This window comes from Cronobacter condimenti 1330 (assembly GCF_001277255.1).
GTDB classification, from domain to species: Bacteria; Pseudomonadota; Gammaproteobacteria; order Enterobacterales; family Enterobacteriaceae; genus Cronobacter; species Cronobacter condimenti.
The window spans coordinates 3,506,611-3,620,387 of sequence record NZ_CP012264.1 but is presented as its reverse complement, the minus strand read 5'-3'; the positions used below and the strand labels follow the sequence as shown (position 1 = coordinate 3,620,387).

Annotated in this window: 106 protein-coding genes, 1 tRNA gene, 1 other RNA gene and 1 riboswitch (2 of these 109 only partly in view); of the genes, 64 read left to right on the top strand and 44 right to left on the bottom strand. The window is 56.6% G+C overall.

What is annotated here, in order from left to right; translation table 11 throughout:
- Positions 1-2,174: the 3' portion of a bifunctional [glutamate--ammonia ligase]-adenylyl-L-tyrosine phosphorylase/[glutamate--ammonia-ligase] adenylyltransferase gene (gene glnE, locus AFK62_RS16505; RefSeq protein ID WP_007669379.1), read on the top strand. Its footprint begins 664 nt before the window's first position; 2,174 of the gene's 2,838 nt are visible here — the last part of the coding sequence; the start codon falls outside the window, past its left edge; the stop codon is at positions 2,172-2,174.
- Positions 2,175-2,241: 67 nt separating this feature from the next.
- Entirely contained in the window at positions 2,242-3,669 is a 1,428-nt protein-coding gene (gene hldE, locus AFK62_RS16500; RefSeq protein WP_007669378.1) for a bifunctional D-glycero-beta-D-manno-heptose-7-phosphate kinase/D-glycero-beta-D-manno-heptose 1-phosphate adenylyltransferase HldE, read from the top strand.
- Positions 3,670-3,722: 53 nt separating this feature from the next.
- Here hldE and ubiK read toward each other — a convergent pair whose 3' ends face one another.
- Positions 3,723-4,079 carry a ubiquinone biosynthesis accessory factor UbiK gene (gene ubiK / locus AFK62_RS16495; RefSeq protein ID WP_053532037.1) on the bottom strand — a complete coding sequence of 119 codons (357 nt, stop codon included), beginning with the start codon at positions 4,077-4,079 and terminating at the stop codon, positions 3,723-3,725.
- A gap of 123 nt (positions 4,080-4,202) precedes the next feature.
- Positions 4,203-4,400: riboswitch (FMN riboswitch) on the top strand.
- A 107-nt stretch (positions 4,401-4,507) separates the two neighbouring features.
- Here ubiK and ribB point away from each other — a divergent pair.
- Positions 4,508-5,161, top strand: a complete 654-nt coding sequence (gene ribB, locus AFK62_RS16485) for a 3,4-dihydroxy-2-butanone-4-phosphate synthase (RefSeq protein WP_053532036.1) — start codon at positions 4,508-4,510, stop codon at positions 5,159-5,161.
- Between the two features lie 64 nt (positions 5,162-5,225).
- On the opposite strand, the gene zupT is transcribed toward ribB, so the two are convergent.
- Positions 5,226-5,999, bottom strand: a complete 774-nt coding sequence (gene zupT, locus AFK62_RS16480) for a zinc transporter ZupT (RefSeq protein WP_007669374.1) — start codon at positions 5,997-5,999, stop codon at positions 5,226-5,228.
- A 191-nt stretch (positions 6,000-6,190) separates the two neighbouring features.
- Between zupT and ygiD the strand changes: the two genes are divergently transcribed.
- The gene (ygiD, locus tag AFK62_RS16475) at positions 6,191-6,982 is read left to right on the top strand and encodes a 4,5-DOPA-extradiol-dioxygenase (protein WP_007669372.1); all 792 of its coding nucleotides are present in this window, start codon (positions 6,191-6,193) and stop codon (positions 6,980-6,982) included.
- A gap of 26 nt (positions 6,983-7,008) precedes the next feature.
- On the opposite strand, the gene AFK62_RS16470 is transcribed toward ygiD, so the two are convergent.
- The 3 genes from AFK62_RS16470 to tolC all read right to left on the bottom strand — a co-directional run bounded on the left by AFK62_RS16470 (position 7,009) and on the right by tolC (position 10,465).
- Complete coding sequence (locus AFK62_RS16470) at positions 7,009-8,169, bottom strand: glutathionylspermidine synthase family protein (protein WP_053532035.1); 1,161 nt, start codon at positions 8,167-8,169, stop codon at positions 7,009-7,011.
- A gap of 3 nt (positions 8,170-8,172) precedes the next feature.
- Positions 8,173-8,829, bottom strand: coding sequence for a DUF1190 family protein (locus AFK62_RS16465; protein ID WP_007669369.1), 657 nt, complete (start codon positions 8,827-8,829; stop codon positions 8,173-8,175).
- A 151-nt stretch (positions 8,830-8,980) separates the two neighbouring features.
- Positions 8,981-10,465, bottom strand: a complete 1,485-nt coding sequence (tolC, locus tag AFK62_RS16460) for an outer membrane channel protein TolC (RefSeq protein WP_007669367.1) — start codon at positions 10,463-10,465, stop codon at positions 8,981-8,983.
- 213 nt (positions 10,466-10,678) lie between these two features.
- Between tolC and nudF the strand changes: the two genes are divergently transcribed.
- The 13 genes from nudF (at position 10,679) to mdcH (ending at position 22,483) form a co-directional block, all read left to right on the top strand.
- Complete coding sequence (gene nudF / locus AFK62_RS16455) at positions 10,679-11,311, top strand: ADP-ribose diphosphatase (protein ID WP_007669365.1); 633 nt, start codon at positions 10,679-10,681, stop codon at positions 11,309-11,311.
- A 2-nt stretch (positions 11,312-11,313) separates the two neighbouring features.
- Positions 11,314-11,736, top strand: coding sequence for a DUF1249 family protein (locus tag AFK62_RS16450; protein WP_004385612.1), 423 nt, complete (start codon positions 11,314-11,316; stop codon positions 11,734-11,736).
- 24 nt (positions 11,737-11,760) lie between these two features.
- Positions 11,761-12,588 carry a 3',5'-cyclic-AMP phosphodiesterase gene (cpdA, locus tag AFK62_RS16445; protein ID WP_007669360.1) on the top strand — a complete coding sequence of 276 codons (828 nt, stop codon included), beginning with the start codon at positions 11,761-11,763 and terminating at the stop codon, positions 12,586-12,588.
- Entirely contained in the window at positions 12,588-13,163 is a 576-nt protein-coding gene (gene yqiA / locus AFK62_RS16440; protein ID WP_007669357.1) for an esterase YqiA, read from the top strand. The genes cpdA and yqiA overlap by 1 nt, the downstream gene beginning before the upstream one ends.
- Before the next feature lie 42 nt (positions 13,164-13,205).
- Positions 13,206-15,098, top strand: coding sequence for a DNA topoisomerase IV subunit B (gene parE, locus AFK62_RS16435; RefSeq protein ID WP_053532034.1), 1,893 nt, complete (start codon positions 13,206-13,208; stop codon positions 15,096-15,098).
- A 277-nt stretch (positions 15,099-15,375) separates the two neighbouring features.
- A complete protein-coding gene (mdcA, locus tag AFK62_RS16430) occupies positions 15,376-17,031 on the top strand; it encodes a malonate decarboxylase subunit alpha (RefSeq protein ID WP_007669351.1) in 1,656 nt (551 codons plus the stop codon).
- Positions 17,031-17,891 carry a triphosphoribosyl-dephospho-CoA synthase gene (locus tag AFK62_RS16425; RefSeq protein ID WP_007669348.1) on the top strand — a complete coding sequence of 287 codons (861 nt, stop codon included), beginning with the start codon at positions 17,031-17,033 and terminating at the stop codon, positions 17,889-17,891. Before mdcA ends, AFK62_RS16425 begins: the two co-directional genes overlap by 1 nt.
- 9 nt (positions 17,892-17,900) lie before the next feature.
- Entirely contained in the window at positions 17,901-18,200 is a 300-nt protein-coding gene (gene mdcC, locus AFK62_RS16420; protein ID WP_007669345.1) for a malonate decarboxylase acyl carrier protein, read from the top strand.
- Positions 18,193-19,026, top strand: a complete 834-nt coding sequence (locus tag AFK62_RS16415) for a biotin-independent malonate decarboxylase subunit beta (RefSeq protein ID WP_007669342.1) — start codon at positions 18,193-18,195, stop codon at positions 19,024-19,026. The genes mdcC and AFK62_RS16415 overlap by 8 nt, the downstream gene beginning before the upstream one ends.
- Positions 19,026-19,826, top strand: coding sequence for a biotin-independent malonate decarboxylase subunit gamma (gene mdcE, locus AFK62_RS16410; protein ID WP_007669339.1), 801 nt, complete (start codon positions 19,026-19,028; stop codon positions 19,824-19,826). The genes AFK62_RS16415 and mdcE overlap by 1 nt, the downstream gene beginning before the upstream one ends.
- 174 nt (positions 19,827-20,000) lie before the next feature.
- Positions 20,001-20,960 (top strand): AEC family transporter, encoded by a 960-nt coding sequence (locus AFK62_RS16405; protein WP_007669337.1) that lies wholly within the window; start codon positions 20,001-20,003, stop codon positions 20,958-20,960.
- A gap of 3 nt (positions 20,961-20,963) precedes the next feature.
- Positions 20,964-21,584 (top strand): malonate decarboxylase holo-ACP synthase, encoded by a 621-nt coding sequence (locus AFK62_RS16400; protein WP_053532033.1) that lies wholly within the window; start codon positions 20,964-20,966, stop codon positions 21,582-21,584.
- Entirely contained in the window at positions 21,581-22,483 is a 903-nt protein-coding gene (mdcH, locus tag AFK62_RS16395) for a malonate decarboxylase subunit epsilon (protein ID WP_007669333.1), read from the top strand. The genes AFK62_RS16400 and mdcH overlap by 4 nt, the downstream gene beginning before the upstream one ends.
- Here the strand turns inward: mdcH and AFK62_RS16390 are convergent.
- Complete coding sequence (locus AFK62_RS16390) at positions 22,480-23,409, bottom strand: LysR family transcriptional regulator (RefSeq protein WP_007729594.1); 930 nt, start codon at positions 23,407-23,409, stop codon at positions 22,480-22,482. The genes mdcH and AFK62_RS16390 overlap by 4 nt on opposite strands.
- Before the next feature lie 191 nt (positions 23,410-23,600).
- On the opposite strand from AFK62_RS16390, the gene katG reads away from it, so the two are divergent.
- A complete protein-coding gene (gene katG / locus AFK62_RS16385) occupies positions 23,601-25,781 on the top strand; it encodes a catalase/peroxidase HPI (protein WP_053532032.1) in 2,181 nt (726 codons plus the stop codon).
- Between the two features lie 100 nt (positions 25,782-25,881).
- Here the strand turns inward: katG and AFK62_RS16380 are convergent, their stop codons facing one another.
- The 4 genes from AFK62_RS16380 to AFK62_RS16365 form a co-directional block, all read right to left on the bottom strand.
- On the bottom strand, positions 25,882-26,196 hold the full coding sequence (locus AFK62_RS16380; protein WP_007669326.1) for a putative quinol monooxygenase: 315 nt from the start codon (positions 26,194-26,196) through the stop codon (positions 25,882-25,884).
- 31 nt (positions 26,197-26,227) lie between these two features.
- A complete protein-coding gene (locus tag AFK62_RS16375; RefSeq protein ID WP_007669322.1) occupies positions 26,228-26,809 on the bottom strand; it encodes an NAD(P)H-dependent oxidoreductase in 582 nt (193 codons plus the stop codon).
- Between the two features lie 101 nt (positions 26,810-26,910).
- Positions 26,911-28,470: a glycoside hydrolase family 43 protein gene (locus tag AFK62_RS16370; protein ID WP_007669319.1), complete on the bottom strand. Its 1,560-nt coding sequence runs from the start codon at positions 28,468-28,470 to the stop codon at positions 26,911-26,913.
- The gene (locus AFK62_RS16365) at positions 28,470-29,891 is read right to left on the bottom strand and encodes a glycoside-pentoside-hexuronide (GPH):cation symporter (protein WP_007669311.1); all 1,422 of its coding nucleotides are present in this window, start codon (positions 29,889-29,891) and stop codon (positions 28,470-28,472) included. Before AFK62_RS16365 ends, AFK62_RS16370 begins: the two co-directional genes overlap by 1 nt.
- 288 nt (positions 29,892-30,179) lie before the next feature.
- Between AFK62_RS16365 and parC the strand changes: the two genes are divergently transcribed.
- From parC to ftsP, 3 genes are all read left to right on the top strand, one after another.
- Positions 30,180-32,450 carry a DNA topoisomerase IV subunit A gene (parC, locus tag AFK62_RS16360; RefSeq protein WP_007669309.1) on the top strand — a complete coding sequence of 757 codons (2,271 nt, stop codon included), beginning with the start codon at positions 30,180-30,182 and terminating at the stop codon, positions 32,448-32,450.
- 238 nt (positions 32,451-32,688) lie between these two features.
- A complete protein-coding gene (locus AFK62_RS16355; protein ID WP_032984216.1) occupies positions 32,689-33,426 on the top strand; it encodes a 1-acylglycerol-3-phosphate O-acyltransferase in 738 nt (245 codons plus the stop codon).
- A gap of 48 nt (positions 33,427-33,474) precedes the next feature.
- A complete protein-coding gene (ftsP, locus tag AFK62_RS16350; RefSeq protein WP_053532031.1) occupies positions 33,475-34,887 on the top strand; it encodes a cell division protein FtsP in 1,413 nt (470 codons plus the stop codon).
- Positions 34,888-35,233: 346 nt separating this feature from the next.
- Here the strand turns inward: ftsP and hemW are convergent, their stop codons facing one another.
- From hemW to AFK62_RS16320, 5 genes are read right to left on the bottom strand one after another with little or no spacing between them, the layout of a single operon-like run.
- Positions 35,234-36,370, bottom strand: a complete 1,137-nt coding sequence (gene hemW / locus AFK62_RS16340; protein ID WP_007669302.1) for a radical SAM family heme chaperone HemW — start codon at positions 36,368-36,370, stop codon at positions 35,234-35,236.
- On the bottom strand, positions 36,363-36,956 hold the full coding sequence (locus AFK62_RS16335) for an XTP/dITP diphosphatase (protein ID WP_007669300.1): 594 nt from the start codon (positions 36,954-36,956) through the stop codon (positions 36,363-36,365). Before AFK62_RS16335 ends, hemW begins: the two co-directional genes overlap by 8 nt.
- Before the next feature lie 15 nt (positions 36,957-36,971).
- Complete coding sequence (gene yggU / locus AFK62_RS16330; RefSeq protein WP_007669297.1) at positions 36,972-37,262, bottom strand: DUF167 family protein YggU; 291 nt, start codon at positions 37,260-37,262, stop codon at positions 36,972-36,974.
- Positions 37,259-37,813 (bottom strand): YggT family protein, encoded by a 555-nt coding sequence (locus AFK62_RS16325; protein WP_007669295.1) that lies wholly within the window; start codon positions 37,811-37,813, stop codon positions 37,259-37,261. The genes yggU and AFK62_RS16325 overlap by 4 nt, the downstream gene beginning before the upstream one ends.
- A gap of 15 nt (positions 37,814-37,828) precedes the next feature.
- Positions 37,829-38,542 carry a YggS family pyridoxal phosphate-dependent enzyme gene (locus tag AFK62_RS16320; protein ID WP_032984212.1) on the bottom strand — a complete coding sequence of 238 codons (714 nt, stop codon included), beginning with the start codon at positions 38,540-38,542 and terminating at the stop codon, positions 37,829-37,831.
- Positions 38,543-38,557: 15 nt separating this feature from the next.
- On the opposite strand from AFK62_RS16320, the gene AFK62_RS16315 reads away from it, so the two are divergent.
- The gene (locus AFK62_RS16315) at positions 38,558-39,574 is read left to right on the top strand and encodes a type IV pilus twitching motility protein PilT (protein ID WP_007669278.1); all 1,017 of its coding nucleotides are present in this window, start codon (positions 38,558-38,560) and stop codon (positions 39,572-39,574) included.
- Here AFK62_RS16315 and AFK62_RS16310 read toward each other — a convergent pair.
- On the bottom strand, positions 39,571-41,829 hold the full coding sequence (locus AFK62_RS16310; protein WP_007669275.1) for an FAD-dependent oxidoreductase: 2,259 nt from the start codon (positions 41,827-41,829) through the stop codon (positions 39,571-39,573). The genes AFK62_RS16315 and AFK62_RS16310 overlap by 4 nt on opposite strands.
- 62 nt (positions 41,830-41,891) lie before the next feature.
- Between AFK62_RS16310 and AFK62_RS16305 the strand changes: the two genes are divergently transcribed.
- Positions 41,892-42,584, top strand: coding sequence for an IclR family transcriptional regulator (locus AFK62_RS16305; protein ID WP_032984210.1), 693 nt, complete (start codon positions 41,892-41,894; stop codon positions 42,582-42,584).
- 163 nt (positions 42,585-42,747) lie between these two features.
- On the opposite strand, the gene ruvX is transcribed toward AFK62_RS16305, so the two are convergent.
- From ruvX to AFK62_RS16275, 6 genes are all read right to left on the bottom strand, one after another.
- Complete coding sequence (gene ruvX, locus AFK62_RS16300) at positions 42,748-43,164, bottom strand: Holliday junction resolvase RuvX (protein ID WP_007669266.1); 417 nt, start codon at positions 43,162-43,164, stop codon at positions 42,748-42,750.
- On the bottom strand, positions 43,164-43,727 hold the full coding sequence (locus AFK62_RS16295; protein ID WP_032984208.1) for a YqgE/AlgH family protein: 564 nt from the start codon (positions 43,725-43,727) through the stop codon (positions 43,164-43,166). The genes ruvX and AFK62_RS16295 overlap by 1 nt, the downstream gene beginning before the upstream one ends.
- 113 nt (positions 43,728-43,840) lie before the next feature.
- Positions 43,841-44,788 carry a glutathione synthase gene (gshB, locus tag AFK62_RS16290; protein WP_007669262.1) on the bottom strand — a complete coding sequence of 316 codons (948 nt, stop codon included), beginning with the start codon at positions 44,786-44,788 and terminating at the stop codon, positions 43,841-43,843.
- Positions 44,789-44,800: 12 nt separating this feature from the next.
- Complete coding sequence (rsmE, locus tag AFK62_RS16285; RefSeq protein WP_007669250.1) at positions 44,801-45,532, bottom strand: 16S rRNA (uracil(1498)-N(3))-methyltransferase; 732 nt, start codon at positions 45,530-45,532, stop codon at positions 44,801-44,803.
- A gap of 74 nt (positions 45,533-45,606) precedes the next feature.
- Positions 45,607-46,314, bottom strand: coding sequence for a deoxyribonuclease I (gene endA / locus AFK62_RS16280; RefSeq protein WP_007669246.1), 708 nt, complete (start codon positions 46,312-46,314; stop codon positions 45,607-45,609).
- A gap of 88 nt (positions 46,315-46,402) precedes the next feature.
- Positions 46,403-46,903, bottom strand: coding sequence for a SprT family zinc-dependent metalloprotease (locus AFK62_RS16275; RefSeq protein WP_032984224.1), 501 nt, complete (start codon positions 46,901-46,903; stop codon positions 46,403-46,405).
- A gap of 358 nt (positions 46,904-47,261) precedes the next feature.
- On the opposite strand from AFK62_RS16275, the gene AFK62_RS16270 reads away from it, so the two are divergent.
- Positions 47,262-48,107 carry a nucleoside-specific channel-forming protein Tsx gene (locus AFK62_RS16270; RefSeq protein WP_053532123.1) on the top strand — a complete coding sequence of 282 codons (846 nt, stop codon included), beginning with the start codon at positions 47,262-47,264 and terminating at the stop codon, positions 48,105-48,107.
- A gap of 60 nt (positions 48,108-48,167) precedes the next feature.
- On the opposite strand, the gene AFK62_RS16265 is transcribed toward AFK62_RS16270, so the two are convergent.
- Both AFK62_RS16265 and metK read right to left on the bottom strand, forming a co-directional pair.
- A complete protein-coding gene (locus AFK62_RS16265; protein ID WP_007669238.1) occupies positions 48,168-49,562 on the bottom strand; it encodes a sugar porter family MFS transporter in 1,395 nt (464 codons plus the stop codon).
- Positions 49,563-49,976: 414 nt separating this feature from the next.
- Entirely contained in the window at positions 49,977-51,131 is a 1,155-nt protein-coding gene (gene metK / locus AFK62_RS16260; protein WP_053532030.1) for a methionine adenosyltransferase, read from the bottom strand.
- A gap of 409 nt (positions 51,132-51,540) precedes the next feature.
- On the opposite strand from metK, the gene AFK62_RS23145 reads away from it, so the two are divergent.
- From AFK62_RS23145 to speB, 4 genes are all read left to right on the top strand, one after another.
- Positions 51,541-51,687 carry a hypothetical protein gene (locus tag AFK62_RS23145; RefSeq protein ID WP_420864731.1) on the top strand — a complete coding sequence of 49 codons (147 nt, stop codon included), beginning with the start codon at positions 51,541-51,543 and terminating at the stop codon, positions 51,685-51,687.
- A gap of 87 nt (positions 51,688-51,774) precedes the next feature.
- The gene (gene yqgB, locus AFK62_RS22290; protein ID WP_129232840.1) at positions 51,775-51,906 is read left to right on the top strand and encodes an acid stress response protein YqgB; all 132 of its coding nucleotides are present in this window, start codon (positions 51,775-51,777) and stop codon (positions 51,904-51,906) included.
- 8 nt (positions 51,907-51,914) lie between these two features.
- Positions 51,915-53,891 (top strand): biosynthetic arginine decarboxylase, encoded by a 1,977-nt coding sequence (gene speA / locus AFK62_RS16255; protein ID WP_053532029.1) that lies wholly within the window; start codon positions 51,915-51,917, stop codon positions 53,889-53,891.
- Positions 53,892-54,138: 247 nt separating this feature from the next.
- A complete protein-coding gene (gene speB, locus AFK62_RS16250) occupies positions 54,139-55,059 on the top strand; it encodes an agmatinase (RefSeq protein WP_007669228.1) in 921 nt (306 codons plus the stop codon).
- A 98-nt stretch (positions 55,060-55,157) separates the two neighbouring features.
- Here speB and loiP read toward each other — a convergent pair whose 3' ends face one another.
- Positions 55,158-55,916, bottom strand: a complete 759-nt coding sequence (loiP, locus tag AFK62_RS16245; RefSeq protein WP_032984207.1) for a metalloprotease LoiP — start codon at positions 55,914-55,916, stop codon at positions 55,158-55,160.
- Between the two features lie 281 nt (positions 55,917-56,197).
- On the opposite strand from loiP, the gene tkt reads away from it, so the two are divergent.
- Positions 56,198-58,189, top strand: coding sequence for a transketolase (gene tkt / locus AFK62_RS16240; RefSeq protein ID WP_007669223.1), 1,992 nt, complete (start codon positions 56,198-56,200; stop codon positions 58,187-58,189).
- A gap of 52 nt (positions 58,190-58,241) precedes the next feature.
- Here the strand turns inward: tkt and AFK62_RS16235 are convergent, their stop codons facing one another.
- The gene (locus AFK62_RS16235; protein WP_007669221.1) at positions 58,242-59,369 is read right to left on the bottom strand and encodes an ADP-ribosylglycohydrolase family protein; all 1,128 of its coding nucleotides are present in this window, start codon (positions 59,367-59,369) and stop codon (positions 58,242-58,244) included.
- A gap of 351 nt (positions 59,370-59,720) precedes the next feature.
- Here AFK62_RS16235 and epd point away from each other — a divergent pair, with 351 nt between their 5' ends.
- The 6 genes from epd (at position 59,721) to AFK62_RS16205 (ending at position 65,930) form a co-directional block, all read left to right on the top strand.
- Positions 59,721-60,740 carry an erythrose-4-phosphate dehydrogenase gene (epd, locus tag AFK62_RS16230; RefSeq protein WP_007669216.1) on the top strand — a complete coding sequence of 340 codons (1,020 nt, stop codon included), beginning with the start codon at positions 59,721-59,723 and terminating at the stop codon, positions 60,738-60,740.
- A 75-nt stretch (positions 60,741-60,815) separates the two neighbouring features.
- Entirely contained in the window at positions 60,816-61,979 is a 1,164-nt protein-coding gene (gene pgk, locus AFK62_RS16225; RefSeq protein WP_007669209.1) for a phosphoglycerate kinase, read from the top strand.
- A gap of 96 nt (positions 61,980-62,075) precedes the next feature.
- A complete protein-coding gene (gene fbaA, locus AFK62_RS16220) occupies positions 62,076-63,152 on the top strand; it encodes a class II fructose-bisphosphate aldolase (protein WP_007669203.1) in 1,077 nt (358 codons plus the stop codon).
- Between the two features lie 189 nt (positions 63,153-63,341).
- Positions 63,342-64,271 (top strand): small-conductance mechanosensitive channel MscS, encoded by a 930-nt coding sequence (locus tag AFK62_RS16215; protein ID WP_007669201.1) that lies wholly within the window; start codon positions 63,342-63,344, stop codon positions 64,269-64,271.
- Positions 64,272-64,416: 145 nt separating this feature from the next.
- Positions 64,417-65,052, top strand: coding sequence for an arginine exporter ArgO (gene argO, locus AFK62_RS16210; RefSeq protein ID WP_053532028.1), 636 nt, complete (start codon positions 64,417-64,419; stop codon positions 65,050-65,052).
- Between the two features lie 104 nt (positions 65,053-65,156).
- On the top strand, positions 65,157-65,930 hold the full coding sequence (locus AFK62_RS16205) for an oxidative stress defense protein (protein WP_007669195.1): 774 nt from the start codon (positions 65,157-65,159) through the stop codon (positions 65,928-65,930).
- A gap of 27 nt (positions 65,931-65,957) precedes the next feature.
- Here AFK62_RS16205 and argP read toward each other — a convergent pair whose 3' ends face one another.
- A complete protein-coding gene (gene argP, locus AFK62_RS16200; protein ID WP_007669194.1) occupies positions 65,958-66,851 on the bottom strand; it encodes a DNA-binding transcriptional regulator ArgP in 894 nt (297 codons plus the stop codon).
- Between the two features lie 167 nt (positions 66,852-67,018).
- Here argP and rpiA point away from each other — a divergent pair, with 167 nt between their 5' ends.
- Both rpiA and serA read left to right on the top strand, forming a co-directional pair.
- On the top strand, positions 67,019-67,678 hold the full coding sequence (gene rpiA / locus AFK62_RS16195; protein WP_007669193.1) for a ribose-5-phosphate isomerase RpiA: 660 nt from the start codon (positions 67,019-67,021) through the stop codon (positions 67,676-67,678).
- Positions 67,679-67,946: 268 nt separating this feature from the next.
- A complete protein-coding gene (gene serA / locus AFK62_RS16190; RefSeq protein WP_007669192.1) occupies positions 67,947-69,185 on the top strand; it encodes a phosphoglycerate dehydrogenase in 1,239 nt (412 codons plus the stop codon).
- 73 nt (positions 69,186-69,258) lie between these two features.
- Here the strand turns inward: serA and AFK62_RS16185 are convergent, their stop codons facing one another.
- The 3 genes from AFK62_RS16185 to zapA all read right to left on the bottom strand — a co-directional run bounded on the left by AFK62_RS16185 (position 69,259) and on the right by zapA (position 70,426).
- Positions 69,259-69,855, bottom strand: coding sequence for a 5-formyltetrahydrofolate cyclo-ligase (locus tag AFK62_RS16185; protein ID WP_007669180.1), 597 nt, complete (start codon positions 69,853-69,855; stop codon positions 69,259-69,261).
- 16 nt (positions 69,856-69,871) lie between these two features.
- Positions 69,872-70,055: non-coding RNA, 6S RNA (gene ssrS, locus AFK62_RS21535), on the bottom strand.
- A gap of 41 nt (positions 70,056-70,096) precedes the next feature.
- Positions 70,097-70,426, bottom strand: coding sequence for a cell division protein ZapA (gene zapA, locus AFK62_RS16180; protein WP_007669177.1), 330 nt, complete (start codon positions 70,424-70,426; stop codon positions 70,097-70,099).
- A 161-nt stretch (positions 70,427-70,587) separates the two neighbouring features.
- Here zapA and AFK62_RS16175 point away from each other — a divergent pair, with 161 nt between their 5' ends.
- From AFK62_RS16175 to gcvP, 7 genes are all read left to right on the top strand, one after another.
- Positions 70,588-71,166 carry a YecA/YgfB family protein gene (locus AFK62_RS16175; RefSeq protein WP_085960959.1) on the top strand — a complete coding sequence of 193 codons (579 nt, stop codon included), beginning with the start codon at positions 70,588-70,590 and terminating at the stop codon, positions 71,164-71,166.
- Positions 71,167-71,188: 22 nt separating this feature from the next.
- Positions 71,189-72,505: a Xaa-Pro aminopeptidase gene (gene pepP / locus AFK62_RS16170; protein WP_007669169.1), complete on the top strand. Its 1,317-nt coding sequence runs from the start codon at positions 71,189-71,191 to the stop codon at positions 72,503-72,505.
- Positions 72,502-73,680 carry a 2-octaprenyl-6-methoxyphenyl hydroxylase gene (gene ubiH / locus AFK62_RS16165; protein ID WP_007669168.1) on the top strand — a complete coding sequence of 393 codons (1,179 nt, stop codon included), beginning with the start codon at positions 72,502-72,504 and terminating at the stop codon, positions 73,678-73,680. Before pepP ends, ubiH begins: the two co-directional genes overlap by 4 nt.
- A 10-nt stretch (positions 73,681-73,690) precedes the next feature.
- On the top strand, positions 73,691-74,893 hold the full coding sequence (ubiI, locus tag AFK62_RS16160) for an FAD-dependent 2-octaprenylphenol hydroxylase (RefSeq protein WP_007669160.1): 1,203 nt from the start codon (positions 73,691-73,693) through the stop codon (positions 74,891-74,893).
- Positions 74,894-75,314: 421 nt separating this feature from the next.
- Entirely contained in the window at positions 75,315-76,412 is a 1,098-nt protein-coding gene (gene gcvT, locus AFK62_RS16155; RefSeq protein ID WP_007669158.1) for a glycine cleavage system aminomethyltransferase GcvT, read from the top strand.
- Positions 76,413-76,435: 23 nt separating this feature from the next.
- A complete protein-coding gene (gene gcvH, locus AFK62_RS16150) occupies positions 76,436-76,825 on the top strand; it encodes a glycine cleavage system protein GcvH (protein WP_007669156.1) in 390 nt (129 codons plus the stop codon).
- 130 nt (positions 76,826-76,955) lie between these two features.
- Positions 76,956-79,829, top strand: a complete 2,874-nt coding sequence (gcvP, locus tag AFK62_RS16145; RefSeq protein WP_007669146.1) for an aminomethyl-transferring glycine dehydrogenase — start codon at positions 76,956-76,958, stop codon at positions 79,827-79,829.
- Positions 79,830-79,879: 50 nt separating this feature from the next.
- Here gcvP and AFK62_RS16140 read toward each other — a convergent pair whose 3' ends face one another.
- Positions 79,880-80,431, bottom strand: coding sequence for an RNA 2'-phosphotransferase (locus AFK62_RS16140; RefSeq protein WP_007669144.1), 552 nt, complete (start codon positions 80,429-80,431; stop codon positions 79,880-79,882).
- Positions 80,432-80,537: 106 nt separating this feature from the next.
- Here AFK62_RS16140 and AFK62_RS16135 point away from each other — a divergent pair, with 106 nt between their 5' ends.
- A complete protein-coding gene (locus AFK62_RS16135) occupies positions 80,538-81,281 on the top strand; it encodes an SDR family oxidoreductase (protein ID WP_007669142.1) in 744 nt (247 codons plus the stop codon).
- A gap of 162 nt (positions 81,282-81,443) precedes the next feature.
- Here the strand turns inward: AFK62_RS16135 and AFK62_RS16130 are convergent, their stop codons facing one another.
- Together AFK62_RS16130 and AFK62_RS16125 are read right to left on the bottom strand one after the other, a co-directional pair.
- Positions 81,444-82,877, bottom strand: a complete 1,434-nt coding sequence (locus AFK62_RS16130; protein ID WP_053532027.1) for a 6-phospho-beta-glucosidase — start codon at positions 82,875-82,877, stop codon at positions 81,444-81,446.
- A 142-nt stretch (positions 82,878-83,019) separates the two neighbouring features.
- Positions 83,020-83,748, bottom strand: a complete 729-nt coding sequence (locus AFK62_RS16125; RefSeq protein ID WP_226991858.1) for a MurR/RpiR family transcriptional regulator — start codon at positions 83,746-83,748, stop codon at positions 83,020-83,022.
- A gap of 175 nt (positions 83,749-83,923) precedes the next feature.
- On the opposite strand from AFK62_RS16125, the gene yqfB reads away from it, so the two are divergent.
- On the top strand, positions 83,924-84,238 hold the full coding sequence (gene yqfB / locus AFK62_RS16120; protein ID WP_007663808.1) for a N(4)-acetylcytidine aminohydrolase: 315 nt from the start codon (positions 83,924-83,926) through the stop codon (positions 84,236-84,238).
- Positions 84,239-84,402: 164 nt separating this feature from the next.
- Entirely contained in the window at positions 84,403-85,056 is a 654-nt protein-coding gene (trhA, locus tag AFK62_RS16115) for a PAQR family membrane homeostasis protein TrhA (protein WP_007663806.1), read from the top strand.
- Positions 85,057-85,205: 149 nt separating this feature from the next.
- On the opposite strand, the gene ygfZ is transcribed toward trhA, so the two are convergent.
- The gene (ygfZ, locus tag AFK62_RS16110) at positions 85,206-86,195 is read right to left on the bottom strand and encodes a tRNA-modifying protein YgfZ (protein WP_007663804.1); all 990 of its coding nucleotides are present in this window, start codon (positions 86,193-86,195) and stop codon (positions 85,206-85,208) included.
- 277 nt (positions 86,196-86,472) lie between these two features.
- On the opposite strand from ygfZ, the gene sdhE reads away from it, so the two are divergent.
- Positions 86,473-86,739: an FAD assembly factor SdhE gene (sdhE, locus tag AFK62_RS16105; protein ID WP_032983876.1), complete on the top strand. Its 267-nt coding sequence runs from the start codon at positions 86,473-86,475 to the stop codon at positions 86,737-86,739.
- Complete coding sequence (locus AFK62_RS16100; RefSeq protein ID WP_007663800.1) at positions 86,720-87,136, top strand: protein YgfX; 417 nt, start codon at positions 86,720-86,722, stop codon at positions 87,134-87,136. The genes sdhE and AFK62_RS16100 overlap by 20 nt, the downstream gene beginning before the upstream one ends.
- Before the next feature lie 14 nt (positions 87,137-87,150).
- Here the strand turns inward: AFK62_RS16100 and fldB are convergent, their stop codons facing one another.
- Entirely contained in the window at positions 87,151-87,672 is a 522-nt protein-coding gene (fldB, locus tag AFK62_RS16095) for a flavodoxin FldB (protein ID WP_007663797.1), read from the bottom strand.
- Positions 87,673-87,773: 101 nt separating this feature from the next.
- Between fldB and xerD the strand changes: the two genes are divergently transcribed.
- From xerD to AFK62_RS16045, 10 genes are all read left to right on the top strand, one after another.
- Positions 87,774-88,670, top strand: a complete 897-nt coding sequence (gene xerD, locus AFK62_RS16090) for a site-specific tyrosine recombinase XerD (RefSeq protein WP_007663794.1) — start codon at positions 87,774-87,776, stop codon at positions 88,668-88,670.
- Between the two features lie 22 nt (positions 88,671-88,692).
- Positions 88,693-89,412 carry a bifunctional protein-disulfide isomerase/oxidoreductase DsbC gene (gene dsbC / locus AFK62_RS16085; RefSeq protein ID WP_007663793.1) on the top strand — a complete coding sequence of 240 codons (720 nt, stop codon included), beginning with the start codon at positions 88,693-88,695 and terminating at the stop codon, positions 89,410-89,412.
- A 3-nt stretch (positions 89,413-89,415) separates the two neighbouring features.
- The gene (gene recJ / locus AFK62_RS16080; RefSeq protein WP_007663791.1) at positions 89,416-91,149 is read left to right on the top strand and encodes a single-stranded-DNA-specific exonuclease RecJ; all 1,734 of its coding nucleotides are present in this window, start codon (positions 89,416-89,418) and stop codon (positions 91,147-91,149) included.
- 96 nt (positions 91,150-91,245) lie between these two features.
- Positions 91,246-92,344 (top strand): peptide chain release factor 2 gene (gene prfB, locus AFK62_RS16075; RefSeq protein WP_129232806.1). Its coding sequence is split into 2 segments (ribosomal slippage): positions 91,246-91,320 and positions 91,322-92,344, totalling 1,098 coding nucleotides; the frame shifts between segments, so codons are not numbered across the junction.
- Positions 92,345-92,353: 9 nt separating this feature from the next.
- Positions 92,354-93,871 (top strand): lysine--tRNA ligase, encoded by a 1,518-nt coding sequence (gene lysS / locus AFK62_RS16070; protein ID WP_007663783.1) that lies wholly within the window; start codon positions 92,354-92,356, stop codon positions 93,869-93,871.
- A 145-nt stretch (positions 93,872-94,016) separates the two neighbouring features.
- Positions 94,017-94,772 (top strand): amidase activator ActS, encoded by a 756-nt coding sequence (actS, locus tag AFK62_RS16065; RefSeq protein WP_007663782.1) that lies wholly within the window; start codon positions 94,017-94,019, stop codon positions 94,770-94,772.
- A 110-nt stretch (positions 94,773-94,882) separates the two neighbouring features.
- A tRNA-Gly gene (locus AFK62_RS16060) sits at positions 94,883-94,956 on the top strand.
- A gap of 296 nt (positions 94,957-95,252) precedes the next feature.
- Positions 95,253-95,912, top strand: coding sequence for a helix-turn-helix domain-containing protein (locus AFK62_RS16055; RefSeq protein ID WP_050554990.1), 660 nt, complete (start codon positions 95,253-95,255; stop codon positions 95,910-95,912).
- Between the two features lie 154 nt (positions 95,913-96,066).
- On the top strand, positions 96,067-97,248 hold the full coding sequence (locus AFK62_RS16050; protein WP_007663778.1) for an acetyl-CoA C-acetyltransferase: 1,182 nt from the start codon (positions 96,067-96,069) through the stop codon (positions 97,246-97,248).
- A 373-nt stretch (positions 97,249-97,621) separates the two neighbouring features.
- On the top strand, positions 97,622-98,302 hold the full coding sequence (locus tag AFK62_RS16045; RefSeq protein WP_007663776.1) for an oligogalacturonate-specific porin KdgM family protein: 681 nt from the start codon (positions 97,622-97,624) through the stop codon (positions 98,300-98,302).
- Positions 98,303-98,545: 243 nt separating this feature from the next.
- On the opposite strand, the gene AFK62_RS16040 is transcribed toward AFK62_RS16045, so the two are convergent.
- Positions 98,546-99,724, bottom strand: coding sequence for an oligogalacturonate lyase family protein (locus tag AFK62_RS16040; protein ID WP_007663775.1), 1,179 nt, complete (start codon positions 99,722-99,724; stop codon positions 98,546-98,548).
- A gap of 613 nt (positions 99,725-100,337) precedes the next feature.
- Here AFK62_RS16040 and kduD point away from each other — a divergent pair.
- Positions 100,338-101,099, top strand: a complete 762-nt coding sequence (gene kduD, locus AFK62_RS16035; protein ID WP_007663774.1) for a 2-dehydro-3-deoxy-D-gluconate 5-dehydrogenase KduD — start codon at positions 100,338-100,340, stop codon at positions 101,097-101,099.
- A 121-nt stretch (positions 101,100-101,220) separates the two neighbouring features.
- Here kduD and AFK62_RS16030 read toward each other — a convergent pair whose 3' ends face one another.
- The 6 genes from AFK62_RS16030 to AFK62_RS16005 form a co-directional block, all read right to left on the bottom strand.
- Entirely contained in the window at positions 101,221-102,351 is a 1,131-nt protein-coding gene (locus tag AFK62_RS16030) for an oligogalacturonate lyase family protein (RefSeq protein WP_007663773.1), read from the bottom strand.
- 69 nt (positions 102,352-102,420) lie between these two features.
- The gene (locus AFK62_RS16025) at positions 102,421-103,710 is read right to left on the bottom strand and encodes an ABC transporter substrate-binding protein (RefSeq protein WP_007663772.1); all 1,290 of its coding nucleotides are present in this window, start codon (positions 103,708-103,710) and stop codon (positions 102,421-102,423) included.
- Positions 103,711-103,723: 13 nt separating this feature from the next.
- Positions 103,724-104,851 carry an ABC transporter ATP-binding protein gene (locus tag AFK62_RS16020; RefSeq protein WP_007663770.1) on the bottom strand — a complete coding sequence of 376 codons (1,128 nt, stop codon included), beginning with the start codon at positions 104,849-104,851 and terminating at the stop codon, positions 103,724-103,726.
- Positions 104,852-104,863: 12 nt separating this feature from the next.
- On the bottom strand, positions 104,864-105,778 hold the full coding sequence (locus AFK62_RS16015; protein ID WP_007663767.1) for a carbohydrate ABC transporter permease: 915 nt from the start codon (positions 105,776-105,778) through the stop codon (positions 104,864-104,866).
- Complete coding sequence (locus AFK62_RS16010; protein WP_007663765.1) at positions 105,771-106,661, bottom strand: carbohydrate ABC transporter permease; 891 nt, start codon at positions 106,659-106,661, stop codon at positions 105,771-105,773. The genes AFK62_RS16015 and AFK62_RS16010 overlap by 8 nt, the downstream gene beginning before the upstream one ends.
- Positions 106,662-107,363: 702 nt before the next feature.
- Positions 107,364-107,684 (bottom strand): cupin domain-containing protein, encoded by a 321-nt coding sequence (locus tag AFK62_RS16005; RefSeq protein ID WP_007663763.1) that lies wholly within the window; start codon positions 107,682-107,684, stop codon positions 107,364-107,366.
- 151 nt (positions 107,685-107,835) lie between these two features.
- Here AFK62_RS16005 and AFK62_RS16000 point away from each other — a divergent pair, with 151 nt between their 5' ends.
- Positions 107,836-108,540: an aspartate/glutamate racemase gene (locus tag AFK62_RS16000; protein WP_007663760.1), complete on the top strand. Its 705-nt coding sequence runs from the start codon at positions 107,836-107,838 to the stop codon at positions 108,538-108,540.
- Here the strand turns inward: AFK62_RS16000 and AFK62_RS15995 are convergent.
- Positions 108,515-109,453: a LysR family transcriptional regulator gene (locus tag AFK62_RS15995; RefSeq protein ID WP_007663758.1), complete on the bottom strand. Its 939-nt coding sequence runs from the start codon at positions 109,451-109,453 to the stop codon at positions 108,515-108,517. The two genes, AFK62_RS16000 and AFK62_RS15995, sit on opposite strands and share 26 nt — an antisense overlap.
- Before the next feature lie 258 nt (positions 109,454-109,711).
- On the opposite strand from AFK62_RS15995, the gene lysA reads away from it, so the two are divergent.
- The gene (gene lysA / locus AFK62_RS15990) at positions 109,712-110,974 is read left to right on the top strand and encodes a diaminopimelate decarboxylase (protein WP_007663756.1); all 1,263 of its coding nucleotides are present in this window, start codon (positions 109,712-109,714) and stop codon (positions 110,972-110,974) included.
- Here lysA and AFK62_RS15985 read toward each other — a convergent pair.
- A complete protein-coding gene (locus AFK62_RS15985; RefSeq protein ID WP_007663754.1) occupies positions 110,951-111,988 on the bottom strand; it encodes a LacI family DNA-binding transcriptional regulator in 1,038 nt (345 codons plus the stop codon). The two genes, lysA and AFK62_RS15985, sit on opposite strands and share 24 nt — an antisense overlap.
- Before the next feature lie 283 nt (positions 111,989-112,271).
- Here AFK62_RS15985 and AFK62_RS15980 point away from each other — a divergent pair, with 283 nt between their 5' ends.
- Positions 112,272-113,609: a PTS sugar transporter subunit IIC gene (locus tag AFK62_RS15980; protein WP_007663753.1), complete on the top strand. Its 1,338-nt coding sequence runs from the start codon at positions 112,272-112,274 to the stop codon at positions 113,607-113,609.
- Positions 113,610-113,616: 7 nt separating this feature from the next.
- Positions 113,617-113,777, top strand: the 5' portion of a protein-coding gene (locus AFK62_RS15975; RefSeq protein ID WP_007663752.1) for a glycoside hydrolase family 1 protein. It continues 1,267 nt past the right edge of the window; only the first 161 of its 1,428 coding nucleotides appear in the window; the start codon lies at positions 113,617-113,619; the stop codon falls past the right edge of the window.

Genomic DNA, 113,777 nt, shown 5'->3' with positions numbered 1-113,777 from the left:
TGCGTCTGCGCCCGTTTGGCGACAGCGGCCCGTTGGTGCTGAGCTTCGCAGCCCTGGAGGATTACTATCAGGAGCAGGGGCGCGACTGGGAGCGCTATGCGATGGTGAAAGCGCGCATCATGGGTGATAACGATGACGTCTGGAGCCAGGAGCTGCGCGCCATGCTGCGGCCTTTCATTTTCCGTCGTTATATCGATTTCAGCGTGATCCAGTCGCTGCGCAATATGAAGGGAATGATTGCCCGTGAAGTACGCCGCCGCGGCCTTACGGATAACATCAAGCTCGGCGCAGGCGGCATTCGCGAAACCGAATTTATCGTACAGGTATTTCAGTTGATCCGCGGCGGGCGTGAACCGTCGTTGCAGCAGCGCTCGCTGCTACCGACGCTGACGGCAATTGAAGAACTGCATCTACTTTCAGCCGATGACGCCGCCTGTCTGCGCGACGCGTATCTTTTCCTGCGCCGGCTCGAAAACCTGCTGCAAAGCATCAATGATGAACAAACCCAGACGCTGCCGGGTGATGCGCTCAACCGCGCGCGCCTGGCGTGGGCGATGGGTGAGCCGGGCTGGGAGGCGCTCAGCGCGCGGCTTGAGCAGCATATGGCAGGTGTGCGCCGGGTGTTTAATGAGCTTATTGGCGATGAAGAGCCGACCGGCGGCGAGGAGTCGCTCACCGAAGGCTGGCGCGAGTTATGGCATGACGCGCTGGATGCTGACGACGACACACCCGTGCTGAGCGCGCTCGGCGCAGAAGGCCGGATGCGGTTTCTCGCAACGCTTGCCGATTTTCGCAAAGAAACGGAAAAACGCACCATCGGTCCGCGCGGGCGTCAGGTGCTTGATAACCTGATGCCGCATCTGTTGTGCGCGGTCTGCGCAAGCCCCGATGCGGCGGCACTGACGTTATCGCGTGTAACGCCGCTCTTAACTGGCATCGTCACCCGCACCACGTATCTCGAACTGCTCAGTGAATATCCCGGCGCGCTGAAGCACCTGATTCGTCTGTGCGGCGCCTCGCCGATGGTGGCAAGCCAGCTCGCGCGCTATCCGTTGCTGCTTGATGAGTTGCTTGATCCAAATACGCTTTATCAGCCGACGGCGATGGATGCGTATCGTGACGAGTTGCGCCAGTATTTGCTGCGCGTGCCGGACGACGATGAAGAGCAACAGCTTGAGGCGTTGCGGCAGTTTAAACAGGCACAACTTCTGCGCGTGGCGGCAGCGGATATCGCCGGTACGCTGCCGGTAATGAAAGTGAGCGATCACTTAACCTGGCTTGCGGAAGCCATCATTGACGCGGTGGTTCAGCAAGCGTGGGGCCAGATGGTGGCGCGCTATGGCCAGCCGACACATCTGCGCGCACGCGACGGACGCGGCTTCGCGGTGGTGGGCTACGGTAAGCTCGGCGGTTGGGAGCTGGGTTACAGTTCCGATCTCGACCTGGTGTTTTTGCACGACTGCCCGGCAGACGTCATGACCGATGGCGAGCGCAATATCGATGGCCGTCAGTTCTATCTGCGCCTCGCGCAGCGCATCATGCACCTTTTCAGCACCCGTACCTCCTCCGGCATTCTCTATGAAGTAGACGCGCGTCTGCGCCCATCTGGCGCTGCGGGCATGCTGGTGACGACAGCGGAAGCCTTCGCGGATTACCAGAAAAATGAGGCCTGGACATGGGAGCATCAGGCGCTGGTGCGTGCCCGCGTTGTCTACGGCGACAAGCCTCTCCAGGCGCAGTTTGACGCCATCCGCCGTGACGTGCTCTCCACGCCGCGCGATGCCGATAAATTGCAAACAGACGTGCGCGAAATGCGCGAGAAGATGCGCGCGCACCTGGGTAATAAACATCGCGATCGGTTTGATATTAAAGCTGATGAAGGCGGCATTACCGATATTGAATTCATTACGCAGTTTCTGGTGTTGCGCTACGCGCCTGAACAGCCGAAGCTGACGCGCTGGTCGGATAACGTGCGCATTCTGGAATTGCTGGCGCAGCACGACATCATGCGTGAAGACGAAGCGAAAGCGCTAACACAGGCGTATGTCCGGCTTCGCGACGAACTGCACCGGCTGGCATTGCAGGAACAGCCCGGGCACGTGGCGCAGGCGGCATTCAGTCAAGAGCGTGAACAGGTGCGCGACAGCTGGCGACGCTGGCTGGCCCCGGCGTAACCGTGCGATCGCGCGTAACTGTGCTATCATCGCGCGCAAATTTTGGTATCTCTCAGGAGAGTCAGGAATGAAAGTAACGCTGCCCGATTTTGAACGCGCAGGCGTCATGGTAGTAGGTGATGTCATGCTGGACCGCTACTGGTATGGCCCGACGAGCCGCATCTCGCCGGAGGCGCCGGTACCCGTCGTGAAAGTGGAAACCATCGAAGAGCGCCCGGGCGGCGCGGCGAACGTGGCAATGAACATCGCGTCTCTTGGCGCAAACTCGCGTCTGGTCGGCCTGACTGGCATCGACGACGCGGCGCGCGCGCTCAGCCAGTCGCTCTCACAGGTGAATGTGAAGTGCGATTTTGTCTCGGTGCCAACGCATCCGACTATCACCAAACTGCGCGTGCTTTCACGCAACCAGCAGTTGATTCGCCTGGATTTTGAAGAAGGTTTTGAGGGTGTCGACCCGCAGCCGCTTCACGAGCGTATCAACCAGGCGCTGGGGCAGATCGGCGCGCTGGTGCTTTCTGACTATGCCAAGGGTGCGCTCGCAAGCGTCCAGCAGATGATAAAGCTCGCGCGTGACGTGGGTGTTCCGGTGCTGATTGACCCGAAAGGCACCGATTTCGAGCGCTATCGCGGTGCGACACTGCTGACGCCGAACCTCTCTGAGTTCGAAGCCGTCGCGGGCAAATGCAAAAACGAGCAGGAAATCGTCGAGCGCGGCATGAAAATCATCGCTGATTTCGATCTCAGCGCGCTGCTGGTGACCCGCTCCGAACAGGGGATGACGCTGCTGCAACCGGGTAAAGCACCGTTCCACCTGCCGACACAGGCGCAGGAAGTCTACGACGTGACCGGCGCGGGCGACACGGTGATAGGCGTACTGGCGGCGACGCTGGCGTCCGGTAATTCGCTCGAAGAAGCTTGTTTCTTCGCAAATGCGGCGGCGGGCGTGGTGGTGGGTAAACTCGGGACTTCAACCGTGTCTCCGGTCGAACTGGAAAACGCGGTGCGCGGGCGCTCGGAAACCGGCTTTGGCGTAATGAGCGAAGCGGCGCTGAAAGACGCCGTACTGGCGGCGCGTAAGCGTGGCGAGAAGGTCGTCATGACTAACGGCGTGTTCGACATCCTTCACGCGGGTCATGTGTCTTATCTGGCAAACGCGCGCAAGCTTGGCGATCGGTTAATCGTGGCGGTGAATAGCGACGCCTCGACCCGCCGCCTGAAAGGCGATACCCGTCCGGTGAACCCGCAGGAGCAGCGCATGACGGTGCTGGCCGCACTGGAAGCTGTAGACTGGGTGGTGCCGTTTGAAGAAGATACCCCGCAGCGCTTAATTAGCGAGATCCTGCCGGATCTGCTGGTGAAAGGCGGGGACTATAAACCTGAAGATATCGCGGGCAGTAAAGAAGTATGGGCCAATGGCGGGGACGTCATGGTGCTGAACTTCGAAGATGGCTGTTCTACCACCAATATTATCAAGAAGATCCAGAAAAACAGCTAAGGCTGTGGGTCTGGCGAACGCCCCTTGCCAGGCAGGGGGCGTTGTACCCGCGGTTAGTCTTGTTTGTCGAGGTTATCAACAGGCGGGATGGCGGGCGGCGGAGTTACTGCGGTAACAGGCGCGCTGGCATTGCCGCCTGCTGTCGCAGAAGCGTCTGCCGGTGCGGTCGCGCCACGTGATTCCAGCGCGGTCAGACGCTGTTCCAGCGCGGTGAGTTTTTCACGCGTACGCAGCAGTACCTGTGTTTGTACGTCAAACTCTTCACGGCTCACCAGATCCAGGCGAGACAGCTGGGCCTGCAATACCTGGCGGATTTTCTTCTCAACATCTTCTCCGATCTCACGGATCCCTTTTGGCATCGATTCATGGACCTGACGGGCGATCTGTTCAATTTTTTTCGGGTCAATCATAGCGGTTTCCCTGATCTGGTATGGTCTGAAGACTAATTGTAATCGCTGATCCGTAGGGGATAAACCGGAAATGTTTGAATCTCATGCATTGCCGACGATTATCAATGGCGTTATAGTTATCTCGCTTATTCTCAGGGCGGGGTGAAATTCCCCACCGGCGGTAAATCAGTGTCGTTATCCGGCATGTTCTGCGTCGCAACCGCGGCAGCAATATGCAGGATAAACTGAAAGCCCGCGAGCGCTTCAGGTTGTTTCTGAAGGTCAGCAGATCCGGTGTAATTCCGGGGCCGACGGTTAAAGTCCGGATGGGAGAGGGTAACGATCTGCCTGGGCTTGCGCCCACTCACGTTATTTTTCTTGCCGCTTGCCGGCACTCCTAAGACCGCCCTGATTCTGGTAATCCATATAATTAATGAGGTTTTTTTACCATGAATCAGACGCTTCTTTCTGCTTTTGGCACCGCTTTTGAACGCGTGGAAAACGCGATCGCCGCACTTCGCGAAGGGCGCGGCGTGATGGTGCTTGATGACGAGAACCGTGAAAACGAAGGCGATATGATTTTCGCCGCCGAAACTATGACCGTTGAACAGATGGCGCTGACCATCCGTCACGGCAGCGGCATCGTCTGCCTGTGCCTGAACGAAGAACGCCGTAAACAGCTCGACCTGCCGATGATGGTGGAAAATAACACCAGCGCGTTCGGTACCGGCTTTACCGTGACTATCGAAGCGGCGCACGGCGTGACCACTGGCGTTTCCGCCGCCGATCGCATCACGACCATTCGTGCGGCGATTGCCGACGACGCGAAACCGTCCGACCTGCATCGCCCGGGCCATGTTTTCCCGCTGCGCGCGCAGCCGGGCGGCGTTCTTACGCGTGGCGGCCACACCGAAGCGACCATCGATTTGGTCTCACTGGCGGGCTTTAAACCGGCAGGTGTGCTGTGCGAACTGACTAATGATGACGGCACCATGGCGCGCGCGCCGGAGTGCATCGCGTTTGCACGCGAGCACAACATGCCAGTCGTCACTATTGAAGATTTAGTAAGCTATCGCCAGGCGCAGGAGCGTAAAGCGAGCTAACAAAAAACCCGGCAAATGCCGGGCCTGAATACCTTTTAAAGCCCGGTCAGACCGGGCTTTTTTATTAGCCGCTAAGGCCGCTGGTTTGCAGCAGCGTCAGGCTAAAGCCCATCACGGACATCCCGCACAGTACGCCGTAGCTCGGGTTATTATTTGGATCTATCTCTTTAGCAAGCGGCATTAACTCATCCACCGACAGTGCCACCATGATCCCGGCCACCGCCGCCATGATAGCCGCCATCACCACCGGCGAGACCATCGTGCCGAGGATGAGCCAGGCCAGCACGCCACCAAGAATTTCCGCCATACCGGAGACGCCCGCCCAGATAACGGCTTTACGACGCGAGCCGGTTGCGGCGTAGACCGGGCCTGCCACCGCCAGCCCTTCGGGAATATTGTGCAGCGCTACTGCGAGCGCAATGCCGAAGCCGAGCTCCAGGTTGTTGCTGGCCGTCACGTAGGTAGCGACACCTTCCGGGAAGTTATGCAGGCTGATACCCAGTGTCAGCAGCAGTGCGGTGCGGCGCAGGTTGTGCGACTGCGCCGGGCGCGGATCGATAAGATCCTGTGGATGCGCGTGCGGCAGCAGACGATCGAGGGCGAAATAACCGAGCAGACCCACAATAAACATGCCGTAACCCAGGACCGGCGACATGCCTTCCTCATTAAGCGCGGCAGGCAACATTTCCATTAGAGAAATCAGCAGCATAATGCCCGCAGCAAAACCCAGTGAAAACGCCAGCAGGCGATTAGACGGTTTTTGTCCCAGTACGCCCAGCAGCGCGCCGATAAACGTGGCACCGCCCGCCAGCAGGGTCAGGATCAGAGGCACTGACATCGAAGACTCCTTTTAATAATGATTATCATTATTGTTTGTGAGCGAGGCGGAAAAGTCGAGCCCCGTGCTTGGCTTTTACAGAACCCTTACATTCAAATTTTCTGACGATCTTCATCACCCTTATCTCCGTTCTTTACCCGCGCAATCGGCGTAAGGTAGTGCCATTGATAACACCGATTCAGGTAATAATAATGACGCACTCACCCCGTATGCCTGCATTGTTCCTGGGCCACGGCAGCCCGATGAACGTGCTGGAAGATAACCGTTATACCCGCGCCTGGCGCAAGCTTGGCGACACGTTGCCACGCCCGAAAGCCATTGTGATGGTCTCTGCCCACTGGTTTACGCGCGGCACCGGCGTCACCGCGATGGAACAGCCGCAGACCATTCACGACTTTGGCGGTTTCCCGCAGGCACTCTACGACACGCACTATCTGGCCCCCGGCTCGCCTGCGCTGGCGCAGCGCGTGGTGGATCTTCTCGCGCCGCAGCCGGTCACGCTCGATCGCGAAGCCTGGGGCTTCGATCATGGTGCCTGGGGCGTCCTGATAAAAATGTATCCGCAGGCGGATATTCCGCTTGTACAACTGAGTATTGATAGCACTAAACCGCCGCTCTGGCACTACCAGATGGGGCGCCGGCTGGCGGCGCTTCGCAACGAAGGCGTAATGCTGGTGGCGAGCGGTAACGTCGTGCATAACCTGCGTACCGCCCGCTGGCATGGCGAGGGTGAGCCGTATCCGTGGGCGGCGTCGTTCAATAGCTTTGTAAAAGAAAACCTGACATGGCGCGGCGACGATGCCGAACACCCGCTGGTTAACTATCTGGATCACCCCGGTGGCAGCCTGTCGAACCCGACGGCGGAACATTTCCTTCCGTTGCTGTACGTGCTCGGTGCATGGGACGGCGATGAGCCCGTGAGCATTCCGGTTGATGGTCTGGAAATGGCGTCGTTGAGTATGCTCTCGGTGCAGGTAGGGTGACGATGGCGCGTGGCGCGCCATCATGGTTATTCCACAAACATATGCGGGTAGAAGCGTGACAAATCCTGAGTTATCAGCGCTTTATCCTCGCGAATGCCGATCCCGGCGGGCTGATCGTTGATAAGCCAGCTGCCGATAAGCGTATAGCTGTCGCCAAATTTTGGCAGCGGGTAGAACTGCTGCACGATAGTGCCTTCTTCGCCATACGGGCCTTCCACCTGGGCGATGGTCTGACCGTTGTCGACAATAGAAATGTTGGCGCCTTCACGAGAGAAAAGCGGCTTCACCACATATTTGTCCATCGGCGGCGGATTGTCTTCACTGAAGTACGCCGGCAGCAGGTTTGGGTGATTCGGGTAAAGTTCCCAGAGCATCGGCAGGAGCGCCTTGTTGGAAATAATGCTTTTCCATGCCGGCTCCAGCCAGCGCACGCCCGCGTCTTCAAGCTTGGTGGAAAACGTCTCACGCAGCATGTATTCCCAGGGATAGAGCTTAAACAGGTTGCTTATCACCTGATCCTGCAGATCGGTAAACTGTCCCTTCTCGCCAAGGCCGATATCTTCAATAAACAGAAAATCGTTGTCGATCCCGGCTTCGCTGGCGCAATCCTGCAGATATTGTACCGTCCCGCGATCTTCCACCGTATCGCGACAGCAGGCGAGGTGCAGGCGGTTAAACCCGTACTGCGCTTTCAGCTCAGCGAAACGTTCAATGATCTTTTCCTGGAGGCTATTGAATTGATCGCTGCCTTCCGGGAGTTTGCCCGCGCGCAATTGATCTTCCAGCCAGATCCATTGAAAGAAGGCCGCTTCGTACAGCGAGGTGGGCGTGTCGGCATTGTTTTCGAGCAGTTTTGGCTCGCCACGACCGTCCCAGGCGAGATCAAGACGCGAATAGAGCGACGGCTGGCCGCTGCGCCAGGACTGACGTACAAACTCCCAGGTGTGCTTCGGAATGCGGAATTTGGTCATCAGCGCGTCGCTGGCCACCACTTTCTCAACCACCTGCAAACACATCTGGTGCAGTTCGGCCGTGACTTCTTCCAGTTTTTCTACCTGCGAGAGCGTCAGACGATAATAGGCCTCTTCACACCAGTACGGTTCGCCATACATGGTGTGAAAATTAAAACCGTATTCGGCCGCTTTTTCGCGCCAGTCCGGGCGCTCGCTAATAGCGATTCTTTCCATGTGTTAGCCGCCCATTGAACGAGAAGAGGTGCCTGCCGCGCTGCGCTGCATCGTGGCCTGTCTGGCGACGGAATCCCCGAAGCCGCCGCGAGTAATCGTCGACGTGGTGGCGGGTTTTGGCGTCATCGCAGATTTCGGCACGGTCATCGTCCGGCCCGGTTGCGCGGTGCCGTAGTTACGCCCGCTGGCATCGGTATATTTACCGTACGCCGGGCTCGCCGGGTTGCGAGAGCTGAACAGCGGTTGCTGCGCAAAGCCCATGCCGCCGCCGCCCATCAGACGACCCATCATGTAGCCCGCCATCAGCGGCATCCACATGCTGCCGGTTTGTTGTGCGGCCTGATTGTTGTTGGTGTTATTGACCTGCTGGCACTGATCTTCGCCAAATTCTGCCACACAGTCTTCACGCGTCGCGTATTTGGGCGCAGTGCGTTCCGCCTCTTTCAGGGCGTTATTGTACGAGGTGGTACATTCAGCGCTTTTGCCGGGGTTAGCGGCCGCGCAGTCGTCGGCGTTCTGATAGAGCTGGACGGTTTCGTCGCTCTTCTCACACCCCGACAGCATAAAGGCTGCCGTGACCGCAAAGGCCACCGGCGTTAAATGGCGCGCGTTCCAGCTTTTGCGGAACATTGCGAGGTTTATCTGTTTTGTCCGTTTCATGCCTGCATCCTGACCCAGTGGTATTGCACAGTTATGGTGCTCAGGATAGTGGATGAGTGGTTGAAATTAAAGCGAGGAGCCCGATGGCGCGGGGATCTTTACGTTGACTTACGTTCAGGCGGGAAGCGCTTACGCCTCCCGCCTGAGGTCGTTACTGACGGAACGGATTGCTGCTGTTAGCGTTGTTGCTGCGGGTCGCTGCGGCTGGCTGCATCGACGGTGCCGTACCGCTGCTCGCCATATTATTCACGGCGGCGTCCTGCTCAGGGTTTTCCGGGGCGACGTTTTCAGGCGCAGTGGAAACCGGCTTGCCCAGTGAGTTGTTCAGCGCGATCAGATCCTGCTCGTTGAGCGTACCCAGCGCAGATTTAATATTGAGCTGGTTGATCAGGTAGTTATAACGCGCGCTTGAGAGCTGCTGCTTGGCGTTGTACAGCGTGGTGGTAGCGTCCAGCACATCAACGATGGTGCGCGTACCGACGGAGTAACCCGCTTCCATCGCATCCAGCGAGCTTTGCGCGGAAACCACGGCCTGCTCATACGCTTTGATGCTGCTGATGGACGCGTTCACGTTGTTATAAGACGAACGCACAGTCTGCACGACGTTACGGTGCGCGCTTTCCAGTTTCTCACTGGCGCCAACGAAGCTGTACTGCGCTTGTTTGACCTGCGAGGTGACCGAGCCGCCGCTGTAGAGCGGCATGTTGAAACTCAGGCCAACGGAGTTCTGGCCGATTTTACGGTCGGCATAGTTGCTTGCCGCCGCGCCGCCGGTTTTACTGCCGCTGTAGTCGGTGTCAGAAACGCTACTGGAGGCTGTTAAGCCGAGCGTAGGCATATGGCCGGTTTCGGCATAGCGAATCTGTTCACGCGCCAGATCCTGGCTGAGGCGCGCCTGCAGCAGCGTCAGGTTGCGCTGCTCGGCTTCTTTCAGCAGGGCGTTAACGGCGGCCGGTTTGGCGGTTTTGAAGCTATCGACGTTCAGCGAGGCGAGCTGCGGGTAGTAGTTGCCCGTCACCTGACGCAGTTGTTCCAGCGCGTTGTCGAGGTTGTTGCGCGCCGTCACTTCATTCGCCAGCACGTTATCGTACTGAGCACGGGCGTTCTGCACGTCGGTAATCGCGACCAGGCCCACGTTAAAACGCTGGGTGGTTTGATCGAGCTGGCGGTAAATCGCCTGTTTCTGCGCTTCGGTGTAGGAAAGCGCGTCAATCGCGCTCAGCACCTGGAAATAGGCGGTCGCGGTATTGAGCATCAGCGTTTGCTGATCGGTCTGATACGTCACGTCCTGGATGCCTGCGGTTTTTTCCTGCAGCGTCAGGGCGCGCCATTTAGACATATCAAAAATGGTCTGGGTTAACTGCAACGAGGCGCTCTTGGCGGTGCTGTCGACGCCGTCGTTATCGCGAAAACCGCTGTTATAGGTGTAATCTGCACCCAGGCCGAGCTGCGGAAGTAAAGGACTGCGGGCTTCGTTAATTTTTTCGAATGCGGCGTCGCGGTCAGCAGCGGAGCTGCGCAGGTCCGGGTTACTTAAACGTGCCTGCTGGTAAACCTGCAACAGGTTTTCTGCCTGGCTCATGGCGCTGAAGCCCGTCAGGCTCAGGCCGATAAGGATGGGGAGCAGTTTCTTCATTTGCATTCCTTGTTGTGAAGCATAAAGAATTTATTAGCGCTGTCAGAAGCCGAAAAATTGATCGCCGATTCTACCAGAGTCAGCCCGCCGTGAGGCTTGGCGTAACGTGCCTTCTGCCACTAAATTTCCACAATCTATCACATGGGCAATGAAACGGCAGGTAAACTGGCTTGAAACGCCCAGATTTGGCACCATCTCGAACCGGAAACCATCATGAGCAAATCAACCCAAAACCCCGTTACTTTCACCAAAAACGATGTAGAAATTATTGCACGGGAAAAGCTATATCGCGGCTTTTTTTCGCTCGATCTCTACCGCTTTCGCCACCGCCTTTTTAACGGTGAAATGAGCGGCGAAGTACGGCGCGAAATTTTTGAGCGCGGCCATGCCGCAGTCCTGCTACCCTTTGACCCTGTGCGCGATGAGGTGGTGCTGGTTGAGCAGATCCGCATCGCGGCGTTCGACACCAGCGAAACCCCATGGTTGCTGGAACTGGTCGCGGGCATGATTGAGCCTGGCGAAACGGTAGAAGAGGTCGCGCGACGCGAGGCGATGGAAGAAGCGGGACTTAGCGTCGGGCGCGTAAAAAAATTCATGAGCTATCTGGCAAGCCCTGGCGGCACCAGCGAGCGCCTGTCATTACTGGTTGGCGAAGTGGACGCTACGACCGCGCAAGGCATACACGGTCTGGCTTATGAAAACGAAGATATTCGTGTTCATGTGGTAAGCCGGGAACAGGCATACCTTTGGGTAGAAGAGGGGAGAATCGACAACGCGGCCTCGGTCATCGCACTGCAATGGCTGCAGTTACATCATCAAGCATTGAGAGACGAGTGGAACACCTGAATATGAAGCGTTATACACCTGATTTTCCAGAAATGATGCGCCTGTGCGAAACCAACTTCGCGCAGTTGCGCCGCCTGCTGCCTCGCAATGACGCACCGGGCGAAGCCGTCAGTTATCAGGTGGCGGGCGCGCAATACCGTTTAACTATCCTGGAATCAACCCGATACACCACGCTTGTGCAGATAGAGCAAACCGCGCCGAAAGTCAGCTACTGGAGTTTGCCGTCAATGAGCGTAAGGCTTTACCATGACGCCATGGTCGCGGAAGTGTGTTCAAGCCAGCAGATCTTTCGCTTCAAAGCGCGTTATGATTACCCAAATAAAAAGTTGCATCAGCGCGACGAAAAACATCAAATTAACCAGTTTCTTGCCGACTGGCTACGCTACTGTTTAGCGCATGGAGCAATGGCGGTTCCGGTTTGTTAGCGTCGTGAAACCTAAGGACACCATTTGGAAAGCCTGTTAAATCTTCCTGTTGCTGGTGGGGCCAGCGTCAGGATATTACAAATTACTGATACTCACCTGTTTGCTGGTAAGAATGAGACGCTGCTCGGCGTGAATACCTGGGAAAGCTTCCAGGCGGTGCTGGCGTCGCTTCACGCTGAACAGCGCGAGTGCGATTTGATTGTCGCGACAGGGGACCTGGCGCAGGATCATACGCCTGAGGCCTATGAGCATTTTGCGGCGGGCATCGCGTCGCTGCCAGCGCCGTGTGTCTGGCTGCCTGGCAACCACGATTTCCAGCCAGCCATGTTCAGCTCACTGCAAGATGCCGGCATTTCGCCCGCCAAGCGAGTATTCGCCGGTGATAACTGGCAGGTGCTGCTGCTCGACAGTCAGGTTTTCGGCGTGCCGCATGGTGAACTCAGCGATTATCAACTGGAGTGGCTGGAGCGCATGCTTCAGCAGGCACCGGAGCGCCACACGTTATTGTTACTTCATCATCATCCGCTGCCGTCCGGCTGCGGCTGGCTCGATCAACACAGTCTGCGTAACGCGCCCGCGCTTGATGAAGTGCTGAGCCGTTATCCACAAGTCAAACACCTGCTCTGTGGTCACATTCATCAGGAATTGGATCTCGACTGGAACGGGCGCCGCCTGCTGGCAACGCCCTCCACCTGCGTTCAGTTTAAACCGCACTGCGCCGGATTCACGCTCGACACCGTCGCACCCGGCTGGCGCTGGCTGAATCTGCACCCTGACGGCCTGCTCACCACGGAAGTGTGCCGTCTTGAAGGCGCGCAGTTCCGCCCTGATACCGCATCAGAAGGATACTGATGTCTACACTTCTCTATCTCCACGGTTTTAACAGTTCCCCTCGCTCCGCGAAGGCCACCAGCCTGCAGCGCTGGCTGGCGCAACAGCACCCTGAGATCAACATGGTCATTCCCCAACTGCCGCCGTATCCGTCTGATGCCGCGGAATTGCTGGAATCGCTGGTGCTTGAACATGGCGGCGAGCCGCTCGGTGTTGTCGGCTCCTCGCTCGGCGGCTATTACGCCGCCTGGCTTTCGCAATGCTTTATGCTGCCTGCGGTGGTTGTGAACCCGGCGGTGCGCCCCTTTGAACTGCTGACCGATTTTCTCGGCGCCAACGAGAACCCCTACACCGGGCAGCAATATGTGCTAGAGTCACGCCATATTTACGATCTGAAAGTGATGCAAATTGAGCCGCTCGAAGCCCCGGATCTCATCTGGCTGTTGCAGCAGACCGGTGACGAGGTGCTGGATTACCGCCAGGCGGTGGCGTATTACGCGCCATGCCGTCAAACGGTAGAAACCGGCGGCAACCACGCATTTGCAGGCTTTGAAGATTATTTCACGCAGATTGTCGATTTCCTTAGCCTGCGATAACGCTAAGGCAACGATGCCGTTTTGTGACCTGACGATAAAATCATGACCCAATCCTATAATGCCGATGCCATTGAGGTGCTCACCGGGCTTGAGCCGGTGCGCCGCCGTCCGGGGATGTATACCGACACGTCCCGTCCCAACCATCTGGGCCAGGAAGTTATTGATAACAGCGTCGATGAAGCGCTGGCGGGCCATGCCAGACGCGTCGACGTGATCCTGCACGCCGACCAGTCGCTGGAAGTCATCGACGACGGGCGCGGCATGCCGGTGGATATCCACCCGGAAGAGGGCGTTCCCGCCGTCGAGCTTATCCTCTGCCGTCTGCACGCGGGCGGTAAATTTTCTAACAAGAACTACCAGTTCTCCGGCGGCCTGCATGGGGTTGGGATCTCGGTGGTTAACGCCCTGTCCAAACGCGTAGAAGTCAACGTGAAACGCGACGGGCAGATTTACAACATTGCCTTTGAAAACGGCGAGAAAGTCAAAGAACTCAGCGTGGTCGGCACCTGTGCGAAACGCCAGACCGGCACCAGCGTCCACTTCTGGCCGGATGAGAAGTTCTTCGACAGCCCGCGCTTTTCCGTGTCTCGCCTGACGCATCTGTTAAAAGCAAAAGCCGTACTCTGCCCCGGCGTTGAAATTAACTTTAAAGACCAGGTGAACAACACCGAGCAGCGCTGGTGCTATGAGGATGGTCTGAACGATTACCTGTGCGAAGCGGTCAACGGGCTGATTACGCTGCCGGAAAAACCGTTTATCGGTAACTTCTCTGGCGAAACGGAAGCCGTAGACTGGGCACTGCTGTGGCTGCCGGAAGGCGGCGAGCTGCTGACGGAAAGCTACGTTAACCTGATCCCGACGATGCAGGGCGGCACCCACGTCAACGGCCTGCGCCAGGGCCTGCTGGATGCCATGCGTGAGTTTTGCGAATACCGTAATATCCTGCCGCGCGGCGTGAAGCTCTCGGCGGAAGATATCTGGGAGCGCTGTGCGTACGTGCTGTCAGTAAAAATGCAGGATCCGCAATTCGCCGGGCAGACCAAAGAGCGTCTCTCTTCGCGCCAGTGCGCGGCGTTTGTCTCAGGCGTGGTGAAAGATGCCTTCAGCCTGTGGCTCAACCAGAACGTTCAGGCAGCGGAACAGCTTGCGGAACTGGCTATCGCCAGCGCCCAGCGTCGTCTGCGCGCCGCCAAAAAAGTGGTGCGTAAGAAACTGACCAGCGGCCCGGCGCTGCCCGGAAAGCTGGCGGACTGCACCGCGCAGGATCTCAACCGCACGGAACTCTTCCTGGTGGAAGGGGATTCCGCTGGCGGCTCCGCCAAGCAGGCGCGCGATCGTGAATATCAGGCGATCATGCCGCTCAAGGGTAAGATCCTGAATACCTGGGAAGTCTCTTCCGATGAAGTGCTGGCCTCTCAAGAGGTGCACGACATCTCGGTTGCGATCGGCATCGATCCAGACAGCGACGATCTCAGCCAGCTGCGTTACGGCAAGGTTTGCATCCTCGCGGATGCGGACTCCGATGGCCTGCACATCGCGACGCTGCTCTGCGCGCTGTTTGTGAAACACTTCCGCTCACTGGTGAAAGGCGGCCACGTGTATGTCGCTATGCCGCCGCTCTACCGTATCGATCTTGGCAAAGAGGTCTATTACGCGCTGGATGAAGAAGAGAAAGCGGGCGTGCTGGAACAGCTTAAGCGTAAGAAAGGCAAACCGAACGTACAGCGCTTTAAAGGCCTCGGCGAGATGAACCCGATGCAGCTGCGTGAAACGACGCTCGATCCGAACACGCGCCGTCTGGTGCAGCTCACCATCAGCGACGATGACGATGCGCGCACGCTGGCGGTCATGGACATGCTACTTGCCAAAAAACGCTCCGAAGACCGTCGTAACTGGTTACAGGAGAAAGGCGATATGGCAGATATTGAGGTCTGATGTTCTGCAACGGCGGGCCCCCGGGCTTGCCGACACGTTCTTTTTGCAGCGGCGCCCTGGGCGCCGCTGCTGTTTCTGGCCTGTAATCCCTTCATTTTCACGCGGCGTAGCACATGATGCCGCTTTTATTGCGATGCAGATCAAAAACCGGCGTGTTAATCGTTACTCTGAGAGTAATGATTCGTCCGCGTCCTTAATTGATGCCTTTTTCTCCTGAGCGCACACTGAATTTAGCGTTAAGCAAATCAAAAAGATTCGCTGAATCAGGAGGTTAATAATGACGGCTTACCAAACGCCGGGGCGTGTCTGGAACACGCGCCGCACGGAGAAACAGCGGCGTCTCGCCTCGGTTCCCGTGCAGGGCAAAGTATTGCCCACCGCAGATCTCGCAGCCATGCTGGAAAAACTGATAGCACCGGGTGACCGTGTAGTGCTGGAAGGCAATAACCAGAAACAGGCGGATTTTCTCTCCCGCATGCTGGCCAACGTCAGCCCGGAAAAAGTGCACGATCTGCACATGATCATGCCAAGCGTCGGGCGCAGCGAGCATCTCGATATTTTTGAGAAAGGTATCGCCCGCAAACTCGACTTCTCGTTCTCCGGCACCCAGAGCCTGCGTATTTCGCAACTGCTGGAAGATGGTCTGCTGGAAATCGGCGCCATCCACACCTACATCGAACTCTACTCCCGCCTGTATGTGGATCTGGCTCCGAACGTGGCGCTGATAGCCGGCTACAAAGCCGACCGCAAAGGCAATCTCTACACCGGGCCGAGCACCGAAGACACGCCCGCGCTGGTGGAAGCCGCCGCGTTCCATGACGGCATCGTTATCGCCCAGGTCAATGAACTGGTCGACGACGAGTGCGACCTGCCGCGCGTGGATATCCCCGGCTCCTGGATTGACTATGTGGTAGTGGCAGACAAACCCTTCTTTATCGAACCACTCTTTACCCGCGACCCGCGCCTTATCAAGCAGGAACATATCCTGATGGCGATGATGGCCATCAAGGGCATCTACGCCGAGCACCAGGTGCAGTCGCTCAATCACGGCATCGGTTTTAATACCGCAGCTATTGAACTGCTGCTGCCGACGTACGGCGAACAACTGGGTCTGAAGGGCAAAATCTGTAAACACTGGACGCTGAATCCGCATCCGACGCTTATCCCTGCTATTGAAAGCGGCTGGGTCGAGAGCGTGCACTGTTTCGGCGGCGAGCTGGGCATGGAAGAGTACATTCGCGCGCGCCCCGACGTGTTCTTCACCGGCGCTGACGGCTCCATGCGCTCCAACCGCGCCTTCTGTCAGCTGGCGGGCCAGTACGCGGTCGATATGTTTATCGGCTCCACGTTACAGGTAGACGGCCTTGCTAACTCCTCCACCGTCACCCGCGGGCGGCTTTCCGGCTTCGGCGGCGCGCCCAACATGGGGCACGATCCGCACGGCCGTCGCCACGCGACACCCGCCTGGCTCAACATGATCACCGAGCCTGACCCGATGCAGCGCGGTAAAAAGCTGGTGGTGCAGATGGTCGAAACCTTCCAGGCCGGCGTAAAACCGACCTTCGTGGAAAAACTCGATGCAGTTGACGTGGCGAAAGCCTCTGGCATGCCGCTCGCGCCGGTCATGATTTACGGCGATGACGTCACCCATGTGCTCACCGAAGAGGGGATTGCGTACCTTTACCGCGCAGAAAGCCTTGAAGAGCGCCGCGCGATGGTCGCAGCAGTCGCGGGCATTACTGACATTGGCCTTGGCGTGGACGCCGCACGCGTCGCTGAACTGCGTAAAACGGGCAAGGTGGTATACCCGGAAGATATCGGCATTCGCCGCGCCGACGCCACCCGCTCGTTGCTTGCCGCAAGCAGTGTCGCGGATCTCGTGGAATGGTCCGGCGGTCTTTACAACCCACCTGCCAAATTCCGGAGCTGGTAATGAACCGACAGCCACTGACTCACGCCGAAGGCACCGCAGACGCACTGGCGCGCATCGCCACCGCCTGCCTGATTGATGAAGCGAGACTCACCCCGAAGCCGGGTCTGGTGGACTGTCGCGGGAGCGGCGCGCATCACGACCTGACGCTTGCGCTGATGGAGCGTTCGGCCCACAGCCTGACGCCCACCTTTCATGCGCTGGCTCAGCAGAGCTGGCAGCGCCCGGCGGATATTGCGCTACGCGAAACCATTGGCCGTCTGGGCCGCGAGGGCGAAGCGCAAATGATGGCGGCCACCGGCGGGGTGAATACCCATCGCGGTGCTATCTGGGCGCTGGGACTGCTGGTGAGCGCCACCGCCATGTGCGACGCCGGAGCGACAGGTGAGGCTATCGCCGCCACGGCCGCCCGTCTGGCAGGCCTGCCGGACGCTGGCGCGCCGAAGGGCTTCAGCAAAGGGCTTCGCGCCACGCGGCGTTATCAGGTGCCGGGCGCGCGTGAAGAGGCGCAGCAGGGGTTTCCACATGTGATGCAACTCGCGCTTCCGCAGCTTCACGCCAGCCGCCGTGGCGGCGCGAAAGAAACCGAAGCACGTCTGGACGCGCTGATGGCCATCATGACGTCGCTGTGCGACACCTGCGTGCTTAACCGCGCGGGGCTCACGGGCCAGATGACCATGCAGCGCGGCGCCCGCACCGTGCTGGCCGCAGGCGGTACGGCGACCGACGCCGGGCGTCGCGCGCTGGCAGAGCTTGATAGCGAGATGCTGGCGCTGAACGCCTCGCCAGGCGGAGCTGCTGATCTGCTGGCCGCCACGCTCTACCTCGACCGCGTGAGCGCGCCATCTCGAATAACCGAATAAGAGGGTGTTATGGAACAGATTACATTGTCATTCCCCGCGAGCCGCACGCTGAACGGCAGAGCGCTGGCGGGAGTGGTCGGATCCGGTGATATGGAAGTGCTGTTCACCGCCGATCAGCAACAGGCGCTCAACGTGACCATCACGACATCCGTGGACAACAGCACCGCGCGCTGGAATGCGCTGTTTGACCGCCTCAACCTGCAAAATGGCCTGCCATCCGGCACGCTGGTTATCCACGATTTCGGCGCGACGCCCGGCGTGGCGCGCATTCGCATCGAACAGGTTTTTGAGGAGGTCAGCCATGCGTAACGACCGCAGCTTTATTGAACTTCGGGCGCGCGAACGCGCCAGGGCACTGCTCGATGAAGGCAGCTTTCGCGAACTGCTCGACTCGTTTGAGCAGGTCATGTCGCCGTGGCTTGGCAAGCAGGGCATCGTCCCGCAGGCGGACGACGGCATGGTGGTAGCAAAAGGCACCATCAATGGGCAGCCCGCCGTGGTGATTGCCATTGAAGGCACCTTCCAGGGCGGCAGCATGGGCGAAGTTTCCGGCGCGAAAATGGCCGCCGCCCTTGAGCTGGCCGCGGAGGATAACCGCAACGGCATTCCCACCCAGGCGGTGTTATGCCTGGAAACGGGTGGCGTGCGTCTGCAGGAGGCCAACCTCGGCCTCGCGGCGATTGCCGATATCCACGCCGCGATTGTCGACCTGCGCCGCTATACGCCGGTGGTCGGCATTGTTGCGGGCACTGTGGGCTGCTTCGGCGGGATGTCCATCGCGGCGGCGCTGTGCAGCTATCTCATCGTGACCCGTGAAGCACGCCTTGGCCTGAACGGCCCGCAGGTGATTGAGCAGGAAGCGGGTGTGGAAGAGTACGACTCCCGCGACCGTCCGTTTATCTGGAGCATGACCGGCGGCGAAGTGCGCTATGAAAGCGGTTTTGTCGACGCGCTGGTAGGCGATGGCGTTAACGCGGTGAAAACGGCGATGAACGAAGCCATCGCTAAAGGCGTGCCATCACAGCACCGCAGCGACAACTACGCCTGGTATCTCGATCGTCTGACGCGGTTCGACACCGCGAAACAGGCGGATCGCGAACAGATCAAACAGGTTTTTGCGCGGGAGGAAAAATGATGACGAATACAGTAAGCCGGGGCGCCTTATGGCTTGAAAAACTCGCGCCCAACGCGAAACGTCAGGAGGGGCTTTGCCCGTCCGTTCAGGTGGCCGATGCCGCGCTTAACGGCGAACCCGCACGCTTTATCGCCGTCGTGCCGGATGCCCATAACCACTACCCGCGCGCCGCTAAAGGGGAGGTCGGGCTGCTGGAGGGCTGGACGCTTGCCAGAGTAGTCAGCAAAACCATCAAAGAAGATGCCGATAAGCCTGTGAAGCGCCCGATTATCGCGGTGATTGACGTGCCAAGCCAGGCGTATGGCCGTCGCGAAGAGGCGTTCGGCATTCATCAGGCGCTCGCCGGGGCTGCGGGCGCTTATGCTAACGCACGCCTTGCCGGACATCCGGTGATTGGGCTTATCGTCGGTAAAGCGATGTCCGGGGCGTTTCTCGCCCACGGCTACCAGGCAAACCGGTTAATCGCCTTTAACGACAAAGGCGTGCTGGTGCATGCGATGGGTAAAGAATCTGCCGCGCGCATTACGCTTCGCACCGTCGAGGCGCTGGAGAAACTGGCGGCGACCATCCCGCCGATGGCCTATGACGTCGCCAACTACGCGACGCTCGGGCTGCTCTCTGACCTGCTCGATATCCGAAACCCGGATGCACCAACACCTGAGGATCTGGCACTGGTGAACGCCACGCTGCAACGCGCAATTGATGATGCGCGTCGTGACCCGAGCCTGAAAACCCGCCTCGGCGCCGACAACCGCCGTAGCTCACAGCATGTACGCGAACGTCTGCGCGCCAGCTGGTAAGTAAAACCCTAAAAAGACCTGCCGGATAGCGGCTTACAGGGGCGTAGCGATACGCCCTCTGGCCCGCCGCATCCGTAAAAAATAAAGCTCACCATCTCAGGGCGCGCCGCGCGCCTTGAGATGTAAGGGCCACCATCGCACCAGTGTTGATTTTACTTTCATTACAGGTGACTTATGACTTACGTGATTATTCATGCGCTTGCCCCTATTTTTGTGATCATGCTGCTCGGCTTTATGGCGGGCAAAACAAAAATGGTCGATAACCAAAACGTCGCTTTACTCAATATCTTTGTGATGGACTTTGCCCTGCCAGCTGCGCTGTTTAGCGCCACCGTACAGACGCCGTGGGCGGGCATTGTCGCCCAGTCGCCGCTCATCATCGTCCTGGTGCTGGCGATGTGGATAACCTACGCCGCCATTTACTTCCTGGCGGTCGGGCCGTTTAAGAAATCCCCGCAGGATGCCGCCGTGCTCACGCTGACCGTGGCGCTGCCGAACTACGCCGCGTTGGGTCTGCCTATCCTTGGCAGCGTGCTCGGTGAAGGGCCATCGACATCGCTTTCCGTCGCGGTCTCCATTGCCTGCGGTTCGGTGCTGATGACGCCGTTCTGTCTGCTTATTCTGGAACGTGAAAAAGCGCGTGCCAGCGGCGAGAAGAGCGGCTCAACGCTCGCGATGCTGCCGGTGTTGATGTGGCGTTCGGTGAAAAAACCGATCGTCTGGGGGCCGCTGCTTGGCGTGGTGCTCTCCGCCATTGGCATCAAAATGCCGGAGCTGGTGCTTGCCGCCATTAAACCGCTCGGCCTTGCCGCGACCGCTGCTGCGCTCTTCCTGACCGGCGTTATCCTCTCGGCCCGTAAGCTCAACATTAATTCTGTGGTGATTACCGCGACCATTGCCAAGCTGCTGATCCAGCCGTTTATCGCCTGGGGTATCGTGCTCGCGCTTGGCCTGACGGGGCCGGTTGCTATCACCGCTATCCTGATGATTGCCCTGGCGGCGGGCTTCTTCGGCGTGGTATTCGGCAACCGTTTCGGCGTACAGTCGCCGGACGCCGAAGCCGTGCTGCTGTTAAGCTCGGTACTGAGCATTCTTTCACTGCCGCTTTTTATCACCTTAACGCAAGGACTCTAAACCATGACCGACACGCCGCGTCCCCACGATTTACTCTGGCTTAACGACAGCCGCGCGCTCCAGGGCATTGACGCCCTGTGGGTAAGCGAGCAGTGGAAGTGCCAGTTTCCGGTGGTGGTACGGCGTGACCTGAGCGACAGCGGCTTGATCCCGGTGGGTGTGCGCGGCGTCAGACGCGACCAGCGCGCCGCCGGGTGGGTGGCGGCGCAGGATATCGTGCGCGTGGCGACACCGGAGTCGCTCGCCTGCCTTCAGACGCTGCTGCGCTCGCCGTTTGTCTCACAGCCTCCTGTGCAGGCCGCTATTCAACTCGCGCAGCGCACGTGGCCCTGGGCGTGGGGCATTACCGGCTCTGCCGGTTACGCGCTGGCGACCGAAATGCCGGTGCTGCACCCAGAAAGCGATCTCGACCTGACAATCCGGGCGCCCGTGCCTGTTACGCCTGCCGCCTTCGCCGACTGGCAACGGTGGGTTACCCAACTGCCGTGCCGGGCGGATACGCAGGTAGAGACGCCGTTCGGCGCGTTTTCGCTGACGGAATGGCTGCGCGACGGGCGGGTATTATTAAAAACCAACCGGGGGCCGCTGCGGGTTGGCGACCCCTGGTGCAGGGAGGACGCATGAAAAGTATTTTTACGTTCCCGGGGCAAGGTACCCAGCGCCCCGGCATGCTGCAACATTTACCCGATGAGGAGACGCAGCGCGCGGCACGCGAGGTGCTGGGCGATGAATTCGCCACCCTCGACACGCCGCAGGCGCTGCGCCACACCCGCGCCGTACAGCTCGCGCTGCTGATTGCCGGTGTGGCCTCCGCCCGCGCGCTGATGGCGCAGGGCGTCATGCCGGATATGGTCAGCGGTTTGTCGATTGGGGCCTATCCGGCGGCGGTGATCGCCGGCGCGCTCGATTTTCGCGACGCCTTACGGCTGGTGGCGCTGCGCGGCGATCTGATGGAGCAGGCCTATCCGCATGGTTATGGGTTGACCGCCATCCTCGGCCTGCGTCTGGATCAGGTCGAAAAACTGGCGGCGGAGCAGGGCGCGTATATCGCCAACCTCAATGCCGAAACGCAGATTGTGATTGCCGGGCGTGATGAACAGATGGCGAGGGTGAGCGAAGCGGCGCTCGCGCTTGGCGCGACCAAAGTGAACCGGCTCGCCGTCAGCGTGCCGTCCCACTGCGCGCTGCTCGACGCCCCGGCGCAAACACTTTTTGAGGCCTTTCACGACGTCACCCTGCATCGCCCGACGTGCGCTTACCTCAGCGGCAGCACCGCCCGCGTGGTGTGGCAGCCTGAGCGCATCGCAGACGATCTGGCGTTCAACATGGCGCGCACGGTGCGCTGGCAGGAGGCGATGATCGCCGCTCGCGAGCGCGACGCGAGGCTTGCCATTGAGATGCCGCCCGGCGGCGTGCTGACCTGTCTGACCCGCCAGGCCGGGTGGGAAGGCGAGAGCATTTCACTTGAGCGCAGCGGCATGGATGTTGCGAGGCATCTGGCGGCGCGTCTGTCCCGAGATTAATTTTTATTGAGGCTCAGCGCGTACATGCGACACTCTGCCGCAAGCGCCAGCAGGTTTGGATCGCGCTCGCGATTGCGGGCAAACACCAGCGCTATCTGCTGGCGCATCTGGTACGGCTCCGCAAGCTTCAGAAGCTGCACATCGTTTTCATAAAGCTTCTTCACGCGCCCCGGCACCAGCGACAGCCCAACGCCCGCCTGCACCAGGCTCAGCATGGAGAAAATGTCATTCACGCGGGTGACGATATCCGGCTCAAAGCCCGCCACGTGAAACGCCTCCTGAAAGCCGGCATAAGTGGCGAACCCCTCTGCCAGCGAAACGAACTTACGGTTTTTATAGTGGCGCAAATCTGCGTCGCGTCGGGTATCAAGCGCTTCCGCTGCCGGAGCCGCGAGATAAATGTCGTCGTTAAAAAGCGGCGTCACTTCCAGCGTTTTGTGGTCAACCTGCGTTTCCGAGACCGAAATCAGTATGGCGTCCAGCGCGCCGTCTTCCAGCATATTGAGCAGCACCTGATTAGAGCCCATCGTGAGATCGAGTTCCAGATCGGGGCGGCGCAGCTTCATGCCCATCAGCAGACGCGGTACGGTTTCAAGCGTCAGCGAATAGAGCGTGCCGACGCGCAACCGCCCCTGGCCGATGCCCGCCGTACGCTGCGTCTCCTCAATACCGCGCACCATCAGGCCGATGGCCTCCTGACAATATTCCAGCAAGGTTTCGGCAGCGGGCAGTGCCACCAGGCTGCGGCCCCGGTGCACAAAGAGCGGGCAGCGCACACCTTCTTCCAGGCTGTGCAGCGCCCGGTGCACGCTGACGGCGCTTAAGCCCAGTGCCTCGGCGGTGCGGGCGATATTTCCCTTCTCCATAAACGCCATGAAGATAGAAAGCTTGCGAAATGTGATGTCGTCGTCGATGGCGAGTTTCATGCGGGCCTGGTGTTGAGTAACGGGATTAGCGAGCTTAACGGCTGGAGACGATGGGGTAAACCTTCCTTGCCGCAGGGACATTCTCGGGTTTGCTAACGAAGGCGCAGGCTATCAAATCCGTAGGTTAATACAGGTATGACTTATCAACGTGCAAGGCTATCGTAGCGGTGAAACAGAACACGGAGCGAAAAATGAGCACGCCAACTGAGACACACAATACGTTATCTGCGGGGAAATGCCCCTTCCATCAGGGAAACCATAATCAAAGCGCCGGCGGCGGCACCGCCAGCCGCGACTGGTGGCCAAATCAGTTGCGCGTGGAGCTGCTAAACCAGCACTCCGAACGCACTAATCCGCTGGGAGAGGCGTTTAACTACCGCAACGCGTTCAGTGAGCTGGATTACGCGGCGCTGAAAGGCGACCTGAAAGCGCTGTTAACCGATTCTCAACCGTGGTGGCCGGCCGACTGGGGCAGCTACACCGGGCTTTTCATTCGTATGGCGTGGCACAGCGCTGGTACTTACCGCGCGACTGACGGGCGTGGCGGCGCAGGCCGTGGGCAGCAGCGTTTCGCGCCGCTTAACTCCTGGCCGGATAACGTAAGCCTTGATAAAGCGCGCCGCCTGCTGTGGCCCGTCAAACAGAAATATGGCCAGAAAATCTCCTGGGCCGACCTCTTTATTCTCGCCGGCAACGTCGCGCTGGAAAACTCGGGTTTCCGTACCTTTGGTTTCGGTGCCGGGCGTGAAGACGTCTGGGAACCGGATATGGACGTGAACTGGGGCGATGAGAAAAACTGGCTTGAACATCGCCATCCGGAATCACTGGCGCAGGCGCCGCTCGGCGCGACCGAAATGGGCCTTATCTACGTCAACCCCGAAGGGCCGAACCACAGCGGCGACCCGGCTTCCGCCGCGCCCGCGATTCGCGCTACCTTTGGCAACATGGGGATGAACGACGAAGAGACCGTGGCGCTGATCGCAGGCGGCCATACGCTGGGTAAAACCCACGGCGCAGGCGCGGCGAGCCATGTTGGCGTTGACCCGGAAGCCGCCCCGATTGAAGCGCAGGGCCTCGGCTGGACCAGTAACTTCGGCAGCGGTGCGGGCGCGGATGCGATCACCTCCGGCCTGGAAGTGACCTGGACCCAGACGCCGACCCAGTGGAGCAACTACTTCTTTGAGAACCTCTTCAAATATGAGTGGGTGCAGACCCGTAGCCCGGCAGGCGCAATTCAGTTTGAAGCCGTAGACGCGCCGGAGATTATCCCGGACCCGTTTGACCCGTCGAAAAAACGCAAGCCGACAATGCTGGTCACCGACCTGACGCTACGTTTCGACCCGGAATACGAGAAGATTTCGCGCCGTTTCCTGAACGATCCGCAGGCGTTTAACGAAGCCTTCGCCCGCGCCTGGTATAAACTGACGCACCGCGATATGGGGCCGAAAGCACGCTACATCGGGCCGGAAGTACCGAAAGAAGATCTGATCTGGCAAGACCCGCTGCCCGCGGCGATTTACCAGCCGACGCAGGCGGATATCGATGCCCTGAAGGCAGAGATTGCGAACGCCGGGCTGTCGGTCAGTGAACTGGTTTCTGTGGCCTGGGCCTCGGCATCGACCTTCCGCGGCGGTGACAAACGCGGCGGCGCTAACGGCGCACGTCTGGCGCTTGCCCCGCAGCGCGACTGGGCGGTAAATGCGCCAACCGCGCGTGCGCTGGCAACGCTTGAAGCGCTCCAGCGTAGCGCGAACAAAGCCTCACTGGCGGACATCATTGTGCTGGCAGGCGTGGTGGGCATCGAACAGGCCGCAAAAGCCGCCGGTGTTGACGTGACCGTACCGTTCTCGCCGGGCCGCGTCGATGCGCGTCAGGATCAGACTGATATTGCGCAGTTCGAACTGCTGAAACCGGCAGCTGATGGTTTCCGTAACTATCGCGGCGTGCGTAACAGCACGTCTACCGAAGCGCTGCTTATCGACAAAGCGCAGCAGCTGACGCTGACCGCACCGGAACTCACGGTACTGGTAGGCGGGATGCGCGTTCTCGGCGCCAACTTTGATGCCAGCCAGCACGGCGTGTTCACCGATCGTGTGGGCGTGCTCAGCAATGATTTCTTCGTGAATCTGCTGGATATGCGTAACGAGTGGAAAGCGATCGACGCGACCTCAGAAGCGTTTGAAGGACGCGATCGTATCAGCGGTGAGGTGAAATTTACGGCGACCCGCGCGGATCTGGTGTTTGGCTCCAACGCGATTCTGCGTGCGGTAGCGGAAGTCTACGCAAGCCAGGATGCCCGCGAGAAATTCGTGAAGGATTTCGTGGTGGCGTGGACCAAAGTAATGAACCTTGATCGTTTCGATCTGCGTTAATCATTACGCCCCGCGTCACTGCACGGGCGGTTAAGCAAAGCGGAATAACAAAAAAAGGCGATGAGCAATCATCGCCTTTTTTATGCCTGTCCGACGCGGGTCAGACGCCGCTTTCCAGAATGCGGATGGAGGTATCCAGCACGTCGCCTTTAACCTCATCACGAAAACCCTGCATGTGCGGCGTTTCCAGGTGCGCTTTTAAGTGCTCGGCACTGGCCCACTGCTCCACCATGACAATGGAATCCGGCGCGCTGGTCTGGAAGCCCAGGCCGGTCGCGCTGTCTACCATTGGCGCGTAACCGTGGCAACCCGCCTCTGCAAGTACCGCTGGAATGATCTTCTTGAACGCTTCCAGCACCGCCTGACGGTGGTGCGCGCCAGGACGGGTACGAATTTCTGCTATTACTGTCAGCATGGTTAACTCCTTTTGTAAAACCGTCTGACAGTTAAGCAAAAATTTTCGCCAGATGCTCGCGATATTCTGCAATGTGGCGCGGCACGTCCGGCATTTTAATCACGTCGTTGGCGATATAGGTTGGCAGCGCGGTCAGGCTCAGGAACTCGTTCGCCTTGTGGAAGGGCAGATAGACGCCGTCTACGCCGACGCCATGGAAAAACTGATCTTTATCGGTAAACGCCTCCAGCGGCGCGTTCCAGGTCAGTGAAAGCATATATTTTTTGCCCTGAAGCAGGCCGCCGGAGCCATATTTCTTCGAGGCATCGGAGCGGGTACGACCGTCGCTGGCGTACAGTGAACCGTGACCTTCGGTAAAGACGTCATCAATGTATTTTTTCACGGTCCACGGCGCGCCCATCCACCAGCCTGGCATCTGATAAATGATGACGTCAGCCCACAGATACTTCTGCACTTCTTCTTTGGCATCGTAGTCGCTGTCGGCGCGGGTGACCTGAACATCATGTCCGACGTCGCGCAGGTAGCTCTCCGCGACCTCAGTCAGGGTGTCGTTGAGCTGGCCGTTGGAGTGAGCGAATTGCTTCGCGCCGTTGATGATTAATATGTTGCTCATTATTTGTCCTCTAATTATCGCGTTTGTCATTAATATTACCGCATCTGGCGATACAGTAATATTGGCAAAACGCGCAAAGACTTTTGCAGTATGAGCAATAATCAGGTGTCAGGCGTATGTACCGTTACCTCAAAGGCCTCCACTTCAACACGGCCTGCAGCCTCGCCCAGGGCCACCGCAAAGAGCCCCATTTTCGCCCCGACCCATTTGCCCGGCGCGGCGGCGAAGCGCGGTTCCACCGTCTGCCATGGCTCGTCGGCGAGACGCCAGCAGAACGTGCACAGACCGTCGCCATCCACCACCACTTTCAGGCTGAGCGTCGTATCGGATGGTAAGACGACGAGCGACGTCTTACGGCTGACGATGCTGCCGCTATCGTTCATCCAGCCGCCGCCAAACACCAGGGCCAGGCCCTGTGAGGTTTGTTCTGCGCCAAACCAGGCGAAGCGCTCGCCATAGACGGTGAGGCCCGCGCACTCGCCAGGCAGGCGCAGTTGTGGTCGCAGGCGGGTGTGTGCCTCAAACCGGGGGCCGGGGAATTTCTGCAACAGCAGATTGGGAGCGTGATAAAACGACGGCTGGCCTTCATGTTCCGGCAGCGTCTGGCAATGGAGCCGCAGATGGCCGGCCTCGGAAGAAAACCAGCCCGCCTGAGGATTCGCAAGCCACTGCCATTGCGGGCCTGGTTTGCCCTCATGAAAAGCATCGCTTGCAGGTAACGCTGCGGCGAGTGGCGCACCATTCACGGCAGGTTTCGTCCACTGGCTGACCGGCTCGCCGATACCCGACGGCCCCGGCGCTCCAATGACAGGCCAGTCATCACGCCAGACGACCGGTTGCAGATGCACGATACGTCCGGCGATATGCGCATCCTGAAAATGCACAAACCAGCCTTCGCCGTTCTCAAGCTCTACCCAGCCACCCTGATGCGGGCCATTAACCGCACTTACGCCCTGGTGCAGGGCCACGCGATGCTCCCATGGCCCGTGCAGACTGCGGCTGCGCAAAACGGTCTGCCAGCCGGTAGGGACGCCGCCTGCGGGGGCGAAAACATAGTAATAGCCGTTGCGCTTGTAGACTTTGGGTCCTTCCAGCGTGGGGAGATCGAGCTGGCCGTCATACAGGATCTCGCCGTCATCCAGCAGCTTTCTGCCGTCCGGGGACATTTCGCACAGCGCCAGCTGATGTTTTTTGCCGCTGCGGCTGAAGGCGAATGCATGTACCAGCCAGGCGCGGCCATCGTCATCCCAGAATGGACAGGGATCGATATGGCCTTTGGCCGCTCGCAGGCAGTGCGGCTCGCTCCAGTCGCCCAACGGATCGACCGCCTGACACATAAAAATGCCCTCATCCGGCGTGCTGAAAAAGACCCAGAACCGTCCGTCGTGATAACGAATACTCGGCGCCCAAATTCCTTTTCCTGGCTGCACACGGTCGTAGTCGCCCATCGTCAGGCGCGGAACGATATGATTCACCAGCCGCCAGTTCACCAGATCGCGCGAGTGCAGCAGCGGCAGGCCAGGCAGATGGTTAAAGCTTGAGGCGACCATGTAAAAGTCATCGCCGACACGCACGAGATCCGGGTCGGAGTAGTCGGCGTACAGTATCGGATTGCGGTATTGCCCGTTATGGCAGTCCGTCTGCCAGAAATCAGCGTGCATCATGCCTCCTTAACGTGTGGATGAAGCGCGAGGTCGTCCGCCTCATGGGCGCGGCGCTGTGTGGCTTTGCGCGTGGCCAGATCCGTTTGAATGCGCGTCATCATCGCGTCATCCAGTTTATAGAAGCGCGCAAGCCACCAGAGGATCAGATAAGAGACTGAGGGGCCGAGGGTTAACAGGCCGATAATGCCGGTCGTGGCGAGTGGCGTCTGGGTAACGGCTCCTGGCACGTAACCAAACCAGCCGAGCGAAAAACCGACCAGCGCGCCGGCAACGGCCATGCCCAGTTTCAGCGCGAACAAATTGCCGGAAAACGACAGCCCGGTGATGCGCCGTCCGGTTTTCCATTCGCCGTAGTCGGCGGCGTTAGCCATCATGTTCCACTTAAATGGCTGGTACATCTGATGGAACATGCCCACCAGAAAATAGAGCGGGAACACCACGGCAAGCCAGGTGGGCGGAATGAAAAACATCACCACGCCGATAAAAACCAGCAAAAGGTTGATGTTCTTAAACAGCGTGGTGGCGCGGTAGCGTTTGGCAAGCCCGCCTGCGAGCATTGCACCGATAATCGTGCCGACGACGCTTGTGGTGATAAACGCTGACTTCATGGTCGTACCCAGCGCGGCGCTGGTATCTGGCCCGAGCATCAGATAGGTGGCGTAATAGAGCGTCGCGGCGTTACGCATGACGCCCGCCATGCTGGAAAAAAAAGTAATGACAGCGACCACAATCCACTGATCGTTAGCGAACAGTTCGCGCAGGTCACGCTTCACGTCGCTCTGCTCATTCTGCGGCTGCACGCGCTCTTTGGTCGAAAGAAAACAGAACACCAGCATTACTATAGCAATAGCCCCCATCACGGCCATCGTAAGTTGATAGCCCTTCTGGGTATTACCGTTGCCGAGTAACTCCACCAGCCACAGCGTACCGACCGAAACCAGCAGACCCGCGAGCGACGAAATCGTAAAGCGATACGCCTGCGCTGAAAGCCGGTCTTTCTCATCCGTTGTGATAACGCCACCGAGCGCGCAGTAGGGGATGTTAATGAGCGTATAAAACAGCATCAGCAGGGAATAGGTCACCCAGGCGTAGACCAGCTTGCCGGTGGCACCGAAATCGGGCGTGGTATAGGTAAGCACGGCGATGACGGCATAGGGCACCGCAAACCAGATAAGCCAGGGGCGGAAATGACCCCAGCGCGTTCGGGTGCGGTCGGCCAGCAGGCCGGTGAGCGGATCGATAATGGCGTCAAGCACGCGGGTCACCAAAAACATTACCCCTACGGCGGCGGCCGGCAGGCCGTAAATATCGGTGTAAAACCAGGTTAAAAACATGGTAACTGAGGAGTAGACGATGCCACACGCCGCGTCCCCCATCCCAAAACCGAGCTTTTCACTGACGGAAAGTCTGTTATCCATGTTGCTTCTCCGGTGTGAAATTCATCAGATTTATTATTGGGAGGGGAATCCGGGAATGCCTATTACGGTATTTGTCTCTCTGTTTACCAATTTTAGTATTTGTTATACCAGTCACGAATCTGTGCGATAACTTCGCACGCCCCGCCACTGCCGTGAAAAAAGGCTGATCGTTTATACAACGCTGTGACAGAAAGGGGCGGGATAAGGTACTATCGCGGCAAACATCTGCCGCCTCCGGCAGGGATTGATGCGTGTAAAGACAACGCCACGGTCTGAGGAAATGTATTAATGAGTGATATAACTCATGATGGTGCAGAGCGTCTTGCGCTGCATGAATTCACTGAAAACGCCTATCTGAACTATTCCATGTACGTCATCATGGACCGCGCGCTGCCGTTTATCGGCGACGGGCTTAAGCCTGTTCAGCGCCGCATCGTCTATGCCATGTCGGAACTGGGACTGAACGCCAGCGCCAAATTCAAAAAATCGGCCCGTACCGTGGGCGATGTGCTGGGTAAATACCACCCGCACGGCGACAGCGCCTGCTATGAGGCGATGGTGTTGATGGCGCAGCCCTTCTCGTACCGTTATCCGCTCGTGGACGGGCAGGGGAACTGGGGCGCGCCGGACGATCCGAAATCCTTCGCGGCGATGCGTTACACCGAATCGCGTCTTTCCAAATACGCTGAAGTGCTGCTGGGCGAACTCGGACAGGGCACGGTCGATTACGTGCCGAACTTTGATGGCACGCTGAACGAGCCGAAAATGCTGCCGGCGCGCCTGCCGAATATCCTCCTGAACGGGACGACGGGCATCGCGGTGGGTATGGCGACAGATATTCCGCCGCACAACCTGCGAGAAGTCGCCAAAGCGGCCGTGAGCCTGATAGACCAGCCGAAAACTACGCTTGATGAGCTGCTGGATATCGTGCAGGGCCCGGATTACCCGACCGAAGCGGAAATCATCACGTCCCGTGCGGAAATCCGCAAAATTTACCAGAGCGGTCGCGGCTCGGTGCGTATGCGCGCCGTCTGGAAAAAAGAAGATGGCGCGGTGGTTATTTCTGCGCTGCCGCATCAGGTTTCCGGCGCCCGCGTGCTGGAGCAAATCGCCAACCAGATGCGTGCTAAAAAGCTGCCGATGGTCGACGATCTGCGTGATGAGTCAGATCACGAAAACCCGACGCGTCTGGTTATCGTGCCGCGCTCCAACCGCGTGGATATGGATCAGGTGATGAACCACCTGTTCGCGACGACCGATCTGGAAAAAAGCTATCGCATCAACCTCAACATGATTGGGCTTGATGGCCGCCCGGCGGTGAAAAACCTGCTGGAGATCCTCACCGAATGGCTGGCGTTCCGCCGTGATACGGTGCGCCGTCGCCTTAATTATCGTCTGGAGAAAGTGCTTAAGCGCCTGCATATCCTCGAAGGTTTGCTGGTGGCGTTTCTCAACATCGACGAAGTCATTGAAATCATCCGTCGGGAAGATGAGCCGAAGCCGGTGTTGATGAGCCGTTTCGGCATCAGCGAGACGCAGGCCGAAGCTATTCTCGAACTCAAACTCCGCCACCTGGCGAAGCTTGAAGAGATGAAAATCCGCGGCGAACAGAGCGATCTGGCAAAAGAACGCGATCAACTCCAGGGCATTCTCGCTTCCGAGCGCAAAATGAATACTCTGCTGAAAAAAGAGATCCAGGCGGATGCCGACGCGTACGGCGACGATCGCCGCTCGCCACTGCATGAGCGCGAAGAAGCCAAAGCGATGAGCGAGCACGACATGCTGCCGTCCGAGCCGGTGACTATCGTTCTTTCCCAGATGGGCTGGGTACGCAGCGCGAAAGGCCACGACATCGACGCGAAAGCGTTAAGCTACAAAGCCGGCGACAGCTGGCTCTCGTCGGCGAAGGGCAAGAGCAACCAGCCGGTGGTGTTCATCGACTCCACGGGCCGCAGCTATGCGCTTGATCCCGTCTCGCTGCCCTCAGCGCGCGGGCAGGGCGAGCCGCTGACCGGTAAGCTGACGCTGCCGCCGGGCGCGGTGGTGGAACATATGCTGATGACGGGCGAGGAGCAAAAGCTGCTCATGGCCTCTGACGCGGGCTATGGCTTCGTCTGTACCTTCAACGATCTGGTGGCGCGCAACCGCGCTGGTAAAGCGCTGATTACGCTGCCAGAAAACGCGCATGTGCTGAAGCCGCTGGAAATCGAGCATGACGACGATATGCTGCTCGCTATTACGGCGGCGGGACGTATGCTGATGTTCCCGGTAGCCGATCTGCCGCAGCTCTCAAAAGGGAAAGGCAATAAAATTATCTCCATTCCATCCGCCGATGCCGCGAAAGGCGACGATAAGCTCGCTTATCTCACCATCCTGCCGCCGCAGAGCACCGTGACGCTGCACGTCGGTAAACGCAAAATCAAACTGCGCCCGGAAGAGCTGCAAAAAGTGCATGGCGAACGCGGTCGTCGCGGTACGCTGATGCGTGGCCTGCAACGTATCGACAGCGTCGAGGTGGACGCACCGTCGCGCCCGAAAGCGGACGACAGCGAGGCGTAATTCCCGGCACCCGCCTGAAGGCTTTGACGCCGCGTTTTCTGTGAGTTTCAACAGGAGGCGTGGCGGCCTCGCTTGCGTAATTTTCCCGCCCACGCCATTGTTTGTTTGCGCGTGACGCATAAAAATAAGTGTTTGAGTCTGCTCAACATGATGAGCCGCTAGGGATGCCTGACCGTGAGCGGTGTGTTTTCCGTTAAAGCCGTTATACTGTTCCGCGGCTGCGGCTTCAGAGGTAGTTATGTTATCGATCGTTCGAATGATTCTTGTTGTTCTCTACAGTCTTATTGTTTCAATTCTTGGCTGCATCTGGTGCCTGTTTAGCCCGCGCAACCCGCGCCACGTGGCAACGTTTGGCCATATGTTCGGCCGCCTCGCGCCGCTGTTCGGCCTGAAGGTAGAACTGCGTAAACCGCAAGGGGCCGAAAACTACGGCAACGCTATTTATATCGCCAACCACCAGAACAATTACGACATGGTGACGGCGTCCAGTATCGTTCAGCCGCCGACCGTGACCGTGGGCAAAAAAAGCCTGATTTGGATCCCGTTTTTCGGCCAGCTTTACTGGCTGACCGGTAACCTGCTTATCGACCGCAACAACCGCAGCAAAGCCCACGGCACCATTGCTGAAGTCGTGAACCAGTTTCGCAAGCGTGACATTTCCATCTGGATGTTCCCGGAAGGAACCCGCAGCCGCGGGCGCGGCCTGATGCCGTTTAAAACCGGCGCGTTTCACGCCGCTATCGCGGCGGGCGTGCCGATAATTCCGATCTGTGTTTCAAATACCCATGGTAAAATCAAGCTCAACCGGTGGAAAAACGGTCTGGTCATCGTCGAAATGTTACCGCCTGTCGACACCCAGGGTTGGGGAAAAGAACAGGTACGGGAACTTGCCGCCCACTGCCGCCAGCTGATGGAAGAGAAAATCGCTCTGCTGGATAAAGAAGTGGCCGAGCGCGAAGCGGCCGGCAAGATCTAAGACTGACGGCGTTCGCCGTCATTCATTACCCGTTTTCATGGAGCCATTATGTCACTCAGTCGGCGTCAGTTTATTCAGGCATCGGGCGTTGCGCTCTGCGCGGGCGCGGTGCCGCTGAGGGCACACGCCGCGGGTCAGCAGCAGGCGCTGCCGGTGCCGCCGCTACTCGAGTCGCGCCGCGGCCAGCCGCTGTTTCTGACGCTCTCCCGTGCCCACTGGTCTTTTGCGCCGGGTACTCGCGCTCAGGTCTGGGGATTCAACGGCCGCTACATGGGGCCGACTATCCGCGTCTGGAGCGGCGACGACGTTAAACTCATCTACAGCAACCGCCTCCAGGAAAACGTTGCGATGACGGTCAGTGGGCTACAGGTGCCGGGGCCGCTGATGGGCGGTGCGCCGCGCATGATGTCGCCTGGCGCCGACTGGGCCCCGGTACTGCCGGTTCGCCAGTCTGCCGCCACGCTCTGGTATCACGCCAATACCCCCAACCGCACCGGGCCGCAGGTCTACAACGGCCTTGCCGGTATGTGGCTGGTGGAGGATGCCGTCAGCAAAGCGATGCCGGTGCCGAACCACTACGGCGTGGACGATTTCCCGATAATCATTCAAGACAAACGCCTTGATAACTTTGGCACGCCGGAATACAGCGAGCCGGGCAGCGGCGGGTTTGTCGGTGATACGCTGCTGGTCAACGGCGCGCAGAGCCCGTATGTGGAAGTGTCGCGCGGCTGGGTTCGCCTGCGTTTGCTGAATGCTTCAAACGCGCGGCGCTACCAGTTGCAGATGAGCGATGGCCGCCCGTTGCATGTGATCGCAGGCGATCAGGGCTTTCTGCCTGCGCCGGTTTCGGTCAAACAGCTGGCGCTGGCGCCGGGTGAGCGTCGCGAAGTGCTTATCGACATGACTAACGGCGACGAAGTCTCTATCACCTGCGGCGAAGCAGCATCAATTATGGACCGTATCCGCGGTATTTTTGAGCCGTCGAGTATTCTTATCTCCACACTGGTGCTGACGTTGCGCCCGACCGGGCTGTTGCCGCTGGTGACCGATAACCTGCCGATGCGCCTGCTGCCGGATGAGATAATCAATGGCGCGCCGGTGCGCAGCCGTGACATTACGCTTAGCGACGATCCGGGCATTAACGGGCAGCTGTGGGATATCAAGCGAACCGATGTCCAGACGCAGCAGGGCGCGTGGGAGCGCTGGACGGTGCGTTCGGATATGCCGCAGTCGTTTCATATCGAAGGCGTGAGTTTTCTTATCCGCAGCGTCAATGGCGCCGCGCCGTTCCCGGAAGATCGCGGCTGGAAGGACACGGTCTGGGTGGATGGTCAGGTGGAGCTGCTGGTGTATTTCAGCCAGCCGTCATGGGAGCATTTCCCGTTCCTCTATTCGAGCCAGACGCTGGAGATGGCCGACCGCGGTTCGGTCGGCCAGATGGTAGTGAACCCTGCGCCCTGATGCGTCGAGACCCATGGAAAAAGCCGCTGCAAAGCGGCTTTTTTTGTGGCCGGGGTGAGGGCAGCAACCGCTGAAGTTCAGCCAGCATCACCGTCCGGCCTCGACCTGGCGAAATGGCGGTTCTCGTAAGTGGCCTGCGGGGCATAACAGGCGTTCTTCAGGGGGTTACGGGTGGGGCACAGGAGGCGATAGTTTTCATCCCGCTATCCTGTCAGCCATCAAAAATGGCGGTCAGCACGATGATAGAAAACGGGAAAGAAGCTTCAGAAATCTCTGGCGCTGAGGTCGCGCATTCCCTCTACACCAGCGGCGGGTAATGGCCGTTAACCTCGCCGCATGGCGCCCGCTACTGCGCTAAAAACAGTTCCAGCAGCGAGTTCAGAAACAGCTTGCCGTGCTCGGTTATCTGCCAGTATTCAGGTGATTCCACCAGATAATTCATTGCGATAGCTTCATCCAGCTGTGCGCGGACCGCCGTCTCTTCAAGCCCGGTATAACGGTGAAATTCGGCGCGTGGCGCGGGCTCCAGCAGACGAAAGCGGTTCATGAAAAACTCGAACGGCTTATCCTGCGTCTCGACGTCGTGCTGCTTATCCAGATAGCTACCGGTCATATAGCCGCGTGGGTGACGGGTTTTGGCGGTACGTACAATGCGTCCGTCCGGGAACGTCACCTTGCCGTGGGCGCCACAGCCGATGCCGAGATAATCCCCGAAGCGCCAGTAATTCAGGTTGTGCTGACATTGATAGCCCGGTTTGGCATAGGCCGAGGTTTCATACTGCTCATAGCCCGCAGCGGTGAGCAGCTCATGTCCTTGCTCAAAGATATCCCACAGCGCGTCGTCGTCCGGAAGCACCGGCGGGCGCGAGCCAAACAGCGTATTTGGCTCGATAGTCAGCTGATACCACGACAGGTGCGGTGGGTTCAGCGCAATCGCCTGGCGCAAATCATCCAGCGCTTCTTCGAGCGACTGATCCGGTAAGCCGTGCATCAAATCCAGGTTAAAACTGCGAAGCCCAAGGCCGCTTGCCAGGCGTGCCGCGCGCTTTGCTTCTTCCGGCCCATGAATACGGCCAAGACGGTTAAGCTTAGGCTCGCTAAAACTCTGCACGCCGATAGAAATACGGTTCACGCCCGCGCGCTGGTACTCCACGAAGCGGTCAGCTTCCACGGTGCCGGGGTTCGCTTCCATGGTGATTTCCGCATCCGCCGCAAGGTTCAGGCGCGCGCGTACACCGTCCAGCAGCGTTTGCATCGCGGGGCCGGAAAGCAGACTTGGTGTACCGCCGCCGATGAAAATCGTCTTTACCTCGCGGCCCTGCGCCCACGGTGCGTCGTTATCCAGATCGCTTAACAGATGCTGAACATAATCGTCGTGCGGCACTTCTCCCTTCAGCGCGTGCGAGTTGAAGTCGCAATAGGGGCACTTCTGCACGCACCAGGGGATGTGGATATACAAACTTAAGGGTGGCAAATCAGCCATTACGCATTGCTTCCAGTAATAATTTCAGCGCCTGCCCGCGGTGGGAAATCGCACTTTTCTCTTCACGCGTCAGCTCGGCGGCGGTTTTGCCCACCGAAGGGACAAAGAAAATCGGGTCGTAGCCAAAGCCGCCCTGGCCTGCGGGCGCGCGGGTAATCATGCCCGGCCAGGCACCGTGAAAGACCAGCGGCGTCGGGTCTTCGGCGTGACGCAAATAGACCAGCACGCAGTGAAACTGCGCCTGGCGTTGCGCATCCGGCACGTCTTTTAACGCCTCCAGCAGCTTTTCCAGGTTCTCCTGATCGCTTGCGTCAGCCCCTGCGTAGCGTGCGGAATAGATGCCCGGCGCGCCGCCAAGTGCGTCGACCGCAAGACCCGAGTCGTCGGCAATAGCGGCAAGCCCGGTGATCTGCGCGGCGTGGCGTGCTTTCAGGATGGCATTTTCGATAAACGTCAGCCCGGTTTCGTCGGCAGAGTCGACGCCAAGCTCGGTCTGCGCCACGATATCCAGCCCAAACTCGCGTAGCAATGAGGCGAGTTCACGCACTTTACCGGCATTGCCGGTCGCGAGGACAACTTTCTGCATAGCTCAATCCTGTAATTAATCGGTGATAGCCGCAACTTCCGTTGGGATCTGTTGGGGTTCGATGATTTTGACTTGCTTGTGACGGCCCAGTTCGCCTTTTTCAATCACTACCTGGCTTTTCGCCACGCGAAATTGTTTCGCGAGATATTTCACCAGATGGGCGTTCGCCTGGCCGTCAACTGGCGGGGCGGTAATGGCGACTTTCAGTTCGTCGCCATGTAACCCGATAATGCTGTCGCGGCTGGCTTTGGGCTGGATATACAGCCGCAACACCAGCCCGTCGACGGTTTTACTCACGGCACTCACAGCAGATACCAGAGCCTCGGGAAGAGATCCATGCCGAGATAGTTCAGCAAATAAAGCGCAAGGATCACGCCCATCGCGGAAAAATCGATGCCGCCCATCGCCGGAAGAACACGGCGAATTGGGGCCATCAGCGGCTCGGTAAGCTGGATCAGCACAAACTCAATCGGGCTGCGGCCCTGGCTTACCCAGCTCATCAGCGATCGGATAATAATGACCCAGAAAACCAGAAAACCGGCTGATTTCAAAATCGAGAGCAGACCAACGACCAGGTTAAACGGATCAAGCGACAGACCGCCTGACTGAATTAACATCAGCAGCGGGAATTTCAGTGTCGAGAGAATAAACGCCACCAGCAGCGATGAAGTGTCGATAGGCCCGATCGACGGAATAATACGGCGCAGCGGGCTTATCACCGGCTGGGTAAACTTCACCACCGTCTGGGCGAGCGGGTTATAGAAATCGCAGCGAGCCCACTGCATCCAGATGCGCAGCAACAGCACCATTACATACAGTTCGATCACGGTTTTGACCAGGAAAGTCAACGTCAGCATGGCATTCCTCAGAAGTTATTGTTGAGCGGTGCGGGCATAATCGCGCGCGCCGAAAATCGCAGTACCAATGCGCACCATCGTGCTGCCTGCGGCGATGGCGGCTTCCATATCATCGCTCATGCCGAGCGAAAGCGTATCTACCGTCGGGTAGCGTGTTTTGAGCGCGGCGAAAGCGGCCGCCATCTCGCACGCCACGGCAAACTGACGCGCGTACTCTTTTTCCGGCGCCGGAATGGCCGTCAGCCCGCGCAAACGCAGACGCGGCAGCGCCGCCACCTCCGCTACCAGCGCGTCCAGTTCGCTTAACGCAATGCCGGATTTGCTCTGTTCGTCGCTGATATTAACCTGAATCAGCACGTTGAGCGGCGCCATCGTCTCAGGGCGCTGCTCGTTGAGCCGGGTTGCGATGCGCAGTCTGTCCACCGTATGACACCAGTCAAAATGCCCGGCCACCAGACGGCTTTTGTTGGACTGCAACGGACCGATAAAGTGCCACGTCAACCCGTCGATGCCCGCGTCGCGGAAATGCTGGATCTTGTCCACTCCCTCCTGCACATAGTTTTCGCCGAACTCACGCTGCCCGGCGGCGATAGCTTCTGCTATCGCGCTCGCAGGTTTTGTTTTGCTCACTGCAAGCAGCGTAACTTCTTCTGGAGCCCGGCCGCAGCGTTGTGCCGCCGCTGAGATCTTGTGCCGAACCTGCGCTAAGTTGCGTTCTGTCTCACTCATGATTAGGGAAGCTATATGGAAATGGATGAATTGGTGGCGCTTAGTGTAAAGCATAACGTTTCGGATCTACACCTGTGTAGCGACCTGCCGGCGCGCTGGCGCAAGCAGGGGCGGCTGGAGCCACTTTCTGAGACCGTACCGAAGCCGGAAAATCTGCTGGCGCGCTGGCTGGATGATGCTCACCAGCGCGAGCTCGCCGAACGCGGGCAGACGGATTTCGCGGTAAGTCTTGCGGGCGGGGTAAGGCTGCGCGGCAATGCGTTTCGCCAGATGCAGGGCATATCGCTGGTGTTGCGCCTGCTGCCGCGTGGCTGCCCACGGCTGGAGACGCTTGGCGTACCGCCGGCGGTGCCGGGCCTGCTCGCGATGCCGGACGGGCTGTTGCTTGTTACCGGCGCGACCGGCAGCGGTAAATCCACGACGCTTGCGGCAATGGTCGGTCATCTCAACGAGACGCTGGATGGCCATATTCTGACGCTCGAAGATCCCGTTGAGTTTTGCCATCAACCGGCGCGCTGTCTTATCCAGCAGCGAGAGATAGGCACCCATTGTCAAAATTTCAGCGACGGTCTGCGTGGGGCGCTGCGTGAAGATCCCGATGTCATTCTGCTAGGTGAGTTACGCGACAGTGAAACGATTAGGCTTGCGCTCACCGCGGCGGAAACCGGTCATCTTGTCATGGCGACGCTGCACACGCGCGGCGCGGCGCAGGCGGTGGAACGTCTGGTGGATGTGTTCCCGGCCGATGAACAGAACAAAGTGCGCAGCCAGCTTGCAGGCAGCCTGAAAGCGGTGTTGGCGCAGAAACTGGTGGCGGACGCGCAGGGTGGCAGAACGGCGTTGCACGAGCTGTTAATTAACACGCCTGCGGTGGCAAACCTCATCCGCGAAGGAAAGACGCACCAGTTGCCAGGCCTGATGGAAACCGGCCAGCAGCACGGTATGCAGACGTTCGCGCAGAGCGTGGCGATGCGCATTAACGAAGGCAGGCTGTCGCTGCAAAAGGACGCCAGCGCTGGCCACTGGTGCTAGCGTACATGAAGCGCGTAAAGCGCGGGCAGGCCGCCTGCGGTGCGGATTATCTCAAGCCGGATAACGCTTACCGGGCTTTGCGCATCAAGGCGATGCTCGCAGACCGAATGATGGTTATCAGTGACTTCCGCGAGCAATGTGTTATCGATCCAGAGTCGGTAATGCGTGACGCAGTGGGGCGTGACGGCGCAGGCATGCCCCATCTGGACGGTTTCCATCGCATTATCGAAGTCGTTATCGAAGATCAGCGTCAACGCGTTGAGTGTTTGCGGTTGCGGCCATTGCCACTCGACCGTCGGTTGCGGGTCGTCCTGCGCGGGTGCCCAGGCGTTCGTCTGCTGTTCGGGGCGCAGGCCGCCGTTGAGCAGGTTTTCAGGCGGGTAACAGGGCAGCGGCGTGGCGAGGCGCAGAGCAGGCATTATCTGGTGCGGACGACGGCGCGGCAGCCAGAAATCGAACTCATCGACGCCGAAATCGCCTTCGGCTATTTGACGCGAACGTTTGGCAACGCGCGCGTTCAGGCTGTTGAACACCATCATGATGCCCGGCAGATGCTGCGCGCTCAGCGCCATCTCCACGGCATCGCAGCGCTCGAAAACGATAAACACGTAGCTGTCCGCTTCGGCGGTGTGGCGCAGAGTAATGGGGTAGGGCGCTTCGCCGTGCACCTCCAGCTCGCAGCTATCCAGTACGCGCTCCGGCGTATAGTTGCCGGGTTTAATACTTGTCATCAGCTCGACGTTCAGGCGCTGCGGCGTTTCAGCGCGCAACGTAAAATGCATCACAGGCAGCGATTGGCCTGCCCGCAGCGGCAACAACAATGCGGTGCGAGCGCCAAGTGGTTCCCATTCGCCGTTAGGCGGCAGTTCAGCGAGCTGGTATTCGCTGCTGACACTAATCGTTGCGCCACGTACCGGGTCGTTCAGCCGCTGGCGCGGAATATAACAGCCTGTCGCCTGCAAATGCTGTTGCAGCGCGCCGATGCGCTCGCGCTCCGCCAGCTGGCGGGGAATCGCCCCCTGACGGTGGCAGAGCGCTGCCGCGCGGCCCACGACCTCGCCAAGCAGCCCGCACGTGCACATCACGCGGGCGCTGCCGAAGGCGACATGCGAAGCGGAGATAAGCCGCCCCGTCAGGAACAGATTATCCAGCGAGCAGCTGTAGAAGCAGCGCCAGGGAATGGTGTACGTGCCTTTGCTGTGAAACTGGCGGCAACCGTCGTGCGTGCTGTAAACGCCGTCTGCCGGGTGAAGATCAATAGACCAGCCGCCGTAGCCCACGGCGTCGTAGTGATCGCGCTGTTCGATAATATCTTGCTGGCAGAGCAGGTGATCGCCCATGAATCGACGGCTTTCGCGCTTGCCGGGGATCGTGCCGACCCACTCGATAGTCAGGTTATCCGCGTCAGGGAATTGCCCGGAGTTCTTAATGTGATCCCACACGCCCCAGACGATTTTCCACAGTTCCCATTTGATCTCTTCACTCTGATGCACGGTGTCGAGACGTCCTCCCCATTCGAGCCACCAGAGATCGCAGCCGTTCAGGGTCGAGGTGAGGCGCTGATAGCGCGGAATCGCGGTGATGTCTTTAAGCGCGAACGAGGGGGGAACAAAGCGTACCGGGTCGCGGGTCTGTTTGGTGTAAAAATAGATAGAGTGCCCAAGCTTATGGCCGAAGCTGTCGCCCGGTGCCATCTTTTCACCCAGCTCTGCAGGCTCCTCGGCACCGACGCGAAATTCCGCGCCAGCCAGATAGCCGAGCACGCCATCGCCAGTGGCGTCGCAAAACTGCGTGGCGGTGATGACGTAAAACGTCTCGTTGATCGCGTTAAAACCGCGCACGCGCTCAATACGGCGATCGCGACTTACGACGTCAAACAGGGCGGTGTTAAGCAGCAATGTCAGTCCCGGCTGGGCACGGGCAAGATCCAGCAGGACCAGATCAAACATCACCGGATTGCCCTCTTTGTTACGCCAGAGGTTTTCTTCCAGAATCTCGCCCATAATACCGCCTTCGCGCGCCCAGCGGTTATTGTTACCCATGTGCGATGTCGCGCCGTTGGCCCACAGCCGGACTTCACTTGATGCATTACCGCCGAGCACCGGTCGGTCCTGTACCAGAATCACCTGCAACCCATCGCGGGCCGCTGCCAGCGCGGCGCACAAACCGGCAAGCCCGCCGCCTGCCACCAGCAGGTCGGCATGGAGATGCTCCTCAGGAAACGTCCGGTCGGCGCTGCGGGGAAAGATGTTCATAAACTTGTATCCTTCTTAACTGGCATTACACTCATCACATTGCCATGCAACGGAACTTCGCTATGTCCTCACAACCCAACCAGAGTCTGATCGATGGGATCCGCTGCCTGCAGTATTTGGTCTCAAGCGATCGAGCCATCGGTTGTCGTGAATTGTCCCGATTGATGGGCATCAACACCACGCGCGTCAACCGTCTGCTGATGACGATGGCCTCCATCGGCCTCACCATGCAGGACGAGCAGCGTCGTTATCTGCCCGGCCCCGGCATTCATGCCCTGGCCGCGCAGGCAATCCGCGGCTCCGCACTCTTTTCCCATGCCCTCCCGCAACTTGAGCAGCACGCTCCGAAGGACGTGGTCGTGGCGCTCGGCGTGCTCTGGGAAGATCAAATCATCTACATCTATCACTCCACCCCTGGTAGCCAGATGAGCCAGGCGCTGGCCGGGTTTCGCATGTTGCCCGCCTGGCAGTCGGTCATCGGCATGGCGCTGCTGGCAGCGGAGAGCGACGAGGCCCTGGAAGCGCGCTTCACGCCTGAGCAGTGGGCCCAACTGGCGCCCCATGTCGCCCAACAGCGTGAGCGAGGCGAAGTGGTCTGGCGTCATGACGACGGTGAAGTGTCGATGGCAAAACCGCTCGGTATTCACAGCGCGGCGGTGGCGCTGGCCGGTATGTGGAATATCAGCATGCCTGAAATTCACACCCGTCTTGAGCAACTCAACGAGCTGGCCGCGCGGCTTATAAAAACAGACTAATATTCGCCTGTATGTTTCTTTTATAGAAACGATTGTTCAGGCGGGCAAAGTTTGTACGAAAGAAATGTGATCCGTGATGGATTCACAGGCAGCAAGACGGGAATTAAGAAAGGAATGAGAAGGATAAGCGGAGCGCAGCGTCAGGCGACGCTGCGCGGGCTTTTTAGCCATGTTGCTCGAAGTAGCTTTCCAGAATGACGACCGCTGAGGCGGAATCCACGCTGCCTTTGTCGAGCGCGCGAAAACCGCCGCGCTCAAAGAGCCCTGCGCGGGCTTCAACCGTACTGAGGCGTTCGTCGTGCAGCGTCACATGAATGCCGAAGCGGCCATGCAGCCGGTTGGCGAACGTGCGTGCGCGCGCCGTCAGCGGCTGTTCGGTGCCATCCATATTGAGTGGAAGGCCAACAATCACATCGTCTGGCTGCCACTCTTTCAGCAACCGTTCAATGAGCGTCCAGTCCGGGTTGCCGTTTTGCGCTTTGAGTGCGGTAAGCGGACGGGCGGTTGCCGTCACGCGCTGCCCGATCGCCACGCCGATACTTTTAGTGCCAAAATCGAAGGCCAGTAGCGTGCCGCTCATTACGCGTGCCCCGCTTCGCCTGGCATCGTGTGGATGTCGATGCCGATAAGCTTCGCGGCCTCGCGCCAGCGGTCGGCAATAGGCGTGCGAAAAAGAATATTCAGATCCGCAGGCGCTGTAAGCCAGGCGTTTTCCAGGATCTCTTCCTCAAGCTGGCCTTTCTCCCATGAGGAGTAACCGAGTGCGACAAGTACCTCAGGCGGCTGCTCGGCAGTGCCTAATGTTTCCAGCACGTCGCGGGAGGTTGTGATCACCGTGTTGTCAGAAATACGGATGCTGGAAGAAAAGCTGTCCGGCGGCGTGTGCAGGATAAACCCGCGATCTTCAGCCAGCGGGCCGCCGAGAAACACGGGCTTATCGAGGCGAATCGCCGGGTCACGCGGTTCCGGCGTGATTTTCAGTTTCTGAAGTACCCCTTCTACCTGCAGATTTTCCAGAGGCTTGTTAATGATAATGCCCATTGCCCCTTCGTCGTTGTATTCGCAGATATACACCACGGAACGGCGGAACAGCGGGTCCTGGAGGGCCGGCATGGCAATGAGAAAATGATGCTGTAAATTCATCGTCAAAGGTTCTGTAGTCCTGGTTGGAAAATCGGCAGATTCAGTATGCGGGGAAAGTCACGAACTGTCACCCCCGGTGGGGTAACGGGCGGGAGCGAACCCGCCCTCAGGGGTTACTTCGCGAGGCGTTTTTCGATGGCGTCCATCAGCATGCCGGTAATGGATACCGGATACTGCGCCTCGATTTCACGCACGCAGGTAGGGCTGGTGACGTTAATTTCGGTCAGTTTGTCGCCGATAATATCAAGGCCAACAAAAATCAGGCCTTTCGCTTTCAGCGTCGGCCCGACGCGGCGGGCAATCTCCCAGTCGCTCTCAGACAGCGGACGTGGCTCGCCGCGACCGCCTGCCGCGAGATTGCCGCGAGTTTCGCCACCCTGTGGAATACGCGCAAGGCAGTATGGCACCGGCTCGCCGTCAACCACCAGTACGCGTTTGTCGCCATCCTTGATGGCAGGCAGGTAGTTCTGCGCCATGCAGTAGCGGCTGCCAAGCACGGTCAGGGTTTCGGCGATAACCGACAGGTTCGGATCGCCTTCTTTCACGCGGAAGATAGACGCACCGCCCATGCCATCAAGCGGTTTTAAGATGATATCGCCATGTTTTTCCCAGAAGGCTTTCAGCTGCGCTTTGTTACGCGTCACCAGGGTATGCGGCGTGAGATCCGCAAACCACGCGGTGAACAGCTTCTCGTTACAGTCGCGCAGGCTCTGCGGCTTGTTGACGATAAGCGTGCCTTTCTCTTCAGCGCGCTCAAGGATGTACGTGGCGTAGATAAATTCGGTGTCGAACGGGGGATCTTTACGCATCAGCACCACGTCGAGATCGGCCAGCGCAATGTCCTGCTCGGTGCCGAACGCATACCATTTATCGTAGTTCTGCTCGACGCTGACGAGGCGTGTGCGGGCGCGGCCTTCCCCGTTATTCAGGTAGAGATCCGCCATCTCCATATAGTGGAGTTCATAACCGCGGCGCTGGGCTTCCAGCAACATGGCGAAGCTGGAGTCTTTTTTGATATTGATGCTTGCGATGGGGTCCATCACGATGCCGAGCTTGATCATTATTTTTCTCCTTTAGCCCAGATCGCCAAAGCGCACCTGAAGTGCGGTGATGGCGGTGAGCGCAGTGGTCTCTGTGCGCAAAACGCGTGGTCCTAACAGGATATCAGTAAACTGATAACGTGCAGTCATGGCAATTTCATCGGCGGAGAGTCCGCCTTCCGGGCCGATAAGCAGACGTACGCGCTCAACGGGCTGAGGCAGGGTATTGATGCTGTGCGCAGCACGCGGATGAAGATTGAGCTTCAGGCCACTGTCAGGCTCCGCGCACCAGGCCTCCAGATCCATCGCCGGGCGGATTTCCGGCACGACGTTGCGCCCGCACTGCTCGCAGGCGGCGATAGCGATTTTCTGCCACTGCTGTTGTTTTTTATTGAGTCGCTCTTCATCAAGCTTTACGCCGCAGCGTTCGGAAAAGAGCGGGGTTATCACGCTAACGCCCAGTTCAATCGACTTCTGAATGGTAAATTCCATTTTCTCGCCGCGCGACATCACCTGGCCCAGATGTAAAAAGAGCGGCGACTCGCGGTTCGCCTCTTCACTGCTCAGTACCGTGACCAGCACGCTTTTTTTACTCGCCTGCGTGATTTCAGCGGCAAACACCTGATTGCTGCCATCGAACAGTTGCAGCGCCTGGCCTGCGTTCATACGCAGTACGCGGCCAACATGATTGGCGGCGTCTTCATCAAGGGCGATTTCACGCCCGACGACGAGCGGCTCGGGGTGATAGATGCGGGGAATTCGCATGGGCTTCTTCCGGTAAAAGGGGCTTGCGGCATCGCGCGGCAAGCCCTGCGTTAACAATTGCCCGGTAGTGTAGGTTAGCGGTTTTGCCCCTGGCAAGCCTGCTGTACGTAGGGGTTATGGTTGCCCTGTACCTTGGCGATGCGTGCGTCGCGGGTACATTCCCACGCCGTCACCGGATAGAGCTTGTTCCAGGCTTCAAAAAGCTGCGTCTGGGCGCGAGACAGGTTGAGCTGATATTTATCGCGCATATAGAAATACGTGCGGGCAATAGCGCCGCGGGCGCGGGCAGGCGGTTCGGCCTGTTTATTTTTGAAGTCAACTTTCATTTCGCACTGGCCGTACTGACCTTCACCGCCGCGCCACTGGCTGTAGAGGAAATTGCCGCGGTCGCCGTTGACCTCACCGACGGCGGGTTGCAGGTTATGAAGATCGGTTTCCATTTCGCGGTAGACCGGATCTTTACTGCAGTTTTTACGCCCACCTTCCTGCCAGCACTGGCGCTGGTGGCCGAACTGCCAGGCGGGCACCACATGTTCCCACTCGATGCGCGAGGCGCGGTTTTCGCTTTTACGTACCTGATAGCCGCAGGCTTTAAGATCGGGAATACCCTTTTTACCCTGCCAGGTAATGGGGCAGCCGCAATAGAAATCGCCTGGGGCGTCAGCGTTGATTTTCACGCCGGCGGCTTTGGCCTGGCTGAAACTATTGATACCGGCCGCCAGCGCAGCAGGTGCGGTGAAAGCGAGGCACAGCGCCGCCGCCAGTGTAATTTTGCGAGACATCTTCCAGTTCCTTGTCCGAAGGTGTTCGCAACGTAACGAAGGAGGGAGCCGGAAGCAATCGGTTATTGCCAGAAATTTCCTGAAAGCGTCAGCTTTCTGCGACCAGCGTCTCGCCGCAGCGCACACAGCGATACTGGGTTTCGCCACGCATGACGCGGTTATGGCGGCGGACGGTCAACTGATGCTGCTGGCAACGGCAGCGGTAGGGGAAGGTATTGGCGCGCACTGAATCAAGTTCAAACTGGTGCGTGCGGCGTGCCGGGACGCCAAGCACGCTCTCCATCATCCATTTCCACTCTTTGCCGTGCGGTGGTACGCGGCCAAAATGTTTCCAGACCAGCAGATGGGCCAGTTCATGAGGAACCACCTCATCGATAAACGCCTGCTGATTTTCCATCAGCAATACCGGATTTAAGCGAATTTCATAGTTTTCAAGCCAGGCTGTACCCGCTGCGGTGCCGCGCTGCTGGTAAACAAGCTTCGGCTCCGGATAGTTACGCCCAAGCTTCTGATTGGCGCGCGCGAGCGCGTCGCGCAGGCTGCGCATCATGGCCTGTTGAAGGGCAATAGGGAGACGTGGGGTTTTCATGGCGAAAAGCATAGCCTTTCGCTCCGTTGATAACAATCCTTGCCGTTATTCGTCTTATTGTTATTTCAGTCATACAAATACAACATTCGTCATATTTCGATTTATTCCCACCGTGCCGTGTAATAACAGACGTTATTGGCAGCCATCCTTTTATTATATTGCGCAGAGAATCACAGAATGGATCCGTAAGCGTGCATTAAATGGGACGCTGCTGAGTGGCTCTTAAATCAGTACGCCAAAGTAAGTGTTTTTCATAAAGCTATTTCCTGCATCGCGTAATGCAGGCAGGAAGATATTGCTATTTATCAGACGCACGTTTAGCGCCTGATGCGATGAACATGTTAAAGGAACCCTGATGATGAAAAAAGGATGGTTATTCGCGTTGTCTCTTCTTTCCTCCTGTCCGTCGTATGCGCAGGACGAATATTTATCAGACTGGTGGCATCAGAGTATAAATGTGATTGGGCGTTACCATACGCGTTTTGGTCCAATATTAACCAACGATCTCTATCCGGAATATACGGCTTTCGGGAAAAAAGACTGGTTTGATTTTTATGGCTACGTCGATATTCCCAAATTTTTTGGCGTCGGTAACCCGCCTGACCACGGCGCCTGGGATGATGGCTCACCTGTCTTTACTGAAATCGAGCCGCGCTTTTCACTCGATAAGCTAATGGACGTCTCGCTGGCGTTTGGCCCGTTTAAAGAGTGGTATTTCGCCAATAACTATATTTACGATATGGGCGATAACAGAGCCTCCCGACAAAGTACGTGGTATATGGGGCTGGGAACGGATATTGATACCGGATCGCCGGTATCATTAGCGTTGGATATTTATGCTAAATATCAGTGGCAGAATTATGCGGCCGCGAATGAAAATGAATGGGATGGTTATCGCTTTAAGGTGAAATACAATGTCCCGATTACCCGGATTTTCGGCGCGCAGTTTTCTTATGTCGGCTTTACTAATTTTGATTTTGGCTCAGAGCTTGGCGACAGGGATAAATCACGCACAAACGATTCCATTGCCTCCACGCATATTCTGGCGCTGACCTGGGCACACTGGAAAACCTCCGTCACGGCGCGTTATTTCCATAATGGCGGACAGTGGAAAGATAATGCCAAACTGAATTTTGGTGACGGCGATTTCTATGTAAAGGCGACAGGGTGGGCCGGCTATTTTACGGTGGGATATGCGTTTTAAGCACCAGTCTCAAAAGAAAAAGGGATGCCAGGCATCCCTTTTTTATCGTATCCGGCGAACTTAGTCGTTTGAACCGATATCGCGCAGTTTGCGGCCTTTCATCAGGTTACGCTCAATGTGCTCCAGCGACACGTGCTTGGTTTCTGGCACAAGCCAGATAGTCAGCACGATGAAGAACAGGTTGAGACCGGCGTAGACCCAGAAAGTCGGCGCGTTGCCCAGCGTGTTGAGCATCGTCAGGAACGTCGCGCCCACAATCATGTTCGCAATCCAGTTGGTCGCGGTAGAGAGGGTGATACCGAAATCGCGGCCTTTCAGCGGCTGGATTTCTGAGCACAGTACCCAAATCAGCGGACCGGCGCTCATGGCGAAACCGATGATGAACATCAGCAGCATCGCGACAGCGAAGTACTGGCCTGCCGGGCTGTCGATGCCCATATGCAGCATCGTACCGAGAATACCCATACCGGTTGCCATGACGACGAAGCCCAGAATGAGCGTCGGTTTACGGCCCCAGCGATCCACCAGGCCGATGGCGATAAAGGTCGCGAGAACGTTGGTCAGGCCAACAATCACGGTGCCCCACATCTGCTCGGTGGTGTTGGAATAGCCTGCCAGCTCGAAGATTTTCGGCGCGTAATACATGATGACGTTCATGCCGGTGAACTGCTGCATTACCTGCAACAAGATGCCGAGGAACACGGCGCGACGGAAGTTGCTGTTGTCTTTAAACAGCGCCCAGCCGCTTTGTTTCACCTTCAGGCTTTCGCGGATCTCTTCAAGCTCGCGTTTTGCTTCTGCGCTGGAATCACGCAGCTTCAGCAAGACACGCTCGGCATCGTGAAAACGACGCTTCGCGGCGAACCAGCGCGGACTGTCCGGCAGAAAAAAGACGCCGACAAGCAGCAGAAGCGCCGGAATGGTGATGACGCCAAGCATCCAGCGCCAGGCGCCACTGTAGCTGAACGCGGTATCAGAAAGATACGCCCCCAGGATCCCGATGGTGATCATCAACTGATACATGGAGATCATGCTGCCGCGGATCTTCTCCGGCGCAATTTCGGAAAGGTAAAGCGGCGCGGTATAAGAGGCGATACCCACCGCTAGGCCCAGCAGCACGCGGGAGATAATCAGCACTTCCGCATTCGGCGCGAACGCCGAGCAGAGGGAGCCGATAACAAACAGTATCGAGCCAATCATCAGGCTGTATTTACGTCCGAGACGTGAAGAGAGCCAGCCGCTGCCGACCGCGCCGACCGCAGCGCCGAACATCATGGAGCTGACCACCCATTCCTGCTGGTGGGGGGTGATATTGAAATCTTCAGTGATGAAGGGCAGCGCGCCCGCAATCACGCCGATGTCCAGGCCGAAAAGAAGTCCCGCCAGGGCCGCGAGAAAACAGACGAAGAACGTCATGGCCTTGTTTGAACGCCCCTGTTTTTTATTGTCAGGCATACTGCCCTCCAGTTGGGTTATTGGTTTTATCGTCGTAAAGGGTAAGTTAGCGTAACGTAAAAATATGTGATATCAGTCACGTGCGTGTAATCGGTTACACTATTGTCAGCTTGCGTAAATCACTTAACCCGTTTTTTATCAGTTAATTAGTGTAGACAGAAACGAAGCGGCGGGAAGAAATTCAGACTAAGCTGAAGTGGAATGTAACAAGATGCAGAATAGCCATTTGCATAAAGACAATTCTGAAAAACTGGCTGTTTTCCTGCTCATGTAATCGGTTTCATTGTTCTTCGATCAGCATGAGTGGCAAGAAGTATAGCCGCTGGCGGTAAAGAGGAAGAGGTGTGACGGGGTTGTCGCCCAAAAAGCAAAAGGCCAGCACAAGGCTGGCCTTTACTCAGACGACCCGAAGGATTATTTCAGACCGGCAGCATCGCGCAGAACCTGCGCTTTGTCGGTTTTTTCCCACGGGAAGTGTTCGCGACCAAAGTGACCGTAAGCGGCGGTCTCTTTGTAGATCGGGTGCAGCAGATCCAGCATCTGGATCAGGCCGTACGGACGCAGGTCGAAGAACTCACGTACCAGCAGGGTAAGCTGCTCGGTTGCGATTTTCTCAGTGCCGAAGGTTTCCACCATGATGGAGGTTGGCTCGGCGACGCCAATCGCGTAGGACACCTGGATCTCGCAACGGTCAGCAAGACCTGCGGCCACGATGTTTTTCGCAACGTAACGCGCGGCGTACGCAGCCGAACGGTCAACTTTAGACGGGTCTTTACCGGAGAACGCGCCGCCGCCGTGGCGCGCCATGCCGCCGTAGGTATCGACGATGATCTTACGACCAGTCAGACCGCAGTCGCCCATCGGTCCGCCGATAACGAAACGGCCCGTCGGGTTAATGAAGTATTTGGTGGATTCGTTCAGCCATTCAGCAGGCAGAACCGGCTTAATAATCTCTTCCATGACGGCTTCGTGGAGCGCGTGCTGCTCGATATCTTCAGCGTGCTGCGTAGAGAGCACGACCGCATCGATACCCACAATTTTGCCGGCGTCATACTGGAAGGTGACCTGGCTTTTCGCATCCGGGCGCAGCCACGGCAGCGTGCCGTTTTTACGCACTTCAGCCTGACGCTGTACCAGACGGTGCGCATAGGTCACCGGCGCTGGCATCAGCACGTCGGTTTCGTTGGTGGCGTAACCGAACATCAGGCCCTGGTCGCCCGCGCCCTGCTCAAGCGGGTCGGTGCGGTCAACGCCCTGGTTAATGTCCGGGGACTGTTTGCCGATGGCGCTCAGTACGGCGCAAGAGTTAGCGTCAAAGCCCATATCGGAATGAACGTAGCCGATGTCGCGGACGGTTTTGCGGGTAATCTCTTCGATATCAACCCACGCGCTGGTGGTGATTTCACCGCCGACCAGCACCATACCGGTTTTCACGTATGTTTCGCACGCCACGCGCGCTTTCGGATCCTGCTCAAGAATAGCGTCCAGCACTGCATCGGAGATCTGGTCCGCAATTTTATCGGGATGTCCCTCTGAGACGGATTCAGAGGTAAAAAGATGTTTTGCCATGTTTTGTTTCACCCTGGATAAATCAATTGGCTCAGCATACCGTGTGTCGGTGCCATCTTAGAAGAAAATTCTGCGGCCATGCAGGTAAACACACAGGAAGGCTAAGTGTTAATCGGTATAGATGGATTAACATCTGGATGGCTATTCTAGGTTAAATCTTAATCCGATTTCCAGCAGTTTTTGATGCCTCAAACGCAGCGGTGGCAATTATTCCTGACAAGGGTGGCAAAGGGGGCTTTTTTGTTTTGCTTTTTACCCCTGTTCCCGGTATAAAACGGCGCGCGCGGCTTCTGCAAAAAAGCACATGGAATCAATCTCCGTGTCGCCACTTCCAGCCGGGCTGAGAGTGAATTTTAGCTTTGGCTTATCGCTGGTCACACAAGGGCTGGCGTGGAGGTGATACCAGATAATGAACCGTCGTTATTCGCTTAATCTGCCATGCCATTCTGGCGTGCGTTTTTCCCCCGCAACCTGCATCTCTTTTTTGCAAACCTGCCGATGTTCTACCCATCTCGGCGCTTCTCAGGATTCCCGGGCCGGTCAAGGCTTGCGATAACTGAACAAGGGCTCTCCTGACGTCAGGAGTTTTCTCGTGGTTTCGCCGACCCGTCATACGGAGTTCGGTTACGTGTTTTACAATGATATGAATAAGAAACCGGTCGCGCGGCAGGGTGGTCAGCACTATGTGCTGGATAACTCTGCTGTTTATGGGTTGTTATCACAGTGTAACGCTGCGATAGTAGTTAACTGTTTTACACTTTCTTCACAAATTTGAGGTTCGCTATGTCTGACGACATCTTTGCATCTTCGCCTTCGTCAGCGGGCGAACAGGGTGTACTACGTTCCATGCAGGAGGTTGCAATGAGCTCCCAGGAAGCCAGCAAGATGCTGCGTACTTACAATATTGCCTGGTGGGGCAATAACTACTACGACGTCAACGAACTGGGCCATATCAGCGTATGCCCCGATCCGGACGTCCCCGAAGCGCGCGTCGATCTCGCGAGGCTGGTTAAGGAGCGCGAAGCCCAGGGCCAACGCCTGCCGGCGCTGTTCTGCTTCCCGCAGATCCTGCAACATCGCCTGCGTTCTATTAACGCGGCGTTCAAGCGCGCCCGTGAATCCTATGGTTATCACGGCGATTACTTCCTGGTGTACCCGATTAAGGTAAACCAACATCGTCGCGTCATTGAATCTCTCATCCACTCCGGCGAGCCGCTGGGCCTGGAAGCCGGCTCCAAAGCGGAGCTGATGGCGGTGCTGGCGCACGCGGGCATGACCCGCAGCGTTATCGTCTGTAACGGCTATAAAGACCGCGAATACATTCGTCTGGCGCTGATCGGCGAGAAGATGGGCCACAAGGTCTATCTGGTCATCGAGAAAATGTCGGAAATTAAAATCGTGCTGGAAGAGGCCGAGCGCCTGAACGTTATCCCGCGCCTTGGCGTGCGTGCGCGTCTGGCGTCACAGGGGTCCGGCAAGTGGCAATCTTCCGGCGGCGAGAAATCGAAATTCGGCCTCGCGGCGACGCAGGTGTTGCAGCTTGTAGAGATGCTGCGTGAGGCGGACCGTCTGGAAAGCCTGCAACTGTTGCACTTCCATCTCGGTTCGCAGATGGCCAACATTCGCGACATCGCAACCGGCGTACGTGAATCCGCCCGCTTCTACGTTGAGCTGCATAAGCTTGGTGTGAATATTCAGTGCTTCGACGTGGGCGGCGGCTTGGGCGTGGATTATGAAGGCACCCGTTCGCAGTCCGATTGCTCTGTCAACTACGGGCTGAATGAATACGCTAACAACATTATTTGGGCTATTGGCGATGCGTGTGAAGAAAACGGCTTGCCGCACCCGACGGTGATAACCGAATCGGGCCGGGCGGTGACCGCGCACCACACAGTGCTGGTGTCTAATATTATCGGCGTTGAGCGTAACGAATATACCGAGCCGAGTGCACCAGCAGAAGACGCCCAGCGTCCGCTGCAAAGCATGTGGGAAACCTGGCAGGAGATGCATGAGCCGGGTACGCGCCGTTCGCTGCGTGAATGGCTGCACGACAGCCAGATGGATCTGCACGATATTCACACCGGCTATTCATCAGGGTCGTATACGTTACAGGAGCGTGCCTGGGCGGAACAGCTTTACCTGAGCCTCTGCCAGGAAGTGCAAAAGCAGCTCGATCCGCAAAACCGCGCGCATCGCCCGATTATCGATGAATTGCAGGAGCGCATGGCGGATAAGATCTACGTCAACTTCTCGCTGTTCCAGTCGATGCCGGATGCCTGGGGTATTGATCAACTCTTCCCGGTGCTGCCGCTGGAAGGGCTGAATCATGCGCCAACGCGCCGCGGCGTGCTGCTCGATATTACCTGCGACTCCGACGGCACCATCGATCACTATGTCGATGGCGACGGCATTGCGACCACCATGCCGCTGCCGGAATACGATCCAGAAAACCCGCCGCCGCTGGGCTTCTTTATGGTAGGCGCGTATCAGGAGATCCTGGGCAACATGCATAACCTCTTTGGTGATACCGAAGCGGTGGACGTGTTTGTGTTCCCGGATGGCAGCGTAGAAGTGGAGCTTTCCGACGAAGGCGACACCGTGGCCGATATGCTGCGCTACGTACAGCTTGACCCGGATACGCTGCTGACGCACTTCCGCGATCAGGTCAAACAGACCGATCTGGATGCGACGCTGCAACAGCAGTTCCTGGAAGAGTTCGAGAGTGGTCTTTACGGCTACACCTATCTGGAAGACGAGTAACCGCACGTGCCCGGTGGCGCGCTATTCACCGGGCCTTCGAGCGTACGTCTGACAAGGCGAAGCGGCTTCTTGTGGGTGAAATGTCGCCAGTGCGGCATTTGCTATACTCACTTGAACCCGTCTGTATTAACGGCGATAATTCGCGCCAATCAGCGATTCAAAAATCAATCCCTTCCTCGTCGGGTTTAACGACGCGGAGGGGATTTTTTTTATCTAACGTCTCAACCTTAAACAAGAGGTCAGATTCATGAACACCTTAGGCCATCAGTACGACAACTCCCTGGTTTCCAACGCCTTTGGTTTTTTACGCCTGCCGCTCAACTTCATGCCATATGAAAGCGACGCTGAGTGGGTGATTACCGGTATTCCGTTCGACATGGCAACCTCCGGCCGTGCGGGCAGCCGCTTCGGACCTGCCGCCATCCGTCAGGTTTCGACCAACCTGGCATGGGAAGGCAACCGCTTCCCGTGGGATTTCGATATGCGCCAGCGCCTGAACGTCGTGGATTGCGGCGATCTGGTGTATGCCTTTGGCGACGCGCGCGAAATGAGCGAAAAACTGCAGGCGCACGCGGAAAAACTGCTGGCAGCCGGTAAGCGTATGCTCTCTTTTGGCGGTGACCATTTCGTGACGCTGCCGCTGCTGCGCGCGCACGCGAAGCACTTCGGGAAAATGGCGCTGGTTCATTTCGATGCGCATACCGACACCTACGCGAATGGCTGCGAATTTGACCACGGCACCATGTTCTACACCGCGCCGAACGAAGGCCTGATCGACCCGACCCGCTCTGTGCAGATCGGCATTCGTACCGAATTCGACAAAGATAACGGCTTTACCGTGCTGGACGCGCCGCAGGTGAACGACCGTACTGTGGATGATGTGGTTGCGCAGGTGAAACAGATTGTCGGCGATATGCCGGTTTACCTGACCTTTGATATCGACTGTCTGGATCCGGCCTTTGCACCAGGCACCGGTACGCCGGTTATCGGCGGCCTGACCTCCGATCGTGCGCTGAAACTGCTGCGCGGCATTCAGGATCTGAACATCGTCGGTATGGATATCGTCGAAGTTGCGCCGGCATACGATCAGTCTGATATCACGGCGCTTGCCGCGGCGACGCTGGCGCTGGAGATGCTCTACATCCAGGCTGCGAAGAAAGGCGAGTAAATGCTGTGTTGCCCGGTGGCGCTGCGCTTACCGGGCTAACAAAATGGCAATACCGTCATCATGCCGTAGGCGAAACTGCTCTGCGGCATGACAATATCTCACTTAATCCCATCGGCCTTCATGCGATCGCGAATGTGTTGCGCGCGCGCTTCAGAAGCCGGGTGATCGTCAAACATCGAGCTTTGACGGCCTTTTTCGAGCTTCGCCAGTTTCTCAAAGCTTGTGGCGAGGCCCGACGGATTGATGCCACGCTTACGCAGCAGATCGTAGGAGTAGTCATCCGCCTCGGACTCCTGACGCTGTGAGAACTGCGCATTCACGAGCTGTTCGCCGAGTTCGCCAATCTGCGACTGCGACAGGCTGCCGACGATGCCGCCTGCAGACGCCGCCGCGCCGCGTACTGCGTTGGTGCCAAGCGCCACCTGCATTCCGCGTTTCACATGGCCGAGCGCGACGTGGCCCATTTCGTGCCCGATCACCGCTTCCACTTCGTTATCGCTCATCATATCCATCAGACCGCTATATACGCGGATACAGCCGTTCGCCATCGCAAACGCATTGACGTCTTTTTCCAGGTAAACCTTATAGTTCACCGGCTGGCCATTGATGTTGTCGCCCAGCGCCGCGGCGATTTTATTCAGTCGCTGCGTATATTGGCTGTTCGCGGGCGCGATTTTCGCTTTGCTGTCCTGCTTTTTACAGGCTTCGTCGCTCAGCGCTTTCACCTGCGCGTCACTTAAGGTATAGGCCTGGAACGCCTCGGCACCTGAACTTAGCAGGCCGTTAGAATTCATGTTTTGGCAACCGCTCAGCAGGACTGCTGCGGTCATACTCAGTGCTATCGCGCGCATTTTCATCGTAAGCCTTCCACGCTCCGTTTGAGGTATTCATTGACCATCGCCGCGAACGGTTTCGCTGGCTTGCGGCTAAGTATAAAGAGGTTTGCGCATGCGCGGCGAGCAAGTTGCGCAAACCGCGACCGGCTTCCAGAGATTTCTTATCGGACAAAAGGATGCTCCATGTACATGCCCAGCCGCTTGGGTTACATTGTGGGACAATTTTTCGGGCGTAGCCCATAACGCGTAGTAGTCAAGCCGTTAACAAGGCGTGGCCTTCAACTATCCGATCTGGAGTCAAAATGTCCTCTCGTAAAGAGCTTGCCAATGCTATTCGTGCGCTCAGCATGGACGCAGTACAAAAAGCCAAATCCGGCCATCCGGGTGCCCCGATGGGCATGGCTGACATTGCCGAAGTCCTGTGGCGTGATTTCCTGAACCATAACCCGCAGAACCCTTCCTGGGCAGACCGCGACCGTTTTGTGCTGTCTAACGGTCATGGCTCTATGCTGATTTACAGCCTGCTGCACCTCACCGGTTATGATCTGCCGATTGAAGAACTGAAAAACTTCCGTCAGCTGCACTCTAAAACGCCGGGGCATCCGGAAGTCGGTTACACGCCGGGCGTGGAAACGACGACGGGGCCGCTCGGGCAGGGCATCGCGAACGCTGTCGGTATGGCTATTGCCGAACGCACGCTGGCGGCGCAGTTCAACCGTCCGGGACATGACATTGTTGACCATTACACCTACGCCTTTATGGGCGACGGTTGCATGATGGAAGGCATCTCCCACGAAGTTTGCTCCCTGGCCGGTACGCTGGGTCTTGGTAAACTGGTAGCGTTCTACGACGACAACGGCATCTCTATCGACGGCCACATTGAAGGCTGGTTCACTGACGATACCGCGAAACGCTTTGAAGCCTACGGCTGGCACGTTGTGCGTGGCGTTGACGGTCACAACGCAGATTCCATTAAACGCGCTATCGAAGAAGCACGTTCCGTTACCGACAAACCGTCTCTGCTGATGTGCAAAACCGTCATCGGTTTCGGTTCGCCGAACAAAGCTGGTACGCACGACTCCCACGGCGCGCCGCTGGGCGAGGCTGAAGTCGCAGCGACCCGCGAGCAACTGGGCTGGAAATACGAACCATTTGTTATCCCGCAGGAAATTTACGCGCAGTGGGATGCCAAAGAGATGGGCCAGGTAAAAGAAAGCGCCTGGAACGAAAAATTCGCTGCCTACACGAAAGCGTTCCCGCAGGAAGCGGCTGAATTCACCCGTCGTATGAAAGGCGAAATGCCGTCCGACTTTGCGGCTAAAGCGCAGGCGTTCATTGCTAATCTGCAGGCAAACCCGGCGAAAATCGCCAGCCGTAAAGCGTCTCAGAATGCCATCGAAGCTTTCGGCAAACTGCTGCCGGAATTCCTGGGCGGCTCTGCTGACCTCGCCCCGAGCAACCTGACTATCTGGTCTGGTTCTAAAGCTATTAATGAAGATGCTGCGGGCAACTACATTCATTACGGCGTGCGCGAATTCGGTATGACCGCTATCGCGAACGGTATTGCGCTGCACGGCGGTTTCCTGCCATACACCTCGACTTTCCTGATGTTCGTGGAATATGCCCGTAACGCAGTACGTATGGCGGCGCTGATGAAACAGCGTCAGGTGATGGTTTATACCCACGACTCGATCGGTCTTGGCGAAGATGGCCCGACTCACCAGCCTGTTGAACAGCTGGCGGCCCTGCGCGTGACCCCGAACATGAGCACATGGCGTCCGTGTGACCAGGTAGAATCTGCCGTGGCGTGGAAATACGCTGTTGAGCGTCACGATGGCCCGACCGCGCTGATTTTCTCCCGTCAGAACCTGGCGCAGCAGCCGCGTAGCGAGCAGCAACTGGCGGATATCGCCCGTGGCGCGTACGTTCTGAAAGATTGCGACGGCCAGCCGCAGCTGATCTTCATCGCGACCGGTTCAGAAGTTGAACTGGCGGTTGCCGCAGCCGATAAACTGGCAGCGGAAGGCGTGAAAGCCCGCGTGGTCTCTATGCCGTCCACCGACGTGTTCGACAAACAGGATGCGGCATACCGCGAAGCCGTGTTGCCGAAAGCGGTGAGCGCGCGCGTAGCGATTGAAGCGGGTATCGCTGATTACTGGTTCAAATATGTTGGCCTGAACGGCGCGGTAGTGGGCATGACCACCTTCGGGGAATCGGCCCCGGCTGAGCAGCTGTTTGAAGAGTTCGGCTTTACCGTAGATAACGTAGTAAGCCAGGCGAAAGCGATTCTGTAATCGTTCGCCACTGATGAAAACGGGAGGCCACTGGCCTCCCTTTTTTTTGGTCTCAGTCGCCCGGATATTTTTCGCGTAACGCACGGGCAGTCGGCGTGTCGTCATAGTCTGAAATCTGCCAGTCGCGGTACGCCAGCAGATCGTCTGCCATTTCCTGAATCACCGCGTTGAGTTCAAGCCGCGTCTGCCAGTGCTCGGGAATTGCCGTCAGGCCATACATCGCGCCCAGCAGATTGCCGGCAATCGCGCCAGTGGAATCGGAATCGCCGCTGTGATTCACCGCCATCAAGACGCCCTCTTCAAACGAGCGGGCGCGCAGCGCGCAATAAACCGCGATGGCGAGCGCTTCTTCCGCGACCCAGCCTTCGCCGAGTGCGCTAACAGGCTCTTCAGCTGAGCGCGGCGAACCGGCAAGCTCGCGGGCACGTTCAAGCACACGCCGCGTTTCGTCATGGCCGGGTGCACGGACTAACAATGCGACTGCACCATCCAGGGCTGTCTCCAGCGGTACGTCCTTAACGAGCTGGAAAATCAATGCCGCCAGCACACCGCCGGTAAGATACCCGGTCGGATGACCGTGCGTGAGTGCCGCAAGCTGGCAGCCGGTATCAAACGCGGCCTGCAGGCCATCTTGTTCAGGGTATCGCACATAAAACAGGCCTACTGGCCCTACGCGCATCACACCGCCGCACCCTTTGCTATGGTTACGGGCAGGCTCCCCGAAAGCACGCATTTCGCGCAGCGCGGTGAGGCAAGTCGCACCCGGCGCGCGTGGATGGAAGAGGGCCTCGTGGCGGATTAGCCAGCCAGAAAGCGAGGCCGTATCCAGCAGATCGTGTCGGTTGCGCTCGCCCTGCGTCAGTAGCCAGCGCAAATAAGCATGGGCAGTGACGGACGTGAACGCCGGGCCGATGCCGCGCACAGACGCGCGTGTCCACGCTCGTAGTAACCCTTCGGCGGTAAACAATGTCATCTGGGTATCGTCGGTGATTTTACCTTTTCCGCCCCAGGCGTGTTCGTAATCCTTTACGCCTGGCGCGCCGTAGCGCGTGATAATTTCCGACAGGCTCAAAAATTCAACCGGACCGCCAAGCGCATCCCCCACCGCGCCGCCGAGCAGGCAGCCGCGAAAACGTGCGCGTAGATTCGGTACGTTTTCGTACTGTTCTGGATACGTCATCTTTTTCCCTTTGTTAACGTGAAGCGATGCCCATTTCAGGAAGAGGGCATGCTGCGTAACCCTTACTTTCTCGCAGGATGCGTACTTTTTCATCCGTTATCGAAAATCAAACGTGTAACTATGGAATTTATTCCGGAAAAAATGTGATGCAGGTCAGAAGTTGGTTTCATTTCGCTGCGTTATCATTCCTTTTATTCCATGTTTCGCTTATTCTTGCTGAAGCGTTTCAGTCGAATGATTGTTCGACAATCCATCAAACGGTTGTAGTTTGTGACGGGCGAGGATTCCCCTGGAAAGGCGGCTGCATTACTCTGTCGGCCTCTTCATAACCGGGATTCTGGCAGGAGATATATGACCTTACGCGTAGCGATTAATGGCTTCGGTCGCATCGGGCGCAACGTAGTTCGTGCGTTGTATGAGTCCGGCCGTCGCGCGGAAATCAGTGTGGTCGCCATTAATGAACTGGCCGACGCAGCGGGCATCGCGCATTTACTGAAGTATGACACGAGTCATGGCCGCTTCGCGTGGGATGTTCGCCAGGAAGGAGAGCAGCTCTGGATTGGCAATGATGTGATCCGTCTGCTGCATGAGCCTGAGATCCCAGCGCTCCCCTGGAAAGCGCTGAATGTCGACGTTGTGCTTGATTGCACCGGGGTGTATGGCAGCCGCGCCGATGGCATCGCCCATCTGGAAGCGGGCGCACGAAAGGTCCTTTTCTCACATCCTGGCGGCAATGACCTCGACGCAACGGTTGTTTACGGCGTCAACGAAGATGCGCTGCGCGCGGAGCATCGAATCATTTCTAACGCCTCCTGCACGACCAACTGCATTATTCCCATCATTAAGCTGCTTGACGACGCGTTCGGGATTGAATCCGGCACCGTGACGACCATTCATTCTGCAATGCACGATCAACAGGTTATCGATGCCTATCATCCGGATTTGCGCCGCACACGGGCGGCGAGTCAGTCCATCATTCCGGTCGATACTAAGCTTGCAGCGGGTATAACGCGTATTTTTCCTAAATTTCATGACCGTTTTGAGGCTATTGCCGTGCGCGTGCCTACTATTAACGTGACGGCGATTGATTTAAGCGTGACGGTGCAAAAAGCAGTAAAAGCCCATGAAGTCAACCTGTTGCTGCAAAAAGCGGCACAGGGTGCATTTCATGGTATAGTTGACTATACGGAATTACCGTTGGTCTCAACAGATTTTAACCACGATCCACACAGCGCCATTGTGGACGGCACCCAAACAAGGGTGAGTGGAGCGCACCTGATTAAAACGCTGGTCTGGTGCGATAACGAATGGGGCTTCGCTAACCGGATGCTCGACACCACGTTAGCGATGGCAGCTATTGGTTTCAGGTAAGGTGTCCTGCGTTACTGCTTTCGGGCTGTACATAGGGCATCTGCAAAACTTTAAGAATCAACGAGAGGATTCACCATGTCTGTAATTAAGATGACCGATCTGGATCTGGCAGGTAAACGCGTTCTGATCCGTGCCGATCTCAACGTTCCGGTAAAAGAGGGTAAAGTTACCTCTGATGCGCGTATCCGCGCGTCTCTGCCGACCATCGAACTGGCTCTGAAACAGGGCGCTAAAGTGATGGTGACCTCCCACCTGGGTCGCCCGACCGAAGGCGAATACAACGAAGAATTCTCTCTGCTGCCGGTAGTGAACTACCTGAAAGACAAACTGAACGCGCCGGTTCGTCTGGCGAAAGATTACCTCGACGGCGTTGAAGTTGCTGAAGGCGAGTTGGTGGTTCTGGAAAACGTTCGCTTTAACAAAGGCGAGAAGAAAGACGACGAAACGCTGTCCAAAAAATACGCCGCGCTGTGTGACGTATTTGTCATGGATGCGTTTGGTACCGCGCACCGCGCGCAGGCATCCACCCATGGCGTAGGTAAATTCGCTGATGTGGCATGCGCAGGCCCGCTGCTGGCAGAAGAACTGGACGCGCTGGGTAAAGCGCTGAAAGAGCCGGCTCGACCGATGGTCGCCATCGTTGGTGGTTCTAAAGTTTCTACCAAACTGACCGTGCTGGATTCCCTGTCTAAAATCGCTGACCAGCTGATCGTCGGCGGCGGCATCGCTAACACCTTCGTTGCAGCCCAGGGCCACAACGTGGGTAAATCCCTGTACGAAGCCGATCTGGTTGATGAAGCTAAGCGTCTGCTGACCACCTGCGATATCCCGGTCCCGACTGATGTTCGCGTGGCGACTGAGTTCTCTGAAACCGCGCCGGCTACCCTGAAATCTGTTTCTGATATCAAAGACGAAGAGCAGATTCTGGATATGGGTGACGTTTCCGCTGAAAAACTGGCTGAAATCCTGAAAAACGCCAAAACTATTCTGTGGAACGGCCCGGTTGGTGTGTTCGAATTCCCGAACTTCCGCAAAGGTACTGAAATTGTGGCTCGCGCCATCGCAGAAAGCGACGCATTCTCCATCGCGGGCGGCGGCGACACTCTGGCCGCTATCGACATGTTCGGCATCGCCGACAAGATCTCCTACATCTCCACTGGCGGCGGCGCGTTCCTCGAATTCGTGGAAGGCAAAGTATTGCCGGCAGTTGCGATGCTCGAAGAGCGCGCAAAGCAGTAATTTAAGCAGGCGGGGTTTCCCGCCTCTTTTTCAGCGTGCCTGAAAGCTCGCTTACCCTTTTCAACGGTCGAAGATACACATACAGGACAACGAAACATGTCTAAAATTTTTGATTTCGTCAAACCGGGCGTCGTGACTGGCGACGACGTACAGAAAGTATTCCAGGTAGCTAAAGAAAACCATTTCGCGCTGCCGGCAGTTAACTGCGTGGGTACCGATTCCATCAACGCCGTACTGGAAACCGCTGCGAAAGTAAAAGCGCCGGTTATCGTTCAGTTCTCTAACGGCGGTGCCGCGTTTATCGCAGGCAAAGGCTTTAAAGGCGAAGGCCAGCAGGCGGCTATTCTGGGTGCTATTTCTGGCGCGCACCACGTTCACCAGATGGCTGAACACTATGGCGTGCCGGTTATTCTGCACACTGACCACTGCGCGAAGAAACTGCTGCCGTGGATCGACGGTCTTCTGGACGCGGGTGAAAAACACTTTGCCGCTACCGGCAAACCGCTGTTCTCTTCTCACATGATTGACCTGTCTGAAGAGTCTCTGGAAGAGAACATCGAAATCTGTTCCAAATACCTGGAGCGCATGTCCAAAATGGGCATGACCCTGGAAATCGAACTGGGCTGCACTGGCGGTGAAGAAGATGGCGTGGACAACAGCCATATGGACGCATCTGCGCTGTACACTCAGCCGGAAGACGTTGACTATGCGTACACCAAACTGAACGCTATCAGCCACCGTTTCACCATTGCCGCATCCTTCGGTAACGTGCACGGCGTTTACAAGCCGGGTAACGTTAAGCTGACCCCGACCATCCTGCGCGACTCTCAGGATTATGTTTCTAAGAAACACAACCTGCCGCACAACAGCCTGAACTTCGTGTTCCACGGCGGTTCCGGTTCTTCCGCTCAGGAAATCAAAGATTCCGTCAGCTACGGCGTTATCAAAATGAACATCGATACTGACACCCAGTGGGCAACCTGGGAAGGTATCCTGAAGTACTACAAAGAAAACGAAGCTTACCTGCAGGGTCAGTTGGGCAACCCGAAAGGCGAAGATCAGCCGAACAAGAAATACTACGATCCGCGCGTATGGCTGCGCGCTGCGCAGGCGAGCATGGTGACTCGTCTGGAGCAGGCTTTCAAAGAGCTGAACGCGGTCGACGTACTGTAATTTTCTTTACCGTATCGCCCCAAAAGGCCCACCTCTGGTGGGCCTTTCTTTTTTGAATATCAACACAATAGGAATCTGATTCAAGCCCTGCTGACTGGCAGAGCGCAGAGGTTTTGTTTACCCTTTAACAATCCTCGCTGCCTCATTCAGGCAGTTTATTAATTACCCGACCAGGGGAAAGGATCGCGAATGGATGATTTACATGTAATAGACAGTATCAACAACGCAGGCGGCTGGCTGGTGCGCAACCAGGCGCTGTTTATCAGTTATGCCGTGAATATTGTCGCGGCAATTGCCATCATTATTGTCGGGATGATGGTGGCGCGCGCTATCTCTAATGCGCTTAACCGTGTCATGGTTGCCCGCCATATTGACGCGACGGTCGCCGATTTCCTCTCAGCGCTTGTCCGTTATGGGATTATCGCTTTTACGCTGATTGCCGCACTGGGACGTGTTGGCGTTCAGACGGCCTCGGTTATCGCTGTGCTCGGTGCGGCGGGTCTGGCCGTCGGTCTGGCGTTACAGGGCTCGCTTTCAAACCTCGCGGCAGGCGTGTTGCTGGTGACTTTCCGCCCCTTCCGTGCGGGTGAATATGTTGATCTTGGCGGCGTGGCAGGCTCCGTGCTGAATGTACAAATCTTCTCCACCACCCTTCGTACGCCGGATGGCCGTATTGTTGTGGTGCCGAACGGGAAAATCATTGCCGGCAACATTATCAACTTCTCGCGCGAGCCGGTGCGCCGTAATGAATTGATCATCGGTGTTTCTTACGACGCCGATATCGATAAAGTTCGCGCGCTGCTGACGGAAATTATTCAGTCTGACGAACGTATCCTGAAAGACCGTGAAATGACCGTGCGCATGCATGAGCTGGGCGCCTCATCTGTTAACTTCGTGATCCGCATCTGGAGCAAAAGCAGCGATCTGCAGGTAGTGTACTGGGACGTGCTGGAGCGTGTTAAGAAAACACTGGATGCCAACAATATCGGCATTCCTTATCCACAGATGGATGTGCACTACAAACCCGTCAAAGTGGATGTTGAAGAAAACGTTCAGCCGAAGCCAGGCATTATCACGCAGCCTGAAGCGCCGCAGGAAAAACCGGCCGACGGCCAGTAATCCTTACAATGGCCTGCCTTGCGCAGGCCTTTTTTTATCTCTTAATATTAAAATCCCTTATTAGCGATTAATATTATTCGTTTTTGCTAATGAAAACGCCCCTCTACACTGAGCATATACACTCTTAATTATTCAGGAATGCAACGTGTTAACTTTTTATTTTCAGGGGATTGCCCTTGGGGCAGCGATGATCCTGCCGCTTGGCCCGCAAAATGCGTTTGTGCTGAATCAGGGCATTCGCCGTCAGTATCACCTGATGATTGCCTCACTGTGCGCGTTAAGCGATATCGTTTTAATCTGTGCCGGTATTTTTGGTGGTAGCGCTATTCTGATGCAGTCCCCGTGGTTGCTGGCGCTCGTCACCTGGGGCGGCGTGGCGTTTTTACTCTGGTATGGCTTTGGGGCATTCAGAACCGCGATGAGCGGAGATCCTGAACTCGCCTCGGCAGAAGTGATGAAGCAGGGGAGAATTCGCATCATCACGACGATGCTTGCTGTCACCTGGCTTAATCCGCACGTCTATCTTGATACGTTTGTGGTACTCGGCAGCCTGGGCGGTCAGCTGGATGCCTTGCCAAAACGCGCGTTCGCGCTGGGAACCATCAGCGCGTCGATTATCTGGTTTTTCAGCCTCGCATTGCTTGCCGCCTGGCTTGCTCCGCGGCTTCGCACCGTACGGGCGCAACGGACGATAAATCTGCTGGTGGGACTGGTGATGTGGTTTATTGCCTTTCAGCTAGCGCGCGACGGGGTAAATCATCTGTCTGCGCTCGGCCACTAAGCCTTCTCCGATAGACATTCGGCGCCGACCCGCTAAGCTTGCAGGCAGATGCCCGACTGTCTCTGGCGGGCGGTTTCACTTGCACGCAGCATGGAGGAGTAACAGTGAAGTTTAAAGTGATGGCCCTTGCGGCAATGATTGGTTTCGGCGCGGCGTCCGTTCAGGCGAATGAACTGCCCAACGGTCCGCATATCGTCACCTCCGGCACGGCGAGCGTAGATGCAGTACCGGATATCGCGACGCTGGCCATTGAGGTCAACGTGTCCGCCAAAGACGCGGCGACCGCCAAAAAACAAGCGGACGATCGCGTGGCGCAGTATCTGACTTACCTGCAAAACAATGGCGTTGAGAAAAAAGATGTCAACGCCGCTAACCTGCGTACTCAGCCGGAATATGAATATCTCAAGGATGGGAAAACCCAGCTGAAAGGCTATCGCGCGGTGCGCACTGTCGATGTAACGTTGCGCAAGCTCGATAAACTGAATGAATTGCTGGATGGCGCCCTGAAGGCCGGACTGAATGAAATTCGCTCCGTTTCCTTAGGCGTGGCGCACCCGGACGAATATAAAGACAAAGCGCGCAAAGCGGCTATCGACGACGCGGTGCGTCAGGCTCAGCAGCTCGCCAGTGGTTTCAACAGCAAGCTTGGCCCGGTCTATAGCGTGCGTTATCACGTCTCGAATTATCAGCCGACGCCGATGATGCGCATGATGAAAGCCGAAGCGGCAGCGCCTGCTTCCGCACAGGACACCTACGATCAGCAGACCATTCAGTTTGACGATCAGGTGGACGTGGTGTTTGAGCTTCAGCCTGCCGGGGCGCAGAGCGGTACGACAAACCAGAACGCCGCACCTGCGGCAACCAGCGCGCAGCAATAAACGAAAACCCGCCTTCAGGCGGGTTTTTTAATCCTGACGCAGTACCTTGTGCCCATACTCCAGCAACGCATCGGTCACTTTGCGCATCATGCGGCTCTCTGGCGCAAAGCGGTGCCAGTAAAGCATCCGGCGCTGATATAGCCCCGGCGTGAGATCGATAAGCTCACCGCTTTGCAGCTCTTTTTCTATCTGCAGATGCGGGATCATACAGCAGGTGGTGCCCTGACGGGCCAACTGTACAAAGGCTTCCGATGAGTTAACGATATGGCAAGGCACGCTGCCCGGCGGTAAATCGAAATTCTGCTGTAAAAACGCCTGATGCATATCATCCAGGTGATCGAACGCGACAGCCGGCGCTTTAAGAAGCGACGCGCGCGTGACGCCGTTCGGGAAATAGCGATCCGCAAACGCTTTTGAGGCGACGAACAGATAATCCAGCGCACCCAGTTGGTCAACGAGACAGCTTGGCAGCGCCTGTGGCTGAATACTCACCGCGCCGACAACTTCACCACGACGCAACCGCTCCTGGGTGCGGGTTTCATCTTCCACCTGCAAATTAAGGCGTACAGGGGAATCTGCGAGCACTGGCGCCAGCGCCGGCAAAAGCCAGGTCGCGAGACTGTCGGCGTTGACCGCGAGCGACAGCAGGAGCGGCGTCGAACCGGTCTGTTCATCACCGAGCCACTCTTCTTCGAGCAATTCTACCTGACGCAGCAGCGCCAGCAGTTTTTGTCCTTGCTCGGTGGGGCGCGGCGGCACGGTACGCACCAGTAACGGCTGACCAAAGGTGTTTTCCAGCTGTTTAATGCGTTGCGATACGGCGGACTGCGTAATACACAGCTTTTGTGCGGCGCGCTCAAAACCGCGCTCTCGAATAACCGCATCCAGCGCCTGTAGTGTTCTGTAGTCCGGGCGTTTCATTTCTGTGGTGTGCTCCCTGTCTCGTTCTGTTTCGCACTATGACATAAATTTGCGTCGGATACAGACCCAAACGCAAACATCGGAGCTGTCCCGCAGAATGACTGCCCCATTGAGCGGCGGCTTGTTTTATAATGCGCCACAGTTTTCACACCACAGGCAAAACTCTCATGACGCAGGATGAACTTAAAAAAGCCGTCGGCTGGGCCGCGCTTCAGTATGTCGAGCCGGGCACGATTGTTGGCGTAGGCACTGGCTCTACCGCGGCGCATTTTATCGACGCGCTGGGCACCATGAAAAACGAGATTGAAGGCGCGGTGTCGAGCTCTGACGCCTCGACCGAAAAACTGAAAAGTTTAGGCATCACCGTTTTCGATCTTAACGAGGTGGATTCTCTTGGCATTTATGTGGATGGTGCGGATGAGATAAACGACCAGATGCAGATGATCAAAGGCGGCGGCGCGGCGTTAACACGCGAGAAAATTATCGCGTCGGTGGCTCAAAAGTTCATCTGCATTGCAGATGCATCTAAGCAGGTTGATATCCTTGGCAACTTCCCGCTGCCGGTTGAGGTGATCCCGATGGCGCGCAGCGCGGTTGCGCGTCAGCTGGTGAAACTTGGCGGGCGTCCGGAATATCGTCAGGGCGTGATGACTGACAACGGCAACGTGATCCTCGATGTCCACGGCATGACGATTCTGGATCCCATTGCGCTTGAGAATGCGATTAATGCTATTCCGGGCGTGGTGACTGTCGGCCTCTTTGCCAACCGTGGCGCGGATGTCGCGCTCATCGGCACCGCCGACGGCGTGAAAACCATCGTAAAATGATCTGACCGGGGCGCAGCGGCGCCCCGTTGATAAAAAAATTTCCCCACCTAAAATTTGGTGACATCTCTCACATTTTTGTTTCCATCCTGTTAATCCTTCCGTCATATTTCTGCCGCGCCATATTTTCTTCTGCCTTTTATCCTGCCGTGATATTTCTTCAACATCGCGACGCAAACGTTCATATTGCCGGGACCGGAAATTTTGATATGTTGACAGAAGGCTGGCTTATTTCAGCTTCATCACAGTTCAGACAAGACAGGGTCGTGAAATGGCAAAAGTATCGCTGGAGAAAGACAAAATTAAATTCTTGCTGGTGGAAGGCGTTCACCAGAAAGCCATCGATAGCCTGCGCGCCGCAGGTTATACCAATATTGAATACCATAAGGGCGCGCTCGACAGCGAACAGCTGAAAGCGTCCATCCGTGATGCGCATTTCATCGGCTTACGATCCCGTACTCATCTGACAGAAGAGATTTTTGCCGCGGCGGAAAAACTGGTGGCGGTAGGCTGTTTTTGTATCGGCACCAATCAGGTGGATTTGCATGCGGCGGCAAAGCGCGGCATTCCCGTCTTTAACGCGCCGTTTTCTAACACCCGCTCGGTCGCCGAACTGGTAATTGGCGAGTTGCTGCTACTGCTGCGCGGTATTCCGGAAGCAAACGCCAAGGCGCATCGCGGGATCTGGAATAAGCTGGCAACGGGCTCTTTTGAGGCGCGTGGTAAAAAGCTCGGGATTATCGGTTACGGCCATATCGGCACCCAGCTTGGCATCCTGGCAGAATCGCTGGGCATGAATGTCTTTTTCTACGACATCGAAAGCAAATTGCCGCTTGGTAACGCGACACAGGTACAGCATCTCTCCGATCTGCTCAACATGAGTGATGTGGTGAGCCTGCACGTGCCGGAAAATGCGTCGACGAAGAATATGATTGGCACAGAAGAATTGGCCCTGATGAAGCCTGGCGCGCTGCTTATTAACGCCGCGCGCGGCACGGTGGTGGATATTCCGGCGCTGTGCGACGCGCTATCCCGTAAACATCTCGCGGGTGCGGCCATTGACGTATTCCCGGTCGAGCCTGCCACCAACAGCGATCCGTTTAATTCGCCGCTCTGCGAGTTTGATAACGTTATCCTGACGCCGCACATCGGTGGCTCCACGCAGGAAGCGCAGGAAAATATTGGCCTGGAAGTAGCGGGTAAGCTTGCTAAGTACTCTGATAACGGCTCAACGCTCTCGGCAGTGAACTTCCCGGAGGTGTCTCTGCCGTTGCATGGCGGGAGCGTCAGTCGTCTGCTGCACATTCACGAAAACCGTCCCGGCGTGCTGACGGCAATTAACCAGATTTTCGCCGAGCAAGGCATTAACATTGCCGCACAGTATCTGCAAACCACGCCGCAGATGGGCTATGTCGTGATTGATGTGGACGCGCCAGAAGAGGTTGCGAATAAAGCGCTGCAAAGCATGAAGGCGATTCAGGGCACAATCCGCGCCCGTATGCTTTACTGATTTCGATTGCCGGGCGCCCGGCCTGTACAGCCGTTCACAACGCCGGGCAAGCGTAAGCGCTGCCCGGTTTTTTTTACCAGAGCCAACATTTCTGCGGTGTCACCACCGCAGGCAGTGGAATATCCCACTCTTCCACAGGCAGGCTTTCAACCTGCTGGCAGTCGTGCGCGTAACCCACCGGGAAAAACCCGTGGGCGCGCCAGTTCTGCAATGTGCGATCGTAAAATCCGCCGCCCATGCCGAGGCGTTGGCCCTGACGGTCAAACGCGACCAGTGGCGTTATCAACACATCAAGCCGGTCCAGCGGGAGGACATGGCGCACATCCAGCGCAGGCTCAAGGATTTTCAGACGATTCGTCGCAAGCAGGCTATCTGGCAGATAACGCAGGAACAGCAAATTGCCGCGGCTAAAAGGGTGGAGGACGGGCAGGTAAACTTGTTTTCCGGCGCGCCACAATCCTTCGATGAGCGGGCGGGTATCCAGTTCGCCGTCAAAAGAGAGAAACACCGCGACGGTATGCGCTTTGATAACCGGCGCGAAACCCAACATGCGCGCGGCGGCCTGTTCGGCAAAATGTGCCTGCTGTTCAGCAGTCAGCGCACGACGCTGTTGACGGATTTCTTTACGGATTTGCTGACGAAGATCTGGCGTTATGGGAAGTTGCGTCATGGTAGTAAAAAGAAGGGGAATCTCCGAGATGCCGCCGCAGGCTGTAACCCTTGAACCCGCGGTTCAAGGTGAATGCGTCGTCACGGTTTTAAGGCTTCTCGGACGAACCGAGCATGCTCACCAACCGTGGAGCGTCACATTCTTGTTTTTTGAAATATCGGCTCAGGGGACTGGCCCGCTTGCGAACATCTCAGAGAAATTTTTGCTTCACGGTCACTCTACCATAGTAAACCCTGAAGCGTTATTCAAACTTTGGCTCCGCTCTTTCACTTATGCGACCTTGCTCAAGTAATGCTTGCTCAATGGTCTGCTGGAGCATCCGGATACGCTGTTCCATATTGGCCGCGTAGTCACGGGTTTTTACTTTTTCCTGAGCCAGTTCATAACAGACGTTCAACGCCGCAATGAAAACTAACTGCTCAGTATTGGTGACTCTAGTGCGAACTTTCAGATCTTGCAACCGTTGATTCAGCTCGTCCGCAGCCTGATTCAGTGCATCTCGCTGTTCAGGCGGGCAATTCACCCGCAGTGAACGCCCAAAAATTTGGATATCGACTGGTTGTGCAGACATTCCACTTTCCTGCTGTTGACTCGCCAACCATTCGCGCCGGGGCTGCGAAGGGGCGACACTATAGCTACCCTGATATTAAGACACAAGCCCTTTTCTGGTATCACCAGGGCACGAAGTGGTAGCATAACACGAACTCATCCTCCCAACGACGACGAATGCGCATGTCTATACAGAACGAAATGCCTGGTTACGACGAAGTCGGCCAGTTGCTCAATCAGCAAGGCGTGGGCTTGACGCCCGCGGAAATGCACGGCCTTATCAGCGGAATCCTGTGCGGCGGCAATCATGACAGTAGCTGGCAACCGCTGCTTCACGATCTCACCAACGAGGGCCTGGCGTTCGGCCAGCAGCTGGCTCAGGCGTTGCGCCAGCTACATGCCACCACCAGCGACACGCTGGAGGATGACGGTTTTCTGTTCCAGCTCTGGCTGCCGGATGGCGACGATGTGTCGGTCTTCGATCGCGCGGATGCGCTGGCAGGGTGGGTCAACCATTTCCTGCTGGGCCTCGGTGTGACGCAGCCGAAGCTCGACAAAATCACGGGCGAAACCGGTGAAGCCATTGACGATCTGCGTAACATCGCCCAGCTCGGCTATGACGAGAACGAAGATCAGGAAGAGCTGGAAATGTCGCTTGAAGAGATCATCGAATATGTGCGCGTTGCGGCGCTGCTCTGCCATGACACCTTTACGCGCCAGTCACCGACCGCGCCGGAAGTGAAAAAGCCCACGCTTCACTAAGATTCGTTACTCAGGAGGTGCAATGACACAGCAAGAGTTTCTGCGACGCCGTCAGGCGTTGCTGGCGAAAATGGCTCCGGCCAGCGCGGCGCTGATTTTCGCCGCGCCCGAAGCCACGCGCAGCGCCGACAGCGAATACCCTTATCGCCAGAGCAGCGATTTCTGGTATTTCACTGGCTTTAATGAACCTGAAGCCGTACTGGTGCTGATTAAAAGCGATGAAACCCACAGCCACAGCGTTCTCTTCAACCGTCTGCGCGATAAAACCGCAGAAATCTGGTTCGGTCGTCGTCTCGGGCAGGATGCGGCACCCGCAAAACTGAGTGTTGATCGCGCGCTCGCGTTCAATGAAATCGACGAGCAGCTTTATCAGTTACTAAACGGGCTTGATGTGGTTTACCACGCGCAGGGCGAATACGCCTATGCCGACACCATCGTTTTTACCGCGCTCGACAAGCTGCGTCGCGGCGCGCGCCAGAACCTCTCTGCACCTGCCACGCTCACCGACTGGCGCCCCTGGGTACATGACATGCGCCTGTTTAAATCACCGGAGGAGCTGGCCATCATGCGCCGCGCCGGTGAAATCAGTGCGCTGGCCCACACCCGCGCCATGCAGAAATGCCGTCCTGGGATGTATGAATATCAGCTGGAGGGCGAAATTCTGCATGAATTTACCCGCCACGGCGCGCGCTTCCCCTCCTATAACACCATCGTGGGCGGCGGCGAAAACGGCTGCATCCTCCATTACACCGAAAATGAAAGCCCGTTGCGCGACGGCGATCTGGTCTTGATCGACGCCGGGTGCGAATACCAGGGGTATGCGGGCGATATCACCCGTACGTTCCCGGTGAATGGAAAATTCACACCGGCTCAGCGCGCCGTATACGACATCGTGCTGGATTCGCTCGAAACCGCGCTGCGCCTGTTCCGTCCGGGGACATCGATTCAGGATGTCACCGGCGAGGTCGTACGCGTGATGGTCAAAGGGCTTATCGGGCTTGGTATTCTGAAAGGCGATGTAGAGCAACTGGTGGCAGAAAATGCGCACCGTCCATACTTTATGCATGGGCTCAGCCACTGGCTGGGGCTGGATGTGCATGACGTTGGTTTCTACGGGCCGGATCGCTCGCGCATTCTTGCGCCGGGCATGGTTATTACCGTTGAACCGGGGCTTTACATCGCGCCGGATGCTGACGTGCCGGAAGAATATCGCGGCATCGGTATTCGTATCGAAGATGATATTGTCATCACCAAAACCGGTAATGAAAACCTGACGGCAAGCGTCGTTAAAACGGCGGATGAAATCGAAGCGCTGATGGCGGCAGCGCAGCGTTCATGAGCGTCATTATCGCGGGCGGCGGTATGGCTGGCGCAACGCTTGCGCTCGCGATTTCTCGTTTTACCCACGGCGCGCTGCCGGTGCATCTGGTGGAAGCCAGCGCGCCGGATGCCTCCGCACATCCGGGCTTTGACGCCCGCGCTATCGCGATTGCCGACGGCACCTGTCGGGAGCTGGCGCGCGTCGGCGTCTGGCAGGCGCTCGCTCCGTGCGCGACGCCCATCACCACGGTTCACGTCAGCGACCGCGGCCACGCCGGTTTTGTCACGCTTCATGCGCAGGATTATCAGACGGCGGCGCTCGGTAACGTCGTGGAGCTGCACGACGCGGGCGGGCGTCTTTTTGACCTGCTGCGCAAAGCGCCCGGCATTCACGTACACTGCCCGGCGCGTGTGGCGGACATTACCCGCCATGAGGCGTCGGTAAACGTGCGGCTTAATAACGGCGAGACGCTGGAAGGCCAGTTGCTGGTCGCAGCCGACGGCTCCCGGTCTTCGATAGGCGCGCAGTGCGGTATCGAATGGCGTCAGCAGCCTTATCACCAGACGGCAATTATCGCGAATGTCGCGACCGCGCTGCCGCATCAGGGCCGGGCGTTTGAGCGCTTTACCGAGCATGGCCCGCTGGCGTTACTGCCAATGTCCAGAGGGCGCAGTTCGCTGGTCTGGTGCCACCCGTCAGAAAAACAGGCAGAGGTGCTGGCCTGGAGCGACGAGCGTTTTTGCTGCGAACTGCAAGCCGCATTCGGCTGGCGGCTTGGGCGCATTACACATGCAGGGGCGCGCAGCGGTTACCCGCTGGGGTTAAGCCTCGCCTCGCGGGTGATTTCGCACCGCGCGGTACTGGTGGGTAACGCCGCCCAGACCCTGCACCCGATCGCAGGCCAGGGCTTTAATCTGGGTCTGCGTGATGTGATGTCGCTTGCCGAGACGCTGGCGCAGGCGTTCGCGCGTGGCGAGGATATCGGCGCGTACCCGGTGCTGAATGCCTATCAACAGCGGCGCGAGCACGATAAAGCCGCAACGATTGGCGTAACCGACGGGCTGGTGCAACTGTTTGCCAACCGCTGGCAGCCTCTGGTGGTCGGGCGTAACCTTGGCCTGATGGCAATGGATCTATTTACCCCGGCGCGTGATGCGCTGGCCAGACGCACCCTGGGTTGGGTGCCGCGCTAAGGAGTCGAATGTGCAAAGTGTAGATGTAGCGATTGTCGGCGGCGGCATGGTCGGGCTGGCGGTTGCCTGCGGGCTGGAAGGCAGCGGGCTGCGCGTCGCGGTGCTTGAACAGCATGCCCCGGAGCCGCTGGATGCGACAGCGCCTCCGGCGCTTCGTGTATCGGCAATCAACGCCGCCAGCGAGGCGCTGCTCAAACGGCTTGACGTCTGGGATGGGATAACCCGCCAGCGTGCAGCGGCCTATCACGGCATGGAAGTCTGGGAGAAAGACAGTTTCGGACGTATCGCGTTTGACGACGAGGCGTTTGGCTTCAGTCATCTCGGGCACATTATTGAAAACCAGGTTATCCACTATGCGCTCTGGCAAAAGGCGCAACAGAGCAAATCAGTCACGCTGATGGCGCCCGCGACGCTGCAACAGGTCGCATGGGGCGAAAACGAAGCGTTCATTACCCTTGAAGATGGCAATATGCTAACCGCGCGGCTGGTGGTCGGTGCCGACGGCGCGAACTCCTGGCTGCGTGCGAAGGCGGAAATTCCGCTCACCTCCTGGGATTATCAGCATCATGCGCTGGTCGCGACCATTCGAACCGCCGAGCCGCATGGCGCTGTAGCGCGACAGGCGTTTCACGGCGACGGTATTCTGGCGTTTCTGCCGCTTAGCGATCCGCACCTTTGTTCTATTGTCTGGTCGCTGTCGCCGCAGGAGGCGGATCGGATGCAGCAGGCGCCGGTGTCAGCGTTTAATCAGGCACTCTGCGTGGCGTTCGATAATCGTCTTGGCTTATGTACCCTTGAGAGCGATCGTCAGGTTTTTCCGCTTACCGGCCGTTATGCGCGCCAGTTCGCGGCGCACCGCCTGGCGCTGGTCGGCGATGCAGCCCACACCATCCATCCGCTCGCGGGGCAGGGGGTGAACCTCGGCTTTATGGATGCGGCGGAACTGATAAGCGAACTGCGGCGTCTGCACCAACAGGGCAAAGATATTGGCCAGCATCTCTATCTTCGGCGCTACGAGCGCAGCCGCAAGCACGCCGCGGCGATGATGCTTGCAGGCATGCAAGGCTTTCGCGAACTCTTTTCCGGCTCGAACCCGGCGAAAAAGCTGCTGCGCGATCTGGGCCTGACACTCGCTGATAAATTGCCGGGTGTTAAACCACAGCTGATTCGCCAGGCGATGGGCCTGAATGACCTCCCTGACTGGTTGCGTTAACTGCGTCACACTTCTCTTTCCGGCAAGCGGAAAGAGAAGCCTCTCCCCGTTTGAAATATTCTAATTTCACTCTCTTTTTCGGATTACTTTTTCTAATCTCTTCTTTTTCCGCGTTCTCGTTTTTTTGCGGTAAAACAGCGATTTCAGCGCGCTTATATTAAAAATTCGGCACGCCATTAGCGTTTCGACGCCACCTGAAACCCTTCAGCCAGTGTTTAATTCTGCCACCAGATAAGCGATCTCTGGTCATAAGCTAATCTGATGGCTCAGTCTGGCTTATGGTTTAAGGCCACATTCGGTGATAAGTTCAGACGCAAGATAACGTTTGCGTCGTGGCCGGGATCGGCCATGACGTCGGGTTTCATTCAGGGCGTTTCACCGCCGAAACCCACACCACACAGGCTGACAGGATGAGGACAAGATGGCTCAACAAACCCCGTTGTATGAACAGCACAACCTCTGTGGCGCGCGCATGGTGGATTTCCATGGCTGGATGATGCCACTGCACTACGGCTCGCAGATTGATGAGCACCACGCGGTGCGTAATGACGCGGGAATGTTTGATGTCTCCCACATGACCATTGTCGACTTGCGCGGCGCGCGCACCCGTGAATTCCTGCGCAACCTGCTCGCCAACGACGTAGCGAAGCTCACTCAGCCGGGTAAAGCGCTCTACACCGCGATGCTCAACGCCTCAGCGGGTGTCATTGATGATCTGATTGTCTACTTTATGACGGAAGATTATTTCCGCCTCGTAGTGAACTCCGCCACCCGTGAAAAAGACCTCGCCTGGATAAACGAGCATGCTGAGCCCTACGACGTATCTGTAACTGTGCGTGACGATCTCTCTCTTATTGCCGTTCAGGGCCCGAACGCGCAGGCGAAAGCCGCCACGCTTTTTAACGACGCCCAGCGTAAAGCCGTAGAGGGCATGAAGCCGTTTTTCGGTGTGCAGGCCGATGACCTGTTTATCGCCACAACCGGTTATACCGGCGAGGCGGGGTATGAAATCGCGATGCCTAATGAAAAAGCAGCGGGCTTCTGGAGCCAGTTAGTCGACGCGGGCGTGAAACCGTGCGGCCTTGGCGCGCGCGACACGCTGCGTCTTGAAACGGGCATGAATCTTTACGGTCAGGAGATGGATGAAGGCGTCTCGCCGCTTGCCGCCAATATGGGCTGGACCATCGCCTGGCAGCCGGAAGATCGCGCTTTTATTGGTCGCGACGCGCTGGAAGCCCAGCGTGACAATGGCACTGAACAGCTGGTTGGTCTTGTCATGACGGAAAAAGGCGTGCTGCGCGGCGGCCTGCCAGTGCGTTTTACCGATGCCCAGGGCAACGCCTGCGAAGGCATTATCACCAGCGGCACGTTCTCGCCAACGCTTGGCTACAGCATCGCGCTGGCTCGCGTTCCTGCGGGTATCGGCGATACTGCCATTGTGCAGATCCGCAACCGCGAAATGCCTGTGAAGGTCACTAAACCCGTTTTCGTACGCGCCGGTAAGCCGGTCGCGCAGTAAGTTTTGTTATCAGGAGAGAAGCAATGAGCAATGTGCCAAACGAACTGAAATACAGCAAAGAACACGAGTGGCTGCGTAAAGAAGCTGACGGCACTTACACCGTCGGGATCACGGAGCATGCGCAGGAGCTCCTGGGTGACATGGTGTTTGTTGACCTGCCGGAAGTCGGCGCGACCGTCAGCGCGGGTGACGACTGCGCGGTGGCGGAATCCGTGAAAGCGGCCTCTGACATCTACGCGCCGGTAAGTGGCGAGATTGTCGCTGTCAACGATGCGCTGAGCGATGCCCCGGAGCTGGTGAACAGCGAGCCGTACGGCCAGGGCTGGATTTTCAAAATCAAAGCCAGCGACGAAGCCGAAGTGACCGCGCTGCTGGACGCGAGCGCGTATGAAGCGCTGTTAGAAGACGAGTAATTCACGGCATTACGCCTCTGGCAATCCAGGGGCAGGCGCGTGCACGACATGGCACGCGCCGCTTCCGCAAGGGAGCAGAACTGACCATCGCATTTATTTGCCTCACTGCACGTTTCAGGAAATATCGCCCATGACCCAGACCCTGAGCCACCTGGAAAATCGCGACGCGTTTATTGAGCGTCATATCGGACCGGGTGTTGACCAGCAGCAGGAGATGCTGCGCACCGTTGGCGCCGACTCGCTGGATGCGCTGATTTCGCAAATCGTTCCTGCGGATATTCAGCTTGATACGCCGCCTGATGTCGGCGACGCCGCAACCGAGTTCGCCGCACTGGCGGAGCTCAAAGCCATCGCCGGGCGTAACAAGCGCTTTAAAAACTATATCGGCATGGGCTACGCGGCGGTACACACCCCGCCGGTTATTCTGCGTAACATGCTGGAAAACCCAGGCTGGTACACGGCCTATACGCCTTATCAGCCGGAGGTGTCGCAAGGGCGTCTGGAGGCGCTGCTCAATTTCCAGCAGGTGACGCTGGATCTGACCGGGCTGGATATCGCCTCCGCTTCGCTGCTCGATGAAGCGACCGCGGCGGCGGAAGCGATGGCGATGGCCAAACGCGTCAGCAAACTGAAAAACGCCAACCGTTTCTTCGTCGCCGCCGATATTCATCCGCAAACGCTGGATGTGGTGCGCACCCGTGCTGAAACCTTTGGTTTTGAGGTGATTGTCGACGAGGCGCAAAAGGCGCTCGATCATCAGGACTTGTTTGGCGTGCTGTTGCAGCAGGTCGGCACCACCGGCGAAGTGCATGACTATCGCGAACTGATGAGCGAGCTGAAATCCCGCAAAGTCATTGTGAGCGTGGCGGCAGATTTTATGGCGCTGGTGCTGCTGACGGCGCCGGGCAAGCAGGGCGCAGATATTGTCTTCGGCTCCGCCCAGCGCTTCGGCGTGCCGATGGGCTACGGTGGTCCGCATGCGGCATTCTTCGCCGCAAGCGACGAGTTTAAACGTTCCATGCCCGGGCGCATCATCGGTGTGTCGAAAGATGCCGCCGGACGCACCGCGCTGCGCATGGCGATGCAAACCCGCGAGCAGCATATTCGCCGCGAGAAAGCGAACTCCAACATCTGTACCTCACAGGTGTTGCTGGCCAATGTTGCGAGTCTCTACGCCGTGTTCCACGGCCCGCAAGGCCTGAAACGTATTGCCAGCCGCATTCACCGTTTCGCCGATATTCTGGCGGCGGGCCTGCAACGCCGCGGGCTGACGCTGCGTCATACCACCTGGTTCGACACATTGTGCGTTGATGTCGCTGATAAAGCTGCCGTGCTGGCGCGCGCGCAGGCGAGCGAAATCAACCTGCGCAGCGATATCCCGGGTGCGGTCGGTATCACGCTTGATGAAACCACTACCCGTGCCGATGTTCAGGCCCTGCTGCGCGTAGTGACAGGCGACGACACGCAGATTGATATCGACGCGCTGGATAAAGACGTGGCGCATGACAGCCGCTCCATTACGCAAGCCATGCTGCGTAACGACGCTATCCTTACGCATCCGGTCTTTAACCGCTACCACAGCGAAACCGAGATGATGCGTTACATGCACAGCCTGGAGCGTAAAGATCTGGCGCTGAACCAGGCGATGATCCCGCTGGGTTCCTGCACTATGAAGCTCAACGCGGCGGCGGAAATGATCCCCATCACCTGGCCGGAATTTGCTGAACTACATCCTTTCTGCCCGGCGGATCAGGCTGAAGGTTATCTCCAGATGATCGGCCAACTCTCTGACTGGCTGGTGAAGCTTACGGGCTACGACGCGCTCTGTATGCAGCCGAACTCCGGTGCGCAGGGTGAATATGCGGGGCTGCTGGCGATCCGTCACTATCACGAGAGCCGCAATGAAGGTCATCGCGACATCTGTCTTATTCCGAGCTCCGCGCACGGCACGAACCCGGCCTCTGCGCAGATGGCAGGGATGCAGGTGGTGGTGGTGGCCTGTGATAAACAGGGCAACATCGATCTCGCTGACCTGCGCGCCAAAGCGGAAACGGCGGGCGACAAGCTCTCCTGCATCATGGTGACGTATCCCTCCACCCACGGCGTGTATGAAGAAACTATCCGTGAAGTGTGCGACATCGTGCATCAGTTCGGCGGCCAGGTTTACCTGGATGGCGCCAACATGAACGCGCAGGTTGGTATCACATCACCGGGCTATATCGGCGCAGATGTTTCGCACCTTAACCTGCATAAAACGTTCTGCATTCCGCACGGCGGCGGCGGTCCGGGGATGGGGCCAATCGGCGTGAAAGCGCACCTGGCACCGTTTGTACCGGGCCACAGCGTGGTGCAGATTGAAGGCATGCTGACCGCACAGGGCGCGGTCTCCGCCGCACCTTTCGGCAGCGCATCGATCCTGCCGATAAGCTGGATGTATATCCGCATGATGGGCTCTGAAGGGCTGAAAAAGGCGAGCCAGACGGCGATCCTTAACGCCAACTACATCGCCAGCCGTCTGAAAGACGCCTATCCGGTGCTTTACACCGGTCGCGATGGTCGCGTGGCGCACGAATGCATTCTGGATATTCGTCCGCTGAAAGAGACCACTGGCATTAGCGAGCTGGATATCGCCAAACGCCTGATCGACTATGGCTTCCACGCACCGACCATGTCATTCCCTGTCGCGGGCACGCTGATGGTGGAGCCGACGGAATCGGAAAACAAAGTCGAGCTGGATCGCTTTATCGATGCAATGCTTGCGATCCGTGGTGAAATCGACCGCGTGGCGCAGGGCGAATGGCCGCAGGATGATAACCCGCTGGTTAACGCACCCCACGTGCAGCGCGAGCTGGCGCAAGAGTGGGAACATGCCTACAGCCGCGAGCTGGCAGCCTTCCCGGCAGGGTTTGAGAATAAATACTGGCCGACGGTGAAACGCCTGGACGATGTTTACGGCGACCGTAATCTCTTCTGCTCCTGCGTGCCGATGAGCGAATATCAGTAACCTTTATACCAGCAAGACTGACCATACAAAGGGCGCTTCGGCGCCCTGTTTTATTCTGCGGCGCTGAAATCGATAAAGGCGGCGGGCACGGCGAGCGTTAGCCAGACGCCATTCTCTGCCTGATAAAACGCAAAACCTTGCTGGTGCATGGCCCCGGCGCGGATCTTCAGCACGACCGGTTTGCCGTGGCGTTTGCCCACCGACATAGCCGTCACTTCATCCCCTGAAAGATGCACATGATGGCGCGAACCGGCAACCAGCCCTTGTGCGCGAATGCTGTTGATGAAGCGCGTGGCGGTGCCGTGCCAGAGCGTCTGTGGCGGCTGCTTTTCTGCCCACGTCATCGCTACCTGATTGGTAGAGTGTCCTTGTACGGCGCGAATGTGTAGTTTGTCTTCAGTCAGCGCAAAACGCTGCTTGTCATTATCCCGCACGACAGCTTCGATGAGCGCTGGTGTCAGGGGCGTACCCGCCTTTCCGGCAAGTGTGATGAGGTCATTTACCGCGGCCCAGCCTTCAGTATCAAGCTGAAGGCCAATCGACTCGGGTTGGTGACGTAAAACGTAACTTAGGAATTTACTGATGTCGGCGTGTGATTTCATTTCTGACTCTTTGTGTTGCTGCTATCAGGCGGGGTGGCAGCAAGGAGCGGGTGCATAAGGTCTTACGATAGTGGCTGAGCCGCAATCGAATTTAAAGGAGAAAGGTATGTCTGTTGCACTTATCTCTGGCGCAAGCCGCGGCATTGGCCGAGCGACGGCGCTGCTGCTGGCTCGTGAGGGCTATAACGTGGCGGTGAATTACCTGCATAACGCGGCGGCGGCGCAGGAGGTCGTGGCGTCCATTACGGCTAACGGCGGGCGCGCTTTTGCTGTGCAGGCAGATATCAGCGATGAACGGCAGGTAATGGCGATGTTTACCTGCATTGATGAACAGAATGGGCCGCTGACGGCGCTTGTCAATAATGCCGGCGTGCTCTTTACCCAGTGCATGACGGAGAACCTGACCGCCGAGCGTATCAACAAGGTACTTGCCACGAATGTGACGGGGTATTTTTTGTGCTGCCGTGAGGCGGTGAAACGCATGGCGCATCATCACGGTGGGAAAGGCGGCGCGATTGTGAATGTATCATCGGCGGCATCCCGGCTCGGCGCGCCTGGCGAATATGTCGATTATGCGGCGTCAAAAGGGGCCGTGGATTCCCTGACTATCGGACTTTCACTGGAAGTCGCGGCGCAGGGGATCCGCGTCAACGGGGTGCGTCCTGGTCTCATCTATACCGATATCCACGCAAGCGGCGGCGAACCGGGGCGTGTCGACCGCGTGAAGTCGGCGCTTCCGATGCAGCGCGGCGGGCAACCGGAAGAGGTAGCGGAAGCTATTGCGTGGCTTATCAGCGAAAAAGCGTCCTACGTGACGGGCAGTTTTCTCGATCTCGCGGGCGGGAAATAGCCGTTGTTAGCGGCCTGGTGGCAGGTGGCGCTGCGCTTACCCGCCCTGCAAAAGGTAAATCACAGGATAGAGGGCGGATAAGCGAAGCATACCCGCCGGATAGCGCGCCCGGACATCGGTTTCACCCTCTCCCTGTGGGGAGAGGGTAGGTGTGAGACGCTGTCAGAGCGTTTCGCCATTGCTCGCGATAACACGCTGGTACCACGCAAAACTTTTCTTGCGTGAGCGGGACATATCGCCCGTGCCGTCATCATGTTTATTCACATAAATAAAGCCGTAACGCTTGCTGTACTGGCCGGTGGTGAACGACACACAATCGATGCAGCCCCACGGGGTATAACCCAGCAAATCCACACCGTCATACGTCACGGCTTTCATCATTTGCTCAATATGGGCGCGCAGGTAATCGATGCGGTAATCATCATTGATGCTGCCGTCGGCTTCCACGTGGTCATACGCACCAAAACCGTTTTCTACGATAAACAGCGGCTTCTGATAACGTTCGTAAAGCTCGCACAGCGCATAGCGCAGGCCAACCGGGTCAATCTGCCACCCCCAATCGGAGGCTTTTACGTGCGGGTTAGGCACGCTACCCTGAAAACCAGTCAGTGCGTCACCGCTGCCGCCTTCGGCTTTAACTGCGTTGGTCATGTAATAGCTAAAGCCGAGGTAATCACAGCAGCCTTCGCGCAGGATTTGATCATCCCCATCTTCCATTTTGATGCTGAAACCGCGGCGCTCCCACTCATTGAGCACGTAAGAGGGGTAATATCCGCGCAGCTGGACGTCGGTAAACACATAACGCTCGCGCATCGATTCCTGGGCATACATGACATCTTCCGGTTTGCACGAGAACGGATAGAGCGGCACCATGGCCAGCATGCAGCCGATTTTCATCTCCGGATTGATGCGATGGCCAATTTTCACCGCCATGGCGCTCGCCACGAACTGATGGTGCAGCACCTGGTACATCGTTTCTTCCGGGTTGTCGTGCTCGGTATACACCACGCCGGAGCAGCAATAGCCGAACAGCGGGGCACGCCAGTTACGTTGGTTGTTGATTTCATTGAAGGTCATCCAATATTTGACCTTACTCTTGTAACGCTCGAAGACCACTTCAGCAAAGCGTACAAAGAAATCCACGACTTTGCGGTTCGTCCAGCCGCCATACTGCTGCACGAGATGCAGCGGCATTTCAAAGTGTGAGAGCGTAATCACTGGCTCAATGTTGTATTTCAGCAGTTCATCGAACATATCGTCATAAAACTGGAGGCCCGCCTCGTTGGGCTGCGTTTCGTCGCCTTTGGGGAAAATGCGCGTCCAGGCAATAGAGGTGCGAAAACACTTAAAGCCCATTTCGGCGAAGAGTTTGATGTCTTCTTTATAATGCCCGTAGAAATCGACGGCTTCATGGTTCGGATAATATTTGCCCGCGACTACTTCTTGTGTGATTTCACGCGGTACGCCATGCGCCCCGCCAGTCAACACGTCGCAGATGCTTGGCCCTTTGCCGCCCTGATCCCAGCCGCCTTCCACCTGATGCGCCGCGACCGCGCCGCCCCATAAAAAGTCTTTCGGTAATTTAAGCTGTTTCATCGTGTCATCTCGTCGAAAATGCATTTAATTAATAATAACGTAATAGAAGCTGGCAGCGAGTCTAGCAAAGGGGAATTAAAAGTCACGCTATAACAAATAGCGGATGGCGTGACTTGTTACAAACAAAAAACAGGTTGTTTTTTTACGCAAGTTTTTTCGCCAGCTTGTGGCCTAAGGTTTCGAGAATATAGATGACGGGGATCTGCGTGGTAATGTCATATACGCCAGCAACGCGAGTTTGCGGGATATGCCAGGAAAGATTGAAGTCGGCGAGCTTCGCAAGCGGGGAGTTCTCGTGGCTCGTAATAGAGAGCACTTTACAGTGGTGCAGGCTGAACTGGCTTGCAAAACGCAGGATCTCTTCGGTTTCGCCGGAAACAGAAAGCACTATTGCCAGCGCGTTTTTCGCCATATCGTTAGTAACCGGGAAATAAGGGTCATCAATATGGTTACTGAATTTTCCGACATTTGAGAAAAATCGTGCGCCATATTTAGCAAGTGCCCCGGACGTGCCTGCGCCGACAAATATAATGCGCTCGGATTTGAGAATAATCTCTACCGCTTTTTCTAACAGTTCGTTAAATTCATCATTATTGACGCTACGAAAGAAACTAATAATTTCGCTCGCGCCGAAATTTGCCTGCTGCGGCTCATTTTGTTCAAGGTATAATTTAAAACGCACCCGGAATTCGGAATACCCTTCGCACTTTAGCTTGCGACAAAAACGCAGCACGGTGGTGGTAGAAACGCCCGCTGCGTCCGCCAGCTCGCGGATGGTCATATACATGACTTTATCGCGGTTCTTCACCACAAAATTGTAAACCATAATCTCAAGATTATTGAGGCTGGCGACAGCAGCATGGGTAAACATCGTCACGGCGCAACATCCTTTGGTTAATGCGTTCGGGCTACGGCACCTGCGTTTAGCGGCGTCGGTTCGCTCATGCTGCCATAAATCGCGCTGCCATGCGCCACTCTTTATGCCTGCCATAGCGCCTTAGCGCCGCCCGGCTTATGATGCTCTCTTCCTTAAAAAGAGGTGCATGATGAAAAACGACATTACTTTCTATTCCCGTTTCCAGCAGGACATCCTTAAAGGCACTAAAACGATCACTATCCGGGACGCCAGTGAAGCGCACTTTATGCCAGGCCAGCAGCTCCGTACCGGGCGCTTCGAGGATAACGGCTATTTCTGCACGCTTGAGGTAATAAGCGTGACGCCGGTCAAGCTGTCGCAACTGAACGAGGAACACGCCCGCCAGGAGAACATGACGCTGGATGAGCTTAAAAATGTAATTGGAGAAATCTATCCGGGTCTAGAATCTCTTTATGTTATTGCTTTTAAAAAGATTGATGCGTAGGCACCGCACTCGCCAGCTACGATAACGCTTGCGACGCACATCGAGACGGTATGCTGTTACAGGTTGTCGCAGATTTATTTTAGCTAACAGGTGTTCACTGGAATCATTCTCAGTTAGGCTATGTGGGCTGCGTTTTTTTTATTCAGTTTTACCGGAGTCGCCACATGGTTCGTAAACCATTACTTGCGCAGGGATATTCACTGGCTGAGGAGATAGCCAACAGCATCAGCCACGGCATTGGGCTGGTGTTCGGTATTGTCGGGCTGGTGCTATTGTTGGTCCAGGCCGTGGACAGCAACGCTGACGCAACCGCCATTACCAGTTACAGTCTCTATGGCGGCAGCATGATCCTGCTGTTTCTCGCCTCGACGCTTTACCACGCCATCCCACATGCGCGGGCCAAAACCTGGCTTAAAAAGTTTGATCACTGCGCTATTTATCTTTTAATTGCAGGCACCTATACGCCGTTTTTGCTGGTAGGGTTGAAGTCGCCGCTGGCACACGGATTGATGGTGGTTATCTGGGGCCTGGCGCTGCTCGGCATCCTGTTTAAGCTCACAATCGCACACCGCTTCGAGGTGCTGTCCCTGGTGACGTATCTCACGATGGGCTGGCTGTCGCTGGTGGTCATTTACCAGATGGTGATGAAGCTCGCGCCCGGCAGCGTGACGTTGCTGGCGGCAGGGGGCATTATCTACACGCTGGGCGTGATTTTTTACGCCTGTAATCGTATTCCCTATAACCATGCCATCTGGCACGGTTTTGTATTGGGCGGCAGCGTTTGCCACTTCCTGGCAATCTACCTTTATATTCGTTAATAACCGCTAACGAATTTCACTGCTAACCACAGTCTTAACGCTGCCTTGTCACATTCAGCAGCGTGCTAAATACTCTTAACGCCGCCAGGCAGGTATATACCGGCCCGGCGGTTTTTGCGCCTGCGACATGTTATGCGGGCGGCTGACGATCACGCGTCCTCAAGGGAGTAAGGCAGCGGTTCGATATGCAGCGTGTGCGTGCCGCTCTCTTCACGAACGCGGAAAACGCTATCGGCTTCCAGATCGTTATTCATCACAACCTGCGCCAGCAGGCGTCCATCATCCAGTTGAACCGCTGCAAGCACGGTACCGGTGCGACGCCAGTTCTCACCCATTTGCATTTCAATATCTTCACCCGGCTGCGGCACACGGCTGCCGTGGCCTGCCAGGTACCACAATGCACGTTTGTTAGCGCCACGGAATTTGGCACGAGCCACCATTTCCTGGCCTGCGTAGCAGCCTTTTTTAAAGCTGATGCCGCCTAACGCCTGGATGTTAGTTGCCTGCGGGATAAACTGGTTGCTGTTTTGCGTATCAATGACGGGAAAACCGGCTTCTATCTCAAGTGCCAGCCACTGCGCGCTGGAATTCAGTTGCGCTTCGCCACGCACTTTTTCCGTGAGATCGCCTGCGGTCTGCGCATCGGTTATCACCAGGAAACGCTCAGCAGGCAGGCCAAACCACAGCAGAGTCGTTTGACCTTCGGAAACGCACGGGTTTTGCTCATCCGGCAGCGCGGAGAAATGGTTTGCCAGCGCTGCACGTGCCTGGAATCCGGCCACACCCAGCAACACCGCATCGTCATCCGGCGCGATGGTGACCTTTGAAAAGACCGCATATTTTTTCATTTCCGCCAGCTGCGTGTCGCGCACGCTGCGGCGCTCAATCCAGGCGAACCCTTCGTCGCGGCGGAACAGCCGCAGATTGCTCCACATTTTTCCCTTCGCATCGCAGTGCGCGACCAAAAGGTGTTGGTTTTCAGCAAGCTGAGTGACGTCTGCGGTGACCTGGCCCTGAAGGTACTTTTCGCTATCGGCACCCGTAATGGTCGCCAGCGCCCAGTCTTCCAGTGAAATGAGCGTCAGCGGCAGGCGCGCACTGGCGGCTGGCTGACGGGGAGGAAATGGAGTAAATGCCATAAATAAAGTCCCAATGTGCTGTCGCAATAATGGTCCACGCGAGTGGAGAGATAACTTCATATTGTTAAAGAGCTGATGGAGTTTGCAAGCCTTTTAGCATCCCCTTTTGTGCCGTTAACGGGTTCTTCGAGGCGACTCGCAGGAAAAAATGTCGGTTGCACCCTTAATGCCATATTCAGGATAACGCCTCGCAATTGCTCATATTGGACTGAATGCTGGTGGAAAAACGGGTTACACTAACAGCCGTCATTCAATGGTGGTTTAGCAGGTAAGAAACATGGACATAAACAATAAGGCCCGCATTCACTGGGCATGTCGCAGAGGTATGCGTGAGCTGGACATTTCAATCATGCCTTTCTTTGAATACGACTATGACTCCCTGAGCGAAGAGGACAAACGCGTCTTTGTTCGCCTGCTGGAGTGTGACGATCCTGATTTATTCAACTGGCTGATGAACCACGGCAAACCTGCTGATGCGGAACTGGCGCGGATGGTGCAATTGATTCAGCAACGGAATCGGGAACGTGGTCCTGTGGCACTCTGATCTTCGCGTCTCATGGCGCTCGCAGTGGGTATCGCTGCTGCTGCACGGTGCAGTAGCTGTAATTATTTTGCTGCTCCCCTGGCCGTTGCGGTATTTACCCGTCTGGATGCTGTTGTTGTCTCTGGTGGTATTTGACTGCGTGCGCAGTCAGCGGCGTATTAATGCGTTTCAGGGGGAAGTTAGCCTGACGGCGGATTACCAACTGCGCTGGCAGGGCGTCGACTGGCACATATGCGCCACGCCCTGGATGTTGCGCAGTGGAATGATGTTGCGCCTGCGTCACCCTAAGACCACGCGCAGCCATCATGTCTGGTTGGCGTCAGACAGTATGACGGCAGCGGAGTGGCGCGATTTACGCCGCCTTTTATTGCAGCAGCCGGTACGAGATACCCGCTGAGAGGACGCTCTGGCTCAGGAGAAGTGTTCAGCCATTTCGCCGAGGATCTGCTCGCACCAGTTTTCGATACGGCTGTCGCTCAGGTCATATTGATTGGTCTCATCAAGCGCGAGGCCGACGAACAGCTGTCCATCCGCAATGACAGGTTTAGGGCTAGTGAACTCATAGCCTTCTGTCGGCCAGTAGCCGACAAACTTGACGCCTTTCGGGCTAAGCTTGTCGTGAAGCATGCCGAGGGCGTCAAGGAACCATTCGCCATAACCGAGCTGGTCACCCATGCCGTACAGCGCGACGATTTTTTCATCAAGATTAAGCGCGTCCAGCTGGTCCCAGATGGCTTCCCAGTCTTCCTGAAGCTCACCGAAATCCCAGGTGGGTATACCGAGGATCAGTACATCATAGTGCTCCATGAGCGCTGGCGAGTCGTCTTTAAGGTTATGCAGCGTGACCAGTTCAGGACCAATAATGTCGCGGATTTTTTCAGCCGCCATTTCGGTGTAACAGGTGCTGGAACCATAAAAAAGACCAATGTTCATAACGATAACGTCTCATTTCCTATTCTGCAGAAGCGCCAGTGTATCAGATCCCGCCTCCAGTCAGGCATAATGCAGCGACGAGGAGAGCAAGAGAGGTCGCAGTGGAACAGGATTTAGCCCGTATCGAACAATTTCTCGATGCGCTCTGGCTTGAGCGCAACCTGGCTGAAAATAGCCTGAACGCGTACCGTCGGGACCTGAAAATGGTGGTGGAGTGGTTGCATCATCGCGGACTTTGCCTGACCTCTGCGCAGAGCGACGATCTCCAGACACTACTGGCGGAGCGTGTTGAAGGCGGCTATAAAGCGACCAGCACGGCGCGCATGCTGAGCGCCGTGCGTCGGTTGTTTCAACATCTGTACCGTGAAAAAATCCGCGATGACGATCCCAGCGCACTACTGGCGTCGCCAAAACTGCCGCAGCGTCTACCGAAAGATTTAAGCGAAGCTCAGATTGAGCGCCTGCTACAGGCGCCGACGGTCGATCAGCCTATTGAGTTGCGTGATAAAGCCATGCTGGAAGTACTCTACGCCACGGGGCTTCGCGTCTCGGAACTGGTCGGGTTGACGATGAGTGACGTGAGCCTTCGTCAGGGGGTGGTACGCGTTATCGGCAAAGGCAATAAAGAGCGGCTCGTTCCGCTTGGCGAAGAGGCCGTTTACTGGCTTGAGAACTACCTTGCTCATGGTCGCCCGTGGCTGCTTAACGGCCAGTCGCTGGATGTCCTCTTTCCCAGCAACCGCGCACAGCAGATGACCCGTCAGACCTTCTGGCATCGCATCAAACATTATGCTCAACTGGCAGGCATCGATAGCGAAAAGCTTTCGCCGCACGTTTTACGCCATGCGTTTGCGACACATTTGTTAAATCATGGCGCCGATTTGCGCGTGGTACAGATGTTGCTTGGTCACAGCGATCTTTCCACCACGCAAATTTACACACATGTGGCGACAGAACGGTTGCGGCAACTTCATCAACAGCACCACCCCAGAGCGTGAGTGCCGACTTAAAGGACAAGTTATGAAAAAAACTATTGCGCTGCTTTCCGTTACGCTGGCGGCATTCTCAGGATTTGCTCAGGCCGATGATGCGGCGATTAAGCAGTCGCTCACTAAACTGGGCGTGGCGAATGCTGAAATCCAGCCGTCGCCGCTGGCGGGCATGAAAACCGTGCTGACTGAAAGCGGCGTTATCTATGTAACGGACGACGGCAAACACATTATTCAAGGCCCGCTGTATGACGTTAGCGGTGGCCAGCCGGTCAACGTCACTAATCAGATGTTGATGACCAAACTGAACGCACTGCAGAAAGAGATGATCGTGTATAAAGCGCCTCAGGAAAAACACGTCATCACCGTCTTTACTGATATCACGTGCGGCTACTGCCACAAGCTCCATGAAGAGATGAAAGACTACAATGCGCTTGGCATTACCGTGCGCTACCTGGCCTTCCCGCGTCAGGGACCGCGCAGCGAACCGGCGAAAGATATGCAGGCTATCTGGTGTGCGAAGGACCGTAATAAAGCCTTCGACAACGCGATGGGCGGCGGCAAAGTGACTGCGGCGAGTTGCGATATCGACACTGCAAAGCATTATGAACTCGGCGTGCAATTCGGCGTGCAGGGTACACCAGCTATTGTTCTGAGCAACGGCGCAATGGTGCCGGGCTATCAGGGACCGAAAGAGATGAAAGCGTTCCTTGACGAACATCAGAAACAGCTTCAGGCGAGTGGGCAGTAACGCGTGACTAAACAGACGCAACTTCGCAGGCGTTCCCCGGATGAAACCCTGGCGCTACCGGACACTTTACCGCCGTTGCTGCGCAGGCTCTACGCCAGCCGTGGCGTGCGCAGCGCCCAGGAGCTGGAGCGCAGCGTAAAAGGTATGCTGCCCTGGCAGCAACTGAGCGGCATTGACGATGCTGTCGCCATGCTGCACAACGCGCTGCGTGAAGGGCTGCGCATTATCGTTGTGGGCGATTTTGACGCCGACGGTGCGACCAGCACTGCGCTTAGCGTGCTGGCTCTGCGCGCGCTTGGCGGCAGTAATGTGGCGTATCTGGTGCCCAACCGGTTTGATGACGGCTATGGCCTCAGCCCGGAAGTCGTCGATCAGGCGCATGCGCGCGGCGCCCAGATGATCCTGACGGTGGATAACGGCATTTCATCTCATGCGGGGGTAGCGCGTGCCCATGAACTGGGTATTCCGGTACTGGTCACCGATCACCATTTGCCGGGGGATACGCTGCCTGCTGCGGGTGCGATCATTAACCCCAACCTGGCGGAGTGTACTTTCCCGTCGAAATCGCTCGCAGGCGTTGGTGTCGCCTTTTACCTGATGCTCGCGCTACGTGCGCATTTGCGAAGCGTCGGCTGGTTTGTGGAGAAAGGCCTTCCTGAGCCTAATCTCGCGGAGTTTCTGGATCTCGTGTCACTTGGCACCGTGGCAGATGTGGTGCCGCTGGATGCCAATAACCGTATTCTTATCTGGCAGGGCTTAAGTCGTATTCGCGCCGGAAAATGCCGTCCAGGCATTCGTGCGCTGCTTGAGATAGCCAACCGCGAGGCGCATCGCCTCACGGCAAGCGATCTCGGCTTTGCGCTTGGTCCGCGGCTTAACGCGGCTGGCCGGCTGGATGATATGTCCGTCGGTGTGGCGTTATTGCTGTGCGATAACATTGGCGAAGCCCGAATGCTTGCTAATGAACTGGACGCGCTAAACCAGACCCGCAAAGAGATTGAGCAGGGGATGCAGGCGGAGGCGTTGACGCTGTGCCAGCAGTTAGAGCGCAGCGGTGAGACTTTGCCGAGCGGTATTGCGATCTTCCATCCAGAATGGCATCAGGGCGTGGTGGGTATTCTTGCCTCGCGTATCAAAGAACGCTTTCACCGCCCGGTTATCGCGTTCGCGCCTGCGGGCGAGGGGACGCTAAAAGGCTCGGGCCGCTCTGTCCAGGGGCTGCACATGCGCGACGCGCTGGAGCGGCTTGATACGCTCTACCCCGGCATGATGCTGAAGTTCGGCGGCCACGCGATGGCCGCAGGGCTGTCGCTTGAAGAAGCGCGTTTTCCTGAGTTTCAGGCGCGCTTCGCGGCGCTTGTCAACGACTGGCTTGATCCGGCGATGCTACAGGGCGAAATCTGGTCTGATGGCGCGCTTGCACCGCAGGAAATGACGCTCGACGTCGCCGAAATGCTCCGCGACGCGGGCCCGTGGGGACAGATGTTCCCGGAACCGCTGTTCGACGGGCGTTTTCGTATTCTCCAGCAGCGTCTGGTGGGCGAGCGGCATCTTAAGCTTATGCTGGAGCCGGTCGGCGGCGGGCCATTGCTTGACGGCATCGCGTTTAACGTCGACACCACCTGCTGGCCCGATCCGGGCGTGCGCGAAGTGGAGCTTGCCTATAAGCTTGATGTGAACGAGTTTCGCGGCAATCGCAGCCTGCAATTAATTATCGACCATCTCTGGCCTGTTTAGCGCCAGGATAAACTATAAAAGGCGGCGTAAATCCGGTAAACTTTCCCTTTTACGACCGCATTTTGCCCATCTTCATCAATAAAAGATTCTACAGCCATGTTTGAAATTAACCCGGTAAAGAACCGCATTCAGGACCTCACGGAGCGCTCAGACGTTCTTAGGGGGTATCTTTGACTACGATGCCAAGAAAGAGCGTCTTGAAGAAGTAAACGCCGAGCTGGAACAGCCGGACGTCTGGAACGAACCCGAACGCGCCCAGGCGCTGGGCAAAGAACGTTCTTCCCTTGAAGCCATTGTCGAAACGCTGGATCAAATGTCCCAGGGGCTTGATGACGTCGCGGGTCTCCTTGAGCTTGCCGTCGAAGCGGACGATGAAGAAACTTTCAATGAAGCGGTAGTTGAGCTGGATCAGCTTGAAGCCAAACTCGCCCAGTTGGAATTCCGCCGCATGTTTTCCGGCGAATATGACAACGCCGACTGCTATCTGGATATTCAGGCAGGCTCCGGCGGTACCGAAGCGCAGGACTGGGCCAGCATGCTGGTGCGTATGTATCTGCGCTGGGCGGAAGCTCGCGGCTTCAAAACCGAAGTCATTGAAGAGTCTGAAGGCGAAGTGGCTGGCCTGAAATCCGCCACCATTAAAATTTCCGGTGATTACGCCTTCGGCTGGTTGCGCACAGAAACCGGCGTGCATCGTCTGGTTCGTAAAAGCCCGTTTGACTCCGGCGGCCGTCGCCACACGTCTTTCAGCTCCGCTTTCGTTTACCCGGAAGTGGACGATGATATTGATATCGAAATTAACCCGGCGGATCTGCGTATCGATGTGTATCGCGCGTCGGGCGCGGGCGGTCAGCACGTTAACCGTACGGAATCCGCGGTACGTATTACCCACATTCCGACCGGTACAGTAACGCAGTGCCAGAATGACCGTTCTCAGCACAAGAACAAAGACCAGGCCATGAAGCAGATGAAGGCGAAGCTGTACGAGCTGGAAATGCAGAAGAAAAATGCTGAGAAGCAGGCCATGGAAGATAACAAGTCCGACATCGGCTGGGGCAGCCAGATCCGCTCCTACGTGCTGGACGATTCCCGTATCAAAGATCTGCGCACCGGCGTTGAAACCCGCAATACACAGGCGGTGCTGGATGGCGATCTGGATAAATTCATCGAAGCAAGTCTGAAAGCAGGGTTATGAGGAACCAACATGTCTGAACAACAAGCACAAGGCGCAGAAGCGGCGGTCGATCTTAATAACGAACTGAAAACGCGCCGCGAGAAGTTGGCTGCGCTTCGCGAACACGGCGTCGCGTTTCCGAACGATTTCCGCCGCGACCATACCTCAGACCAACTGCACGCTGATTTCGATGGTAAGGAAAATGAAGAGCTGGAAGCGCTGAACATCGAGGTCTGCGTTGCAGGCCGCATGATGACCCGCCGTATTATGGGTAAAGCGTCTTTCGTCACGCTGCAGGACGTGGGCGGGCGCATTCAGCTTTATGTCGCGCGTGACGATCTGCCGGAAGGCGTCTACAACGAGCAGTTCAAAAAATGGGATCTCGGCGATATCCTGGGCGCGCGCGGTAAACTTTTCAAAACCAAAACCGGCGAGTTGTCCATTCACTGCACCGAGCTGCGTCTGCTGACGAAAGCGCTGCGCCCACTGCCGGATAAATTCCACGGCCTGCAGGATCAGGAAGCACGCTACCGTCAGCGTTACCTCGATCTCATCGCCAACGATGAATCTCGTAAAACGTTCAAGGCGCGCTCGCAGATCCTGGCCGGTATCCGCCAGTTCATGGTCGGTCGCGGTTTCATGGAAGTCGAAACCCCGATGATGCAAGTGATCCCGGGCGGTGCTTCCGCGCGTCCATTCGTAACGCATCACAACGCGCTGGATCTCGACATGTATCTGCGTATCGCGCCGGAGCTATATCTCAAGCGTCTGGTGGTGGGCGGTTTCGAACGTGTGTTTGAGATCAACCGTAACTTCCGTAACGAAGGCATCTCCGTTCGCCATAACCCTGAGTTCACTATGATGGAACTCTATATGGCCTATGCAGATTACAAAGATCTTATCGAGCTCACTGAATCCCTGTTCCGTACGCTTGCGCAGGATGTCCTCGGCACAACGCTGGTGCCTTACGGCGACGAGACGTTTGATTTCGGTAAACCGTTTGAAAAACTGACCATGCGCGAAGCCATCAAGAAATACCGTCCGGAAACCGATCTTGCGGATCTGGATGATTTCGAGAAAGCGAAAGGCATTGCACAGTCTATCGGCATTAAAGTCGAGAAGAGCTGGGGCCTGGGCCGCGTGGTGACTGAGATCTTCGAAGAAGTGGCCGAAGCGCATCTGATCCAACCGACGTTTATCACCGAATATCCGGCAGAAGTTTCTCCGCTGGCACGCCGTAACGACGTTAACCCGGAAATCACTGACCGCTTTGAGTTCTTTATCGGCGGACGCGAAATTGGTAACGGCTTTAGCGAGCTGAATGACGCAGAAGATCAGGCGCAGCGCTTCCAGGATCAGGTTGCCGCGAAAGACGCGGGCGACGACGAAGCGATGTTCTATGACGAAGATTACGTGACCGCGCTGGAGCATGGCCTGCCGCCGACCGCAGGCCTTGGCATTGGTATCGACCGCATGGTGATGCTGTTTACCAACAGCCACACCATCCGTGACGTGATCCTCTTCCCGGCGATGCGTCCGGTGAAGTAAGCCGTTACGCTTGTCGCAAAGCCGCGCGTTCCGCAGGGAGCGCGCGGCTTTTTCATTTCTGCCAGGCCCGTCGGGTTTGGGTCAGCGAAACGGAGCTGTTAAGATAAGCGCCGTAAAAAGTCATCGTCTGTCATGAGGAGCTGTTTTGAGCACGGATTGGTCGTCCGCCTTATTAAAAAAGAAAGCGCTTTGCCTTCTGGTTTGCCTGTTTCTCGCCGCCTGCTCCAGCAATAAAGCCGGTGTTTCTAATGCAACCAAAGGAAGCTACAGCGGCTCGACCTATACGGTTAAGCGCGGTGACACGCTTTACCGCATTTCCCGCATGACCGGCAGCAGCGTAGGCGAGCTGGCTCGTCTGAATGGCATCTCACCGCCTTACACTATTGAGGTTGGCCAGCGCCTGAAAGTGAAAGGCGTATCGGCATCCGGCAAGGGTTCTGCACGCACCGCTTCCGCCTCACGTTCCACCCCGGCAAAAACGCTGCCGAAAGTTGCGCCGCCACCAGCAGGTCAACGCTGCTGGCGCTGGCCGACTTCCGGGAAAGTCGTGATGGGCTATACCGAAAGGGATGGCGGGAATAAAGGCATCGACATTGCCGGCAGCCGCGGCCAGCCAATTTACGCCTCGGCGGCGGGAAGGGTGGTCTATGTCGGCAATCAACTGCGCGGCTATGGCAATCTCATCATGATTAAACATAGCGAGGATTACATTACCGCTTACGCGCATAACGACACGATGCTGGTCAATAACGGTCAGCAGGTGAAAGCGGGGCAGAAAATCGCGACCATGGGTAATACCGGCGCGGATTCGGTTCGTCTGCACTTCCAGCTACGCTATCGCGCGACGGCTATTGACCCGCTGCGCTATCTTCCGCCACAGGGCAAATCACCCTCCTGCTGATGCCTTACCGCCCGCTGATGCCGCGGGCGGTTGCTTATTAATCCGTCAGTTAACGCGCCGGGGGCTTGTCAGCACGGGCTTAAGGCCTATAATGCTTAACGCACCTCCTCGCGGGCGTAGTTCAATGGTAGAACGAGAGCTTCCCAAGCTCTATACGAGGGTTCGATTCCCTTCGCCCGCTCCAATCTCCTTCCTGCTGCATTCGTCTTTTATACATGTTGGCTGCCGTGAGTTATTTGTCGTTTATAAACACTCTCATTAAAAAACGGCTTGCGCATAAATCAGGCGTGATGAAGTGGATGGATAGCATCACGCGTGACCTGTTGCTTGCCGTAAAACAGATCTTAAGTAAACGCTGATTTTGCATGAGTGGCTGCGCTTTAACTGGTGTATCACATGTATAAGGTCTTTCTTACATCGTTTTATTAACGCGGCATCTCATAATCAAAAAATGAGGCGGCGTACGGCTGCGTTTTTACTATGCTGATAGTAACGTTCACTCTGGCGTGTGCTATTAGCATGGAAACGTATCCGCTCCCCGAACGGCCTGAAGAGGCCATTACCCATCTTATTAATGCGCTGCAACATAGCGGCGAGCTGCGGCATTTTGCGAGCGGCGCGCCGATTCCTGCACGGCCTGAGAATATTGTCGTGATAGAGCGCGGTTCGCTCTCTATGCATCGCGTTATGGACAGCCTGACGATGATTGAATCGACCCGGCCACAGCTGCTTGGCATTACTTACAATAATCAGTTCAGCCAGCACTTCACTATTAAAGCCGAGTCCGCGTGCGAGGCGCGCATTGTTCCCAGAAGCGAATTTGAAGCCATTATCGAGGCGCAACAGCTCTGGCGTGAACTGCTGCAGGTGGTCTCCTGGTACTATGACGTGCTCTACTGGAAGAGTTATCACTTCCTGGGCCGGCAATCCTATACGCTTATCCGCAACTGCTTAATTGAGCTGGCAGCGAAAGATGAACAAGAGCGTGATGAGATCAACGCCTGCGATTTTATTCGAGGTAAAACGAATCTTTCACAGAGTTATATTCTTAAAGTCTTTAGTGACTTAAGAAAGGGCGACTATATCGATATTTCCCGCGGACGTTTAAAAACGATAAATAAACTCCCCGAACGTTATTAATAACGTTAATTACCCCTTCCGGTTCCTCTGGCAGCCGCGTGTGATGGCATGCGGCGCAGATTCCTTGTGATACCCCTCACCAATTTTTAAACATTTGCGAAATGATTTTATAACAAGCAGCTACTATGTGCCGGTTCACTTCCCGGAGATAATAATGAAAGACGTGGTAATTGTGGGTGCCGCACGCACGCCCATCGGCTGTTTTCAGGGGGCACTGGCGCGTCGCTCAGCGGTCGAGCTTGGCGCTGTCGTCATTGAGGCGCTGCTCGCCCGTACCGGGCTAAACCCAGAGGATGTCGACGAGGTTATCCTGGGACAGGTGCTGACTGCGGGCGCCGGTCAGAACCCGGCGCGCCAGACGGCGCTCAACAGTGGACTGCCGTGGTCGGTGTCAGCCATTACCATCAATGACGTCTGCGGCTCCGGGCTTAAGGCGCTGCATCTCGCGACCCAGGCTATCCAGTGTGGCGAAGCGGATATCATTATCGCAGGTGGCCAGGAGAATATGAGCCGTGCCCCGCATGTACTGACCGAGGGACGCACCGCCGCGCCGTCGCACGACGGCCACATTGTTGATAGCCTGGTGCATGACGGCTTATGGGACGCGTTCAACGATTACCATATGGGTGTGACGGCGGAAAATCTGGCGCGCGAATATAACATCAGCCGCGAACATCAGGATGCGTATGCGCTGGCGTCTCAACACAAGGCACGGCTCGCGATAGACAGCGGCCGGTTTCGTGACGAGATTGTACCGGTGGCTATTGAGCAGGCGCAGGGCGCGCCGCTGCTGGTCGATACCGATGAACAGCCGCGTGCGGACACCAGCGCAGAGGGGTTAGCGCGGCTGTCGCCAGCGTTCGATTTGCTCGGGAGCGTCACGGCGGGTAACGCCTCGTCCATCAATGACGGCGCGGCGGCGGTGCTGATGATGAGCGCGAGCAAGGCGCAGGAGATGGGGTTACCGGTGCTGGCGCGCATTCGTGCTTTCGCAAGCGTGGGTGTTGATCCTGCACTGATGGGTATTGCGCCGGTATACGCTACACGGCGCTGTCTGGAACGTGCGGGCTGGCAGCTTAATGATGTGGATCTTATCGAAGCGAACGAAGCATTCGCGGCGCAGACGCTCTCGGTCGGCAAACTGCTGGAGTGGGATGAGCGTAAGGTAAACGTTAACGGTGGCGCCATTGCGCTGGGCCATCCTATCGGCGCGTCGGGCTGCCGTATTTTGGTTTCGCTGGTGCATGAAATGGTGAAGCGCCAGGCGCGTAAAGGGCTGGCGACCCTCTGTATCGGCGGTGGCCAGGGCGTAGCGCTGGCAATCGAGCGCGATTAACGTCTTTTATTTCTTTCCTTTCCTGTAAGGCGTGACGGGCAGGTTCCACAACGCCTTTCCTTATACTGCTAATAATGCGCAGGCCGTTATTATATTAAGCATATTGATTGCGTGGTTAACTATTTATTTAATTTGAGTTAATTCGCAATGCAATACATGGATCGTGACGGTTGTTAAAAGTTTATTAAAAATAAACTGTGATTCAAAACATCTTTTTCAGGTGTTTTGCTGGTTTTTTATTGAACTAAATCACGCGCTTTGTTTTCGTTATTTTTGAAACAAGGTAATACGATCAAGATCACTAAAATAATATTACCCAAAAAATAAAATGCAATTCCATAAAAACGAAACGCCATTTTATTAAGGGTACTCTATGTTTAAGAAAGCACTGGCATTGGCAATCCTCTGTGGGTCATCATTCGCAGCACAGGCCGTCACCGTTGATTTACGTCATGAATATATTGATAGCGGCACGAACGCCGATCGCGTTGCCGTGTCACACCGTTTTGATAATGGATTTGGTTTTTCAGTAGAAGCAAAATGGAAAACTGGCGGTGACGATCAGTCGCGTCCTTTTAATGAAGTGGTTGGCAACGGCCATGAAGATCAGATTAGCTGGCGCTGGAAAGCGACCGACGCCATTGCAATCACCCCGGCGTTTACGATTGAAAGTGTTGATAGCAAAACCATTTATAAGCCCAACATTCACGTTCAGTATAGCTTTGAGAACGGTTTCTACGTCGCTGCGCGCTATCGTTATGAATACACCCGCGTGCCGGATGGCAAAGACGTTGATGATAAAGTTAACCGCGGCGATGCGTGGGTCGGGTTTGCGCTCGGCGACTGGCGTACTGAGCTGAACTATGTTTACGCACAGAGCGAAGAAGGCTTTACCCGTAATAACGGTAAGAAATACTCTAACGAATATAACGCGAAAGTGGCGTATAAAATTGATAAAAACTGGTCCCCGTATTTTGAAGTCGGCAATATCGGCGTGAAAGAAACCGATGAGCGTCAGACACGTTTACGTGTTGGCGTGGCATATAGCTTCTGATAAAACCTCACCCTCGCTCGGCCTCCGTTATTTCGGAGGCCAATAGCCTGTTTTAGTGTTTCCTGATAGCTTGCTCCTGAGAACAAGCAAACCGCCCATGCAGGGGCGGTTTTTTTTATTTTTAGTGAGGATTCCCCCTGCCAGCGGATGCGGTCATTCTGCTTAAGGCTTATTTTCTGAAAAATATAAAACAAAAAAGCCCTCCAGGAAGAGGGCAAAGTTTACGGAAACAGGACTTTTTTATTATGACACTTTTAGCATTTCACGCTGTTCGGGCAGTTTCGCGATATAGACCGCAGGTTTGCCGTCTTTATCAGTACTGAAAAGAATGGCATTGCCGTCCGGGGTAAAGGACGGATGCGGATGCGTGACCTGACGACTACCGGCAAACGTATCCCAGGAGGTATCGTGACGCGCCACGCGGTAATACGCTTTCTGAGCGACATCAAACACATACAGGTAAGGGTCGTTTTCAATGGTATAGCCGCTGGTGTCTTTTACATCCACCGGCGTGCCGGAACCGTCGCCTACCAGCAGCGTACCGTCGAAATTACTCATCAGGTGCGAGCATGCAGGCATTGGCATCACTTCTTCATTGACGCCGCTGTCTGGCAGATAACGATAAATGGTGCGGCCCTGCTGGCCTTTAAGATAGGAAACATAAATCAACGCCGAGCCGTCCGGTACCCAGAATTCATGCGTACAGCTTTCTCCGTCGGCGTGCTCTTTTACCTTGCGCACGTTGCTGCCGTCTTCATTGACCATCCACATGCGTGCATCGACCAGATCGTGTGGGCCTTCATGGCAAAAGGCGACGGTATTGTCGTCGAACGGACGATAAATCGGGTGTCCCAGCCAGATTTTTTCTTCATGGATGGTTTCACTGGCGCCCGTTTGCAAGTCTACGCGTAACAGACGGCAGTGGGGGCCTTTATGGAAAAAGTCGTGGAAGATTTTCCAGTCGCTCAGCGGCACATAGTCGCTTTTAGCAATCTCAATACCGACCAGTTTGGTGCAGTCGCTGTTAGCAACCCAGGTGCCGTAACCGACCCAGTCTTCCGGCACGCGATAAACATCGCGTTCGGCAAGCGTCGTAAGGTTAACTTCGCGGAGTACGCGATCGTTTTTCACGTAATAGAGGTAATTGTCGTCCGGTGAAAGAAACCCGCCAAACGTATTATCGCCCGCACCTTCGGTGAGCTGTACGGCTTCGGCCTGCGCGAGATTCAGCAGATAGTAGTTCCAGTGCCCGTCGAATTCGCCAGCGAACAGCAGATGGCTGCCATCGTTAAAAAAGCATTTCTGGTAGAAATAGTTACGGTGACAGGTCACTTCCGGTGGGGTTAAGCGGGTGATCTCCGCCCCGGTATCCGGGTCAATGCTCACCTCATACTGAAGTTTCACCCGCATGCCTTTGGCCATACTGTGCTCCTTTTCGTGCCGACTGGCGCTCGCTGATTAATGGTTTCGAAAACTGAGTAACAAATTATCAAAACAGTGTTTCAATGTGTGTGACTGCGGGCGCATTTTTACCCAACCTTTTCTAAAAACGCCCATTTTTGAACATTTAACCAGGTAATAAGCGGTTATCTCATCCTTTCTGAGTAGCTGACACCCATCGTAAGGATATGTGTCTTTTGTCTTTTTATCTTTATGATTTTAAAAGATAAAAATAATTTTAAGGCAAAGCGTTTTGCAGGCGTGAGGTGCTAAGCGTGATCGCATCATCAATTCTGGCAAGAACCTCTTATAAAAATGAAACATTGTTTTATTTAGAATTGAAAACCTGTTTCGCTAAGTTTAATATGAACACAATGTAGAAACCGAAACGCTGTTTTGCTGTTTAATTTGCCACCCTCGAACCATCTTTCTTAACGCGTGGTCATCGTGAGATGGCGTAAAGCGACCCGTGCTGCGGCTTGCGCACGGGGCGTTTTATGACATCGAACATAGGTGTTAAGAGAGGGTGTAAGCGGCGGGCAGCCTTATCCCGATCACGCCTGTGAACGCAGGCTCGCTTAACAAGGAAACACACATGATTCTGGATGCATTTTCTCTTCAAGGTAAAGTGGCGATCGTTACTGGTTGCGATACTGGCCTCGGTCAGGGTATGGCGCTGGGCCTCGCGGAAGCGGGCTGCGATATCGTTGGGATCAACATCGTTGAGCCAACCGAAACCATCGAGCGCGTCACTGCACTGGGCCGTCGCTTCCTGAGCCTGACGGCTGATCTGCGTAAAATCGACGCAATCCCGGGACTCATTGAACGCGCCGTGGCTGAGTTTGGTCATGTTGATGTGCTGGTGAACAACGCGGGCCTGATCCGTCGCGAAGATGCGATTAATTTCAGCGAGCAGGACTGGGATGACGTCATGAATCTGAACATCAAAAGCGTGTTCTTTATGTCGCAAACCGTGGCGAAGCAGTTCATTGCGCAGGGCAACGGCGGCAAAATTGTGAATATCGCCTCAATGCTGTCATTCCAGGGCGGTATCCGCGTTCCGTCTTACACGGCGTCAAAAAGCGGCGTGATGGGTATTACCCGCCTGATGGCGAACGAGTGGGCGAAGCACAATATCAACGTGAATGCTATCGCGCCGGGCTACATGGCGACCAACAATACCCAGCAGTTGCGTGCCGACGAGCAGCGCAGCGCTGAGATCCTGGATCGTATCCCGGCGGGCCGTTGGGGTCTGCCAAGCGATCTGATGGGGCCGGTCGTGTTCCTCGCCTCCAGCGCCTCGGATTACATTAATGGCTATACCGTTGCCGTCGATGGCGGCTGGCTGGCGCGTTAATCGTCCTGAGCTTTGAAAAAGCCTCCCGTGTGGAGGCTTTTTTGTTGGCGTATGGCGGGTGTGCTGCGTTTACCTTTTATCTTGCCCGCCGTTTATCCCCTGGTGCATCACCTCTCGTCACTCACACCTTCGCCAGATACAACGCGGGCATGCCTTCCACATCAGAGGTATAAAGCACCCATTGCTCGTCGGGTGAAAATGACGGGTGCGGGTGTGTCACCTGGCGGTCGCCATCCAGCACTTTCCATGACGTGTCATGGCGGCATAACGCCCGCTGCGTGTTGTCGTTAAGATCGAACAACCAGATATAGGGATCGTTAAGATCGACTGCGCCAGTTTTATGCGGGGCGCCGTCGCCGACTACGCGGGAGCCATCGTGATTACTCATAAGGTGCGAACACGGTGGAATGGCCATCAACTGGCGATTTGCTAATGTCGCCGGATCGGCGGCGTAGAGATAACGCTGCGCGTCGCCCGCCTGGTGCGCCACATAATAAAGTGCAGACCCGTCCGGCACCCAAAATTCATGGGTGAAACTCTCGCCCGCCGCGTGCTGACGCACTTTGCGCATCTCTCGGCCATCTTCGTTAATCAGCCACATGCGCGCGTCGATAACATCACGCGGGCCTTCATGACAAAACGCCACCGTGGCGTCGTCAAAGGGGCGGTAGATGGGGTGTCCGAGCCAGCGTTTCTCCTGCAATATCACCTGTCGCTCGCCGGTGGTTAAATCAATGCGAATCAACCGGCACTCCGGCTGCGTAAAATAAAAGTCGCGGAATTTCTGCCAGTCGGTCAGCGGTTGCCAGTCGCTTTTTTTAATCTCAATGCCGACCAGTTTGGTGCAGTCGCTGTTTGCGACCCAGGTACCGTACGCGACCCACGCCTCTTCCACGTCATACACCACGGTCTCTTCGAGGCTTGCCAAATCCACCCGACGCAATTCGCGCTGGTGCTTCACATACCACAGCGTGCGGTCATCGGCAGATAAAAAACCGCCGAAGGTATTATCGCCTGCGCCTTCGGTCAGCTGTGTCGCCTGTTGGGTATCACGATCCAGCAAATAGTAATTCCAGTGCCCTTCAAACGCGCCGCCAAAAATCAGCTTGCGCGCATCGCGCGTAAAACACTTTTGATAAAAGTAGTTACGGTGACAAATAATGTGCGGGGGCGTCAGGCGAATCACCTCATTTCCGGTGTCGCGGTCCCTGCGGGTTAAAAACGAGAGGGGAATGATTTTGCTTTTAGCCATTACGCGTTCCTTTTTACCGACAAAAAAATACCCCGCCCACAGGGCAGGGTATTTACAGAAAACTCGTCCTTAACGCATCGCGCGTTTCAGGATGCGCTCCGCCTGACGCTGGAATTCCGCGGCGGCTTCGTCAACCGATTTTTGACCGTAATCGATATACTGCAGCGCGGTGCCGAACTGCGCCACAATCTGCGGATCGTCAAAGTACGGCGAAATTGGCAGCCTGGTCGGCAGCGACTGTGCCAGTTTCAGGCCAGAGACTGACGGATCTTCATCTTTAATCACGCCAGCTTCGGTCAGTTGCGCGACCGCCGCTTTGCTCAGCGGCACGCCGCGCTCAAGGCCTAATGCCGCCACGCCTTCTTTGCTGTTCAGCAGGAAGTTAATCAGCAGCGCGGCCTCTTTCGGGTGCCTGGTGGATTTGCCAATGGAGAGCATCTGCGCCGGTTTGAAGAACAGACCGGCATCTTTCGCCTCCGGCAGCATCGGGTATGCGCCCAGCTCAAGCTTCGCCGGCGGCTTCAGGTTGTCGGAATATTTAGTGATGGTGGAGTTCCACATATAGGTTCCGGCCCATTCGCCCTGGATCCACGGCTTCATCTCATACATGTTGCTCTTGCCAAACGACGCATAATATTTGGTGTCCGGCATTACGTGGCTGTCGATGAGCTTTTTATACATTCCGAAAAATTCGGCCCACTGCTCTTTGCTATAGGTGAATTTTTTAGTTTTCTCGTCCACCGCAGGAATATTGTATTTCTGCACCATGTAAGAGTTCAGCAGCGCCAGCACGTCCTGATGCTCCAGTACGACCGGGTAATACTGTTTGCCAAGTTTCGACTCAAAGGTTTTACCCGCGGCCATCAATTCATCCCAGGTTTTGGGATATTCAACGCCCGCTTTTTTCCAGGTTTCATTATTGAAATAGAACACGCGCGCGGTAACGGAGATAGGAATGCCGTTCAGCTTGCCGTTCACGGTCGTGGATTTCAGCTCTTTCGGGTCGAACTGGCTTAAATCGATAACATCTTTGACCTGATTTAAGTCGTAAAATCCGTCGCCGTTTTTCGAGAAGATCGGCAGCCAGTTCCAGTTCGTCTGCATTACATCCGGCTCAGTGCCGCCCGCAATTTGCGTGGTGAGACGAGAAAGGTGGCCGTCCCAGCCGGTGTATTCCGGTTTTACGGTGATTTCAGGATGCTGCTTGTGAAACTCTTCCAGCGCTTTTAACGTCACCTGATGACGGCCATTGCCGCCCCACCAGGACATACGCAGTTCAACGTTTTCCGCCGAGTGCGACGGAAACGCACAGAGGGCAAGGGTAGAGGCTAATGCTGTGCTAACGAGGGCTTTTTTCATTATAAGACTCCTGTCAGAGAGAGATGTTCTGTTCTGTTTTGGCGTCAAAGATATGACACTTATTCATGTCGAACTTGAAATACACCTTACGGTGAAGGCCCTTTTCAATCATTGGCTTAGCTTCATCGGAAGGGATGCGGCAGGTCATTTCGAAATCCGCTACCTTCAGGTAAACGAAGAATTCGTGACCCATGTTCTCCACGCGCACCATCTCGCCGGTGCCGCAGGGTTCAGCGTAAGGCTCATCAGAAATCGAGATATATTCCGGACGAATGCCGAAATACACCTGCTGGCCGACGTAAGCAGCCACTTTCTCCTGCTGGCGCGGCGTGAGCGCCAGACGGTCATTGCCGATGCCTATCAATAAACGGCCCGCGTCCTCTTCCAGCTTGCCAGGCTTGATGTTCATCTCTGGCGCGCCAATAAAGCCCGCCACGAACATGTTTTTCGGGTAGTGGTAGAGGTTATCCGGCGTATCGACCTGCATGATGTGACCAAGCTTCATCACGCAGATGCGATCGCCCATCGTCATCGCCTCGGTCTGATCGTGCGTCACGTAGACCGTGGTGGCGGGTTTGCCGCTTTTTTTCAGCTGCTTATGCAAGTCGGAAATACGAATGCGCATGGAGGCGCGCAGTTTGGCGTCGAGGTTAGAAAGCGGTTCGTCGAACAGGAACACGTCTGGTTTTTTCACAATCGCACGGCCTACGGCCACGCGCTGCGCCTGGCCGCCTGACAGCTGACGCGGCAGACGGTCGAGCAGCTCTTCCAGCTCAAGGATCTTCGCAGCTTCATCCACCTGACGGTTTATCTGATCTTTTGGCAGTTTGCTAAGCTTCAGGCCGAACGCCAGGTTTTCGCGCACCGTCATATGCGGGTAGAGCGCATAGTTCTGGAACACCATCGCGATGCCGCGCTCTTTCGGTGCCAGGTTATTCACCAGTTTTTCGCCGATACGTACTTCGCCGCCGCTGATGGTTTCAAGGCCTGCCAGCATGCGCAGCGTAGTGGATTTGGCGCAGCCTGACGGGCCGACTATCACCATAAATTCACCGTCTGCGATCTTCAGGTCGATACCATGAACCGCTTTAAAGCCGTTGGAATAGACTTTTTCTAACTTGTTGAAAATAACTTCAGCCATGATATTCCCCTGTTAACCTTTAATTCCGCTGCTGGCCACGCCCTGTACGAAGTAACGCTGGGCCAGGAAGAAGACGATGATGGACGGCAGAATGGAGATGCTCGCCATTGCCAGAATTTCGTTCCACGGCGCGCCTTCAGTCACGTCGATGGACATTTTGAGCGCCAGGGCAATCGGGTATTTATCCACGCTGTAGACGTAAATCAGCGGCCCGATAAAGTCGTTCATCGACCACATGAACTGGAACAGCGCGACCGAAATCATGGCGGGCTTGAGAATAGGCACCACCACATACCACAGCACCTGGAAGGAGTTGCAGCCGTCGATTTGCGCCGCTTCTTCCATGTCACGCGGAACGCCGCGCAGGAACTGAATCAGCATAAAGACGAAGAACCCCTGGGTCGCGAAGGCCATCGGCAGCCACAGCGGCAGGTAGCTGTTCAGCATGCCCATTTCACGGAACATCAAATACTGCGGGATCAGCAGCACGGTGCTTGGCAGCAGCATGGTGGCGATAAGTGTGGCGAACCAGAACTTCTTCCACGGGATCTCAAAACGCGCGAAGCCATACGCCACGATGGTGGAAGAGACGACAGTCAGCACCACTTTCGGGATCACATATTTGAACGTGTTCATCATGTAATGCCCGAAGTTGTATTCGGTGCCGGTTTTCCAGCCGTTAATGAAACCGTCCCACGTCGCGTGCGTCGGCCACAGGCCGAGCGTCGTGAAAATCTCATGGTTCGGCTTAAATGAGGCCGAGAACATCCATGCCAGCGGGTAGAGCATCAACAGGCCTACGAGCAGCAAAATCACATAGCGGATGGCGCGGCTGACCTTTTCACGGCGCAGTGTGCGTGCGACTTCGCGATCGGCCACACTCCTGTCTGCGCGCGGCGTCAGTTGTCCTTGCTGGATATCAGCCATTTTTGCCTCCTTTATCGGCGGAGTAGAAGACCCAATATTTCGACGATTTAAAGGCGATAGAGGCGAAGAGCGCCACCACCAGGAACAGCACCCACGCCAGCGCGGCGCCATAGCCCATATCGAAATACTTAAAGGCGGTGTCGTAGATGTAGAGTGAGAACAGATAGGTGTAGTAGGTCGGGCCGCCGCCGGTAATTACGTACGGTCCGGTAAACTCCTGGAACGCCTGCGTGGTTTGCATAATGAAGTTAAAGAAAATCACCGGCGTAATCAGCGGCACCGTCACCTTCATAAACATCTGCCACTTCGACGCGCCGTCGATCATCGCCGCTTCATACTGCGACTGTGGGACGTTTTGCAGCGCGGCCAGGAAGATAACCATCGCAGAGCCGAACTGCCAGACGCGCAGCAGCGTGACCGACATCAGCGCCAGCGAGGGTTCGCCAAGCCAGTTCACCGGGTCAAGCCCGAACACGCCGATAAAGCTATTCAGCAGACCGTCGATGGCAAACAGCGCGCGCCACAGTACGGCGATGGCGACTGAGCTGCCGAGGATAGACGGGATGTAGTACGCCGTGCGGAAAAAGCCGATGCCGCGCAGTTTGAAATTAAGTACAAACGCGATGCCGAGTGCAAAAGCAAGCTTCAGCGGGATGGTCAGAAACACATAGGCAAACGTCACGCCCATCGATTTCCAGAACAGATCGTCATCCATCAGCATATAACGGTAGTTTTCGATACCGTTAAACACCGGGGGATTCATCAAATCGTACTCGGTAAAGCTGAGCACGAAAGAGGAAACAAAAGGGAAGGCCGTAAAGACTATCAACCCAATAATGTAGGGTGATATCCAGGCCAGACCCAGGAGCTTGTTTTCATTCATACATACCTACCTGGCATTCAAGGGTTCATAAATCGGATCGGATTCAGGGTGCTGCAAGCCGCGACAGCAGGCGTATCCAGCCCGGAAAATACGTGGTCGGGCGGCCTTACTGTCGATGGGCAAATAACGTGTCGTCATGAAAAAACGCGACCGTAATGTGATGAAGATCGCGACTTTAATATTTTATTGAACCGCTGTTTCTTGTTTCTAAAACACCGTTTTAATTTATTTTATTGCTATTTATTTCGCCGTCATTCGATAAATGGCGGAAATGTGATCATGGTCGAAACGCTGTTCCATTTTTTTGAAGCAGCGCCCTTTTTGAGAGAGGGAAGGCGGTAAAACACAAAGCGGTGTGCAAGACAGTTGTTCGCGCGGCGTTTGTATTATTCAGCTACGTAATAAATCATCACACAAGCGACGCGCGGAAAACGCCATGCACAGTCTCTTTTTTGCCTGCTTTATCAATGTTTGTCAAAGGGATACAAGAAATGAAAATGTTGTACTGACTCTTTTCACTGTTTTATTTGTGAAATAATTCTGAAGGATATGGTTCCCTGGCTAATAGTTTCCTGATGGAGTCAGAAGATAATGGACTATTCAGCACAGTAATAATTTGTCGTGAAAGCGCGACGCCGTTAATAATGTGAGGACGCCGCAGTAAAAAGCCGCCTCTGTGGGCGGCTTTTTATTTAGCGTTGGTTACAGAAAATCTTCGCGGACCGGCGTGAAAGTATCAAGCAGCGTACCGGGCGTAATGCAGACGCAGCCGTGCATAATATTCGGCTGTTTATACAGCGTATCGCCCGCGCTAACGCGGTGGGTTTCTTCACCAATAGTAAATTCAAACTCGCCGGAGAGCACATAGGTCAGTTGCTCATGCGGGTGGTTATGCATCGGGCCGACCGCGCCGGCTTCAAAATGTACTTCCACCGCCATCATTTTGCTGTCGTGCGCCAGGATACGGCGGGTCACGCCGTTGCCTAAATCTTCAAGCGTCGTGTCTTTGTGATAGATAAACATGGCTCGCCTCTAATTTGTGAAACGTTGTTTCATTTAATCTATCCTGGCGGAAAGGAGAAGAGAACGCGCCGCGCCGGGAAATGGCGGGCGGATCACATTTGTTCCGTCTGGCGGACATGTTATAACCGGATGACGGCAAAAGGAGGCAACGATGAAAACGGTAGGCTTGCTGGGCGGAATGAGCTGGGAATCGACTATTCCCTATTATCGGTTAATTAACGAAGGCGTGCGAGATAGCCTGGGCGGGCTGCACTCCGCACCACTGCTGCTGCACAGCGTCGATTTTCACGACATTGAAGCCTGTCAGGCGAGCGGCGAGTGGGAGAAAGCGGGCGAGATACTGGCACAGGCGGCACTCGGGCTTGAGCGCGCGGGCGCGCAGGCCATCGTTTTGTGTACCAACACGATGCATAAAGTGGCGCACCAGATAGAAGCGCGCTGTTCACTGCCGTTTTTACATATCGCGGATGCGACAGGCCGTGCGATTGAACATGCGGGGCTGCGTCAGGTGGCGCTGCTCGGCACCCGGTACACAATGGAGCAGGATTTCTACCGCGCGCGGCTGGAACAGGGCTTTGGCGTCACGTCGCTTATTCCGGATGAAACCGCACGGGCGCGCATCAACCAGATAATCTTCGAGGAGCTGTGTCTCGGGAAAATTACCCCGGCGTCAAAACGCTATTTTCAGCAGCAGATCCAGATCCTCGCAGACCAGGGCGCGCAGGGCGTGATTTTGGGCTGTACCGAAATCGGCCTGCTGCTTGGCCCGCAAGATTGCCCGGTGCCGGTCTTTGACACCGCCGCGCTGCATGCTGCCGATGTGGTGAACTTTATGTTGGGCGATGAGCGGGGGTAAGCATCGCCTCCAGCGTTTCGCCAAGCCCCGCCATGTGCTGTTGTAAATGATGGCTGAATGCCTCCACCAGCGCGGACGCGGGGCGATGTAAAGGCCGGATCAGGCTTACCGTAAACGGCACCGTCACGCTAAAACGGCGCACCACGATGCCTGTCGCCGCGTAATCAAGCGCGGTGAGCGGGTTCACGACAGAGACTCCCACGCCTGCACGCACCATCGCACAGACCGACGCGGCGCTGTGCGTTTCAAGAACCATACGCCGATGCACGTTATGCTCCTGAAACAGCGAATCCAGCAACTGCCGGTAGCTGTCGGTGCGCGACAGACTAATATAATTTTCACCCGCGAAATCGTGCGGCGTCAGTAATGGCTTTTCGGCCAGAGGGTGGCCTTCGGGCAGGACGCACACTTCATTTAATGTCAGCAATGTCAGGCGCTCAGTACCGGCAGGCGTGACGGTATTTTCCGTTATACCTAAATCGTGGCGCTGGGCGGAAAGCCACTCTTCAAGCAGCGGCGACTCCTGCGGCACAATATTGAGGCTGACGTCCGGGTAGTTATCCAGAAACGGCTTTAACAACAACGGCAATAAAGACTGCGAGAAAACTGGCAGACAGGCGATAGAAAGCTCACCCTGACGGAACTGGCGCAGGCTTTCTGCCGCGCTGACGATACGGTCAAGGCCATACCAGGAGCGCTGCACTTCTTCAAACAGACGCAACCCCTGCACCGTGGGATGAAGCCGCCCACGGCTGCGGGTAAAAAGCGATAACCCTATTAACTTTTCAAGGCGTGCCAGCTCCCGGCTGACGGTAGGTTGCGACGTACGCAGCAGCGCTGCCGCCTCGGTGAGGTTGCCGGCAGTCATGACCGCATGAAAAATTTCGATATGGCGAAGCGTAACGCCTGACATGAGGGTTCCTTATTAGCGAAGGGTGAGCGGTTTTCCCCTCGCGCTGATTCTCGCGCTGTAGACGCAGGGAGAAGGAGCGCGGATGGTGGCCGTGTCGTGCCCGCCTGCGCAAAAAGCCGGGAGAAGCAAGCGTAGCGCTACGCATGGCATCCGTCTCACAAAACCATATCATATTTGCATAGACTCACGAGAAATCGATATTTTTTCTTCGAAAGCGACTATGGCGTAATAAAGGCATCAGCTTAAAGGAGTCCCGCTATGCCACGCTCGCTCTACACCACCGACAGCGCCCTGAATGCCACACATTTACTGCCGTTGCCCGCGCAATTCGGCGGCCCGGTATGGGTTTATGATGCACAGATTATTCGCGCGCAAATCGACCGTCTGCGCCAGTTTGATGTCATTCGCTTCGCCCAGAAAGCCTGCTCGAATATTCATATCCTGCGTCTGATGCGTGAAGCGGGCGTAAAAGTGGATTCCGTATCGCTCGGTGAAATAGAGCGCGCGGTCGCCGCCGGTTACGATCCGCGCCAGAACCCGGATGACATCGTCTTTACGGCGGACGTGCTGGATGAGGCAACCATCGCCCGCGTCCATGAACTGGGCGTGCCCGTTAACGCAGGCTCGGTGGACATGCTGGCGCAGCTTGGCGCAGTGTCGCCAGGGCATCGGGTGTGGCTTCGCATCAACCCGGGTTTCGGCCACGGGCACAGCCAGAAAACCAACACTGGCGGCGAGAACAGCAAACACGGCATCTGGTACAGCGATCTTCCGGCAGCGCTTGAAATAATGCAGCGTTATCAGCTAAAGCTTGTCGGTATGCATATGCACATTGGTTCCGGCGTTGACTATGGTCATCTGGAGCAGGTGTGCGGAGCGATGGTAAGTCAGGTCATTGAATTCGATCAGGATCTGGAGGCGATTTCCGCAGGCGGCGGTTTGTCTGTGCCATATCGTGAAGGCGATGAAACTATCGATACCGACCACTATTTTGGCCTCTGGAACAGTGCCCGCGAGAAAATCGCCGCGCATTTTGGTCACCCGATCAAGCTTGAGATCGAGCCGGGTCGCTTCCTGGTGGCAGAGGCGGGCGTGCTGGTGGCGCAGGTGCGCAGCGTTAAAGCGATGGGATCACGCCATTTCGTTCTGATCGACGCAGGCTTCAACGATCTGATGCGCCCGTCGATGTACGGCAGCTATCACCACATTTCGGCGCTGGCGGCGGATGGCCGCGACCTGCGCGACGCGCCGCTGCTTGAGACGGTCGTTGCCGGGCCGCTGTGTGAATCAGGCGATGTATTTACGCAACAAGAGGGCGGCAAAGTGGAAACCCGGCCGCTGCCGGCGGTGCGTCCGGGGGATTATCTGGTGCTGCACGATACCGGCGCGTATGGCGCGTCGATGTCCTCCAACTACAACAGCCGTCCGCTGTTGCCGGAAGTGCTGCTGGAAAACGGCGAAGCGCGCACGATTCGCCGTCGTCAGACTATCGACGAGTTACTGGCGCTTGAGCGCATTTAACGAGGCGACGGCGTAAGGTCCCTGCGCGACGGAATCGCGCAGGACCAGTGTGCCGGTGAAGGGGGGGATCGCGGTGAGAGGCTCGTCCCGGGCCAGCCGTATCGCACGTTCAATGGCGGTCGTTATCATATCTTCAATCGGCAGACAGACGGTCGACAGCCCAGGCTCAAGCCAGGCGGCGCTCGGCGCGTCGTCGAAGCCGAACAGCGACACATCCTGCGGAATTCGCAGGCCCGCCCGGTACAACGCTTTCGAGGCGCCAAGCGCCATATCGTCATTACACGCAAAGAGCGCACTAAACCGCACACCGCTTTCCAGCAATTCCCGACAACGCGCATGGCCGCTGCTCATGCTGGAATCGCCGTTCTTTATCAGCGCCTCGTTACTCACGATGCCGTGTTTTTCCAGCGCCCGGCGATAGCCCAGCAGGCGTGCCTGACCGGTGGGCGTCGCGAGCGACACCGTAATACAGGCGATCTCCCTGTGTCCTTGATCAATCAAATACTCTACCGCCTGAAATGCGGCGTCCTGCTGCTCAAAGAACACGCAGCGCTCGCGCGCCTGGCTGACGTCGCGGTTGATAATCACCAGCGGCACGGTGGTGTTGTCGATAAGCGACATAATCGCCTTTTCGCTCATGTGGCGGGTGTAGAGCACGATGGCGTCGCACTGGCGGTCCGCGAGCATCTGTACGGCCTCCAGCTCACGCGAAGGGGTGTCGTGGCCGTCTGTAACGATAAGCTGTTTGCCGTGCGCCTCGGTCTGGCGCGACGCCTGCTGTAAAAGCCGCCCGAAATAGAAGCCGTTAAAGCTGGATACCACCAGTCCAATACTGTTGCTGGTGCGGTGCGCAAGCGAACGCGCCAGCAGGTTAGGGCGGTAACCCAGCTCTTCCATCGCGCGGAAGACCTGCGCGCGGGTGCTCTCTTTCACTTGGCCTGTGTTATTCAGCACGCGTGAAACGGTCGCTTTGGAAACGCCTGCCCGCAGTGAAACATCCCGCATTGTCACCATTCTTCCGCTCCCGTTTTCATCGTGATGCGATGGAGTTTAACACACAAGCCGGACGGCTTCGGGCAGCGCACGTGCGCTGTCGCCGTCGTGACAGGTCGTGTCGTCCGTTTTTCTTTCTGGTATGCCAAAAGCAGACGTTTTGCTTATGTGGAATGCCAATCATCATTTGTGCGAGAAGGGTCACAGATAATTATGCGGGGCGATCCTATTTTTTGGCATACCAAAAAGGTATTCAGCGGTAACCTTTCCGATAAAAAAGCCACCTATCAAGAGGGCACACCCTATGGCATTCCAGGAAAAGTTGATCGATTCTCTGGGCAGTTTCGCGACCAAATTCAACAGTTACCGCTACATCATGGCGATCAAGGCATCCTTTATTACGCTGATGCCGGTCATTATCGTCGGCGCTTTTTCGGTACTGATCTCCAACATGGTGCTGGACCCGAAAAACGGGCTGGCGAGCTTCCAGGCGTTGTCATTTCTGGCGGCCCTGAAACCCATCACCAGCGCCATTAACTACGCGACGCTAAATTTCTTAAATATCGGCGCGGTATTTTTAATCGGCATTGAGCTTGGGCGCATCAACGGCATCAAGACGTTGTTCCCGGGTTTGCTGGCGGTTATCTGTTTTATCTGCGTTACGCCGACCACTGTCGAAATGCTGGTGGATGGCGAAATGCATGTGGTGAAAGATGTGCTGCTGCGCCAGTTCTCCGATACCCGCAGCCTTTTCCTCGGCATGTTTATCGCCATTCTGTCGGTCGAGATCTACACCTGGCTTGAGAATCGCGACGGGCTGAAAATCAAAATGCCTGACACCGTGCCGCCAAACGTTTCAGCCTCCTTCTCGGCGCTTATTCCGGCCATTATCACCACCACCGTTATCGCCACGTTTGGGTTCGTGTTCCATCAGGTGACCGGCATGTATCTCTACGACGCGGTGTATCAGGTGGTGCAGCAGCCGCTGGAACGTGTGGTACAGAGCCTGCCGGGCATTCTGTTGCTGATGTTTGTCGCCCAGCTTTTCTGGGTGATTGGCATTCACGGCAACCAGATGATTAAACCCATTCGCGAGCCGCTGTTGCTTGGCGCCATCACCGTAAATATGAGTGCGTTTGAGCAGGGCAAAGAGGTGCCCAATATCATCACCATGCCTTTCTGGGATGTTTACATGAGCATCGGTGGCTCGGGGTTGACCATCGGCCTGCTGATTGCGGTCATGATCGCCACCAAACGCAAAGAGATGAAAGAAATTGCGAAACTGTCGTTCGGGCCGGGCATTTTCAATATCAACGAGCCCGTTATCTTCGGCATGCCGATCATGCTAAACCCGATCCTGGCGGTGCCGTTTATCATCACACCGCTGGTGACGGGCTCCATCGGCTACTTCGCAACCGTCATGGGTTTTGCCGGAAAAGCCGTGGTGATGGTGCCATGGACCACGCCGCCTTTGATTAACGCCTGGCTTTCCACCGCAGGTTCGATGGGCGCGGTCGTCACGCAACTGGTCTGTATCCTGGTTTCCATTCTTATCTATCTGCCGTTCGTGAAGATAGCTTCGCGCCGCGCTGAGCAGGCGCAGTTACAGGCCGCGAGCGTTGAAACCGTTAAAAAAGCATGAGGACGCCATGAGCGAAAAAACTCTCGCCATCCCGCAGGACTTCATACTGGGCGCGGCGTCATCCGCGTGGCAAACCGAAGGATGGAGTGGCAAAAAAGCAGGCCAGGATTCCTGGCTCGATCTTTGGTACAAAAACGACCGCCACGTCTGGCATAACGGCTACGGCCC

What these genes read in the sequence shown, in the direction of transcription:
- hldE (WP_007669378.1), top strand. Translation starts at nt 2,242, where the DNA reads ATGAAAGTAACGCTGCCCGATTTTGAACGCGCAGGCGTCATGGTAGTA.
- ubiK (WP_053532037.1), bottom strand. Translation starts at nt 4,079, where the DNA reads ATGATTGACCCGAAAAAAATTGAACAGATCGCCCGTCAGGTCCATGAA.
- ribB (WP_053532036.1), top strand. Translation starts at nt 4,508, where the DNA reads ATGAATCAGACGCTTCTTTCTGCTTTTGGCACCGCTTTTGAACGCGTG.
- zupT (WP_007669374.1), bottom strand. Translation starts at nt 5,999, where the DNA reads ATGTCAGTGCCTCTGATCCTGACCCTGCTGGCGGGCGGTGCCACGTTT.
- ygiD (WP_007669372.1), top strand. Translation starts at nt 6,191, where the DNA reads ATGACGCACTCACCCCGTATGCCTGCATTGTTCCTGGGCCACGGCAGC.
- AFK62_RS16470 (WP_053532035.1), bottom strand. Translation starts at nt 8,169, where the DNA reads ATGGAAAGAATCGCTATTAGCGAGCGCCCGGACTGGCGCGAAAAAGCG.
- AFK62_RS16465 (WP_007669369.1), bottom strand. Translation starts at nt 8,829, where the DNA reads ATGAAACGGACAAAACAGATAAACCTCGCAATGTTCCGCAAAAGCTGG.
- tolC (WP_007669367.1), bottom strand. Translation starts at nt 10,465, where the DNA reads ATGAAGAAACTGCTCCCCATCCTTATCGGCCTGAGCCTGACGGGCTTC.
- nudF (WP_007669365.1), top strand. Translation starts at nt 10,679, where the DNA reads ATGAGCAAATCAACCCAAAACCCCGTTACTTTCACCAAAAACGATGTA.
- AFK62_RS16450 (WP_004385612.1), top strand. Translation starts at nt 11,314, where the DNA reads ATGAAGCGTTATACACCTGATTTTCCAGAAATGATGCGCCTGTGCGAA.
- yqiA (WP_007669357.1), top strand. Translation starts at nt 12,588, where the DNA reads ATGTCTACACTTCTCTATCTCCACGGTTTTAACAGTTCCCCTCGCTCC.
- parE (WP_053532034.1), top strand. Translation starts at nt 13,206, where the DNA reads ATGACCCAATCCTATAATGCCGATGCCATTGAGGTGCTCACCGGGCTT.
- mdcA (WP_007669351.1), top strand. Translation starts at nt 15,376, where the DNA reads ATGACGGCTTACCAAACGCCGGGGCGTGTCTGGAACACGCGCCGCACG.
- AFK62_RS16425 (WP_007669348.1), top strand. Translation starts at nt 17,031, where the DNA reads ATGAACCGACAGCCACTGACTCACGCCGAAGGCACCGCAGACGCACTG.
- mdcC (WP_007669345.1), top strand. Translation starts at nt 17,901, where the DNA reads ATGGAACAGATTACATTGTCATTCCCCGCGAGCCGCACGCTGAACGGC.
- AFK62_RS16415 (WP_007669342.1), top strand. Translation starts at nt 18,193, where the DNA reads ATGCGTAACGACCGCAGCTTTATTGAACTTCGGGCGCGCGAACGCGCC.
- mdcE (WP_007669339.1), top strand. Translation starts at nt 19,026, where the DNA reads ATGACGAATACAGTAAGCCGGGGCGCCTTATGGCTTGAAAAACTCGCG.
- AFK62_RS16405 (WP_007669337.1), top strand. Translation starts at nt 20,001, where the DNA reads ATGACTTACGTGATTATTCATGCGCTTGCCCCTATTTTTGTGATCATG.
- AFK62_RS16400 (WP_053532033.1), top strand. Translation starts at nt 20,964, where the DNA reads ATGACCGACACGCCGCGTCCCCACGATTTACTCTGGCTTAACGACAGC.
- mdcH (WP_007669333.1), top strand. Translation starts at nt 21,581, where the DNA reads ATGAAAAGTATTTTTACGTTCCCGGGGCAAGGTACCCAGCGCCCCGGC.
- AFK62_RS16390 (WP_007729594.1), bottom strand. Translation starts at nt 23,409, where the DNA reads ATGAAACTCGCCATCGACGACGACATCACATTTCGCAAGCTTTCTATC.
- katG (WP_053532032.1), top strand. Translation starts at nt 23,601, where the DNA reads ATGAGCACGCCAACTGAGACACACAATACGTTATCTGCGGGGAAATGC.
- AFK62_RS16380 (WP_007669326.1), bottom strand. Translation starts at nt 26,196, where the DNA reads ATGCTGACAGTAATAGCAGAAATTCGTACCCGTCCTGGCGCGCACCAC.
- AFK62_RS16375 (WP_007669322.1), bottom strand. Translation starts at nt 26,809, where the DNA reads ATGAGCAACATATTAATCATCAACGGCGCGAAGCAATTCGCTCACTCC.
- AFK62_RS16370 (WP_007669319.1), bottom strand. Translation starts at nt 28,470, where the DNA reads ATGCACGCTGATTTCTGGCAGACGGACTGCCATAACGGGCAATACCGC.
- AFK62_RS16365 (WP_007669311.1), bottom strand. Translation starts at nt 29,891, where the DNA reads ATGGATAACAGACTTTCCGTCAGTGAAAAGCTCGGTTTTGGGATGGGG.
- parC (WP_007669309.1), top strand. Translation starts at nt 30,180, where the DNA reads ATGAGTGATATAACTCATGATGGTGCAGAGCGTCTTGCGCTGCATGAA.
- AFK62_RS16355 (WP_032984216.1), top strand. Translation starts at nt 32,689, where the DNA reads ATGTTATCGATCGTTCGAATGATTCTTGTTGTTCTCTACAGTCTTATT.
- ftsP (WP_053532031.1), top strand. Translation starts at nt 33,475, where the DNA reads ATGTCACTCAGTCGGCGTCAGTTTATTCAGGCATCGGGCGTTGCGCTC.
- hemW (WP_007669302.1), bottom strand. Translation starts at nt 36,370, where the DNA reads ATGGCTGATTTGCCACCCTTAAGTTTGTATATCCACATCCCCTGGTGC.
- AFK62_RS16335 (WP_007669300.1), bottom strand. Translation starts at nt 36,956, where the DNA reads ATGCAGAAAGTTGTCCTCGCGACCGGCAATGCCGGTAAAGTGCGTGAA.
- AFK62_RS16325 (WP_007669295.1), bottom strand. Translation starts at nt 37,813, where the DNA reads ATGCTGACGTTGACTTTCCTGGTCAAAACCGTGATCGAACTGTATGTA.
- AFK62_RS16320 (WP_032984212.1), bottom strand. Translation starts at nt 38,542, where the DNA reads ATGAGTGAGACAGAACGCAACTTAGCGCAGGTTCGGCACAAGATCTCA.
- AFK62_RS16315 (WP_007669278.1), top strand. Translation starts at nt 38,558, where the DNA reads ATGGAAATGGATGAATTGGTGGCGCTTAGTGTAAAGCATAACGTTTCG.
- AFK62_RS16310 (WP_007669275.1), bottom strand. Translation starts at nt 41,829, where the DNA reads ATGAACATCTTTCCCCGCAGCGCCGACCGGACGTTTCCTGAGGAGCAT.
- AFK62_RS16305 (WP_032984210.1), top strand. Translation starts at nt 41,892, where the DNA reads ATGTCCTCACAACCCAACCAGAGTCTGATCGATGGGATCCGCTGCCTG.
- ruvX (WP_007669266.1), bottom strand. Translation starts at nt 43,164, where the DNA reads ATGAGCGGCACGCTACTGGCCTTCGATTTTGGCACTAAAAGTATCGGC.
- AFK62_RS16295 (WP_032984208.1), bottom strand. Translation starts at nt 43,727, where the DNA reads ATGAATTTACAGCATCATTTTCTCATTGCCATGCCGGCCCTCCAGGAC.
- gshB (WP_007669262.1), bottom strand. Translation starts at nt 44,788, where the DNA reads ATGATCAAGCTCGGCATCGTGATGGACCCCATCGCAAGCATCAATATC.
- rsmE (WP_007669250.1), bottom strand. Translation starts at nt 45,532, where the DNA reads ATGCGAATTCCCCGCATCTATCACCCCGAGCCGCTCGTCGTCGGGCGT.
- endA (WP_007669246.1), bottom strand. Translation starts at nt 46,314, where the DNA reads ATGTCTCGCAAAATTACACTGGCGGCGGCGCTGTGCCTCGCTTTCACC.
- AFK62_RS16275 (WP_032984224.1), bottom strand. Translation starts at nt 46,903, where the DNA reads ATGAAAACCCCACGTCTCCCTATTGCCCTTCAACAGGCCATGATGCGC.
- AFK62_RS16270 (WP_053532123.1), top strand. Translation starts at nt 47,262, where the DNA reads ATGAAAAAAGGATGGTTATTCGCGTTGTCTCTTCTTTCCTCCTGTCCG.
- AFK62_RS16265 (WP_007669238.1), bottom strand. Translation starts at nt 49,562, where the DNA reads ATGCCTGACAATAAAAAACAGGGGCGTTCAAACAAGGCCATGACGTTC.
- metK (WP_053532030.1), bottom strand. Translation starts at nt 51,131, where the DNA reads ATGGCAAAACATCTTTTTACCTCTGAATCCGTCTCAGAGGGACATCCC.
- AFK62_RS23145 (WP_420864731.1), top strand. Translation starts at nt 51,541, where the DNA reads ATGAACCGTCGTTATTCGCTTAATCTGCCATGCCATTCTGGCGTGCGT.
- yqgB (WP_129232840.1), top strand. Translation starts at nt 51,775, where the DNA reads ATGAATAAGAAACCGGTCGCGCGGCAGGGTGGTCAGCACTATGTGCTG.
- speA (WP_053532029.1), top strand. Translation starts at nt 51,915, where the DNA reads ATGTCTGACGACATCTTTGCATCTTCGCCTTCGTCAGCGGGCGAACAG.
- speB (WP_007669228.1), top strand. Translation starts at nt 54,139, where the DNA reads ATGAACACCTTAGGCCATCAGTACGACAACTCCCTGGTTTCCAACGCC.
- loiP (WP_032984207.1), bottom strand. Translation starts at nt 55,916, where the DNA reads ATGAAAATGCGCGCGATAGCACTGAGTATGACCGCAGCAGTCCTGCTG.
- tkt (WP_007669223.1), top strand. Translation starts at nt 56,198, where the DNA reads ATGTCCTCTCGTAAAGAGCTTGCCAATGCTATTCGTGCGCTCAGCATG.
- AFK62_RS16235 (WP_007669221.1), bottom strand. Translation starts at nt 59,369, where the DNA reads ATGACGTATCCAGAACAGTACGAAAACGTACCGAATCTACGCGCACGT.
- epd (WP_007669216.1), top strand. Translation starts at nt 59,721, where the DNA reads ATGACCTTACGCGTAGCGATTAATGGCTTCGGTCGCATCGGGCGCAAC.
- pgk (WP_007669209.1), top strand. Translation starts at nt 60,816, where the DNA reads ATGTCTGTAATTAAGATGACCGATCTGGATCTGGCAGGTAAACGCGTT.
- fbaA (WP_007669203.1), top strand. Translation starts at nt 62,076, where the DNA reads ATGTCTAAAATTTTTGATTTCGTCAAACCGGGCGTCGTGACTGGCGAC.
- AFK62_RS16215 (WP_007669201.1), top strand. Translation starts at nt 63,342, where the DNA reads ATGGATGATTTACATGTAATAGACAGTATCAACAACGCAGGCGGCTGG.
- argP (WP_007669194.1), bottom strand. Translation starts at nt 66,851, where the DNA reads ATGAAACGCCCGGACTACAGAACACTACAGGCGCTGGATGCGGTTATT.
- rpiA (WP_007669193.1), top strand. Translation starts at nt 67,019, where the DNA reads ATGACGCAGGATGAACTTAAAAAAGCCGTCGGCTGGGCCGCGCTTCAG.
- serA (WP_007669192.1), top strand. Translation starts at nt 67,947, where the DNA reads ATGGCAAAAGTATCGCTGGAGAAAGACAAAATTAAATTCTTGCTGGTG.
- AFK62_RS16185 (WP_007669180.1), bottom strand. Translation starts at nt 69,855, where the DNA reads ATGACGCAACTTCCCATAACGCCAGATCTTCGTCAGCAAATCCGTAAA.
- zapA (WP_007669177.1), bottom strand. Translation starts at nt 70,426, where the DNA reads ATGTCTGCACAACCAGTCGATATCCAAATTTTTGGGCGTTCACTGCGG.
- AFK62_RS16175 (WP_085960959.1), top strand. Translation starts at nt 70,588, where the DNA reads ATGTCTATACAGAACGAAATGCCTGGTTACGACGAAGTCGGCCAGTTG.
- pepP (WP_007669169.1), top strand. Translation starts at nt 71,189, where the DNA reads ATGACACAGCAAGAGTTTCTGCGACGCCGTCAGGCGTTGCTGGCGAAA.
- ubiH (WP_007669168.1), top strand. Translation starts at nt 72,502, where the DNA reads ATGAGCGTCATTATCGCGGGCGGCGGTATGGCTGGCGCAACGCTTGCG.
- gcvT (WP_007669158.1), top strand. Translation starts at nt 75,315, where the DNA reads ATGGCTCAACAAACCCCGTTGTATGAACAGCACAACCTCTGTGGCGCG.
- gcvH (WP_007669156.1), top strand. Translation starts at nt 76,436, where the DNA reads ATGAGCAATGTGCCAAACGAACTGAAATACAGCAAAGAACACGAGTGG.
- gcvP (WP_007669146.1), top strand. Translation starts at nt 76,956, where the DNA reads ATGACCCAGACCCTGAGCCACCTGGAAAATCGCGACGCGTTTATTGAG.
- AFK62_RS16140 (WP_007669144.1), bottom strand. Translation starts at nt 80,431, where the DNA reads ATGAAATCACACGCCGACATCAGTAAATTCCTAAGTTACGTTTTACGT.
- AFK62_RS16135 (WP_007669142.1), top strand. Translation starts at nt 80,538, where the DNA reads ATGTCTGTTGCACTTATCTCTGGCGCAAGCCGCGGCATTGGCCGAGCG.
- AFK62_RS16130 (WP_053532027.1), bottom strand. Translation starts at nt 82,877, where the DNA reads ATGAAACAGCTTAAATTACCGAAAGACTTTTTATGGGGCGGCGCGGTC.
- AFK62_RS16125 (WP_226991858.1), bottom strand. Translation starts at nt 83,748, where the DNA reads ATGTTTACCCATGCTGCTGTCGCCAGCCTCAATAATCTTGAGATTATG.
- yqfB (WP_007663808.1), top strand. Translation starts at nt 83,924, where the DNA reads ATGAAAAACGACATTACTTTCTATTCCCGTTTCCAGCAGGACATCCTT.
- trhA (WP_007663806.1), top strand. Translation starts at nt 84,403, where the DNA reads ATGGTTCGTAAACCATTACTTGCGCAGGGATATTCACTGGCTGAGGAG.
- ygfZ (WP_007663804.1), bottom strand. Translation starts at nt 86,195, where the DNA reads ATGGCATTTACTCCATTTCCTCCCCGTCAGCCAGCCGCCAGTGCGCGC.
- sdhE (WP_032983876.1), top strand. Translation starts at nt 86,473, where the DNA reads ATGGACATAAACAATAAGGCCCGCATTCACTGGGCATGTCGCAGAGGT.
- fldB (WP_007663797.1), bottom strand. Translation starts at nt 87,672, where the DNA reads ATGAACATTGGTCTTTTTTATGGTTCCAGCACCTGTTACACCGAAATG.
- dsbC (WP_007663793.1), top strand. Translation starts at nt 88,693, where the DNA reads ATGAAAAAAACTATTGCGCTGCTTTCCGTTACGCTGGCGGCATTCTCA.
- lysS (WP_007663783.1), top strand. Translation starts at nt 92,354, where the DNA reads ATGTCTGAACAACAAGCACAAGGCGCAGAAGCGGCGGTCGATCTTAAT.
- AFK62_RS16055 (WP_050554990.1), top strand. Translation starts at nt 95,253, where the DNA reads ATGCTGATAGTAACGTTCACTCTGGCGTGTGCTATTAGCATGGAAACG.
- AFK62_RS16050 (WP_007663778.1), top strand. Translation starts at nt 96,067, where the DNA reads ATGAAAGACGTGGTAATTGTGGGTGCCGCACGCACGCCCATCGGCTGT.
- AFK62_RS16045 (WP_007663776.1), top strand. Translation starts at nt 97,622, where the DNA reads ATGTTTAAGAAAGCACTGGCATTGGCAATCCTCTGTGGGTCATCATTC.
- AFK62_RS16040 (WP_007663775.1), bottom strand. Translation starts at nt 99,724, where the DNA reads ATGGCCAAAGGCATGCGGGTGAAACTTCAGTATGAGGTGAGCATTGAC.
- kduD (WP_007663774.1), top strand. Translation starts at nt 100,338, where the DNA reads ATGATTCTGGATGCATTTTCTCTTCAAGGTAAAGTGGCGATCGTTACT.
- AFK62_RS16030 (WP_007663773.1), bottom strand. Translation starts at nt 102,351, where the DNA reads ATGGCTAAAAGCAAAATCATTCCCCTCTCGTTTTTAACCCGCAGGGAC.
- AFK62_RS16025 (WP_007663772.1), bottom strand. Translation starts at nt 103,710, where the DNA reads ATGAAAAAAGCCCTCGTTAGCACAGCATTAGCCTCTACCCTTGCCCTC.
- AFK62_RS16020 (WP_007663770.1), bottom strand. Translation starts at nt 104,851, where the DNA reads ATGGCTGAAGTTATTTTCAACAAGTTAGAAAAAGTCTATTCCAACGGC.
- AFK62_RS16015 (WP_007663767.1), bottom strand. Translation starts at nt 105,778, where the DNA reads ATGGCTGATATCCAGCAAGGACAACTGACGCCGCGCGCAGACAGGAGT.
- AFK62_RS16010 (WP_007663765.1), bottom strand. Translation starts at nt 106,661, where the DNA reads ATGAATGAAAACAAGCTCCTGGGTCTGGCCTGGATATCACCCTACATT.
- AFK62_RS16005 (WP_007663763.1), bottom strand. Translation starts at nt 107,684, where the DNA reads ATGTTTATCTATCACAAAGACACGACGCTTGAAGATTTAGGCAACGGC.
- AFK62_RS16000 (WP_007663760.1), top strand. Translation starts at nt 107,836, where the DNA reads ATGAAAACGGTAGGCTTGCTGGGCGGAATGAGCTGGGAATCGACTATT.
- AFK62_RS15995 (WP_007663758.1), bottom strand. Translation starts at nt 109,453, where the DNA reads ATGTCAGGCGTTACGCTTCGCCATATCGAAATTTTTCATGCGGTCATG.
- lysA (WP_007663756.1), top strand. Translation starts at nt 109,712, where the DNA reads ATGCCACGCTCGCTCTACACCACCGACAGCGCCCTGAATGCCACACAT.
- AFK62_RS15985 (WP_007663754.1), bottom strand. Translation starts at nt 111,988, where the DNA reads ATGGTGACAATGCGGGATGTTTCACTGCGGGCAGGCGTTTCCAAAGCG.
- AFK62_RS15980 (WP_007663753.1), top strand. Translation starts at nt 112,272, where the DNA reads ATGGCATTCCAGGAAAAGTTGATCGATTCTCTGGGCAGTTTCGCGACC.